We start from the raw sequence: 88132 nt of genomic DNA, 5'->3' as shown, positions 1-88132 counted from the left end.
TCCGGAAAGGGCCCATGAGATAAAAAGGGCCCACCCGGCGACACACCGAGCGGACACACTTTTTGTCACTTAACCCCTATATTCGTCCCTCTCGGGAACTTTTCTGGGCTACCATCCGACAATAGGTACAAGGGCAGCGGTCAGACTACCGCTGTTCTTCTCAAACTGCCCCGCTTAAAGGAGTTGAACTGTTCTAGTGAGTCCCCGGGTCGCTTCAGGCGAAACGTTTCGGTTCTCAAAGTCGGGTTTCCGACGTGCAGTAGCCGCCGCTGCGGCGCTTGCGGTCTTTGCCGGCGCGTCCGTTATCAATGCAGCCCCTGCGAGTGCTCATGATTCCGTCCTGTCATCGAATCCAGGCGACAAGCAGGTTCTCGATGAATTTCCGCACCACGTTTCTCTCAAGTTCTCCGGCAACCCCAAGAACAACTTCAACACCGTTGCAATTAGCGATGCAGATGCCAAGGAAGTCCTGTACTCCCACGAGCCAGAAGTAGTGGGTAATGAGGTCTCTTTGGATATTCCTGAGGAGATTAATCCAGGGCCTGGCAACTACATTATTGGTTTCCAGATTACCTCCTCTGATGGTCACTCCACCCGAGGAAAGACCTCTTTCTCAGTGGCTGATCCGGATGCTGCTGGCGCAGCCGAAGCTGGGGCAGAATCTCGTCAAACCGGTGCGCACGCCGAGGAAACGAAGTCAATACCGCTATGGGCTTATGGCCTCGGTGGTGGACTCATCGTCATCATCGCCGCTGTCGTCACCGTTATTAATCGAAAGGCAAAATAGGCACATGAAGCTCAATCGCACTGCAACTGCACTGATTGCTGGTTCCGCAGCTCTGACCCTTGCTCTGGCAGGTTGCTCATCCGACGATAACACTGCTGCTGAGGTGACTGAGTCCGCAACCTCCGCTGCGACCGAGGCTACTTCTGAGATGGAGAAGAACGATGCTGCTGTGCAGCTGGCCGATGCCTACATCAAGGAAAAGCCGGCTGACAAGGGCATGACCGCCATCTTCGGTACGCTGACCAACAACACCGATAAGGACATCAAGGTTTCCTCCTTCAAGCTTGAGGGGCTGAAGGAGGGCACGAAGTTCGAGCAGCACGACACCAAGGACGGCAAGATGTTCGAGGTGCCGGAAGGTCTGACGATTCCGGCTAATGGCGAACTCGTTCTCGAACCGGGTAGCACTCACTTCATGATCATGGACAATGATGAAGCTATGGATGTGGGAGCTGAGTACAAGCTCGTCATTGAGCTTTCCGACGGCTCTAGCATCACCCAGGATGTTGAGGTTCGTGTCCAGCCGGCGGGCGAAGAGGACTACGGTAATGACGGTGACCTGAACAACCCAGAGCATATGGGCGGCGGTGAGATGGATCACTCACACCACTAATTCTTGTGACAAGTTGGTCAAGCAATGGCTCGTCGTAAAGCGGGCGTGAGCTCAGGTACGTCGAGGAATTGATTAACTGGATCTAATGGTGGCAGAAGCGCTGGAGTTGGCAGGTTATTGCGGCATATGCAACGAACTCCGGCGCTTTTCTTTTTCCGAAAAAGGTTTTCGATACGGTCGAATTGGATAGGCCAGTGGTTGCGTTGAAGCCATTGAAAAATTGGTGGATTCCCAGCCACCTCATGGGCTCCAGTTTGAAGTAATCAGGAAGGTAAGAGTGCACAACATGTCCGAAGGCTTTTCCAGAAGGCGTTTTCTTGGCGGGCTTGGCACCGCCGCAGGAGCCTCAGCGCTCGCCCTGGGGGCGCCGGAAGCCCAGGCGATTGGGTTAGAACGTCCACAGGAAGCGCCGCCGAAACCGCCTTTGCAGACAGCAACCGTACCTTTTGATGGGGCTCATCAGGCGGGGATTGCGACGCCCGCACAGGCGAATCTATGGCTAATAGCCTTCAACGTAAAGAAGGGGGTTAATCGCAATCGTCTCCAAAACCTCATGCGTGCCTGGACCGATGACGCTCGCCGAATGACAGCCGGCAAGGCTACTCGAACGGACTTGGAGCCTGAGCTCATGGGGAGTCCGGCCAATCTGACTATCACAGTTGGATATGGGGAAAACTTCTTCACAATCATCGATAGGGAAGACCAGAAGCCCGAGTGGCTGGGGGATCTGCCAAAGTACGTTAACGATGAGCTCCGCCCGGAGTGGAACGGTGGAGACCTGTGCCTGCAGATTTGTGCGGATGACCCGGTAATGGTCTCCCATGCGGCCCGAATGATGATCCGAAATGCGGGCTCTTATTTGGACGTCCATTGGGTGCAGGCTGGCTTCCAGCACGCCAATGGTTCTAGGCAGGAAGGCGAGACCCCGCGCAATCTCTTCGGCCAGAAGGACGGTACGGTCAACCCGCGCACTCGTGAAGAATTCGACAAGCAGGTGTGGATTGATAGTGGTCCGGATTGGTTGCGGGGCGGTACAGCGATGGTTGTCCGCCGTATCGAAATGGATATTCCAGGCTGGGATGTGTTGGACCGCGAAAGCCGCACTGTTATTACCGGCCGAGATATCGGCACCGGCGCGCCAATTGGAGGTAAGGACGAGTTTGAGACCGTCGACCTGGCGAAGACTGATGAATATGGTCTGCCTCTGACGGATCCGAACAGCCATGTTGCGCTGTCAATGCCTCCGAAAGAGAAACCTAATCAGCGGATTCTGCGACGGGTCTACAACTATGACCTGCCACCGGAACCGAATGGTCGATTCGAGACCAACACCGGCCTGGTATTCATTTGTTTCCAGAAGGACCCGTTGGAGCAGTTCAATCCGATTCAAGAGCGGCTGTCCAAGAACGACCGTCTCAATCAGTGGATTTTCCACATTGGATCCGCCGTGTTTGTTATGCCACGAGGAACTTCTGAGGAGGAGTACTGGGCCCAGGACCTTTTCGAGGCCTGAGTTTTGACCGTGCGGTAAAGTGTGTGAACGACTGACGAAGGTCACCAGGTATGTGATTTTCGAAGACACTTTGAAAAGGAGTACACGCACGCCGTGTCAGAAGAATTTGCAACCCCAGCACCGTTTTCCGTGCCCGCAGGAGTTTCTGCGGGCGAGGCGATGAGAGACCTGGGTTTCCCGAACAAGGGCGTTGACGCCATCGTTTGTGTCCGCGACCCTGAAGGCAATTTGAAGGATCTGTCCTTTAAGCCAGAAGTGGAAACCGTCTTCGAGCCCGTTCCGGCGAATACTCCGGACGGTCGCGATGTCATCCGCCACTCTGCGACTCACGTGATGGCTCAGGCCGTGCAGTTGGAGTTCCCTGGGACGAAGCTGGGCATTGGCCCTGCCATCGACAATGGTTTCTACTACGACTTCCGTGTCGATGAGCCTTTCTCGCCGGAGGATCTCAAGCGCATCGAAAAGCGTATGAAGAAGATCATCAAGTCTGGTCAGCGATTCGAGCGCTTCGCGTTCGAGTCTGCCGATCAGGCGCAGGAAGCGCTTGCCGACGAGCCGTATAAGCTCGAGCTGATTGTTGAAAAGTCGGCCGGCAAGGTGTCCGAAGATGATGAGGCCAATGTCGACGTCGGTGGTGCAGGTACGACCTTGACCGGCTACCGCAACGTCAATCCGCGTACTGGCGAGACCGAGTGGTTTGATCTTTGCCGCGGCCCGCACGTGCCGACCACTCGTTACATCCCTGCTTTTAAGATCACGCGTTCTTCCGCTGCGTACTGGCGGGGTGACCAATCTCGAGATAACCTGCAGCGTGTTTACGGCACTGCGTGGGAGTCCAAGGAAGCGTTAGACGAGTACCTTGACCGCATGCTCGAGGCTGAGAAGCGCGATCACCGCCGTTTGGGCTCCGAGCTGGATTTGTTCAGCTTCCCGGATGAGATTGGTTCTGGTTTCCCGGTATTCCATGTCAAGGGTGGCATCATCCGCAACGAGATGGAGCAGCACTCCCGTCGCCGTCATATCGAAGCGGGCTATGACTTTGTGAACACGCCGCACGTAACTAAGGGTGACTTGTTCAAGAAGTCTGGTCACCTTGACTTCTACGCGGATGGCATGTTCCCGCCGATGCAGCTCGACGGCGAATATGACGAACACGGCAACTGCACCAAGGCTCCGCAGGACTACTACGTCAAGCCGATGAACTGCCCGATGCACAACCTCATTTTCGCATCGCGTGGTCGCAGCTACCGTGAACTTCCGATTCGTATGTTCGAGTTCGGCACCGTCTACCGCTACGAGAAATCAGGCGTTATCCACGGTCTTACCCGAGCCCGTGGCTTTACGCAGGACGATGCCCACATCTACTGCACCGAGGATCAGCTGGAAGAAGAGCTCACTAATGTCCTCGACTTCATCATTTCGCTTCTGCGTGACTACGGCCTGGATGACTTCTACCTGGAGCTGTCTACGAAGGACGAAAAGAAGTTCGTCGGCTCGGATGAAATTTGGGAGAAGTCCACAGCTATTCTCCAGCGCGTTGCCGATGCTTCTGGCCTCGAGCTCGTTCCTGATCCGGGCGGAGCCGCTTTCTATGGTCCGAAGATTTCCGTCCAAGCCCGCGATGCCATCGGCCGTACTTGGCAGATGTCGACGGTACAGCTCGACTTCAACCTGCCGGAGCGCTTCGAGCTCGAGTACACCGCACCTGACGGAACCAAGAAGCGCCCGATTATGATTCACCGTGCGCTTTTCGGCTCCATCGAACGTTTCTTTGGCGTCCTATTGGAGCACTACGCAGGTGCTTTCCCGGCTTGGCTGGCTCCGGAACAGGTTGTTGGTATTCCGGTTGCGGATGACTGTATCCCACACCTGGAGGGCTTTGCTGCACAGCTGAAGTCTCGTGGCATCCGCGTCCACGTGGATACGTCCGATGACCGCATGCAGAAGAAGATTCGCAACCACACCCAGGCCAAGGTTCCGTTCATGATTCTGGCTGGTGCCCGCGACATTGAGGCAGGAGCCGTCAGCTTCCGGTTCCTCGATGGCACCCAGATTAACGGGGTGGCAGTTGAGAAGGCTGTCGACATCATCTGTGATTGGGTTGCTTCGCGGAATAACGAACAGCCGAACAAGGAGAATGTCTCTGCTCTCTAGAGGTCGTTAACGCTCTCTAATTCGACCGCGTTGTTTTAACTGGTGAACCACGCGTGGTAATCCAAAGAAGTTGACCGCGAGGTCGTAAACTACAGCAGAGAAATATATGTGGTCGGGGCTCGAATGGGGTCCCGGCCACGCAACGAAGGGGATGGCAGTGAATCAGTCGGGAAGTGAAGAGTTGCCTCCGCAGCAGCAGGGCAATGCCGGCCAGCAGGAATCGTCTGATGGCGTATACGTCGACAGCGGTTACGGCGAACCGGATCGGCTCACGCGCTTATGGGCACCCTACCGGCTGGACTACATCGTCAAGCGTGGTGTGCATAACTCCAAGCCATCTCGTAACCCCTTCGTTGATTTGCCGAAGCAAAGCGATGAGGAAGCACTCATTATCGCTCGCGGCGAGTGGGTGTACGCCGTTTTGAATCTGTTCCCGTACAACCCAGGGCACCTCATGGTGGTTCCATATCGCGAAGTCGCCAACCTTGAGGACTTGACCGACGAAGAAACAGCCGAGATGATGCGATTTGCCAAGCATGCGGTTCGTACTCTCAAATCGGTTTCGCGCCCGCACGCCGTCAATGTAGGTTTCAACTTAGGCAAGGCCTCCGGCGGTTCGGTCGCCGATCACCTGCATATGCACGTCGTACCGCGCTGGTCGGGTGACAGCAATTTTATGACCGTGATCGATGGCACCAAAGTGTTACCGCAGGCTCTTCGTCAGACTCGCGAGTTGCTTGCCGACGGCTGGCGTGCCCTTAATCAAGAGGATGGGGCAGCATGCTGAGTGTCCGTGGCAGGGCTCCAATCCGCCCAGTAGTTGAACCGATTGCCGCTGCACTTTTGCGGGTCGGCATTAGCCCGAACACGGTCACCCTGGTGGGAACGGTAGTTTCCGTTCTGCTTGCGGTAATCCTGATTCCTACCAACCATCTTTTCGCAGCTGCGGTGTCAATCGCTATTTTCACTGCTTTTGACCTGCTCGATGGCACGATGGCCAGACTTCGAGGGCAGGGAACGAAATACGGAGCGACGCTGGATGCTTCCTGTGACCGCATTACGGATGCTGCACTGTTCGGGGCGATAGCGTATTGGGTGGTGTATCACCATGACGCGGATTCAGTGCTGCTTATTCTGACACTGATCACTATGGGATCTTCCCAGGTCATTTCCTACGTTAAGGCTCGGGCAGAAGCTAGCGGCCTCAAGGTCAACGGCGGTCTCGTCGAACGTGCGGAGCGCCTGATTATCGGTCTAATCGGCATTGGGCTCCAGGGGCTTGGCGTGGACTATGCCCTCTACGTCGCAATGTGGCTCCTGGCGATTGGGTCGGTATTCACCGTCATTCAGCGCTTGTACATGGTGGCTAAGCAGCCAGGAGCGTTGGATCCCATCGCCCCGCCAGAAGGCGCAGCTGATAGTTCATCTATCAACCCTGACTCTGCTACGAAGTCCACGGGTTCGGCTGATTCCAACAACTAAAGGAGGATACGATGACTAGTTTCTTCCTGCCTCGCTCGAAAGATGATTTCGTTGCGCTCGGCTATATGGCCGGGTGGAAGATTTTTGGTCTGCTGCCGGAACGCGTGGCCTACCGCATCGGCAACATAGCCGCCGATCGGGTAGCAGCAAATCCCACGACGACCCGCCAGCTTCGCAAGAACCTGGCTCGCGTTATGGGCTGTCCGCCTGAGGAAGTGCCGCAAGGGCTTATTCGGGCTTCCATGCGTTCCTATCTACGCTATTGGGTGGAGGCATTCCGGTTGCCCTCCATCGCCTCTCCAGAGCTGGCAGACACGGTCGAATCCACCAGCGATGGGCTCGAACGAGTTGCTGAGGCCCTCGAGGCCGGAGATTCCATCGTCATCCCACTGCCGCATTCTGGTAACTGGGATATGGCAGGTATGTGGCTCGTTTCCCGCCATGGCCGGTTCAGTACCGTGGCGGAACGGCTGAAGCCAGAGGTGCTTTACGACGCTTTCGTGGAGTACCGCGAATCCCTCGGATTCCACATTCTCCCGCTTACCGGTGGCAAACCCGCGATGCCGGAACTGCAGAAGCGATTGGAAGACGGTGGCGTTGTGTGCCTGCTGTCTGATCGTGACTTCGGCGGCCACGGGGTCCCGGTCACTTTTTTCGGCGAGCAGACGACAATGCCGGTCGGCGCGGCAAAGCTGGCACAGGACACGGGCGCTCGGCTTATGCCCGCGGGCCTGTCCTACACGCGCGATGGTTGGCGCTTTGTAGCGCATCCATTCGTGCCGACTGAGGGGCGCAATCTAGCTGACATTGTCCAAGACATCGCTACTGTTTTTGAATCTGATATTGCTCAGCATCCAGCGGATTGGCACATGATGCAGCCACTGTGGCCAGCGGATAAGAAGAGGTCAAAGTAGCCGTGCGAATCGGAATGGTGTGCCCGTACTCGTTCGATGTTCCAGGTGGGGTTCAAGCTCACGCGATTGACTTGTGTGAGGAGTTCATCCGCCGCGGCCACGAGGTCAGTCTTATCGGCCCGGCTAGCGCGCAGGCGGATGTGCCGGATTTCGTTATTCGAGGTGGTGCCGCCATCCCGATTCCGTATAACGGCTCAGTCGCTCGGCTGTCTTTTGGTCCCCGCACGAGCCGTCGAGTCCGCACATGGATCGAGGAAGGTAGCTTTGACATTCTTCATATCCATGAGCCGAATTCGCCCAGTTTTTCAATGCTGTCGTTAGTAAACTCGGTCGGGCCAATTGTCGCGACCTATCACTCTGCGGCGACGGACTCCCTAGCATTGAAGTTGGCCACGCCATTTTTGCGGAAGTACCTTGAACGCATTCGGGGAGGCATCGCTGTCTCGGAAGTGGCTCGTCGCTGGCAGGTTGAGCAACTCGGCGGCGACCCGGTTCTCATTCCCAATGGTGTCCGTGTTGGAGATTTTGAGTCCTGCCCGGCCGCCTCATCGTTGCCTGAGATCCCGCCACGGCGTGAGGGGGTCTATCGGCTCGTGTTCCTCGGACGCTTCGACGAATCTCGTAAGGGCTTTGACGTGTTGCTCGACGCGCTGCCGGCAATACGTGCAGAGATTCCACAGCTTGAGGTCTGTGTTGTTGGTGATGGTGATGTCGCGGCAGCTCGTCGTAAAGCGGGCAGAAACGCAGATGTCCTGCATTTCGTCGGCAGACTGTCGGAGGATGCTAAGGCGTCAATACTCGCCGATGCGGATGCGTACATTGCCCCGCAGCGTGGTGGAGAGAGTTTCGGCATCGTGCTGGTAGAGGCGATGGCGGCGGGTGCGCCGGTGATCTCCAGCGACATCGATGCGTTCAAACTCGTGCTTGACGACGGCCATTACGGGCTTCACTTTGAAAACGGTAACTCCGCAGACCTTGCGGATGCAGTCGTACGCCTTTTGACGCAGCCAAAGTTGGGGGAGGAGCTTCGCGCACTCGGGCATAAGCGGGCTTGGGAGTATGACTGGTCGCAGGTCGCCGACGGCGTTCTGCGTGTGTACGATACGGTGCGCATGGATGGCGAAAAGGTCGTCATTGCGCCATAGAGATTTCCGTCGTGGCAGCTGATTAAACGCAGCGGAGTGAAAGTGGGTTTTCGGTGGACGTAACCGTTCCAATCTGGGTCGTTGTCCTAGTCATTGCGCTGATTGTCGTACTCGTTGGCGGTTTGGTGGCTTCATCGACAGCGACGCGTTTGAACCGTATGCACATTCGCACGGACTTGGCGCGTTCTTCACTGGAAGCGGCGTTGGGGCGAAGGGCCGCAGTCGCTCGTGCCGCCTACCCGGAACTCGCCGGGGTAGTGGCGAAGGTGGAAGCCACACCACTTAGAGCCAACAACACTGGACAGCGCGCAGACGTGGAAAACGAACTGACTAGGAAAATTGTGGCGCTCTATGAGGAACAGCCCGTGGACCGAACGATGGCAATTGAGCTTTCTGACGCCCACACGCGGCTCGAGCTCGCCCGCCGTTTCTACAATGATGCGGTGACGGATACGAAAGCACTGCGAGCCAGGCCGCTAGTACGCGCGCTGCGGCTGGCGGGCACTGCACCCGAACCGGAATATTTCGATGTTGCAGACGGACTGACAACTGCTTAATTGTGGGAAAATTCGCTGTTGTGCTGGAAGTTCGCCGTGTTTTGTGACTCAATGAACAGCACTGTCTAGTTCAGGCGTTATAGTGTTAAACGACTACAAACGGTCACATTCACCAGTTTTATTAGGGAAGTAGGGTTCGTTGAGCACGGTTGAGAACAACTCCGGGCAGGGCACCGCACGCGTGAAGCGCGGTTTCGCTGAGATGATGAAGGGCGGCGTCATTATGGACGTCGTTACGCCGGAGCAGGCCAAGATCGCTGAAGATGCCGGCGCAACTGCCGTGATGGCGCTGGAGCGTGTCCCCGCCGATATTCGCGCAGAGGGTGGCGTGTCGCGTATGTCTGACCCGGACATGATCGAGGGCATTATCAATGCCGTCTCCATTCCGGTTATGGCCAAGGCCCGAATCGGCCACTTTGTTGAGGCACAGGTTCTGCAGTCCCTCGGTGTTGACTTCATTGACGAGTCCGAGGTTCTGACCCCGGCCGATTACTCGAACCACATCGACAAGTTCGAATTCACCGTGCCTTTCGTCTGTGGTGCGACCAACCTGGGTGAGGCTCTGCGCCGCATCAACGAGGGCGCTGCCATGATTCGCTCCAAGGGCGAGGCCGGTACCGGTGATGTCTCCAACGCTGTGACTCACATGCGCACCATCCGCGCTGAAATTAACCGTCTGCGTTCCATGGCTCCGGACGAGCTCTATGTTGCTGCCAAGGAGCTGCAGGCGCCGTACGAGCTGGTACGCGAGGTCGCTGAGACCGGTAAGCTACCGGTCGTGCTGTTCACCGCAGGTGGCATTGCGACTCCAGCTGACGCTGCAATGATGATGCAGCTCGGTGCCGAGGGCGTCTTTGTTGGTTCCGGTATTTTCAAATCCGGTGATCCGGAGAAGCGCGCCAAGGCTATCGTGCAGGCAACCCAGCACTACGATGACCCGAAGGTCATTGCAGATGTCTCTCGCGGTCTCGGCGAGGCGATGGTTGGCATCAACGTCGACGAGATTCCGCAGCCGCACCGACTCGCTGAGCGTGGCTGGTAAAAATGGCTAACATCCGCGAGGTATTAGATCTGGAACAGATTGACCGGGACATTTTCCGTGGCCCAGTCATTAAGTCAATCCTGCAGCGCACTTTCGGTGGCCAAGTTGCCGGCCAGTCCCTCGTCGCGGCGACGCGCACGGTGGGTAATATCTTCGCGGTGAACTCCCTCCACGCCTACTTTGTAGGCCCGGGTCGCCCCCATATCCCGACGGTGTACATGGTCAAGCGTATTCGCGATGGCCGGTCTTTCTGCCACCGCTCCGTCGAAGCTGTGCAAGATGGCCGTACGATTTTCGTCATGCAGGTCAGCTTCCACCGCAAGGGGGACGAGGGACTCGAGCACTCTGACGTGATGCGCAAGGTGCCAAATCCTGAAGATGTGGTCACAGACACCTCTGAGATGACGAACACCCGCCGCCTGCTCATGCGCGAGTGGGCGGATTGGGATATCCGGGTAGTGCCGGATGATCAGTTCGAACACAACAAGTACACCCCGTCCCAGCAGCTCGTGTGGTTCCGGTGCAAGGATCGCCTGCCGGATAACGAGACCTTCCACGTCTGCACGCTGGCGTACATGTCGGATATGACGTTGCTGTCATCGGCACTCGTTCCGCATCCAGGCGTTGAGGTCCAGGAAGCCAGCCTCGACCACGCAATGTGGTTTATGCGTCCGTTCCGTGCGGATGAATGGCTGCTCTACGACCAGATTTCGCCATCGGCGCACGCTGGTCGCGCACTGACTCACGGTCGCATCTTTAACCAAAAGGGCGAGCTCGTGGCCGTCGTCACGCAGGAAGGGCTGACCCGAAGCCTGGCCCCGGGTGTCGAGCCCGTGCCAGTGGCGACGAACTTCGACGCTCGCAGTGAGAACCTAGATTAATGACACAGGAAACAATCGGGATCCTCGCTCTTCAGGGCAACGTTGCCGAACACGGATATGTTCTCGACCAGCTCGGCGTCCCGCACCGAAAGGTGCGCTTGCCGCGTGACTTGGAAGGGCTTAGCGGGTTAATTTTGCCCGGCGGCGAATCAACGACCATGAGCAAGTTGATGGTCTTCAATGAGCTTGAAGATCCGCTGCGGGAAGCCCTCCGCGGTGGCCTTCCGGCATACGGCACCTGCGCAGGCATGATTTTGCTGGCCGACGAAGTGCTCGATACCCGTCCGGATGCCGTTAGCCTGGGAGCGATTGACATCACCGTCCGTCGTAACGCATTTGGCCGGCAAGTGGATTCCTTCGAAACTGACTTGGATATTCCGCAGCTGGCGATTGGCGGTGACCAGCCGCCTGTGCACGCCGCCTTTATTCGTGCTCCGTGGGTCGAGCGTGTCGGTGATGATGTTGAGGTGCTAGCGCGGGTGCCAGAATCGGCTGGAGAGACCGCAGGTACAGTGGTCGGAGTACGGCAGGGGTCTGCGATGGCCACCAGCTTTCACCCGGAGTCGACGGGGGAGACGCGGCTCCACGAGTTCTTTTTGCGAGAGCTTGTCGGCAATTAAATCCCCGGTTTGTATAATGAACACCTGACGAATTCCCATCTACATGGGTATTGACGAGAGGATTGGTAGGAACTAGCACATGGCGGGTCATTCAAAATGGGCAACCACAAAGCACAAGAAGGCTGCTAATGACGCCAAGCGCGCCAAAGAGTGGGCAAAGATGATCAAGAACATCGAGGTCGCGGCTCGTACCGGCGGCGGTGATCCTGCTGGTAACCCCACCCTCGATGACATGATTAAGAAGGCCAAGAAGGCCTCGGTTCCCAACGACAACATTGAGCGTGCCCGCAAGCGTGGTTCCGGCGAGGAGTCCGGCGGTGCTGACTGGGAGACCATTGTCTACGAAGGCTATGCACCTGGTGGCGTCGCTTTGATTGTGGAGTGCCTGACGGATAACCGTAACCGTGCTGCTTCCGATGTGCGCTCGGCGTTCAACAAGAACAACGGCAACATGGCGGACAACGGCGCCGTGGCGTACCTCTTCGAAAAGAAGGGTGTCGTCGAGTTGCCGAAGGGCGAGCTGACCGAGGATGACCTGCTCATGGCGGTTCTCGATGCCGGTGCAGAGGAAGTCAACGACCTGGGTGAAAAGTTCGAGGTTGTCTCCGCCTTTACCGATCTGATGAATGTCCGCACCGCTCTTGTCGATGCCGAAATGGAGTATGACTCCGCAGATCAGGACTACCGGGCTTCTACCACGGTCGCTCTCGATGCTGACGGTGCACGCAAGCTCTTCCGTCTGATTGACGCTCTCGAAGAGTCCGACGACGTGCAGAACGTCTACTCGAACGCCGACATCAGCGACGAGGTTATCGCCGAACTCGACGACTAGGCGTTTGCTTGGCGACGGTTCCGCTGACCGGCTTCCCGGCGTTAAAGGGGTGCCCGCGCAGGGTAGTCCGCAGCGCTGAATTGCTCGGCGAGCTGGTGTCAACAGAAAGTCCCCATAGGAAAGCAGTCCGATGGGGATTGGTTTTGATGGGCGGCCTAGGAGAACCACTGAGTAGGAGGTCCGGCCATCAGCAACAGTGTGAAGACCACCGCGAGAACAATCAAGATGACGAACGCCGAGATAAAGGGGCGACGAATAATCATGGCGAGTGCCCACTCGAATATGCCCTGTGGCTCCTCGGCTTCGTCGGTAAAGCGCCAGGGCCGATCCAGAAGGCCTGCCTTCAGGGTGTTTCGTTCAAACGGATAGGTTGCGAATGGAATGATAGAAGAGGCGAGGCCGATGACACCGCGGCCAAAGCTCCACTGCTGGTTAATCCACACCATGATGGTGGTGACTACGTAGCACAGGAACGTAAAGCCGTGGATGCTGCCGAAGATAGTGGTGGCGACGTCCGTGACTTTGAGCAGGTACTTCAGCGCCAGGCCTAAAAGCAGCAGAGCCCACGTGACCATTTCAGCTGCAGCGAGAATGCCGTAGAGCTTCTTCGGTGAATTCATGGTGTTAAACGTATCAGAACCAACGGTTGGTACTCCTTCTAGCTACGATACAAACAGCTGTTCGAAATATGGTATTAGTGGAGGAGTGAATTATCGAGCTGGATCTCTGCGGGTGATGGGCATCGACCCTGGCCTTACTCGTTGTGGTCTCTCCATTGCGGAAGGCGCTCAGGGCAGGAAAGTCATTCCCATTGCTGTGGGGGTCGCCCGCACACCAACCACGGCATCGTTGGAGGATCGTCTTTTACGGCTTTCCAATGCCGTGGAGCAGTGGATGGATGAGTACGAGCCGGACGTGGTTGCGATGGAACGGGTATTCGAGCGCGGCAACGTGTCCACTGTGATGCAGACGGCGCACGCGGTTGGCGTCCTTGTCCTCGCTGCGGCGAGACGCGGCTTGGAAGTGCATATGTACACGCCATCGGAGGTGAAGAAGGCGCTCACCGGCAACGGTCGAGCTGATAAGAAGCAGATGACCATGATGGTGACGAGAATCCTCGGGTTGGAAACTCCGCCAAAACCTGCAGATGCAGCGGATGCTTTGGCCATCGCTATCTGCCACTGTTGGCGTGGTCCGGTTCTGCAACGCCAGCGCGACACCTTGGCTGCGCTTGCGAAGCAGCACGAGGAGCGGGAATTGGAGCTTTCTCGCCGTGAGAATCGCTCGCGGTAGGGGAGCTTGCTAGAGAACACTTGTGAGTTCGGCGTTTATCGCGGTGTCTTTAGGGAAGCCGTAGTGAAAGGAATTGTGAGAAGTGATTGCATCTCTTCGCGGTGAAGTTATCGACCTCGGTGCGGACTATTGCGTTATCGAGTGCGGTGGTGTCGGGCATTTGGTCACCATTACAGGCAGGCTAGCTTCCCAGTTGGTGAGGCATGAGCAGACTTTCATGTTGACCACAATGGCGGTTCGTGAAGATGCGATTACGCTCTTTGGTTTTGCCAACTCGCAGGAACGTGAGATGTTTGCGCTCTTGCGCACTGTCTCTACAGTGGGGCCAAAGGTGGCGATGTCAGTTCTTTCGGTACTGTCGCCGGCCGAGATTGCCAATGCGGTTGCCTCAAAGAATGCCAAGGCTCTGCAGGCGGCTAACGGCGTCGGCAAGCGATTGGCGGAGCGCCTGTTGGTTGAGTTGAAGGATAAGGTCGAGGTTTTCGCGGATAGGGCGGTATCCCAGCCGGAGGAAGCTGCAAGCGGAGCAGCGCCTGGCATTGTTTTGAAGGCAGATCTGGACCAGGTCGTTGGTGCTTTGGTCGGGCTTGGGTTCCCGGAAGCTGATGCGAATGAGGCAGCGGAAACCGTTGTTCGGATTGATCCGACCTTGGATACATCGATGGCGCTGAAGGCGGCGCTAAAGACATTGGGCGAGAAGTAAATCCAGGTCGAGGACCTGCAGCTACATTGATGATGAAAATTGGCAGTGCACTAGGATGAGGGGACTATGAGCGATATAGAGCGCACGGAGTTTAACGTGTCGGGCAATCCCTTCAGGGACTCTTTAGGTGGGGCAGCCAACGACCATTTTGGCGGTGGGGGAAATGGTGCACAACGTGATGTCGATGCCCGCGCTCAGGTCGAGGAAGTCGATGCGGAATCGAACCTGCGACCAAAGTCGTTAGGGGAGTTCATCGGCCAACCCAAGGTCCGCGAACAGCTGGATTTGGTGCTTTCCGGGGCACGGGGGCGAAATGTGACTCCGGACCACATTCTGCTGTCGGGACCTCCCGGGCTGGGTAAGACCACCATGGCCATGATTATTGCGCAGGAGATGGGGAGCTCCTTGCGAATGACCTCCGGTCCGGCGCTTATTCGCGCTGGCGATTTGGCAGCAATGCTGTCGAACATGCTCGAGGGCGATGTCCTGTTTATCGATGAGATTCACCGCATTGCCAGGCCAGTGGAAGAAATGCTGTACATGGCAATGGAAGATTTCCGTATTGATGTCATCGTAGGCAAAGGGCCTGGAGCTACGTCGATTCCACTCGAGATTCCACCATTCACGTTGGTCGGTGCGACGACGCGCTCGGGTATGCTGACTGGCCCACTGCGTGACCGCTTTGGTTTTACCGCGCAGATGGAGTTCTATGAGGTCGAAGATCTGACAAAGGTGGTTACCCGTGCCGCTGGGATCCTCGGGGTAGACATCAGCCCAGAGGCTGCAGTGGAGATTGCGTCGCGTTCGCGCGGTACACCGCGAATTGCCAACCGTCTGCTGCGTCGCGTCCGCGATTTCGCCGATGTCCACTCCGGTGGCGTTATTGATCTTGGTGCGGCTAAGGCAGCGCTGATTGTGTTCGATGTCGACGAGCTGGGGCTCGACCGTCTGGATCGGGCAGTGCTGACAGCCCTGGTCAAGGGACACGGCGGTGGGCCGGTGGGGGTAAACTCGCTGGCACTGGCAGTGGGTGAAGAGCCCTCGACCGTGGAAGAAGTGTGCGAACCCTACTTGGTACGTGCAGGAATGATTGCGCGCACATCCCGTGGACGCGTGGCAACTGCCCGAGCATGGCGGCACTTGGGGCTACAGCCCCCGGAGGGCACTATCGGAGAATAACTTTCTCATCGACCCGCCCGGGTCAGTGTGGAATTGCTAGCTGGCAATTCGTTAAACTCGGCAGACATGAATCAAACTATTCTCCTCCTACTTATTTTCTTGTTCCTGGCGCTGCCAATTTGGCAGATCATCAAGCAGAACAAGCAGGTGCGCACCATCCGGGACATGCAGGATAAGTTGGCCCCGGGCGCGGAGGTCATCACCGGTTCCGGTATGCATGGTGTCGTCGTTGATACGACCGAAACAACCGTCGACCTAATCATCGCTGACGGCATCGTGACCCGTTGGGAAAAGGGTGCCATTGCCCGCAACCTCACCACCGGTACCGGAGCGAGCTACGCTCACCGTGATCGACGTGGCCGTGTTTCCGATGCGCCAGATGACCACGTCGGCGATGTCCAAGAAATCACCGGCCACGGCCCTGCTGACAATGCAGCTTCGGACATCAATGAGCAGGTCGAGAACCCGAATACCCCGAGTAATCCGGATACCTCGGGTCCAGACGATTCCACTTCCACCGAAAAGTAGTAGCAGTTTTTGTACGCCCACGCCCTGCCGGTTTGCATGCATCCAGGCTGCAGCGTTAGCGGGCGCGCCCCAGGTTTCGCCGTCGGCAAGCGTGGGAAGATTTTCACTAAACAGGTACAAGTCAAAACCGGCGCAGGCCGCTAAATCGGTTATCCTCTAGCGGTTGGTGTTTATAGCCTTGCTTGGCGACGCCCGCAATGCCCCTACCTGGTATTGCGCGAGTTCGCGGTGCAGTTATAGACACGCGTTTCAACCCGAAACGTTCAAGTACCTAAACGTCACGATTCAGGAGACTTTGCTTTGAACAGCAAATCCAGATCTGGTGCGATTACATTCAAGAGGAACTGGCCACAGTGGCTGTTGGCGCTGTTTGTCAGCTTCCTTATCCTTACGTACGCACTCGTCTTTTTCACCGGCGGCGGATCGGCCAAGCCAAAGTTGGGTATCGATTTGCAGGGCGGTACCCGAGTAACCCTGGTACCGCAGGGCGAAAAGCCGACCCGCGATCAGCTCGACCAGGCTCGCAAGATTCTGGAGAACCGCGTAAACGGCATGGGTGTCAGCGGCGCTCAAGTTGTCACTGACGGTGACACCCTAGTCATCACCGTGCCGGGTGAAGACTCCCAGGAGGCACGTTCCCTCGGACAGACTTCGCAGCTGTTTTTCCGTCCGGTAGAGCAGCCCACGCAGGGCCCTGATGAAGCTGCCTTTGGTGAAGTAGTCAAAAAGACCGCAGAGGACTGGGTTTCGGTCGGTGTCCTGTCGAAGGAGGACGCCACCAAGCGCGTCGATGGCCTGTACAAGGACATGAACGAGACGCAGAAGCGTGCAATTGATGCCTTCAAGTCACAGAACCCGGACCAGCCGGTCCCGGAGGAACTGTCCAAGTCGCTGGGCGAGGCCCCGAAGCTGGACGCAACGGCTCCGGCAAAGCCGGCGAACTCGATTGAAGCGGCAGAGCTGCGTACGAAGGTTCGTGACGTGCTGTTGGCGACTCGCCAGTCCGACGATCCAACGACACAGTTTGCAGCCGCTGCGCTAATGACCTGCGATAACCGCGATGCAGTTGATCCGCTACAGGGTGCCGATGACCCGGCCAAGCCGCTGGTGACCTGTGCGCCAGAAGGCGGTAAGGCAATCTTCCTGGGCAAGGCTCCTCTGTTGATTGGGCAAGACGACGAGGTCAAGGGCCAGCGTCTGTCCGGCGATGCTATCGACACCAATGCGCCGATTAGCGGTGGCTACGATCAGCAGTCTGGTCAAATCCAGGTCTCCTTTAGCTTCAAGTCCGGTAAGAACGACACCGGCGCTCGTACCTGGACCAAGCTGACCAATGACTACCTGCAGCAGCAGGTCGCCATCGTGTTGGACTCGAAGGTTATTTCCGCGCCGGTGATTCAGGAGGCAACCCCGGTCGGTTCAGCTACTCGAATCACGGGTGATTTCACTATCGATGAGGCACAGGCGCTGGCGAATAACTTGCGTTACGGCGCACTGCCACTGTCCTTCGCAGGTGAGGACGGCGAGCCGGGCGGTACCACTACGACCATTCCAGCCATGCTGGGGTCGGCCTCCCTGGAGGCCGGTCTGCTTGCCGGCATTATCGGTATTGCTCTGATTGTCGTCTACGCAATCGTTCTTTACCGAGGCCTCGGAGCCATCTCGCTGGTTTCACTGGCAGCAGCTGGTGCGATGGTCTACGGCGTACTCGTGCTGCTCGGTCGCTGGATTGGCTACTCACTCGATCTCGCTGGTATCGCCGGTATCATCATTTCCATCGGCGTGACAGCTGACTCCTTTATCGTCTTCTTCGAACGCATTAAGGATGAGATTCGTGCGGGTAGGACTTTCCGCTCTGCGGTACCGCATGCTTGGCGACGAGCACGGCGTACGATCCTGTCGGGTAACTTTGTGTCCATCATTGCGGCTGTGGTCCTCTACATCCTGGCTGTTGGCGATGTGCGTGGTTTCGCATTCACGCTTGGTCTTTCCACGGCATTCGATATTGTGACCGCCTTCCTGGTGACTGCGCCACTGGTCATTCTGGCTACTCGCAAGTGGCCGGCACTGTCCAAACCATCCATGAATGGCTTTGGTTCAGTCATGGAGGTCGCTAACAGGAACAAGTCCGTAGCTACCGGTAAAAAGGCTGTCACCTCCAATGCAGCCGCCAGTGCAGTTGCCGACACCGCTTCGGCTGACTCCGGCGCGAATGAGGGGAAGTAGGAATCCATGAATACTACTCAGACGAATCCGGCGCTGACTAGCGAAAATGACGCGGCTAACGAGGACTCATTCTTCCGCCGCCTCTACACCGGCGAGGGTGGAATCAACATCGTCGGTAATCGGAAGCGCTGGTACCAGATTGCGATTGCCGTCATTGTCGTTGCTTTAGCATCGATGCTGATTCGAGGGTTCAGCTTCGGTATCGATTTCGAGGGCGGCACCAAGATGACTATGCCGCCTGCGTCAGTGTCGACTGAACAGGCTGAGGAGGTCTTCACCGACGCCACCGGCGTCAAGCCGGAGTTGGTGCAGATCATCGGTTCTGGCGAAGGCCGCATTCTGGAAATCACCTCAGAGAAGCTGACTCAGGACGAGATTAATAGTGCTCGCGTCGCACTGAACGACGCATTCAAACCCGTCGACGCACAGGGGGAGCAGACCCCGGATGCGATTGGTGACTCGACCGTTTCGGAGTCGTGGGGCTCGTCGATTACCAACCGCATGCTGCTGGCTGCAGTAGTGTTCTTGGGCTTGGTATTCGCCTACATCACTATCCGCTTCGAGCGTGACATGGCCATTTCTGCCATCCTCGCCCTGGCCGTGGACGCAATCGTGATTATGGGCATCTACGCGCTGATCGGCCTTGATGTCACCCCGGCCACCATTATCGGTCTCCTGACCGTGCTGTCGTTCTCGCTGTACGACACCGTCGTGGTCTTCGACAAAGTCGACGAGAATACGGCAGGCTATCGTTCATCGACACGTAGAAGTTACGCCGAGCTGGTGAATCTGGCTGTCAACCAAACCATCATGCGTTCTATCAACACCACAGTGTCGACGCTGCTGCCAATCCTGGCACTGATGATTATCGCCGTGGGCATGCTGGGTGTCGGTACGCTGAAGGATTTGGCGCTGGTCCAGCTCATCGGCATTATTCAGGGCACGTTCTCCTCGATTTTCCTGGCTTCGCCGCTGTTGGTAACGCTCAAGTCGCGTCAGCGTGAATACCGCAAGCATGATGAAGCGGTGCTGGCCGCTCGCACAAAGGTATCTGCTGGGGAAGACTCGAACACTGAGTCGGCTGCCGCCGATGCCGCGGAGGGCACGGGCGCGGAAGACGCGTCGACAAGCGAAATGGAACAGTCGACGCCGAAACGAACGGTGAAGACTCCGAAGCTTGAGGGCGATGAAAACAAGCCGCTGTCCTGGCGTCCGGGGCAGTAGGAGGTAGCGCCTCCCAGTGGTTCGGGTGAAACTACTTTAAAAGCGCATTGTGCGGGTATCGTTGACAGGTACCCGCACTTTTTCTTTTTGCCGAAAAGGAGCTTAAACCTGTGTCGTATGCACACGCGCGTGAGGCATTAGCTGATCAGATTCGGTTTGTGCCCGATTTTCCAGTTGAGGGCGTACTGTTCGAGGACCTGACGCCGGCGCTTGCCGACGCCACGACGTTCGCCCTGCTTGTGGACGAGATTTCCGCCAAGGTGGAAGAGTTCGGGGCCGATATTATCGGCAGCCTCGATGCGCGTGGATTCCTGCTGGGTTCTGCGGTGGCATACAAGCTCGGACTGGGAGTGCTCGCTATTCGTAAGAAGGGCAAGCTCCCACCACCTGTGCTGACGGAGACCTATGAACTGGAATACGGTACGGCCGCGCTTGAGATTCCGGCTAGTGGGTTTGAGCTGAAGGGCAAGAAGGCCGTACTTGTCGACGATGTGTTGGCAACTGGTGGCACCCTGTGTGCAGCTCGCGCCCTGCTAGAGACAGCTGGTGTCGAGGTGACCGGGCTGTGCACCGTGCTGGAGGTTGAAGGCATGGGCGCTCGGGAGAAGCTTGCTGATCTGCCTCTGTACGTGGTTAATAAGGGGTGAATGAGCCATGGCTGAAGGGCCCGCACGCCGTTATGGTGCTCGCCTAGCGCGAAGCCTTACCGGAAACAGAACGAAGACCCGCCCGGTGCTAGATCCCCTTGTCGCGGTGCATCGGCAGGTGCATCCGCGCGCGGATTTAGCTGTGCTTCAGCGTGCCTACGATACCGCCGAGCGCCTTCACGACGGCGTGTACCGGAAATCCGGCGAGCCATACATCACTCACCCGCTTGCAGTCGCCACTATTGCCGCCGAGATTGGTATGGATACCACCACGCTGGTGGCGGCGCTGCTGCATGACACGGTCGAGGACACCGATTACACGCTGGAGGACCTGGAACGGGACTTCGGCCCAGAGGTCGCGCGCCTAGTCGACGGCGTGACCAAATTGGACAAGGTTGCGTTGGGCTCCGCCGCCGAGGCAGAGACCGTGCGAAAGATGATTATCGCCATGAGCCAGGACCCGCGCGTGCTGGTTATCAAGGTGGCCGACCGACTGCATAACATGCGCACAATGCGTTTCCTGCCGCCGGAAAAGCAGGCTAAGAAGGCCCGCGAGACCCTCGAGGTGATTGCACCCCTGGCGCATCGTTTGGGAATGGCCAGCGTGAAGTGGGAGTTGGAAGATCTCTCCTTCGCCATCTTGTACCCGAAGAAATACGACGAGATTGTGCGTTTGGTCGCAGACCGAGCGCCGCAGCGGGACCGGTACATCCAGGAAGTCTCCGAGATGATTCAGAAGGATCTGAAGGAGTCTCACATTGCTGCTGAGGTACAGGGCAGGCCGAAGCACTACTGGTCGATTTATCAGAAGATGATTGTCCGCGGCCACGAGTTCGACGAGATTTTTGACCTGGTCGGACTTCGAGTTCTGGTGGACACGACCAAGGACTGCTACGCCGCCATGGGTGCCGTCCACTCGCTATTCAAACCCATGCCGGGGCGATTCAAGGACTATATTTCCGCGCCGCGCTTCGGGGTTTACCAGTCGTTACACACAACGGTCATTGGTCCAGGTGGGGCCCCGCTAGAAGTGCAGATTCGCACCCATGAGATGCACTACAACGCTGAGTACGGCATTGCCGCACACTGGCGCTACAAGGAAACAAAAGGCTCTCATAAGGGAGATTCCGCCGAAGTCGATCAGATGGCGTGGATGCGTCAGCTGCTGGATTGGCAGCGCGAGGCCGCAGATCCTAACGAGTTCCTGGACTCGCTGCGCTATGATCTCTCAGTCACTGAAATTTTTGCGTTCACGCCGAAGGGTGATGTCATCACTTTGCCCGCGGACTCCACGCCGGTCGACTTTGCCTACGCGGTCCATACTGAGGTTGGCCACCGCTGTATTGGTGCCAAGGTCAACGGCAAGTTGGTGGCGTTGGAATCACCGCTAAAAACCGGTGACCGCGTCGAGATTTTCACGTCCAAGGATGCCCATTCTGGTCCGTCCAAGGACTGGGAGAAGTTCGTTAAAACTCCCCGTGCGCGGGCAAAGATTCGCCAGTGGTTTGCCAAGGAGCGACGCGAGGAGGCACTCGATGCCGGACGCGATGCGCTGGCGGCAGAGGTACAGCGCGGTGGTCTGCCGATGCACCGCCTGTTCACTCCGGCGTCCATCAAGCAGATTGCCTCCGAGCTGCACTATGCGGATGTCGATGCGCTCTATACCGCGATTGGTAAGGGGCAGGTATCGGCTCAGCATGTGACGCACCGTCTGATGGCGCAGTTCTCGAGCACAGACGATGCCGAAGAGCAGTTGGTCTCGCGCACTCCGATTTCGAAGATGAGTGTGCACAATACTCCGCGTCGCGCCGACAGCACCGGCGTGCTTGTGGAGGGCAGTGCGGATATGGCTGCCAAGTTGGCCAAGTGCTGTACACCGGTGCCTGGCGATGCCATCTTTGGTTTCGTCACCCGCGGTGGCGGTGTCAGCGTGCACCGCACGGATTGCACCAATGCGGAAAAACTCCACCAGGAACCCGAGCGCATTATCGAGGTCTCCTGGGCGACAGATTCCTCCGGCACAGTGTTCATGGTCACGGTGCAAATCGAAGCACTTGACCGTCACGGACTGCTCTCGGAGATTACTCGCGTCTTCTCCGATCAGAAGGTCTCAATCCTGTCGACGTCCTCCCATACCTCCGATGACCGCGTTGCCGTAATGCGTTTTAGCTTCGAGGTTTCGGACACTAAGCAGATGGGCTATATCTTCAACATTCTGCGCGGTGTCGAGGGAGTCTTCGATGTCTACCGCATTACTTCTGGTCAGTAGCCGGTTTATCAGCGCATCGATATGTGAATAAAGATTGAGGCCGCGTCGGTATTAAAACAGGGCCAAGGTGAAACACCTTGGCCCTGTTTTTGATGAATTTCTCAATCAGTTAGTTGAGTCAACTACTTGACTTCCGCCTTCTCAATACGGACTTCCTTAGCTGGCTTACCGTCAGAGGTACCTCCACCCTCGATACCATTCTTCGCAATGTCCGCAACCGTCTTGGTGCCCTCGTCAGTCATGGAGCCAAGCACGGTGTACTGCGGTGGCAGCTGAGAATCTGCCCAGTTGAGGAAGAACTGGCTGCCGTTGGCATCCGGGTCGCTCGGGTTTGCCATGGCGATAGAGCCCTTCGGGTACACCAACGGGGTGTTCTGATCCAGACCGGAATCCTTGACCGGCCACTCGCCAGCGAACTTGAAGCCCGGGCCGCCGGTACCGGTACCAGTCGGGTCACCACACTGCAGAACGTTCAGGCCACCACCGGTGATACGGTGGCACACGGTGTCGTTGAAGTAGTTGGACTTGGCCATGTGCTCAATCGCATTGACACCGCAAGGTGAAATAGCGCGGTCCAACTCCATCGGAATGTCGCCCTGGTTAGTCTTCAGAGTGATGGTTACCGTGCCAGTGGCGGGAACGTTGTCGGTAGCTGGCTTATCGATGTCCTTCGATGCCTCGCCATCATCCGGGTAGTCACAGGTCACGGTTTCCGGAAGCGGGGAAGAGCGCTTCATCGGAACCTTTTCACCGCTGACGGGAGTAGCTGTCAGAGCTGCAGGTTCGACGGGAGTCGTGGATTCATCAGCGGCCTCATTGTCGTCAGCGCCGCCAGCCGTGGTCAGCAGGTAGATTCCGCCACCGATAAAGAGCAGGATAGCCAAGGTGGTTACGACAACACCCAGTGGCTTCAGCTTCTCGGCACGTGCACGGCGCTTAAGTTCGCGCTCGAGCGCCCGCATCGCATCTTTGCGCCTTTGCTCATTACTGGCCACTAGTCTATCTCCGTATCTGTTAGTCATCTATTGCTGGTGACGGAACACCAGCGGACGATTTTGCCCATTGATAGTGACCGAATTTGAAGTAAAAGCTCAGTCGGTCACCGTCGTGTACACAATCGACCATTATGCCCGGAGTCGGTTCTCATTTGCGAGATGACAGGCCAAGTCGGCATGGGAAAGGGCGTTCCGCTTTAGCACGTAGAGCTTCGACAGCTTCTTTGATGCCGACATCGGGGTGTTGGCGACGGTACTTCTTCACCTTCTCCGGCGTGATGCAGCTCTTACTTCTGCCTGTGCCTTCGACAACACGACTACGACAACGGCGAGTTAGACTCCTCGCACCCAGGCTTATTGCGGCTGACATGAAAAGGATGAAGGCCAGTCGCGGATAACCTGCTAGAGCCGTTCCCACAGCTGTCAGGATGAAAAAGGTGATAGTGGCTGAGTACGTAATCTGCATAAAAGTTTCCAATCGTCAGTTCCAATTGCCAAGAACAGTTCTACGAGTTTCGCCACCTATCAGCCGTCGTTTTAGCGGGAACTTAACAGCGTGATAAATGAACCCAGCTCGAGCCAAGCAGACACTCGATAGAATGTGCGCTATGGAGATATTTGGATTTGCAGCCGGCCCTTTTCAGACCAACTGCTACGTGGCAACAGGCGCTCCGGAGATGGACGATTTGGCTACCCCGTGCGTGATTGTTGACCCGGGCATGGGAGCGTTCGAGGTAATACGCGGCGAGGTTGAAAAGCGAGATTGGAAGCCGGAAGCAATTCTGCTGACCCATGGTCATATCGACCACGTCCGCGATGTCGCGGAGGCCGCCGACTTCTGGGATATCCCTGTCTTCATTCACGAAAGCGACAATGTGTTGCTGGCCAATCCGAAACTCGGCGGTTCTTCTTTCGGACACCTCTTTGACATCGAATCCATGCAGGCTTATACAAAAGCTGGTTTCTTCGAAGATGGCGACGAAGTTAAGTGGGCAGGGTTAAATTTCGAAGTCATTCACGCACCGGGTCACTCTCCGGGGTGCGTAATGCTGCGCGCTTCCGATGGGGAAGATGAGATTATCTTCAGCGGGGATGTCCTCTTTAAGGGGGCTATCGGTCGCGTAGATTTACCGGGCAGTAGTCCGGAGCACATGCAGCAGTCGTTGAAGGATAAGGTCCTCCCGCTGGCGAATGACCTCATGATTCTTCCGGGCCATGGCTCCGCATCGTCGATAGGCGAGGAGCGCGAGACCAACCCCTTCCTGCAAAACCTCACCTAGCCTGGCTGACACGTCGTGAGAGTTGGCAGGTAGAGTTAGCGGAGTGAACTCTAGCCAGAAGCCAAAGAAGTTGAAGCCGTTCTCCGCGCCCAAGGGCGTGCCGGATTACGTCCCGCCGGTCTCCCGCGAATTCGAGGCGGTGCGGAACTCATTCCAGCACCGCGCACGACTCGCGGGCTATGAGCACATTGAGCTGCCAATTTTCGAGGAAACCGGGCTTTTTGCACGCGGCGTAGGTGAATCGACGGACGTCGTCACCAAGGAGATGTACACGTTCGCCGACCGCGGCGACCGCTCGGTCACCCTGCGCCCGGAGGGGACTGCAGGCGTAATGCGCGCGGTCATTGAGCACAATCTCGACCGCGGTCAGCTGCCGGTCAAGCTTTCCTACGCGGGGCCGTTCTTCCGCTATGAACGCCCGCAGGCCGGCCGTTACCGTCAGTTGCAGCAGGTGGGCGTAGAGGCAATCGGCGTCGATGATCCCGCGCTGGACGCTGAGGTTATCGCGCTTGCCGACGCATGCTTCCGCGGCATCGGCCTGGAAGGATTCCGGCTTGAGCTGACAAGCCTCGGTGACAACACCTGTCGTCCCGAATACCGCGCTAAGCTGCAGGAATTCTTGTTTGACCTGCCTTTGGATGAGGAAACGCGCCACCGTGCAAACATCAATCCGCTGCGCCTCCTCGACGATAAGCGACCGGAAATGCAGGAAATGCTCGCCGACGCGCCACTGATGTTGGACCACCTTTCTGATACCGCTCGCAGCCACTTTGAATCGGTGACTGGGCTGCTGGATGACATGAAGGTGCCCTATGTCATCAATCCGCGAATGGTGCGCGGATTGGACTACTACACCAAGACGTGCTTCGAGTTTGTTCACGACGGCCTTGGTGCGCAGTCGGGTATCGGTGGCGGTGGTCGCTACGACGGGCTGATGGCGCAGCTCGGCGGCCAAGAGCTGTCTGGAATTGGCTTTGGCTTGGGTGTGGATCGTGCGCTGCTCGCACTGGAAGCCGAGGGCAAGCAGGCCAGCGATGGTCGACGCGTCGATGTCTATGGTGTTGCACTCGGTGAAGAAGCCGCTCACGCTATGGCGGTACAGATCAATAAGCTGCGCCAAGCGGGTATCCGCGCGGATATGTCCTACGGTGGCCGCGGGCTGAAGGGTGCAATGAAGGGTGCCGATCGCGCTGGAGCCCGATTTGCGTTGGTCCTCGGCGAGTCTGAATTGGCCGCGGGCGAGGTTCAGCTGAAGAACCTCGAGTCCCACGAGCAGCACGCGGTGACCCTAGATGCGCTGGTTCAGGAGTTGCAGTCGCGCATCTAGGAAACGTGCATTTGTTGAGTGCGGAGTCTAGCTGTAGACGCCGCGCTCGAGAGTGTCGCACTGAGACATCTTTCCTGACTTGTAGCCGGTGAGGAATGCCTTCGTACGCTGTTCAGCCGAGCCGTGGGTCCAGGAGTCCGGTTGAACACCACCGCCGGAATGCTGCTGGATGGTGTCATCGCCAATGGCCTTCGTAGTTTTGAGGGCATCGGCAACTTGCTCGTCGGAAAGCGGTTCGAGGATTGCGTCCGGCCCCTTGTCCGCGTAGTGAGCCCAGATACCCGCATAGCAGTCTGCCTGCAGCTCAATCTTTACGGCATCGGAATCGGGGCCAGGCTCGTTGTAGTTACTGCGGCCGAGCGTACGCTCCAAATTTTGGATATGGTGACCGAATTCGTGGGCTACGACATACTCCTGCGCGAGCGGGCCGTTGCCTCCGCCCATGCGCTCCAGGGTGCTAAAGAACTCCGTGTCGAAGTAGGCCGTTTGATCGGCGGGGCAGTAGAACGGGCCGGTGGACGAGGACGCCGCGCCGCAGCCCGACTGAGTGGAGCCTTCAAAGAGGACTAGGCCTGGGTTTGTGTACTTGATGCCGGCCTGTGCGGGGAGTTGCTCCGCCCACACCTGGTCGACGGAAATGCCGGTGAATTCCATCCGGCAATCGATGCGGCTGTTGGCATCTTCGCCGGTCTTGCAGGGATCCTCACCAGGGGACTGCTGTGCAGTCTGAGAGGACTGATTGTTCTGGGCACCTGTCAGCTGTCCCAATTGTCCCGGGTCACCGCCGAGAAGTAAGTACAGGCCAATGAGGACAAGGCCGCCGATGCCGCCACCGCCTACTGCAATAGCGCGGCCACCACCCGAGCGTCGCTCGGCACGAGCCGAGCTCTTTTGGAAGTCATTCCGGAAGGTCATAGGAGTAAGACTATTGCATAGGGTTCGGAAAACGGGCCATTGAATAGCGCTGCGTCATAGTATCCGCATGTAAATCAACGTCAGGATCTACGGAGAACTTTGTCTAAGTGAGTACATGAAGCCCGAGGTAGGCCCAAGGCGATGACCGGTAATAAGCAAAATAGCCGGGGTCTTCTTCTCACCTTTCTGGCTTCAAGGTAGACTACACGGACGAAACCGCTATCCACAGCGTTAATCCCTATAGCACCAATTTTGGAAGGACCAATTCGCAGTGCTTCGTACGCATCTTGCCGGAGACCTCCGCGCTGACCTCGCCGGCAGCACAGTAACCCTGACCGGTTGGGTAGGACGCCGCCGTGACCATGGTGGCGTGATCTTCATCGACATGCGTGACCGCTCCGGTTACGCCCAGGTTGTGTTCCGCAACAGCGAAGTTGCTGAGCGTGCACACCACCTGCGCAGCGAATACTGCATTCAGGTCACCGGTGTCGTTGAGAAGCGCCCGCAGGGCTCCGAAAACCCGAACCTGGCATCGGGTGAAATTGAGGTCAATGTTACGGAGCTGACCATCCTCAACGAGTCGGCGGCATTGCCGTTCCAGCTCGAGGATGTTGGAACTTCTGGCACTGTCGGCGAGGAAGCCCGCCTGAAGTACCGCTACCTAGACCTACGCCGTGAAGGCCCGGCCAAGATTATGCGTCTCCGTGCGGCTGTCAACCGCGCAGCCCGTAAGGTGCTGGACAGCCACGACTTCACCGAAATCGAGACCCCGACGTTGACTCGCTCTACGCCGGAAGGTGCTCGTGACTTCGTGGTGCCGGCTCGTTTGAAGCCGGGCACTTTCTACGCACTGCCGCAGTCCCCTCAGTTGTTCAAGCAGCTGCTTATGGTCGCTGGCATGGAGCGCTACTACCAGATCGCCCGCTGCTACCGAGATGAGGACTTCCGCGCTGACCGCCAGCCGGAGTTCACTCAGCTCGACGTTGAGATGAGCTTCGCCGAGCAGGACGATGTCATTGCGCTGGCAGAAGAGATTCTGGTTGCTATCTTCGCCGAGGCCGGTGTCACTGTTCAGACCCCGATTCCACGCATGACCTTCAAGGAGGCCATGGAGAAGTACGGTTCTGACAAGCCGGACCTGCGCTTCGACATTCCGCTGGTGGAGTGCACCGAGTTCTTCAAGGACACCACTTTCCGTGTCTTCCAGAACGATTACGTCGGTGCAGTTGTTATGGACGGTGGCGCATCGCAGCCTCGTCGTCAGCTCGACGCTTGGCAGGATTGGGCCCGCCAGCGCGGCGCAAAGGGCTTGGCCTACATCCTTGTTGGGGAGGACGGCACTCTGGGCGGCCCGGTTGCCAAGAACATTACTGACGCAGAGCGTGAAGGCATCGCGGCGCACGTAGGCGCGAAGCCGGGTGACTGCATCTTCTTCGCTGCAGGTGACGCTAAGAGCTCCCGTGCACTGCTGGGTGCTGCTCGTGGAGAGATTGCCAAGAAGCTCGGCCTTATCAAGGAAGGCGACTGGGCATTCACCTGGGTCGTCGACGCACCGTTGTTCGAGCCGGCTGCCGACGCTACCGCTTCCGGTGACGTTGCCCTGGGCCACTCGCAGTGGACTGCTGTGCACCACGCCTTCACCTCGCCGAAGCCAGAGCACATGGATACCTTCGACAAGGATCCTGGCAACGCACTGGCTTACGCCTACGACATCGTCTGCAACGGTAACGAAATTGGTGGCGGCTCCATTCGTATTCACCGCCCAGATGTCCAGAAGCGCGTCTTCGATGTTATGGGCATCGGCGAGGAAGAGGCACAGGAGCAGTTCGGCTTCCTGCTGGATGCCTTCCAGTACGGCGCTCCGCCGCACGGTGGTATCGCATTCGGTTGGGACCGTATCGTTTCCCTGCTGGCCGGCGTTGACTCCATTCGCGAAGTTATCGCCTTCCCGAAGTCCGGTGGCGGCGTTGATCCGTTGACTGACGCCCCGACTCCGATTACCGCTCAGCAGCGCAAGGAGACCGGTATCGACTTCAAGCCGAAGCCAAAGCAGAAGGCAGACGGCGTTAAGGCAGCAGCCGACGCAGGCGACAGCAAGTAAACAAAGAAATCACATTGCGAGGAATGTGATCTGCCACTCCAGCGTGAACAGCGCGAGTGGCGCCAATTCCTCCTAACCAAGGCGGTACTGGCCACAACGCAACATCCGTATCGCCTGACTGAAACTGGCTCATTGAAAGGGCATTCAATGGAGTACTCGGACGACGCTGCAGCAGAAGTTGACAGCGTAGTTAAAGATGCAGAGACACTGCTTTCCGCACGATTCGGCGGCACTCCAGTGTTGTCGGATCCAGAAGTACTTACAGGTCAGTCAAACGCTCTTGTTGTCCGCGTACGGGTCGCCACAAATCCCTTTATGCAGGAACGCACGGTCGTCGTAAAGCAAATTCCTACGACGACTGAAGGCGTCGATCCCGCCGTTTTACGGGAAGTCGTGGCGTACCAGTTCATCAATACACTGCCTGACGACGTCCGCCCGGGGCCTCAGCTTCTTGCTTACGATGTTTCAAAGCAGCTATTGGTTCTCAGCGACGTCGGTGTCGTGGACACTCTTGCGGACGTCCTCTTTCGTGGCGATGAAGAGCGACGATTGCGCGCATTCCGCAGCCTCGGCGCTTCGCTGGGTCGGATGCATATTCACACGCATACTCGTGAAGAGGGATTTGAGACCCTGCGTCGTCGTATGTGGGTGAAGAACAAGGTCGATCGCGAGGCTCTCGAGGCGCGTGACCACGGCATTGTGTCGGGGATTCGCTTTGGTATGCGAGCTGTCGAGGGGTCCGGCATTCCTGTTCCCGACGCTGTGCGCTCTTTCGGTGAGGATGCTGCTCGTCGAATTGAGAAGGGCACGCATAGGGCGTTTACTCCGTTTGACCTCGCCCCGGACAACATTCTGCTGGCGGATAAGGTCCAGTTCCTCGACTATGAGTGGGCTGGTTACCGCGATGTCATCTTCGACGTGGCCAGCGTCGTCGCAGGCTTCCCGCTGCACGTTTTCGTGGAGCGTCCATCGGAGGCAGAGGTCGACGTGTTTGTCCGTGCCTGGATGGAAGAGATTCGTGACCATTGGTATCGCGGCACGAGCGACCGCCGTTTGATGGCGTTCATCGCTGCGGCGTTGCTCGGTTGGTTTTTCATCTCCGCAACGGTTTCCTTCTTCGGTTCTCCAAAACAAGCGCTGTGGGTGGGGCATGAAGGACGCACGGACCTGAAGCCGGAAGTTGGCGGCTCAGCACTGGAGCGGCGCGACATGGCTAACACGGCTCGCGCGATTGCACAGTTCGCCCATAAGTGTGAGGACGATCGTGCCGACGAGCTGGAACAGTTCGCGCATGCAGTCATCGATTTCTTAGAGCAAGAGGAAGGCTAGGGCACACGTGGCGGATCCGAATAAGCTGCCGTCAGGCGGTGCAAACGGCTCCGCCGATGACGCTCCAGGGCTTTTCGACGAGCCTTCGGTCGCCGGACCTACAGCGGCCAAGAGCCAAGGTCGGAGTGCGGGGCCAGCAAGCACTGGCCTGAACTCCGATGCGAGCGCCTATTTTCACCCAGGTGCACACGCGCCGTTGGCGGTTCGGATGCGACCGCGAAACCTCGATGAAGTCGTTGGTCAAGACCACCTGTTAGCCCCCGGAGCACCGTTGCGCCGTCTGGTCGAAGGTGGCGGCGACACCTCCGTTATTTTGTTTGGCCCTCCCGGAACTGGCAAGACCACTCTCGCCAGTTTGATTTCCGCGGCGACTGGACGACACTTTGAAGCGCTTTCCGCGCTTAATGCCGGGGTAAAGGAAGTGCGTGCGGTTATCGACACTGCTCGTCGCACGCTCGTTAACCAGGGCATTCAAACGGTGCTCTTCATCGACGAGGTGCACCGTTTTTCCAAGACCCAGCAGGATGCCCTGTTGGGTGCCGTGGAAAACCGGATTGTCCTTCTCGTCGCGGCAACGACGGAAAACCCATCCTTCTCAGTGGTGTCCCCGCTGCTCAGTCGGTCACTGCTGTTGCAGTTGCAGTCACTGGACGACGAAGCCGTCGGCACGCTCATTGATCGAGCACTTACCGATGAGCGCGGCCTGAATGGTCGCGTCAGTATGACAGACGATGCACGTAAACAGCTCATTGCGCTGGCAGCTGGTGATGCTCGTCGTTCCCTCACGTACCTCGAGGCAGCCGCAGAAGCCGTCGCCGATGGTGAGCAGATTACCGCTGAGTCGCTTGCCAATTCGATCAACAGAGCCGTGGTTCGCTATGACCGCGACGGCGACCAGCATTACGACGTCACCAGCGCGTTTATTAAGTCCGTTCGCGGATCTGATGTCGATGCTGCCCTGCATTACCTGGCGCGGATGATTGAGGGTGGGGAAGACCCTCGGTTTATTGCCCGCCGAATCGTTATTCTGGCCAGCGAAGACATCGGTATGGCCGACCCGACAGCTCTGCAAACCGCCGTCGCCGCGGCGCAGGCAGTTGCCTTGATAGGGATGCCGGAAGCCCGGCTGACGCTGGCGCAGGCCACGATTCACTTGGCAACAGCACCGAAGTCGAATTCGGTCATAAGCGCAATCGACGGGGCATTGAAGGATGTTCGTTCCGGGAAGACCGGACCGGTGCCACCACATTTGCGGGACGGACATTACAGCGGGGCTAAGGACCTTGGTCACGCGGTGGACTATATCTACCCGCACAATGACCCCATGGGTGTCGTCGCCCAACAGTATCCACCAGATCAGTTGGTGGGCACTGATTATTTCGTCCCATCCAATCACGGTCGTGAAAACGGCATGGCTGAATACCTCGGACGCATTCGCCGAATTATCCGGGGGAGCCGCCGGAAATCGAAGTAGGCGAGATCGGTCGGAATCTACGGGGTGCCGGTGGGGTGGTTTTAAAGTTGCTCGAACCGAGCGGGTAGACTGCTAGTTTTGTATTAAACATCTCGGACGCTCGACGTGAAACGAGGAAGTAGAACACCGTGCAGACTCATGAAATTCGAAATCGCTTCATCCAGCATTTCGTAAAGGCGGGACACACCGAGGTCCCCAGTGCCTCCCTGGTTTTGGATGACCCGAACCTGCTGTTCGTTAATGCCGGCATGGTGCCGTTCAAGCCCTACTTCCTCGGCAATGAGACTCCGGACTTCTCCACCGCGACCTCAATTCAGAAGTGCGTGCGCACACTGGACATTGAAGAGGTGGGTATCACCACCCGCCACAACACCTTCTTCCAGATGGCGGGTAACTTCTCCTTCGGAAATTACTTCAAGGAAGGTGCCATCACTCATGCATGGAGCCTTCTGACTGGTGCTGTTGAGGACGGCGGCTTTGGCATCCCGGCTGAGAAGCTGTGGGTGACGGTTTTCCTCGATGACGATGAGGCCCATGACATCTGGCACGAGAAGGTTGGTGTGCCGGAAGAGCGCATTCAGCGCCGAGGCATGGCGGACAACTACTGGTCCATGGGTGTGCCTGGCCCGTGTGGCCCGTGTTCAGAGATTTTCTACGACCGCGGCCCGGAGTACGGTGCTGACGGTGGCCCAGAGGCGGACGAGGATCGCTACATCGAGATTTGGAACCTCGTCTTCATGGAAAACGAGCGTGGCGAAGGAACAGGCAAGGACTCTTTCGAGATTCTTGGCCCACTGCCGAAGAAGAACATCGATACCGGTATGGGCATCGAGCGCGTTGCTTTCCTGCTACAGGGTGTCGACAACGTCTACGAAACCGATCTGCTGCGTCCGGTTATCGACGAAGCTGAGCGGCTCACCGGTTCGAAGTACAGCTCCAACCACCAGGACAACATCCGTTTCCGCGTCATCGCCGACCACAGCCGCACCGGCTTGATGCTGATGCTCGACGGTGTCACCCCCTCGAACTCCGATCGTGGCTATATCCTGCGTCGCCTGCTGCGCCGCATCATCCGCTCTGCGCGTCTGCTCGGCGCTAACGGTCCAGTGCTGGAGAAGCTGATTGGTATTGCGGCCGAGACCATGACCCCGTCGTACCCAGAGATCGCGGAGAACTGGAACCGTATTCGCCGCGTCGCCGTCGCCGAGGAAAAGACCTTCACCAAGACTCTGTCCGCCGGTGAGGAGCTGTTCGAACGTGCTGCCACCAAGGCCAAGGCAGAGGGTAAAACCGTTCTATCCGGTCACGACGCCTTCACCCTGCATGACACCCACGGCTTCCCAATCGACCTGACCATCGAGATGGCCGAAGAGGCCGGCCTGACCATCGACCGCGAGGAATTCGATCGCGAGATGGCTGAGCAGCGTGCGCGCGCAAAGGCCGACAGCCAGGCAAAGAAGCAGTCTCACACCGACCTGCATGTCTACCGCGAGTTCATCGATGAACACCCGACGTCCTTCACTGGTTACGATCGGCTTGCCGACGAATCCACGATTCTTGGCATCATTGCCGATGGCCAGAAGCAGTCGTTTGCCGCAGAGGGCGATGAGATTGAGGTTATCCTCGATCGCACTCCGCTCTACGCCGAGGCCGGCGGTCAGCTGGCTGACCGTGGTCGTATCGTGACTGATTCCGGCGCTGTGGTCCACATCAACGATGTTCAAAAGGTGGGCAAGAAGCTGTGGCTGCACAAAGGCATTGTCACCGCTGGTGAATTCACTCCGGGTGTCTCCGCTGAAGCTTTGGTCGACGAGCAGTGGCGTCACGGTGCTCGTCAGGCGCACACTGCAACTCACTTGATTCACGGTGCTCTGCGTCAGGTACTGGGGGATACTGCAACTCAGGCTGGTTCCATGAATAAGCCGGGCTACCTCCGTTTCGACTTCAAGTACGGTGAGCAGCTCACACCGGAACAGCTCCGTGAGATTGAGCAGATCACCAATGAGGCTGTCGACAACGACTGGGCTGTCAATACTGCCGAGATGCCTTTGGAAGAGGCCAAGGCAGCTGGTGCCATGGCATTGTTCAACGAGAACTACGGCGACATCGTCCGCGTTGTCGAGGTCGGTGGCCCGTTCTCAATTGAGCTGTGTGGCGGTACCCACGTTTCGCATTCTTCGCAGATTGGTCCGGTAGCTGTGCTGGGCGAGTCCTCGGTCGGATCGGGCGTGCGCCGTATTGAGGCTTACTCGGGTATGGATTCCTTCCGCTACCTGTCCACCGAGCGTCTCCTGGCTGAACGACTGGCCACTGAATTCAAGGCTCCTTCTGCTGAGCTGCCAGACCGCATTGCAGCACTGGCTGAAAAGCTCAAGGCTGCAGAGAAGCAGCTCGCTGATTTCAAGGCCGGACAGCTGCTGGCCAATGCCGCGTCTCACCTGGAGTCCGCTCGCACCATCGGCGATGTCACCTACCTCGGCCTTAAGCTTCCCGACGGTACGGAGATGAAGGACATCCGTTCGCTGGCTAATGACTTGGCGAAGCGCCTTGCGGATCGCCCAAGCGTCATTGCGTTGATTTCCAACGCTGGCGGCAAGGTTCCGTTTGTGGCCTCGGTTTCGGATGAAGCCGTCAATCGCGGTATTAAGGCCGGCGATTTGGTGAAGCTGATGGGCGCTGAGGTCGGCGGCAAGGGCGGCGGTAAACCGGCAATGGCACAGGGCTCCGGCTCTGATGCTTCCGGAATCGACGCAGCATTGGCCGCGGTTGAGGCCGAACTGTCCAAGTAGCCAATTAACGGCTGTGCTATCGGAAGAGCAGTAAACAATGGCTAAGCCCCGTATTGATACCCCCGGTCAGGATGATCCCGGTCGGGGTCGACGGCTCGGAATCGACGTCGGCGATGTCCGCGTTGGCGTCGCGGTCTCTGACCCCGACTGTATCCTGGCGACCCCGGTTGAAACAGTCACTCGAGCAACGGGGCGAAAAGATCCTGACGGGCCGGATATTGACCGGCTCGTGGAACTTGCCACTGAACTTGAGGTCGTCGAGATTGTTCTCGGCATGCCCCTCATGCTCGACGGCTCGTTCGGGACTTCTGCGCGGAAAGCTACTGACGTTGGATTCCGGCTGCAGCGCCGACTCGGTGACCGAGTCGTAGTGCATTACGCCGACGAGCGGATGACGACGGTAATGGCCCAATCACGGCTGCACGCAGCAGGTATTGATGTTAAGTCCGGGCGGAAGATTATTGACCAGGTTGCGGCAGTAGAAATTCTGCAGTCCTGGTTGGACAGACGGGCAAAAGCTTTGGACGGAAATACCGACTAAGGGGGCACACAAAAGTTACCGAAAGGTGACAATTCACCCACCTTTGCGCAATTATTAAGTGTGTAATACCTAAGCACGTTTGTCGCGTGCATAGGATTTGAAAAGTTGAAGTGGCGATTCACACCTACAATGCAACCTAGTGCTACGACTTCGTCGTAAAGCTATGTCGCACCAGTCGTTATCAGTCGCGTGTCGTACCCGAACGGGAAGACTCCTTGCTGATACCGATGGGAGAGTGAGCTGCATTCGAGGAGATTATTGATGAGTAAAGACGCGCAGACTGCGCGCCGCACTGATAGCGGCGGTGCCGACCGGGACCGCGCTGGTGCTCGCAGCGGTGGGACAAAGTCTCGAGTTCGTCACCGCCAAACGGCAGTGGCAATCAATGTGACTTCTGTCCTGTTATGCGTGTTGGTCCTCGGAGTGATTGGCCTCGTCTGGAACCGTGGCGGCATTGTTGACGATTACGATGGCAAAGCTGAGGGTCCATTGACGATTGTTGAGGTCAGTGAAGGCACGTCACTTACTGATTTGTCCAACCAGTTGGTGGAAAGCGGCGTCGTCAAGTCTTCCCGTGCGTTCATCCAGGCCGCGAATGAGAACTCTCATTCAAGTGAATTGCAGCCTGGTTTCTACCGACTCCATCAGCGGATGAAGGCCGACGAGACCGTCGAGGCTCTTCTGGATGTCGAAAATCAGGTCGGTACCGTTGACATTCCGACTGGCGCCCGTTTCGCCGATACCCGCATTGTGTCCTCATCGGATGTACGTAAGGGAATTTTCTCGCTTATTTCTGAGGCCACTTGTGTTGAAGACAATGACTGCGTATCCAAGGCCGATCTCGAACGTGCTGCTGGCGAGGCCGATTTGGCCGCGCTGGGTGTTCCAGAATGGGCACGGGACGCGGTAGCTGCGCGTGGCAACGACCCTCGTCGTCTTGAGGGACTCATTACGCCGGGTATTCATCACCTTGACCCGCAGCAGACGCCCGAACAGATGCTTGCAAAATTGGTCAAGGAATCGGTGAAGAATTATGAGGACACGGGTCTCATGGCTTCAGCGGACATGGTTGGTCTTACTCCATACGAGCTGATTACCGCAGCTTCTTTGATCCAGATGGAGGCGCCAGATGGCGACTTCGATAAGGTCGCTCGCGTTATTCTCAACCGTCTCGACGAACCGATGCAGCTGCAGTTCGACTCGACAGTCAACTACGACCTGCCAGATCAGGAAATCGCAACCACGGATGAGGACCGCGCGCGAAAGACCGCGTGGAACACCTACGCCAAGGAGGGGCTGCCGGAAACCCCCATTGCTTCGCCCTCCATCGAGGCGATTCGTGCCATGGAAAATCCGGCTGACGGCACCTGGCTGTACTTTGTCACGGTGGACAAGGAAGGAAATACTGTCTTTAGCACGACCTTCGAAGAGCACGAGGCCGCTATCGACGAGTCACGCAACAATGGCGTGCTGGATTCCAACCGCTAAGAGGTAGAACTCCTATGCCTATAACTCATCGCGCAGCCGTGCTGGGAGATCCGATTGATCACTCGTACTCGCCGGCTATTCACAACGCCGGTTACCGCGCTGCGGGAATGAATGACTGGCACTATGACCGCATCCGATGCAACGCCGAAGAGCTTGCCGACGTCGTTGGTGGCGCAGACCCCAGTTTCCAGGGGTTTTCCGTCACGATGCCCGGCAAGTTTGCCGCGCTGGACTTCGCCGATGAAGTCAGTGAGCGCGCGAGGCTCATTGGTTCAGCGAACACTCTGGTCCGTCGCGATTCGGATTGGTTTGCCGACAACACCGATGGCGACGGCGTACTGGGAGCACTGCGCGAGATAGACTGCACGAACGCACCACGTGGCCGCGCCGTTGTTGTTGGTGCCGGTGGCACAGCACGGCCGGCACTTTGGGCGCTGTCGCAGCTGGGGGTCAATCATGTGACCGTGGTAGCGCGCTCCGAGCGCGCATATGACATTGAACCATTAGCTGCCGCGCTGGGGATGGAATTTGTTTGGGTGACTTTTGATGTTCCAAACCTGGCAGATATTGCTGGTAATGCCGACGTGCTGGTCTCTACGGTGCCGTCAGCCGCAATTGAGTCGGTTGCTGGCTACCTCGCTCGAGCACCGAAGATTCTCGACGTCATTTACAATCCCTGGCCAACCCCACTTGTGAAAGCAGCGGAACGCGGAGGGACACAGGCGGTCGGTGGATTGTCCATGTTGCTACATCAAGCGGTGGGACAGTTTGAGCAGTTTACTGGACGCACTCCCGATGTCGAGGCGATGCGTGCAGCGCTGCCGAACTAGCTCACAACCGTTACAATCCCAAAGTTATGGGGTGGGGAATAACTGAGATAGGGCTGTCTCCGATTGGACAGCACAGGATTGCCCCGGTCTACCTTGACCGGGTTTTCTATTTCCTAGTCGTGATGCTTGTACTCGGCTGGGGCGGTATTGGCTGCTGGTTGGATGTGACTCGGCGAAGACTACCGAACTGGTGGTTAGTGCTAGGGGCAGTGGGTCTGATAGCAACCACTGGAATGGTGCTCCAGCGAAAGAGCACCTTGGCTGACAATCTCGCCAGTGCAGTCGCAGCCATAGGAACAGGAATAGGCCTCTGGTTTGGCCTCTATGTAGCAGTCTTCATCTTCAACCCACGCTCTATGGGGGCTGGAGATGTGAAGCTCGCAGCAATTCTCGGGGGCGGTGTCGGTCTGGTATCGGGCGAGCCAGTGGCGACAGCAATTTGGATTGCAGTGGCAATTCTGTTGGCTGCCGGACTCACTCTCCTCATGGCAGGAGTCACCGCGGGAAAGCGGGGCTGGGGTGACCGTCGTAAAGCAAAAACAGCGCCTGTACCGGCGAGCGTGCCTCATGGGCCTGCGATGCTTGCAGCAACCGCCATTGTGTGGGGGATAAGCGGAGGGTACCTACAAGTCCCCTGAAGCGGTAGACCAGGGGCGATGAAATGGGGCATATTTGAAACTTGTATGCCCCCAAATGCACAAGAAGTACGGCAAACGTGACATTATGATACCTATGCTTCGTTGGACTACCGCGGGTGAATCTCACGGCAAAGCGCTTATCGCTCTCGTAGAAGGCGCGCCAGCCGGACTTCCCCTGACTACAGATGACGTATCACGCCACCTCGCACGCCGCCGCCTCGGCTATGGTCGCGGGGCGCGAATGAAGTTTGAGGCTGATGAGGTCACCCTGCTGACTGGCATTCGACATGGTGAGACGCTGGGATCGCCGATTGGCATTATGGTCGGCAACTCCGAATGGCCCAAGTGGACTGAGGTCATGAGCCCGGATCCAGTTGACCCAGTTGTTTTGGATACAGCTCGTGGCGCCACCTTAACCCGCCCGCGCCCGGGGCATGCCGATTTCAACGGCATGCTGAAGTACAACCACACCGATGCTCGAAACATCCTGGAGCGTTCATCGGCTCGCGAGACTGCAGCACGTGTGGCGGCATCGGTTGTGGCACGCTTAATTCTGCGTGAGACTCTCGGTGTGGAAGTTGTCAGCCACGTTATTTCCATCGGTCGTTCGGAGCCCTACGAGGGGCCACTGCCGACCTTCGCTGATCAGGACAAGATTGACGAGTCGCCAGTGCGTGCATTCTCCGCAGCTGCGGAGGAGTCGATGATTGACGAAATCAAGGCCGCCAAGAAGCAGGGCGACACCCTCGGTGGCATCGTCGAGGTCGTTGTCCACGGTCTGCCGGTGGGTCTGGGATCGCACATTTCCGGTGATGCCCGTCTGGATTCGCAGCTTGCGGCTGCCTTGATGGGAATTCAGTCCGTCAAGGGCGTGGAGATCGGCGACGGTTTTGAGGAAGCCCGTCGCCGTGGCACCGACGCTCACGATGAAATGGTGCGTACCGACGACGGCGTGGATCGGGAAACTAACCGCGCCGGTGGCCTGGAGGGTGGCATGACTAATGCTCAACCTCTCGTTGTGCGTGCTGCGATGAAACCAATTTCGACCGTTCCGCGTGCGCTGAAGACCGTCGATATGGCCAGCGGCGATGCAGCTACCGCAATCCACCAGCGCTCTGATGTCTGCGCGGTCCCGGCCGGCGGTGTTGTCGCAGAGGCAATGGTCGCGCTGGTACTGGCGCGTGCAGTGATGGAAAAGTTCGGCGGCGATAGCCTGGAGGAAACCAAGCGTAACGTTGAGGGCTACTTGGAGCAGACTCGACGTCGCCTTGATTGGAAATAGCGCCACAGTCGCGCACACGAAGAAGGGTAAAACGAGGGGAATGTCCGTTCCTACTATTGTCCTTGTCGGACCGCCCGGATCGGGAAAGTCCACCATCGGTCGTCGACTGTCTCGTGCATTGAGCACAAGACTCACCGATACCGATGAGATGATTGAACAGCGCATGGGCAAGACTTGTGGGGAAGTCTTTTCCGAGCTGGGAGAGCCGGAATTCCGCCGTATCGAGGAACAAATCGTGGCGGAGGCTCTGACCCACGACGGAATCGTCTCACTTGGCGGTGGTGCCGTGATTTCGCAGGCGACCCGTGACCTGCTGGCAGACCATAACGTCGTCTACCTCGAGATCAGCATTGCAGAGGGGGTCCGTCGTACAGCGGGTAACAATTCGCGCCCGGTGCTCCAGGCGGATGACCCTGAGGCTCATTACCGCGCGCTCTATGAGGCTCGCCGAGCTTTTTACGAAGATGCAGCCACTTTCAAGGTGCGTTCCGACGAACGTTCCCCGCAGCGCGTTGTGGCCGAGATCCTCAGCTACCTCGATGAAACCTGCGACGAGGCTTAACTGGCGACTCTTAAAAGGCGGCAGCTAATCACTGCCGTATAACCAGCAACTCCATACATTTCTTACGCTAACGACTAGGGACTGACAATGAACTCAACCCGCACAATCCGTGTTGAAGGCCCATCCCCGTACACGGTAGCCATGGGGCATGGACTCACCGAGCAGATTGCGGAGGCCGCTACGTTTGCCTCCCAGGTTGCGGTGATTCACCAGGGGAGCGTTCAAGAGCTGAGCTTCGGCGTCATCAAGGCTCTGGCGGACAAGGGAGTCGACGCCTTTAGCATCCAGGTTCCGGATGCGGAGGAGGGCAAGACGCTCGCAGTTGCTGAAACAGTTTGGGACACTTTTGGTGAACGCGGTCTGGGCCGGCGTGACGCGGTAATCGCGATTGGCGGCGGTGCAGCTACAGACTTCGGTGGATTCGTCGCCGCCGCGTGGATGCGTGGAGTGAAGGTTATCCAGGTCCCGACGACGCTGCTCGGCATGGTCGACGCAGCTGTCGGCGGTAAGACCGGTATCAACACTGCAGCCGGCAAGAACCTGGTCGGCGCTTTCCACGAGCCTGCCGCGGTGTTTTGTGACCTTGACGTCCTGCGCACCTTGCCGAAGGCCGAGCTGATTGCGGGCTCGGCAGAGATTATCAAGGCTGGATTTATCGCGGACACGAAGATTCTCGATCTTTACGAGGCAAACCCGCAGGCCTGCCTCGATGTTGACGGTGACCTGCCAGAACTGGTCGAGCGCGCGATTGCTGTCAAGGCACGCGTTGTCGTTGAGGATCTGAAGGAATCTGGCCTCCGCGAGATCCTGAACTATGGCCACACTTTCGGTCATGCCGTTGAGCACTTTGAAAACTACCGCTGGCGCCATGGCCACGCCGTCGCTGTAGGCATGGTTTATGTCGCCGAGCTGGCCAAGATCACCGGACATATTAATCAGGAACTCGTAGACCGCCATCGTCGCATCCTAGAGTCCATTGGGCTGCCAACGACCTACCAGGCAGGTCGTTTTACCGAGCTCTACGATGCTATGACCAGGGATAAGAAGAACCGGGATGGTGCGATCCGATTCGTTATTCTGGAACGCCCCGGTGAAACAGCCCGTCTTGAAGGTCCGGGCATGGATGACCTCGAGCGTGCATACGAACTGCTCTGCAACAATGGGCAGGCCGCATCTGAGGAGTCAACCCGCTAATGACCTCTCTTCGTGCAGCAACGGATGCCACAACGGCGATTCCGACCGTGCTTGTTCTGAACGGCCCGAACCTCGACCGTCTGGGCAAGCGTCAGCCAGAAATTTACGGTGCCACTACTTTGGCCGATGTCGAATCTGAACTTCGCACCCTAGCCAAGGAGCTTGGCGTCGTAGTGGATTGCCGCCAATCCAACTATGAAGGTCAACTCATCGAGTGGGTTCACGAAGCTGCCGACTACGGTTGGCCAGTCATTATCAATCCAGGGGGGGTGACACACACCTCCGTCGCCCTACGTGACGCGCTTGCCGAAATTGCCGACGGCGCGGGCTTCCACGAGGTCCATATTTCAAACATTCACGCCCGGGAGGAGTTTCGGCACCACTCGTACCTGTCGGCGCTTGCCGCGGGCGTTATCGTCGGATGCGGAACTGATGGGTATTCCATGGCACTGAGAAGGGTGAGTACGAAACTATGACAGATATCTCCACGAACTACGCCGCCCGCCGAGCCGCTCTTATCGACGCATTGTCCGACAACGACTGCGACGGTTTCCTCACAGTCGATCCGACGCATGTTGGTTGGCTTACAGGTTTCCACGGCTCGAATGCTGGTTTGATTGTTGCGGCCAGTGGGGAAGCGCTGCTTTCCACCGACGGCCGCTATACGGTTCAGGCTGGCAAACAGGCACCGGACGTGGAGTTACTCACCGCCCGCAACACCGGCGTGGCACTCGTCGGTCAATGCCGAAAGCTGGATATCTCGCGTCTTGGTGTTGAATCTGAGTTCCTCACTATGGCCGCTTATCAAGAGCTAGAGGATGCCCGGCCACAGGCACTCGAGCTGGTATCGACTACGGGCGTCGTCTCTAAACTGCGGGAGGTCAAGTCCGATACAGAACTCGTCGCTCTGCGCCACGTCGCCGACATCGCGGTCCGCGCATTCGAGGACTTGCTTCACGACGGCATCGTGGTCGCCGGCCGCACGGAGCGCGAAGTCGCCGCAGAGTTGGAGTACCGCATGCGCATGCATGGCGCCGATCGGCCAAGCTTCGACACGATTGTCGCGAGCGGCCCGAATTCCGCCAAGCCACACCACGGAGCGGAAGATCGCGTAATCGAGGCAGGTGACCTGGTCACTATTGACTTTGGCGCCTTTGCCGGGGGCTACAACTCAGATATGACACGTACCCTCTTTGCCGGTGAGGCGGGAACGTCGTCAAGCGAAAACGGTCCGAACAATACGTCGTCAGATTTGGACGGCGCGATTGTTGCCGGGGTGGAGTTCGCAGACGAGAAGGCCCGAGAGATTTACAATGTCGTGCTGGAAGCCCAGCTGGCTGGCGTAAAAGCGGCCGTGCCAGGGGCTGATGTTGTGGCTGTAGACGCAGCATGCCGGGACATTATTGAAAAGGCTGGTTATGGGGAGCACTTCGTTCATTCCACCGGCCACGGAATCGGTATTGAGGTGCATGAGGCTCCATTTGCTGCTCGCACCGGCAAGGGGAAGTTGGCAGCTGGCATGACGTTGACCATCGAGCCTGGTATTTATGTGCCGGGGTTCGGCGGTGTGCGCATCGAAGATACGTTGATTATCACCGACACCGAGCCGGAAATTATTACGCAGCTGCCGAAACCGCGGGCCTAACATCACGGCGTTTTATTTTTCTCTCGATGAGATACGGAGTATCGTGGTTTCGTCAGAGAGCTTTTTAACAATTTCAGGAGAGTTTAGTTGGCTACCACCGCAGATTTTAAAAACGGTCTAGTTATCAAGCACGACAATAAGCTTCAGCAGATCGTGGAGTTCCAGCACGTCAAGCCAGGTAAGGGTCCGGCATTCGTCCGCACCAAGCTGAAGGACGTTCTGACCGGCAAGGTTGTTGACAAGACTTTCAACGCTGGCGTCAAGATTGAGACTGCTACCGTCGACCGTCGCGACATGACGTACCTGTACCACGACGGTGAAGGATACGTCTTCATGGACGACAAGACCTACGACCAGATTTCCATCCTGGACGCTCAGATGCCGGAGGGTGCTAAGTTCCTGCTTCCGGAAACCACCTGCCAGGTGTCCTTCCATGAGGGCAACGTTCTTTTCGCTGAAATGCCTGTTTCGGTTGAACTGAAGGTTGAGCAGACCGACCCGGGTCTGCAGGGCGACCGCTCCACCGGTGGCACCAAGCCGGCAACTTTGGAGACTGGCGCTGAGATTCAGGTGCCGCTGTTCATCGAAACCGGCGACGTACTGAAGGTCGACACCCGTGACGGCTCCTACCTGTCCCGCGTCAACCACTAATTCCCTCATCTAGTTCACCCTTTTGTTGAGAGCGATACATACACATCCATGACTGAAAAGGATCACAAGTCCGTCGAGACCCCGGATGCGCAGGAGTCCGCGAAAGTTCGCGAACCTAACTACAAGCGCCACGGCGCGCGCTACCGTGCGCGCCGTCGTGCGGTAGATCTGCTATTTGAGGCCGAGCAGCGAGGCGTCGACGTCGTCAAGCTTCTTGAAGAGCGGCTGGAAATGGTCCGTAATCCCGATCTGGATGTGAATCCAATTGCGGAGTACACCGAGCAGATCGTGCGCGGTGTAGCTGCGGAAATTATCGGTATCGACTCGACGATTTCTTCGTACCTGACGGAGGAGTGGCCGCTGCGTCGCCTACCGGCAGTCGACCGTGCTATTTTGCGTCTTTCCACCTGGGAGCTGTTCTACAACTCCGACGTGCCTCCGCGTGTGGCCGTGGTGGAAGGCGTTGAGCTGGCATCGGAATACTCCACTGATGTGGCGGCACCGTACATCAACGCAGTTCTCGATGCCGAGGCCAAGATTGCCGACCAGGCACGCCTGGCAGCAGCAGCTGTTAGCACTTCGGTGGGCGAGTCCCAGTTCGACGAGGCTATTCAGGCACAGGCTGCTGCAAATGAGGAAGCTGACAAGGCACTGGCTGACTCCGATGAGATGGCTAAGATTACCGGCCTGGACATGAGCGATATTGCCAAGCTGGTGGCTGAAGACGTGGCTAAGAGCGAGAACGGGTCCTAGCCAATCAAAGCGGCCGGGCTCACTGCGAGCCGATCACAGTCGGTTCTCGCGGATTGTCTGAAACTCCAAGTCCCTTTTTTGGGGGCTTGGAGTTTTGTTGCATTTAGAGGCAATTTAAGTGTGAGTGCTATTCTGGTCAGCGGAAGTTTGCACCGCGACCGTAGTTGCGGGTCACGCAAACTGATAATCAAATATCCACAATCAAGACATCCTTTAACGGACCGCACTGAGAGGCGGGGAAGGAGGTCACGATGAGCGAAGGAACGCCGCAAACAACCGAGCTGCTCAATGCAGACGAAGTTGCACGTACCATCGCGCGCATCGCGCACCAAATTATTGAAAAAACTGCGCTGGATAGCCCAAATGCTGGGCGCGTAGTTCTCCTCGGTATTCCGTCTGGTGGCGTACCGCTGGCGGAGAAGCTAGCCGATTTGATTGAACAGTTCTCCGGCATTCGCCCGGAAACTGGATCGCTTGATATCACCCTGTACAGGGATGACTTGCGCAAGGGCCCGCACCGCGCCCTGCAGCCCACGAACATTCCAAACTCCGGAATCGACGGCACCACCGTTGTTCTCGTAGACGATGTCCTCTTCTCAGGTCGCACAATTCGTGCCGCACTCGACGCTATTGCTGACATGGGTCGCCCGCGAGTAATTCAGCTTGCAGTGCTGGTTGATCGTGGTCATCGTCAACTACCAATTCGCGCCGATTACGTCGGTAAGAATCTGCCAACTTCCCGCGACGAAGACGTCGATGTGCTGGTAGAGGCACTTGACGGCCGTGACGCGGTTATTCTCACCCGGGCGGAGGAACAGTGAAACACCTGATTAGCATTGCGGATTTGACCAAGGATGAAATTGTCGGCCTGATGGATGAGGCTGATCGTTTCAAGGAGGTCATCCGCGGTCGGGAAATTAAGAAGCTGCCGACCCTGCGCGGCCGCACTATTTACAACCTCTTTTACGAGAACTCCACGCGTACCCGCTCTTCTTTTGAGACTGCGGGTAAGTGGATGAGCGCCGATGTTATTAATATCTCGGCTTCCTCTTCCTCTGTGAAGAAAGGCGAAAGTCTGAAAGACACCGCGCTGACTTTGGATGCTATCGGCGGCGATGCCATCGTCGTTAGGCACCCATCGTCGGGCGCGGCACAGCTGATCGCCAAGTGGACTGAGGAATTTGGCAACGGCCCATCGATCATCAACGCGGGTGACGGAAAGCACCAGCACCCGACGCAGGCTCTCCTGGACGCGGTGACGTTGCGTCAGCGCCTCGGTGGAATTGAGGGGCGCAAGGTCGTCATCGTTGGCGATATTTTGCACTCTCGCGTCGCTCGCTCTAACGCCGATCTGCTAAGCAAGCTCGGCGCCGAGGTCGTCTTCGTCGCGCCACCGACGCTGCTGCCGTTTGGCATCGAGACCTGGCCGGTGCGTGTTGCCTACCGCATGGAAGACGAGATCCGCGATGCTGATGCCGTGATGATGCTCCGCGTTCAGCAGGAGCGCATGAACGGAGGCTTCTTCCCATCCCATCGCGAATACGCCACTCGCTACGGGCTGTCGAAGGCTCGCGAGAAGATGCTTCGCGACGACTGCATTGTGATGCACCCAGGCCCGATGCTTCGTGGCATGGAAATTAACGATGCCGTCGCTGATTTGCCGCGCACTGCCGTGCTGCAGCAGGTAGCCAACGGTGTCCACGTCCGCATGGCAGTTCTTTTCACACTGCTGACCTCAGGTGTTTCCGCCAACTTGGAAGGGCAGGCATAAATGTCGAATCGCAATGAGTATGACGAAGCCTCGTACCCCGAGGTAGGACCATTGGCAGCACCCGCACGGGGACAGCTGCTGCTGAAGGGTGTGCGTCCCTACGGTGAAGGCGAAGACGTCGACGTCTTGATTGAAGATGGCGTTATCGCTGAGATTGGAGAAAATCTCACGGCCGAGGACGGGGTAGAGGTCCTGGAGTTCGACTCCCTCGTTCTCTTGCCAGGCCTGGTTGACATCCATGTGCACCTGCGGGAGCCGGGCCGTGAAGATACGGAAACCCTGGCCACTGGTTCCGCTGCCGCAGCACGCGGTGGTTTCACCGCAGTGTTCACTATGGCCAATACCGCGCCGGTAACCGATGACCCCTCGATTGCTGAGTCGGTGTGGCTCAAGGGCCAGGCGCTGAACCTCTGCGACGTTCACCCGGTCGGATCCATTACTAAGGGGCTGAAGGGCGAGACGCTGACTGAGTTCGGCATGATGGCAGACTCGCAGGCGAAGGTACGCATGTTCTCCGATGACGGTAAGTGCGTTGATAATCCGCTGATTATGCGCCGCGCGATTGAATACGCCCGCGGCGAAGACGTATTGCTGGCGCAGCACTGCGAAGATCCGCGTCTGACCGCAGATGCATCGGCTCACGAAGGTCCGACCGCCGCACGACTCGGCCTGACCGGGTGGCCGCGCGTAGCTGAGGAGTCCATCGTGGCCCGAGATGCCATTATGGCTCGCGACTACGGCGGACGCATGCACATCTGCCACGCTTCCACCGAAGGTACGGTTGAGCTGGTCAAGTGGGCAAAGGAGCATGATATTCCGCTGACCGCCGAGGTTACCCCGCATCACCTGATTCTCACCGATGAGAAGTTGGAGACCTACGACGGCGTCTACCGCGTCAATCCGCCGCTGCGTGAGCAGCGCGACACCCTGGCTCTGCGTCAGGCTCTGATTGACGGGATCATTGACTGTGTCGCTACCGACCACGCTCCGCACGGCTCTGAAGAAAAGTGCTGCGAGTTCGAGCACGCTAAGCCCGGCATGCTTGGTCTGGAGACCTCGATGCCAATCATCGCCGAAGAGTTCGTTTTGAAGGGCGATTGTGATTGGCGCTGGCTGGCCAAGGTCATGAGTGAGCGTCCCGCTCAAATCGTGAAGCTACCGGGGCACGGCCGTCCGATTGCTGTCGGTGAGCCTGCCAACCTGACCGTTGTTGACCCGGGCAAAAAGTGGACGGTCCGCGGCGAAGACCTGGCGTCGAAGTCCGAGAACACTCCTTATGAGGAAATGGAGATGGCCGTGTCCGTGGCAGCTACCGTGCTGCGCGGTAAGGTGACCGCTCTTAACGGAGAGGTCGCTGGATAATATTCATGTCAACGCATAAAAATTCACATGCGTCCCGTATGATTAATGTAAATTCCTCGCACGCTACCCAACTGAAAGGCAATAACGTGAGCAACGAGTCGCAGGCCGCGGCCGCTACAGCGGCAGTCCTGGTATTGGCAGATGGCCGAGTGTTCCGCGGACGCGGTTTCGGCGCCACCGGTACAACCCTGGGTGAGGCAGTTTTTACCACCGCTATGACGGGCTACCAGGAAACCCTGACGGACCCGTCCTACCACCGCCAGCTGATTGTGGCTACCGCACCACAGATCGGCAACACCGGTTGGAACGATGAGGACTACGAGTCCCGCGGAAACAAGATTTGGGCAGCTGGCTTTATTATCCGCGATTTGTCGCGCATTCCCTCCAACTGGCGCTCGAAGCGCAGCTTGGAAGATGAACTGAAGGCACAGGGCATCATCGGTATCCGCCAGATTGATACCCGCGCGCTGGTTCGCCATTTGCGCGACAATGGCTCGATTGCCGCTGGTATTTTCTCCGGTGAGGACGCACAGCAGCCCGTCGATAAGCTGGTGGAAATCGTTCGCGCTCAGCCTGCGATGAAGGGCGCGGATCTGGCTCGCGAGGTCAGCACCGATGAGGCCTATGTCGTGGAACCACAGGGGGAGAAGAAGGCACGTGTTGTGGCCTACGACCTGGGCATCAAGTCCAACACCCCGCGTGAGCTGGCTAAGCGTGGCCTGGAAGTCGTAGTTGTTCCGGCTAACACTCCGTACGAAGATATTAAGAAGGAATACCAGCCGGACGGTGTCTTCTTGTCCAACGGCCCGGGTGACCCGGCAACTGCTGATGAGATGGTTGCGGTCGCCAAGGCTGCCCTCGATGACGGTATGCCGCTATTCGGTATCTGCTTCGGTAACCAGATTCTTGGCCGCGCACTCGGCCTGAGTACCTACAAGCTGGTCTTCGGTCACCGCGGCGTCAATGTTCCGGTGAAGGACCACCACACTGGCCGTATTTTTATCACCGCTCAGAACCACGGCTTCGCACTTGAAGGCAAGGCCGGCGAGAGTTTCGATACCCCGTGGGGCGAGGCAGAGGTTACGCACACCTGCCTTAACGACGACGTCGTGGAAGGTGTCGCACTGAAGAACGGCATGGCCTTTTCTGTGCAGTACCACCCGGAGTCCGCAGCCGGCCCGCACGATGCGCACTCTCTCTTTGATGACTTCCTGGCGCTGATCCAGAAGGTCGATTTCAACAAGTCCGCAACCGGAAACTCGAACAAGTAGGAAAGGGCTAAGGGACCTAACACCATGCCACGTCGTACAGACATCAACCACGTACTGGTTATCGGCTCCGGCCCGATTGTTATCGGTCAGGCCTGCGAGTTCGACTACTCCGGCACCCAGGCTTGCCGCGTGCTACGCGAAGAAGGCCTGCGAGTCACGCTGGTCAACTCCAACCCGGCAACGATTATGACTGACCCGGAGTTCGCAGACTCCACCTATATCGAGCCGATTGAAACCAAGTACATCGAAAAGATCCTGGCCAAGGAAGCTGCAGAGGGCAACCCGATTGACGCTGTCCTGGCAACTCTCGGTGGCCAGACTGCTCTGAACGCAGCTATTCAGCTGGACCGCGAGGGCATTCTGGAGAAGTACAATGTCGAGCTGATTGGTGCTGATATTCCGGCCATTCAGCGCGGTGAGGATCGCCAGATGTTCAAGGACATCGTCGCCAAGATTGGTGGCGAGTCCGCTCGTTCCCGCGTCTGCCACAACATGGAAGAAGTCCATGAGACTGTTGCAGAGCTCGGTCTTCCGGTCGTTGTTCGCCCTTCGTTCACCATGGGCGGTCTGGGTTCCGGTCTGGCCTTCAACCAGGAAGACCTCGACCGTATTGCAGGTGGCGGCCTGGCCGCATCGCCCGAGGCCAATGTTCTGATCGAGGAGTCCATCCTCGGCTGGAAGGAATTTGAGCTCGAGCTCATGCGCGATGGCGACGACAACGTCGTCGTGGTCTGCTCCATTGAAAACGTTGATGCCCTCGGTGTCCACACTGGTGACTCGGTGACTGTCGCCCCGTCGATGACTCTGACCGACCGCGAGTTCCAGACCATGCGTGACCAAGGCATCGCAATTCTGCGTGAGGTCGGCGTTGACACCGGTGGCTGTAACATCCAGTTCGCCATCAACCCGAATGACGGCCGCATCATCACCATTGAGATGAACCCGCGTGTCTCCCGCTCGTCGGCGCTTGCTTCCAAGGCAACTGGTTTCCCGATTGCAAAGATTGCTGCCAAGCTGGCTATCGGCTACACCCTTGATGAGATCACCAACGACATCACCGGTGAAACCCCGGCAGCGTTTGAGCCGGTGCAGGACTACGTGATTGTCAAGGCTCCACGCTTTGCTTTCGAGAAGTTCCCAGGTGCTGACGATACGCTGACCACCACCATGAAGTCCGTCGGTGAGGCCATGGCTATCGGCCGTAACTACATCGGCGCGCTCGGTAAGGTCATGCGCTCGCTGGAGAACAAGCCAGCTGGTTTCTGGACTGTTCCGGATGAGGACTTCGCAGGTGAGCGCGCAAACGATGTCAACGCTGTCCTTGAAGATCTGAAGCGTCCGACTGAAGGCCGCATCTACGACGTTGAGCTGGCTCAGCGTTTGGGTGCTTCCATCGAGCAGATCCACGAAGCTTCCGGCCTGGATCCGTGGTTTATCGCCGAGATGGAAAACCTGCAGGATATCCGCAAGGAGCTTATCGACGCTCCGGTGCTGACCTCCGACCTGCTGCGTGAGGCTAAGTATTGGGGCCTGTCCGACGCTCAGATTGCTGCGCTGCGTCCGGAGTTGGCCGGGGAAGACGGCGTGCGCGAGCTGCGCTGGCGCCTGAACATCCACCCGGTATTCAAGACTGTCGATACCTGCTCCGCCGAGTTCGAAGCACAGACTCCGTACCACTACTCGGCATACGAGCTGGACCCGGCTGCTGAGTCCGAGGTCGCCCCGCAGACCGAGAAGGAAAAGGTCATCATCCTCGGTTCTGGTCCGAACCGTATCGGCCAGGGCATTGAGTTCGACTACTCCTGTGTCCACGCGGCCCTCGAGCTTTCCCGCGTTGGCTACGAGACCGTCATGGTCAACTGCAACCCGGAAACGGTTTCCACCGACTACGACACCGCAGATCGCCTCTATTTCGAGCCATTGACCTTCGAGGATGTCCTCGAGGTCTACCACGCTGAGAGCCAGTCCGGAAAGGTCGCAGGCGTCATTGTTCAGCTCGGTGGCCAGACCCCGCTGGGCCTGGCGGAGCGTCTGCAGGCCGCAGGCGTTCCGATCGTCGGCACTAGCCCAGAGGCAATCGACCTGGCTGAGGACCGCGGTGAGTTCGGCAAGGTGCTGGCTGAGGCCAAGCTGCCGGCGCCGGAGTTCGGTACCGCCACTTCCTTCGCAGAAGCTCGCCAGGTTGCCGCTGGTATCGGTTACCCGGTGCTGGTCCGTCCGTCCTACGTCCTCGGCGGCCGTGGCATGGAAATCGTCTACGATGAGGCCACTCTGGAGGACTACATCAACCGCGCTACCGAGCTGTCCAATGAGCACCCGGTACTGGTTGACCGCTTCCTGGACAGCGCCATCGAGATTGATGTTGATGCACTGTGTGATGGGGAAGAGGTCTACCTCGGCGGCGTTATGGAGCACATCGAGGAAGCCGGTATTCACTCCGGTGACTCCGCGTGTGCGCTGCCTCCGATGACTCTGTCGGCAGGCATCATCGACAAGGTGCGTGAATCCACCAAGGCACTGGCACATGGCATCGGTGTCAAGGGCCTGATGAACGTTCAGTACGCACTCAAGGACGAGACCCTCTACGTCATCGAGGCCAACCCGCGTGCATCTCGCACCGTACCGTTTGTCTCCAAGGCAACCTCGGTTCCGCTGGCTAAGGCCGCGTCCCGCGTCATGATGGGCGATACTATCGCGGAACTGCGCGAAGAGGGCATGATCCCGTCCAACTTCGACGGTGGCTCCCTGCCTGCTGACGCTCCGATTGCGGTTAAGGAAGCGGTCCTGCCGTTCAACCGCTTCCGCGACTTCGAGGGCCGCGCTCTCGACAGTCTGCTGAGCCCGGAGATGAAGTCCACCGGTGAAGTCATGGGCCTGGCCGACAACTTTGGTGCCGCTTTCGCCAAGGGCGAGCTGGCCGGTTTCGGTGAGCTGCCGACCGAGGGCACGATCTTCGTTTCGCTGGCCAACCGCGATAAGCGCACTCTGGTCTTCCCGATCCTCACGCTGGCGGATATGGGCTTCCGCATCCTGGCAACGGAGGGTACGGCCGGTATGCTGCGCCGCAACGGTGTTGAGTGTGAGGTCGTCGCAAAGCGTACGACTGATTCCGATGCGCCGACGGACGAGCGCGACATCGTCGACATGATTCGCGACGGTGAGGTTGACATCATTATCAACACCCCGTCCGGTTCTGCTGGCGCACGCTCTGACGGATATGAGATTCGCGCTGCTGCTGTGAGCCAGGGCGTAACTTGTGTGACCACCGCTCAGGGGGCCGTCGCCGCACTGCAGGGCATTCTGGCACTGCGCAACGGTGAGATGAGCGTTAAGGCTCTGCAGGAACTCCACCCGGCAGAGTTGGCTGCTCAGGAGCAGGCATAACATGACCGCGAAGGCTGAAGGATCCGCAGTGCGGACAATTAAGGGTTTCGGCGATCGCCTCAGCGAGGTTGTCGCCGCGCGCGGCCGGCTCTGTGTGGGAATCGACCCGCACCCTAGGTTGCTGGATGCCTGGCAGTTACCGCGATCGGCAGAAGGTCTAGAGCGCTTTGCCACCACATGCGTCGAAGCGTTTGGTGACATCGTTGCCGTCGTCAAGCCCCAGGTGGCGTTCTTCGAAGCCTACGGTTCCAAGGGCTTTGCCGTCCTGGAGCGGACGTTGGCGGACCTGAAGGACGCAGGTGCGCTGTCGATTGCAGATGCCAAGCGGGGCGATATCGGTTCGACGATGGCTGCATACGCTGATGCCTGGCTGTCGGATAGCTCGCCGCTAGCCGCCGACGCACTGACGGTATCTCCGTACCTTGGGTTCGGTGCTCTTGATCCGGCGTTTTCGTTGGCGTTGGAGAACGGACGCGGCCTGTTCGTGCTGGCCGCAACGTCCAATCCGGAAGGTGCGTCCGTACAGAAGGCGACGGTTTCGGGTGAGAGTCTGGCTCAGACCATGGTCAACCAGGCAGCCGCTATTAATGCCCGCCAGATTGACGCTGGTGCAAAGGCGGGCAGCATCGGCGTTGTTGTTGGCGCAACGCTTGACGACGCCCCGGTGCTCAGTGACCTGCGTGGTCCCATTCTCATGCCCGGTGTGGGAGCTCAGGGTGGAACCCCGGCCGATGTAGATCGTCTGGCAGGGGAATCCAAGGGGCTTGCACTGCCAAATATTTCGCGTGCAATTCTCTCCGCTGGGCCTGATCCTGCTGCGCTGCGGCGCGCAACTATTGAAGCTGCGGCTCCGTTCCTATCCGAGAGTTAGCAGCGAATCGACAATTTGGCAGAGGCCCGCAGGGCGCACCTCATAGAACAGGTGCCCCTGCGGGCTTCTTCCGTACCTAGCTGCCGAGATTTTCCTAATGAGCCTCAGGTGGCGGCGGAGTAGGTATAGGCAAGTTACTGTGACGATTCCTGGGAGATTTCGTACAAAAACCGTGGTCAATTTCCATTCTCCTGGGCAAACGGTGCTACAATCGCCGGAGTTGGTTGACCACGACCGAAAGGTGGGGCGGATAAAGCCCTGGTGTCATTTTTATCGACACCCCGTCAGCATTTGCCTCAACAACCGGTAAGTGCGGTACGGTCTCCAATCGTTAAGCACGGTGTCGTTGCCTGCCCTTGGTGGACGCGAGGCTCGTGCAAGTAAATAAGAAACTAACCAATCTATTTTTACGGAGGAACACGTGGCCCTTCCGCAGTTGACCCCGGAGCAGCGTGCAGCAGCACTCGAGAAGGCAGCTCAGGCCCGCAAGGTACGCGCAGAGCTCAAGGACAAGCTGAAGCGTGGCGCTATCGACCTGCCAGAGGTTCTCAAGCAGGCTGACGAGAACGAGATCATCGGCAAGATGAAGGTCTCCGCTCTGCTCGAGGCTCTGCCGAAGGTCGGCAAGGTCAAGGCACAGGACATCATGAATGACCTGGAGATTGCTCAGACCCGCCGCCTGCGTGGCCTGGGTGACCGTCAGCGTCGCGCTCTGCTGGAGCGCTTCGGCTACGCAGTGGAGGACTAGTCGCAGTGGCCGGGAATGAAAACGGTCAGCTGGTAGTCCTTGCCGGCCCTGCCGGTGTGGGAAAATCCACTGTTGTCAGTCGGCTCCGTGCCGAGGTTCCCGGACTGTACTTCAGCGTTTCCATGACCACCCGCGCCGCACGGCCGGGTGAGGTCGATGGCCGCGACTATTTCTTCGTGACCCCGGAGAAGTTCCAACAGCATATTGATGCAGGAGAGATGCTCGAGTGGGCTGAAATCCACGGTGGTCTGCAGCGTTCTGGAACGCCGCGTGGCCCGGTGGATAAAGCTCTCGCCGAGGGACGTCCGGTACTCGTTGAGGTGGATCTGGCGGGAGCCCGCTCCATCCGTAAGGTAGCGCCGAATGCTCACCTGCTGTTCTTGGCTCCGCCAAGCTGGGAGATTCTCGTCAGCAGGCTCACTGGTCGTGGCACGGAAACCGAGGCGCAAGTCAAGCGTCGCCTGGAAACCGCGCGAGTGGAAATGGATGCTCAGCACGAATTCGATGAGGTTGTTGTCAACGACAATGTCGATGATGCTGTGGCGGCCATCGCTCAGGCGCTGACTACTGGCAAGTAACAGGGCGACTCCACATCATCGATAGTAGAAATCGTTTCCAAGCAATGGTGTTTCTATTGCTCCGACGGTTTCTATTGTCACCCCAGTAACTCACGTTCTATTGAGGAAAGATTTCTCGTGACCCAGGAAAATACCGCCACCGAGGCAGTGTTCGACCCGCCAATTGGTATTACCAATCCGCCGATCGATGAGCTGCTTGGTAAGGCTTCTTCGAAGTACGCTCTGGCTATCTTCGCTGCCAAGCGTGCACGCCAGATTAATGACTACTACCAGCAGATTGACGAAGGCATGCTGGAGTACGTTGGCCCGCTGGTTACTCCGGGGGTCGCTGAGAAGCCTCTGTCCATCGCTCTTCGTGAAATCAACGCTGGTCTGCTGGACCACACTGAGGGCTAGAGCATTTCCTTAAGGGGAGATATCTGTATGCATGCCGCCGGTAATGCTGACGTATCCGAATGTTTAAAGGTTGTCGTCGGGGTTGCCGGCGGCATCGCTGCATATAAGGCCGCACACGTTGTTCGTGGCTTCAAGGAACTCGGTCACGATGTTCGCGTCGTTCCCACCGAGTCCGCATTGAATTTTGTAGGTGCGGCTACTTTCGAGGCGCTGTCGGGGAACCCGGTGTCGACTACGGTTTTTGACGCAGTCGATGAAGTTCAGCATGTCCGCGTGGGGCAGGAGGCCGACCTCGTCGTCGTGGTTCCCGCGACTGCCGACTTTATGGCGCGTGCCGCACACGGGCGTGCCGACGACCTTCTCACCGCAACTTTGCTTGTGGCGACCTGCCCGGTGGTTCTGGCTCCTGCCATGCACACTGAGATGTGGAACCATCCAGCTACGCGCGATAATGTCGCGATTCTTCGTCGCCATGGCACTATTGTCCTCGATCCGGCCCATGGCCGTTTGACTGGTAAGGACACTGGTCCAGGTCGTCTGCCGGAGCCAGAGCAGATAGTTTCGCTGGCATTAGCGGCAGTCGAGAATCCGCGCCACTTCCGCCGCGACTTCGAGGGCGTGCGCTTCATGATTACTGCCGGTGGCACCCGTGAGGCTATCGACCCGGTACGTTTTATCGGCAACCACTCCTCAGGGCGTCAGGGCTTCGCGCTAGCTGAGATGGCAGCACAGCGTGGCGCTCAGGTCACTGTGGTGGCAGGACATACAGATCAGTTGCCGACACCGCTGGGCGCGAATGTTGTAAAGGTTGATTCCACTTTGGAGATGGCCAAGGCCGCCCACGAACACTCCAAGTTGGCCGATGTCTGCATTTTTGCCGCTGCCGTCGCCGACTTCCGTCCGGCATCGACCGCTGGGGCCAAGATGAAGAAGGGCGTCGCAGACGACGCTTTGAGCAACATCCAGCTCGTAGAAAACCCTGACATTCTGGCTACCACTGTGGAGCGGCGTAAAGCGGGCGAGATTCCGGCAACCACGACGATGGTGGGCTTTGCGGCTGAGACCGGCGACGAGACGACGACGCCACTCGAGCTTGCGAAGCAGAAAATTGTGCGCAAGGGCTGCGATTTGCTCATGTGTAACGACGTCTCAGGTGGGCAAACTTTCGGTGCGACGGACAATGTCGGATGGTTGTTGTCTCTCGATGGCGAGCAGTGGGACGTGCCGCGGGGCTCAAAATTCTCGGTGGCCGGTTCGATTTTGGATACAGTTTCCGAGCTGCGACAGGAACCTCAGCCAGCGGAGTAGCGGAGGCCTACTACGGCGACTGAACCGCTTGGTCTATAATTATCGAATCAAACGAAAACCCACGCCGCAGCGACACCGCAGGCGTGGGGAAATGATCTAGAAGAAAGTTGTACTGCTCGTGGCCTCTAATCTTCGGCTGTTTTCCAGTGAATCTGTTACCGAGGGGCACCCAGATAAGATTTGCGACTCGATTTCGGACTCCATCCTTGACGCTATGCTCGCGCAGGATTCTGCATCGATGGTCGCCGTTGAGACTGTGGTGACTACCGGTTTAGTCCATGTTGTTGGCGAAGTTCGCACGAAGAGCTACGTTGACATCCCCGGTATTGTCCGGAGTCGACTGAAGGAGATCGGTTTCGATTCTTCTGAAAAGGGCTTTGACGGCAAGACCTGCGGCGTCTCCGTTTCGATCGGTGAGCAGTCCTCAGATATTCACGACGGTGTGCACACTTCTCTGGAAGCACGCAGCTCTGATGGCGAAGTCGAAGCAGAAGATCTCAAGGGCGCTGGCGACCAGGGGCTGATGTTCGGCTACGCTACCAACGAAACTCCGGAGTACATGCCGCTACCGATTGCGCTGGCACACCGCCTGGCTCGCCGCTTGACGCAGGTACGCAAGGAAGGCATCGTCCCATCGCTTCGACCGGATGGTAAGACTCAGGTCACCTTCGCTTACGACGAAGACAATAACCCGGTGTACTTGGACACTGTTGTGGTGTCCACGCAGCACGACCCGGATGTGACCCAGGAGTGGATTACCGAGCAGATTAAGACTCACGTAGTCGATTGGGTGCTCGACGACGCTAACTTGCGCGAGCGCTTTGTTACCGATGAATTGAAGCTGCTGGTCAACCCGTCTGGCCAATTTATTATCGGTGGGCCGATGGGCGATGCCGGCCTGACCGGCCGCAAGATTATCGTCGACACCTACGGCGGTATGGCTCGCCACGGTGGCGGCGCATTCTCGGGTAAGGACCCGTCAAAGGTGGACCGCTCCGGCGCTTATGCCACCCGTTGGGTTGCGAAGAATGCCGTGGCTGCGGGTCTGGCTGACCGCCTGGAGATTCAGGTCGCCTACGCTATCGGCCGCGCTCGCCCGGTAGGCCTTTACGTCGACTCTTTCGGCACCGGTCACGTTTCAGACGACGCCATCCGCGAGGCTATCAACAAGGTCTTCGACCTTCGTCCGGCCGCTATTATTCGTGACCTGGACTTGCTGCGCCCGATTTATGCGCAGACCTCCACCTACGGTCACTTCGGCCGAACTGACTTGGACCTGCCGTGGGAGCAACTCAACCGTGTTGAAGAGCTCCGCGCAGCCGCTGGCCTGGGATAAACACCACCCGCCAGCATGACCCTGGGGTGGGGAAGTAGAGTAAGACTCTATGACCGACGCCCCCTTCGCACCCGCCGCCGCAGCTGAGAAGCTGCCAGTCGCGCGGGTGCTTCCACTTTTGGGGCTGCCGCAGTTGGATCGCCCCTTCGATTACCTGGTTCCGCGCGCGCTAGCGGAGGAAGCGGTTGTCGGTTGCCGGGTGCGGATTCGATTCCACGGCCAATTGGTCAATGCGCTGGTGCTGGAGCGCTGTGCCACGCCCACTCACGACGGCAAACTGTCCTATCTCAAGGATGTCATCAGCACTGAGGTTGTCTATCCGCCACAGCTTCGACGGTTGGTGGATTCTCTGGCGGAGTATTACGGCGCAACACGCTCAAACATCATTCGCTCCGCCATCCCAACCCGCCATGCACGGGCCGAACGTGCCCGCAAGGAGAACATGCCCCCGACGTGGGAGGAATTGGGAAAGCTTGCCACCGAGGATCCGGATCTTTCCGCTTGGGGCAACTATGTCTTCGGCGAATCCTTTGTCGATTCCGTCCGCAAGGGCGCCCCGGCACGCGCAGCGTGGCAGCCAGTTCCAGGGGAACAGGTGGCAGCCATGCTCGCCGCGCTCAGCGTTTCGGTCGCCCGCGATGGTGGCGGTGTTCTCATCATTGTGCCGGACGCACGCATGCAGGCGCGCTTCGAGAGCGCTTTTCGCGAGCTCATTTCTGCCCGTCAGCTCACTCTTCTCGGGGCTGGTCTCGGGCCCGAGTCCCGCTATCGCCGGTACCTGGATATCCTGCACGGCCAGGGGCGCATAGTCGTCGGCACGCGTTCGGCAGCGTACGCCCCAGTGCAGAATCTGCGTTTAGCAGTGATTGTCGATGATGGCGATGACAACCTCGTAGACCCCCGCGCACCCTACGTCCACTCTCGCGAGGTGCTGGTCACGCGAAGTGCGCAGGAGGGATGCGCTCTTATTTTTGCATCGTATAGCCGTACAGCAGAGGTGCAGCTGCTGGTCTCCTCAGGTTGGGCGCACAATCTGGTTGCAGGCGCCGACGCCCTGGCTGAGTCCATGCCGGAGATGATTGCCTCGACGGACACTTCCGAAGACCCGGATGACGTAAGTAGGGGACGCCTTCCTGCCATTGCTTTTCGACGGGCAAAAGCCTCGCTGCGCGAAGAGCTTCCGATTCTGGTCCAGGTACCCCGTAAGGGATATGTGCCGACATTGTCGTGTCGTTCCTGTGGCGCGCCTGCGCGCTGTCGCTGGTGTAACGGTCCACTGGGAATTCCACCGTCCGATAACCCGGACGATCCGGCGCCGCCGACCTGTCGGTGGTGTGGGCGCATCGACATCCACCACCGTTGCCATAGCTGCGGTTCCACAAAGATTCGGCCAGTCGTGGTCGGCAGTGAACGTACGGCGGAAGAGTTTGGCCGCATTTTCAGTCCATTCCCAGTCGTCGCTTCCTCTGGCGAACGGATTGTTGATGACATTCCCGAAGGCCCGAGGGTCGTGGTGGCCACGCCGGGAGCCGAGCCTTATGCGCCGGAGGGTTACGGTGCAGTGATGCTGCTGGACACTTGGGCGATGCTCGGCCGGCAGGACTTGCGCGCGCATGAAGAGGCCTATGCGCATTGGTCTCGGGCTGTCACGCTTGCGCGCCCGCGGGAGCGAGGCGGAGCGGTGGTTATCGATGCGGATGCTGCAGTCCCGACTGTGGCCGATCTTCTGGCATGGGACGCGGTAGGCGCTGCGAACAGGGAATTGGCCGACCGTACAGCCGCCGCTCTGCCTCCGGCCTTTCACGTGGCAGCGGTGGACGGGACTGAAGAGGGCCTGCGTAACTTCATGGAGTCCCTGGAGGTTCCATCGGGCGCGGAAATCCTGGGGCCGGTAGACCTTCCCCGCAACGCCAGACCACCAGCAGGCGTGGAACCGGGTACACCTATTCAGCGGATGTTGGTGCGCTGTGACCGTCGGCAAGCACGGGCGGTGGGAGCGGCGTTGAAGGCAGCACAGGTCGTTCGAGCGACCAGGAAGGACCCGACGCCGGTGCGCGTTGTCGTCGATCCGATTAATTTCGGCTAGCTGCTAAAATGAGCGCGTTATCGCTTGATTCACACCAGTTTTCTTGGAGGCTCTAAGTTCATGGCAGTTCGTGAGGTACGTCTTTTCGGCGATCCGGTGTTGCTGTCCAAGGCGGATACCGTCACTGATTTCGACGCGACGCTGTCGCACCTGATTGATGACATGTTCGACACGATGGACGAGCAACAGGGCGTCGGGCTCGCGGCAAACCAGGTCGGCGTGCTGCAGCGCGTTTTCGTCTACGACTGCAACGGCACCCGCGGGCACATCGTCAATCCGGAATGGGAAGCCATCGGCGACGAGACTGTCCACGAAATCGAAGGATGCCTATCTATCCCGGGTATTAATGGACCCGTGACTCGACACGCACGTGTGCGCGTTACTGGCCAGGATCGCCACGGCACACCGGTGAGCTTCGAAGCTGATGATTTGCTGGCTCGCTGTGTGCAGCATGAAAGCGACCACCTGGATGGTGTGCTGTTTTTGAAGCGTCTCGAGGGCGACGAGCGCAAGACCGCGATGCGTTCTCTGCGTGAGCAGGACTGGTTCCTCAACCGCGGTTAACTCACCTGCGCCTAGACCCCTGGGTGTGGCGCCCCGAGTTTCATCACTAGATTAACTAGAACAACTAGGTCCACCAGGAAGGAATCCACTTACTGTGCGCCTGATTTTTGCCGGAACCCCGGAACCTGCTGTCGTTGCACTGAAGAAGTTGCTCGAAGACTCCCGTCATGAAATCGTCGCTGTTCTCACTCGCCCCGATGCCCGCCGTGGCCGCGGTAAGTCGCTTTCGCCCTCGCCGGTGAAGGCGCTGGCCTTGGAACACGACATTCCCGTGCTCACCCCGACGACCCTGCGCGATGAAGAGATCCAGCAGCAGATCCGCGAATTAAACGCCGACTGCATCCCGGTGGTCGCCTACGGCAATCTCGTGCCGGAGGAATTGCTCGATGTACCGACGCACGGCTGGGTCAATCTGCATTTCTCACTGCTTCCTGCTTGGCGAGGTGCCGCGCCGGTGCAGGCAGCTATCGCTGCCGGCGATGAAGTCACGGGTGCCAGTACTTTCCGGATTGAAAAGGGTCTGGATACCGGACCAGTTTTCGGTACCGTCACCGAAGCGATTCGCCCGACCGATAATGCCGACGACCTTTTGACCCGCCTGGCATACTCCGGCGCGGATCTTCTAGCCGCCACCATGGACGGCATCGAAGCCGGTGCGTTGCGTCCGACCGCTCAGCCAGAACAGGATGTCAGTTACGCCGCTAAGTTCGGGCCGGAGGATGCCCGAATCGTTTGGACTCAGCCGCGACATCTTCTTGACCGCCGCGCTCGTGCATTCACGCCTGCCCCAGGTGCGTGGACAACTCTCGACGGCGCACGTTTGAAGGTCGGAGAGCTCACCCCGCTTTCCGACGAGGACAGCGCCGCGGTCGACGAGGTGCGAAAGGCAGCTGCTCCGGAGGCGGCAGCCGCCACACCGGGTGAGTTGGTAGTGGAGAAGCACCGAGTATCTGTGCGTTGTGCCGATGGCTATGTGCAGCTGGTGAAGGTGCAGCCACAGGGTAAGAAGATGATGGATGCGTCCGACTGGGCGCGAGGTAGCCAACCCGGCGGAAAGGTCTGCGAGTAAATGGGCAACGACAAACCCCGCCACACCGGTGGCGGACGGCAGCGCGGCAACCGCAGCGGACAGAACCGCAATGACCGCAACCGTAACCGTGACAACAGAGGTGGGGACAATCGCGGTGGCATTGACCAACCGCGCAAGGTCGCACTGAAGGTACTAGCCGACGTTCGCGAGAATGATGCTTACGCGAACCTGCTGCTGCCCAAGTTGCTGAAGGCACACAAGCTCAAGGGTCGGGATGCTGCTTTTGCAACTGAGCTGACGTACGGCACACTGCGGGCGGAAGGCCTGTTGGATGCCGTGATTGAGGCATCGTCGTCACGTCCGTTAAGCGATATTGCTGGACCGGTGATGGACGTGCTGCGCCTGGGCACGTACCAGCTGCTGCGTACGCGCGTCGATGTCTACGCGGCGGTCGATACCTCGGTGCGGGCAGTGGCGAAGGTGGCGGGACCTGGTGCCCGCGGCTTTGTCAATGCCATTTTGAGGAAGGTTTCCTCGAAGACCGAAAGCGAATGGGTGGCTGAGATTGCGCCGGATCCTGCGACCGATCCGATTAGCTACGTAGCGATGAAGCATGCCCACCCGCGCTGGATTGCGATGGAGTTTGCCCGCGCACTCGGTGCACAAGCCGGTGAGCTGCAGCAGGCACTCGCTGCCGACGATGCGCGCCCGGTGGTGCACTTGGTCGCTCGTCCGGGCGAGATTACTGCTGAGGAATTGGCACTGATCACCGGCGGTGAAGAGGGACCGTGGTCGCCGTACTGCGTGCGCTTGGATTCCGGTGCCCCAGGAGAATTGGAGCCGGTCCGACAGGGCTTGGCTGCGGTGCAGGACGAGGGTTCTCAGCTCATTGCGCGTGCCGTCACCATGGCACCCGTTGCCGGTGAAGACAGCGGCCGCTGGTTAGATTTGTGTTCCGGCCCCGGTGGTAAGTCAGCTTTCATCGGCGGCATCGCAGCTATTGAGGGCGCGAAGCTCGACGCTGTTGAGGTATCTCCGACTCGCGCAGAACTGGTGAAGAAGGCCACGGCCGGGCTGCCAGTGACTGTAACGGTTGCGGATGGTCGCGATACCGGGCTGGAGGCAGGCTTTGACCGCATTTTGGTAGACGCGCCGTGCTCTGGTTTGGGCTCGCTTCGCCGTCGCCCGGAAGCGCGCTGGCGGAAGTCGCCGTCCGATCTGAACTCCTTGACTGCGCTGCAGTTTGAACTGCTCAGTGAAGCTGTGCGTCTGGCACGGCCGGGTGGCATCATCGTCTATTCCACGTGTTCTCCGCATCTGCGTGAAACCAGGGGCATTGTCGATAGGGCAGTGACGGAATTGCCGGTGACGGAGCTGAAGGCACACGAGCTGGTAACGCCGATGACTGATGTCGGACCGTATCCATCTGTGCAGATGTGGCCACACCGCCACGGTACCGATGCGATGTTCTTCTCAGTTTTGCGCAAGAACGACTAGGCTCAGAGGTTATGAGCGCACCAATTATTGCCCCGTCCATTCTCGCTGCTGACTTCGCTCGCCTCGACCGCGAGGTTGAGGCTGTAGCCAATGCAGACTGGCTACATATCGACGTCATGGATGGCCACTTCGTTCCCAACCTGTCCTTCGGCGCTCCGGTGCTGGAGGCCGTAGCTGCGGTGACGGACAAGTACTTGGATGTCCATCTCATGATTGAGAACCCGGAGAAGTGGGTCGACACCTACATTAAGGCGGGGGCGAGCTCCGTTATTTTCCATGTGGAAGCCGTCGACGATGCCATCGCACTGGCACGCCACATTCGTTCCCAGGACGTGAAGGCCGGGTTCTCGCTGCGCCCGGGTACCCCAATTGAGCCGTGGCTGGATCACCTCGCCGAATTCGACGAGGTGCTGGTCATGAGTGTCGAACCCGGTTTCGGGGGCCAGTCCTTTATGCCGGATCAGCTAACCAAGGTCGAGAAGCTGCGTCAGCGCATTGATGCCGAAGGTCTGGATACTCTGATCGAGATTGACGGTGGTATCTCCGCCAAGACCATCGAATCCGCTGCCGCCGCCGGTTGCGACGCCTTCGTTGCAGGGTCGGCCGTATTCGGCGCTGAGGATCGTGCGGCTGCTGTCGATGAGCTGCGCGCACTGGCAACTGCTGCTGCAACTAAGTAGACGGCGGTGAAGCACGGTGGCACAGTTTCCGGATCTCGTCTCCGCACAGCCGCTGACTGACGCTCAAGCTATGGCATTGGCCATAGAAGCCGGCCAGCGAGTTCGGGGCACCACCTATCCCAATCCACCGATTGGTTGCGTTATCCTCGATACCGCAGGGATTGCGGTAGGAGTGGCCGGAACTGAGCCGGTAGGTGGCCGACACGCAGAGCCACAAGCATTGGAAATGGCGGGGGCACGAGCTCAGGGCGGTACTGCAGTGGTCACACTAGAGCCGTGCAATCATATCGGCCGTACACCACCGTGCACCGAGGCACTTGCGGCAGCCGGAGTTTCCCGCGTCATATTTGCGGTCGCCGATCCTAATCCCGTGGCCGCTGGCGGCAGCGAGTGGTTGCGATACAAGGGAATCGACGTGGTCGAGGAGTTCCAACGCAATCGTGTGGCGGATGGCTATCTGCGTCCATGGTTACACTGGCAGCGCACTCGGCGCCCACACATCACGCTGAAGACGGCGGGCACGCTGGATGGTTTCGCCGCCGCTACCGACCGCACCTCGCAGTGGATTACGGGGGAGCAGGCGCGGGCACGGGTACATATCGATCGTGCACGTCGGCAAGCGATTGTCGTCGGAACGGGAACAGTGCTCGCTGACAATCCGCGATTGACCGCGCGCACACCAGACGGCGAGGAGCTGTCAACGCAACCCCTGCGCATCGCGATCGGCACCTCGGAAGTCGCCGCCGATGCGAATATCCGCGGCGATAACTTCCGCCACATTCAAACTCACGATGTGGAAGTGGCGCTGGAGACAATGGCGGATATGGGGCTTATTGACGTGCTGGTAGAAGGCGGCCCACGGCTCGCCAGCGCTTTCTTAGAAGCCGATGCTGTCGACGCAATCGAGTCCTATATTGCCCCGGCGTTTCTCGGCGCTGGTCTGCCCGTGACATCGGCCAACCACGAGACCACCATCACTGACATCTCCCGCTTCCGTACCGTCGCGGTCGAGACTCTGGGGGATGACATTTTGATTACGGCACTCCGCAGTGGCAAAGATCGCGGGTAGACCGGCTAGAGTTAATTTTGTAAAAATCTTTCAATTTATAACAAACGGTAAAGGATTTTCCTGACCACCATGTTTACGGGAATTGTTGAGGAACTCGGCGAAATTCGCGAAATCCACCGCGAAGCCGATTCCATTACTCTGACCATTCGCGCGACCACCGTGCTTGACGACGTGCACCACGGTGATTCCATTGCTGTCAATGGTGTTTGTTTGACCGTCGTGGAGTTTGGCGATGATTTTTTTACCGCTGATCTCATGCAAGAGACTCTGGATAGGTCGAGCCTCGGCCAGGTTGAGGTCGGCTCCAAGGTCAACCTCGAACGTGCAACCGCAGTCGGTCAACGCCTCGGCGGCCATATCGTGCAGGGACATGTCGATGGCACCGGCGAGGTTATTTCGCGCACGCCAGGGGAGCGCTGGGAAGTAGTGCGGATTTCGCTGCCGGAGCATCTCTCCAAGTATGTCGTGGAAAAGGGCTCAATTGCCGTGGATGGTACTTCGTTGACCGTCTCTGCAGTAGGCGAGGGGTTCTTTGAGGTCAGCCTGATACCGACGACGCTGACGGACTCCGTTATTGGTTCGACCGCGGTAGGCGCCAAGGTCAATTTGGAAGTCGATGTGCTAGCCAAGTACGTCGAGAAAATGTTGGAAAGATAAGCTACAAGACTGTGATTAAGTTCGATTCTGTAGAGCGGGCCATTGCGGACATCGCAGCCGGTAAGGCCGTGGTCGTCGTCGACGATGAAGATCGTGAGAACGAGGGCGACATCATCTTCGCCGCCGAGAAGGCAACGCCTGAACTTGTTGCCTTTATGGTTCGCTATTCCTCTGGTTACATCTGCGCGCCCCTGACCGCCGAGGACTGCGAGCGTCTGAATCTGCCACCGATGGTGTCAGAGAATGAGGATGCCCGCGGTACCGCATACACAGTGACCGTGGATGCCAACACCGGTACGACCGGTATTTCCGCCACAGATCGTGCGAACACCATTCGTACTCTGGCTGACCCCACTTCGAGCCCGCACGATTTCACCCGACCAGGACACGTGGTTCCGTTGCGAGCTCGCGATGGTGGCGTCCTCGTCCGTGCCGGCCACACCGAGGCTGCGGTCGATCTCGCCCGCCTGGCAGGGCTCCGTCCTGCCGGCGTGCTGTGTGAGGTTGTCTCCGAGGAAGACCCGACCGGTATGGCGCGCGCGGAGGAACTGCGTCGCTTCTGCGACAAGCACGATTTAGCGCTGATCTCCATTGAGCAGCTGATCGAATACCGTCGCCACAACGAGCACTTGATTGAACGCGTTGTCGAAACCAAGCTGCCGACCGACTACGGCGAGTTCCGTGCCATTGGGTACCGGAGCCTTATCGACGGTGTTGAGCATGTCGCTCTCGTTGTGGGGGATGTGTCTTCCAACGATGGTCAGGACGTCCTCGTGCGTGTGCACTCCGAATGCCTCACTGGCGACGCACTGGGATCTCGCCGCTGCGACTGCGGTCAGCAGCTGCACAACTCCATGCGCATGGTTCACGAAGCGGGGCGTGGCGTCATCCTCTACATGCGCGGTCACGAAGGCCGAGGCATTGGTCTGATGCCGAAGCTGGAGGCCTACCATCTGCAAGATGAAGGCGCTGACACCGTTGATGCCAATCTTGCGCTCGGTTTGCCGTCGGATGCCCGTGAGTACGGCACTGGTGCACAGATTCTGCAGGATCTTGGAGTCACCACTATGGCGCTGCTGACGAACAATCCGACCAAGCGTGCCGGCCTAGGTGGTTATGGACTGGAGATGAGCCGCCGGGTACCGGTGCCAGTTGAGGTCAACGAGGATAACTTGAAATACTTGTTGACAAAGCGCGAACGCATGGGCCATGAGCTCCCTTGGTTGGATGAGTACATGGAGACCCACGGCATTTCGACAGAAGGAGCACAGTAGATGAGTGGCGCAGGTCTTCCTGAAATTTCCGTTCCCGATTCCACTGGTGTGACCGTCGGTCTGGTCACCTCTCACTGGAACGAGGAGATTACTGGGCAGCTTCGTCGTGAAGCGCTGGCACAGGCCGAGGAGGTCGGCGCTGTAGTCACGGATGTGACTGTCGTCGGTGCTCTGGAGATTCCGGTTGTGGTGCAACAGCTCGCGCGAACTCACGACGCCGTGGTGGCGCTGGGGTGCGTTATCCGCGGTGGTACGCCGCACTTCGACTATGTCTGCGACTCGGTGACTGAGGGCCTGACGCGGATCGCACTGGACTGTGAAACGCCAGTTGGCAATGGTGTGTTGACCTGCAACACTGAACAGCAGGCAATTGATCGTGCCGGCGGTGAGGGAGCTGCGGAGAATAAGGGTCGCGAGGCCATGGCCGCAGCGCTGCATACCGTCGCAGTGTTGAAGTCCCTTCGTGAAGGTGGAGCTGAGTAAGAATGGGTAACTCCGAACGCCACAGCAATTCGACTGCCGTCGACACCGGTAGCGAAGACAAATGGCTGTTGGAAATCACCTCGCAAAAGCTGCGTCTGTGGGCGATTATCGCTGCAGTTGTGGTCTTCGCTATCCATATCTTCATGGGTATCGTGGTGGACTTTGGTAACACCGGAGCTTCGGTGACCGCTATCGACCAGCTGGCTTTCCCAATGATTGGTTTGATCATCGCCGGGGTAATCCTGCTGCTGACTCGGGCTCGCGTTCGCGTAAATGCCAGGGGTGTGGAAGTCCGCAATCTACTCAATGCGAAGTTTTACCCGTGGGTCGATATCTACGGCCTGAGTTTTCCAAAGAAGTCCCGCTGGGCTCGCTTGGAGCTGCCTGACTTTGAGTTTGTGCCGATGCTCGCGATCCAGTCGGCCGACGGCAGCCGCGTCGTGGAAGACATTCGCCGGTTCCGTGAACTTGAAGACAAGTTCATGCCGGAGGACTAACCCAAGGACACGTTTTAAGGACACCGTAAGTGACTGACCCTTCTCAGTACCGTCCCGCCCCCGGCACCATTCCCACGGAGCCGGGGGTGTACCGTTTTCTCGATTCAACCGGGCGCGTTCTCTACGTCGGCAAGGCGAAGAATCTCCGTGCGCGTTTGTCTAACTATTTCCAGGACTTAACTCGGCTTCATCCCCGCACCCGCCAAATGGTGCAGTCCGCTTCGAAGGTGACGTGGACTGTCGTCCACAATGAAGTCGAAGCGCTGCAGTTGGAGTACACCTGGATCAAGCGCTTTAATCCGCGGTTCAACGTGATGTACCGCGACGACAAGTCGTATCCGATGTTGGCCGTCAGCGTTGGAGAGCTGTACCCGCGGCTCTTTCTCTACCGAGGACCGCGCCGGAAGGGCGTGCGTTATTTCGGGCCTTATTCACACGCGTGGGCTATCCGAGAAACGCTCGACTTGCTTACACGAGTTTTCCCAGCCCGCACCTGTTCAAAGGGAGTCTTCAACCGGCAGCAAGCCCTGGGGCGGCCCTGTTTGCTCGGCTATATCGACAAATGCTCGGCGCCTTGTGTCGGCCGTGTCAGTGCCGAGGAACACCGCGAAATTGTCCGTGGTTTTACCAGCTTCATGTCGGGAAATACGGGCCCGGTCACGAGGCGCTTAAAGAAGGAAATGGAGGAAGCTGCCGGCGAGTTAGACTTCGAGCGCGCCGCTAGTCTGCGCGACAACCTCGCTGCCATCGACAAGGTCATGGAGCGGCAGTCAGTCGTGCTTTCCGACGCCGCCGATGCCGACTTTATTGCGCTAGCAACCGACGAACTGGAAGCGGCCGTGCAGATTTTCCATGTTCGGGCGGGACGTATTTACGGTCAGCGCGGCTGGGTAGTGGAGAAGTCCGGCGAGTACGCGACTACGGAGTTTCGAGAGGGAGAAACTGACCCCAGCTTGGGTGGGCTGCTAACGCAGTTCCTGACACAGTTCTATGGCGACGCCGCCAAGCACGCGGATGTCGACGGCGATGAATCAACCACTGCCGCCCAGGTTGTGCCACGCGAAATTCTCGTTCAGGCCACGCCCGACGATCTTGACGAGGTTACTGCATTTTTGACCGATATTCGTGGCACCAATGTAGATATTCGCGTCCCACAACGCGGTGACAAGCGGACGCTCATGGAGACCGTGCAGAAAAATGCAGCTGAAGCGCTACGCCAGCACAAGCTAAAGCGAAGTGGAGATCTAACTACTCGATCGCAGGCTCTCTCCGAACTCCAGGACGCGCTATTTATGGATGAAGCGCCGCTGCGCATCGAGTGCACTGACATCTCGCATATTCAGGGCACCGATGTGGTGGCCTCGTTGGTGGTCTTCGAGGATGGATTGCCCAAGAAGTCCGACTACCGCCGCTACCGAATCAAAGATGCAGCGGGTGACGGTCGCTCGGACGACGTCGGTTCTATCGCTGAGGTGGTGCGCCGTCGTTTTCTGCGCCATAACGAGGACAAGCTCGCCATGCCCGATGATGCAAGCGAGATGTTCGTCGAAGAGACGACTGATGCCGTCGATGAGCAGTCGCGGAGTAACCGCAAGTTTGCCTACCCGCCACAGTTGTTCATCGTCGACGGTGGTGCACCGCAGGTCGCAGCCGCACAGGCGGTCCTCGATGAACTCGAGGTCACCGATGTGACGTTGGTGGGGATTGCCAAGCGCTTAGAAGAGCTGTGGATTCCCGACGATGATGAGCCACTCATTCTGCCGCGCAATTCGGAGGCGATGTACCTTATTCAGCGAATTCGTGATGAGGCGCACCGCTTTGCCATTAATTATCACCGCCAGCAGCGCTCTAAACGCATGCGTTCTTCGGTGCTTGATGGCATTAAGGGGCTGGGGCCAGCACGCCGCAGTGAGTTGGTCAAGCACTTTGGTTCCGTTGCGGCGCTGAAGAAGGCCAGCGTCGAGCAGATCGAAGAAGTGGCTGGTTTCGGGCCGATGCTCGCGAAAACTGTTTACGATTACCTCCATCCAGACGAGAAGCCGTCAGATCCAAACTCGGATGTCGGTCCGGGAGAGTAGGCGTAGAAGTAGGTAAACAAGTGGCTAAAACCGCACTTGAAACAGTGCTAGGGGGTTTACTTCCGCTAGTAAAACCGAGAGCGGTTGGGCGGAATTGTATTAGAGTGATGGCATGATTACTTCGGGTTATTCCCCTCAGGCTGAAAAGTCACTTGTGTTGATTACCGGCATGTCCGGTTCCGGACGCAATACGGCCGCCAGCGTCTTGGAGGAGATGGGCTGGTATGTCGCAGACAACCTGCCACCGGAGTTAATTATGCGCATGGTCGAGTTGTCGTTTGAGGCGGACTCTCCAGTAGAGCGCCTCGCTATCGTCACCGACGTGCGCTCGCGCGCGTTCGCCGGCAGTTTGGGGGAGGTGCTCGACGGACTCCGCAATGAGGGGCGCCAGCCCTATGTCATCTTCTTTGATGCCAACGACGACACCCTCATCGCCCGCTACGACTCTGTCCGCCGCACCCATCCGCTGCAGGAAAATGGCACGCTTTCACAGGGTATTGCCGCTGAACGTCAGATGTTGCTGCCAATAAAGGGCATGTCGGATTTAGTAGTGGATACTTCTGACATGAGCGTGCACGATTTGCGCCGTGAGTTAGAGCATCAGTTGTCGGATACCGCTAGTAAGATTCAGCAGATCACCATCGAATCTTTTGGGTTTAAGCACGGTGCACCGCGCGATGCCGACATGCTTTTCGACGTCCGTTTTCTCCCCAATCCCTATTGGGTACCTGAGCTGCGTGCGGGCCGCGGTACCAACAAAGCCGTGGCCGACTACGTGCTGTCCCAACCTGAGTCTCAGGGGTTTTTGGACAACGTCACAAACTTGATTGAATTGGTTTTGCCCGGGTACCGCCGTGAGGGCAAGGGTTTTATGACTATCGCTGTGGGATGCACCGGAGGCCATCACCGAAGTGTGGCCATGTCGGAGGCGCTGGCTAAGAAGCTCGAGGGAGTTTCCGGGATCAACGTCAACGTCGTCCACCGCGATATTGACCGCAATTAGCGGTTTTCGTGGAGGTGTAGAAATTGACATCAATTACCAGTCTGGGTGGCGGTCATGGTCTATTTGCCACGCTGAGAGCTGACCGTCAGGTTGCGGACCATGTCACAGCGGTGGTCACAGTTGCCGACGACGGCGGATCCTCGGGTCGCCTTCGTCGTGAGCTGGGGCAGATTCCCCCTGGAGACCTTCGCATGGCACTCGCCGCGCTTTCCGCAGATACGGAAAAAGGCGATCTGTGGGAAAAGACACTGCAGCACCGCTTTGGCGGAACTGGCGCACTGGCAGGGCATGCGATTGGCAATCTGATTATCGCTGGCCTCACCAGTGTGATGGGAAATGAAGTCGACGCGCTTGACGAAATTGGCCGGTTGCTGCAAATCCGGGGTCGCGTCGTGCCCATGTCGCCGATCCCGCTAGAGATTGAGGCCGAAGTCGTTGGCTTGGAGCAGGATGCTCGCGTTGTGCGCCAGGTCCGTGGCCAGGTCGCAGTGGCCACGACACCTGGCCAGGTGCGCCGAATCCGGCTGATTCCTGAGACTCCGCCGGCATCCGAGGAGGCCATTGAAGCTATCCTCAATGCCGATTTGGTGACGCTGGGTCCGGGTTCGTGGTTTACTTCGGTTCTGCCACATCTTCAGGTGCCCGGGCTGCGGGATGCTCTGCAAGAAACCAATGCCACAACCGTCGTGGTGCTGAATCTTGTCGCCGAGCCGGGGGAGACCGCCGGTTTTTCTTCCGAACGGCACATCCATATGCTCACGCAGCATGCACCTAACTTGAAGCTCAATTACGTGCTTGTCGACGACAACACGCCGCTCGCGGATACCGAACGAGAATACCTGCAGCGAGCGGCGGATAGCCTAGACGCGCAGGTTGTCTTCGCCGATGTGCAAGAAGTTGATGACCACGGAGCTCTGACGGGTCGGCATTCGCCGGAGAAACTAGCTGTCGCACTTCGTCAGTTCCTCTAAAGCGTCCGGTCAGTCGAGGGTTTTTATGCATTCTCCTGCGAGGATGCAATAGACAATCAACTAATTGCCACTCGATTGGTACCGGATACTATCCTTGAGGTTTATTGCTAAAGCTCAAATGGGGTTAATTTTACCTAAATTAACCAGGCCCAAACCCAGCTCGTACACATGAAATGAGGATGGACAGCATCGTGGCATTGACGGCGAAGGTCAAAGACGAACTAGCCCGCGTGTCAGTTTCGCAGGAAAGCGCTCAGGCAGCGGAGATTTCGACCCTGTTCCGCTTCGCAGGAGGACTCCACCTGGTGGCAGGTTCGATTGTGCTGGAGGCTGAGTTGGATTCCGGCGCTGTCGCACGCCGCCTGCGCTCCATGCTGGCCGAACTCTACGATGTCAAAGCCAGCCTCAATGTCTTGTCTCCCGGCGGCTTGCGAAAGACCTCGAAGTACATCGTGCGGGTAACTGATGGCGCGGAACTCGTCGTTAGGCAAACTGGCCTGATCGACTCTGCAGGACGTCCCGTACGTGGGCTACCACGCAAGCTGATCATGGGACAGAAGATCGATCAAGAAGCTGCATGGAGGGGTGCCTTTTTGGCACATGGTTCACTGACTGAGCCGGGGCGTTCCTCAGCTTTGGAAGTCACTGCTCCCTCTGCAGAAGCGGCACTTGCATTGGTGGGATGTGCTCGTAGACTCGGAATTACGGCTAAGAGCAAGGAGAATAAATCCCGCGGTGGCGATCGTGTAATCATCCGGGAGGGCGATGCAATCGGTGCGCTGCTGACGCGAATGGGAGCCCAGACTACTCGCCTGCAGTGGGAAGAACAGCGAATGCGTCGTGAAGTGCGAGCGACGGCCACTCGTTTGGCAAACTTCGACGATGCCAACCTGCGGCGCTCGGCTCGTGCGGCCGTTATTGCAGCAGCGCGAGTAGAGCGTGCTTTAGAGATTCTCGGTGACGATGTACCAGACCATTTGGTGTCTGCAGGACAGCTGCGCATCGAGCACAAGCAGGCTTCACTGGAAGAACTTGGGCAGCTGGCAAATCCGCCAATGACCAAGGACGCCGTCGCAGGACGCATCCGCCGTTTGCTCTCCATGGCGGACAAAAGAGCAAACGAACTCGGAATTCCCCCCACAACTGCAGTCGTTACAGACGAACTTTTTGACAAAGAAGTTGACGAGTAAAGCACCTGTTATGCCTAGTCAGGTGCGTAATTTTTGATAAATCTCCGTTTATTTGGGATTTTCGCACCAAACCACCGCTGCGCGAATGAAAAACCCAACGTACACTTCTGTAGTGAACCTGTTGGAGCGCAATCAGCGCCCTGACAAGTGGCATCGATTCGCCAATCCATTAAGGAGATTATTGTGACGGTTCGTGTAGGTATTAACGGTTTTGGTCGCATCGGCCGCAACTTCTTCCGCTCCCTGCTCGCTGCGGGCGCTGACCTGGAAGTCGTTGCTGTAAACGACCTCACTGATAACAAGACCCTGGCTCACCTGCTCAAGTACGACTCCATCATGGGCAAGCTTGACGCAGAGGTCACCTACGACGATGAGTCCCTCACCGTCAACGGCAAGCGCATCGCGGCATACGCTGAGCGCGACCCGAAGGACCTGCCGTGGGGCAAGCACGAGGTCGACATCGTCATTGAGTCCACCGGTTTCTTCACCGATGCCAACGCTGCCAAGGCTCACATCGAGGCTGGCGCCAAGAAGGTCATCATCTCCGCTCCGGCTAAGAACGAAGACGCAACCTTCGTTGTCGGTGTTAACCACACTGACTACGACCCGGAGAAGCACAACATCATTTCGAACGCTTCTTGCACCACCAACTGCCTGGCTCCGATGGCTAAGGTCCTGGACGACAAGTTCGGCATCGAGCGCGGTCTCATGACCACCATCCACGCATACACCGGTGACCAGCGTCTGCACGACGCTCCGCACAAGGACCTGCGTCGCGCCCGCGCTGCTGCACTGAACATTGTTCCGACCTCCACCGGTGCTGCAAAGGCAGTCGCTCTGGTTCTGCCGCAGCTCAAGGGTCTGCTGGACGGCTACGCACTGCGTGTTCCGACCCCGACCGGCTCTGTCACCGACCTGACCTTCACTGCGAAGAGCGAGGTCACCGTCGAGTCCGTCAATGCTGCCATCAAGGAAGCTGCTGAGGGCGAGCTCAAGGGTGTTCTGGGCTACAACGAGGACCCAATCGTTTCCAAGGACATCGAGGGCGACCCGCGTTCCTCGATCTTCGACGCACCGCTGACCAAGGTCATCGGCGATCAGGTCAAGGTTGTCTCCTGGTACGACAACGAGTGGGGCTACTCCAACCGCCTCGTCGACCTGGCTGTCTACGTCGGTGAGCGCCTCTAATAACTCACCTGGTTAATCCCAGACCCCGAACGGGCCGGGGTGGTTGCGCCTGAGTAGGGCACGCCACCCACGGCCCGTTTTTTACACACTTTCACAAGGATTTCATTGAGATGACTGTTAAGACTGTCAAAGACCTGATCAACGAAGGTATTGAAGGCCGTTACGTCCTCGTCCGCTCCGACTTTAACGTTCCGTTGAAGGACGGCGTTATCACCGATCCGGGTCGAATCGATGCTTCGCTGCCCACCCTGTCCGCGCTTGTCGAGGCCGGCGCCAAGGTCGTTGTTATGGCTCACCTGGGTCGCCCGAAGGGCGAGGTTAAGTCCGAGTTCTCCCTGGCCCCGGTCGCTGAGGCGCTATCTGAGCGCCTGGAGCAGTACGTCGCGCTCGCCGGTGATGTCTCCGGTGAGGACGCGCACGAGCGCGCAAATGGTCTGACCGAGGGCGATGTACTCCTGTTGGAGAACGTCCGCTTCGATCCGCGCGAGACCTCCAAGGACGAGGCAGAACGCGCCGAATTCGCAGCCGAGCTGGCCGCACTTGTTCCGGACGGAGCATTTGTTTCCGACGGTTTCGGTGTTGTTCACCGCGCCCAGGCTTCCGTCTTCGACGTCGCTAAGAAGCTGCCGCACTACGCCGGCAACCTGGTTCAGGCTGAGCTTGAAGTTCTGCGCAAGGTCGCAGAGACCCCGGAGAAGCCGTACACCGTCGTGCTCGGCGGTTCCAAGGTTTCCGACAAGCTGGGCGTTATTGAGGCTCTCGCGCCGAAGGTTGACTCCCTGGTCATCGGCGGCGGCATGTGCTTCACATTCCTGGCTGCCAAGGGCTACGACGTTGGTGCGTCCCTGCTGCAGGAAGAGATGATTGACACCTGTAAGGATCTGCTGGACCTCTACGGCGAAAAGATTGTTCTGCCAACCGACGTAGTCGTGGCCGACAAGTTCGCTGCTGACGCTGAAAACAAGGTCGTCGATGCCACCGAGATTCCGGAAGGCTGGATGGGCCTGGACATCGGATCGGCTTCCGCTGAGGCATTCGGCAAGGTGCTGGCTGAGTCCAAGACTGTGTTCTGGAACGGTCCGATGGGCGTGTTCGAGATGGAGGCTTTCGCAGCTGGTACCCGCGAGGTTGCACAGGCCATCATCGATGCCACCACTAACAACGGTTGCTTCTCCGTCGTCGGTGGCGGCGACTCCGCAGCAGCAGTACGTACTCTGGGGTTGAACGAGGACGGCTTCAGCCACATCTCCACTGGTGGTGGCGCTTCGCTGGAGTTCCTCGAGGGTAAGACTCTGCCGGGCGTCTCCGTCCTGGAAGACTAAGATTTTTCCACCACCGGATTTTCATCGCTTAAAAATCCGCTAATTGATAGGGAAGTGAATTCCACCACTATGGCACGTACACCATTTATTGCTGGTAACTGGAAGATGAACCTGAACCATCTCGAAGCTATCGGTGTGGTGCAGAAACTCGCGTTCGCTCTGCCAAAGGAGTACTACGACAAGGTTGACGTCGCTGTCATCCCGCCGTTTACCGACCTGCGTTCGGTCCAGACTCTGGTTGAGGGCGATAAGCTCGGCGTCACTTACGGCGCGCAGGATGTCTCAGTCCACGAGTCCGGCGCTTACACCGGCGAGATTTCCGCATCGATGCTGGCAAAGCTCGGCTGCACCTGGGTCGTCGTCGGTCACTCCGAGCGTCGCGATATGCACGCAGAGGACGATGAGCTGGTCGCAAAGAAGGCCAAGGCAGCACTGCGCGAGGGCATGAACCCAATCGTCTGTGTCGGCGAGCCGCTGGAGGTCCGAGAGGCCGAAGAGCACGTCGAGTACGTTGTCTCTCAGGTCAAGGGCTCCCTGGCTAACCTGACCAACGCTGAGCTGGCCAAGACCGTCATCGCTTACGAGCCTGTCTGGGCTATCGGCACCGGTAAGGTCGCATCGGCTGCAGACGCGCAGGAAGTCTGTGCAGCTATCCGCGAGACCGTCGCAGAAATTGCGGACGAGAACATCGCAAAGGAGATGCGCATCCTCTACGGTGGTTCCGTCAAGGCCGAGAACGTCGCTGAGATCGTCGGCAAGCCCGACGTCGACGGCGGCCTCGTCGGTGGCGCTTCGCTCGACGGTGAAGCATTCGCGAAGCTCTGCGCACTTGCTGCAGATGCCGCTCAGAACGCCTAAGTGCATATAAATTCAGAACAACTGATAAGATAGGCGCCATGCGCGACCCCGGATTGGTTTTATTGATTCTCATAAAACCGATTCGGGGTTATTGCCTTTAGGCGGACTCAATCCAGGCACACCGACTGGCAATGTTTTAGCGCGATACATTTCCCGAGGCTTTCCACTTGGAATGCCCGGCAATTTTCAAAGGACGTGCTCAATGAACGAACAAGTACATGGTGACACTGACCGACACACTGCAAGCAATGAGCAATCCTCATCGACCGCTACCGCGAAGCAGCAGGACTTGCTCTGGGAGGATATTCGCCACCTGGGTCGAATTCTTGGGCAGGTAATCCGCGAGCAAGAGGGTGACGAGGTCTTTAACCTGGTCGAAAATGCTCGCCGTGCAGCCTTCGAACTCCATCGTGGCGATGGCGACATCGAGAAGCTCACCGGCCTCTTCCGCGATATTGACCCAGCCGAGGCAAGCCCTGTCATCCGTGCTTTCACGCACTTCGCACTTTTGGCCAACCTCGCTGAGGATTTGCACGAGGAGCTGGGCATCGAGGCATCTCTCGATGCTGGCGATCCACCGCAGGACTCCACGCTGGAGGCAACATGGCAGAAGCTTCGCGACGCCAAGGTTTCCGGCAGCGCCATTGCGGACATGATGGACCACATTGAGGTCGTCCCGGTTCTGACCGCACACCCAACGGAAACTCGTCGTCGCACAGTGTTCGATGTGCAGAAGCACATCACGGCTGCAATGCGGCGCCGCCACGAGATCCAGGCAGCCCCGATGAATGCGCGCACCGCGGACCGACTCGCTGAGATTGATGCCGATATCCGTCGCCGGATCCTGACGCTGTGGCAAACGGCTCTGATTCGCATGAACCGCCCGGATATTCGCGACGAGGTCGAAGTTGGTCTTCGCTACTACCAGCTTTCTCTGCTGGAAGCTGTGCCACAGATTAACCGAGACGTCGTCAAGCACTTGCGTCAGCTCGGCGGCGACAAGCTGCCGGCTAATCCAACGATTCGCATGGGCTCGTGGATTGGCGGTGACCACGACGGCAACCCATACGTGACGGAGGAGACGCTGCGCTACGCCTCCGATAGGGCAGCAGGTACGATCCTGCGTCACTACTTCTCGCAGTTGCACCTGCTGGAGCGCGAGCTCAGTCTCAGCGACCGCCTGACCAAGGTCACCGTAGATTTGGTCGGCTTGGCCAGCCGCGGCCACAATGACGTACCAAACCGCGAAGATGAGCCGTACCGTCGTGCGGTTCACGGTATCCGCGGGCGCGTGGCGGCAACAGCGGTGAACTTCTTCGACGAGTCCATCATTGAGGGCGACTGGTCGGAATTCACTCCGTATGACAGCGCCGAGGAGCTACTTGAAGAGCTCTCGATTATCGACGACTCCCTGCGGTCCAGCCACGATGACCTCATCGCCGATCACCGCCTGCGCGACCTGATGGATTCAGTGGAGGTATTTGGTTTCCACCTGTACTCGATTGATCTCCGCCAGAATTCGGACTCTCAAGAGGAAATTCTCACCGAGCTGTTCTCCGCTGCCGGTGTGGTGGACAACTACGCGGGATTGAAGGAAGCCGACAAGGTCGAGCTGCTGACCAAGGAACTGCAGTCCTCCCGTCCGCTGGTTTCGACTTCCGCAGATCTTTCCGAAGCTACGGCTCGCGAGCTAGGCATTATGCGTGCGGCATCTCGTGCGGTGCGCAAGTACGGTCACGACGCGGTACCGCACTGCATCATTTCGATGTGTACATCGGTCTCCGACCTGCTGGAGCCGATGATTCTGCTCAAGGAAGTCGGTCTGATTCGCCCGAATGGCTCCCAGCCGACCGGTTCTGTTGACGTCATTCCGCTGTTCGAAACCATCGAAGACCTGCAGGCTGGTGCCGACGTGCTGCGTGCTGCGTGGGACATTCCGGTCTACCGCGCATACGTGTCCGCACGCGGAGATCTGCAGGAAGTCATGCTCGGCTACTCCGACTCCAACAAGGACGGCGGGTACTTCGCTGCAAACTGGGCGCTTTACGACGCGGAGGTCGCAATCGTGGCAGCCGCGAAGGACAACGACATTCGCCTGCGTCTCTTCCATGGCCGCGGAGGTACTGTCGGCCGTGGTGGCGGTCCGTCCTACGAGGCAATCCTGGCGCAGCCGTCGGGTGCAGTCCAGGGGTCCGTGCGTATCACTGAGCAGGGCGAGATTATCTCTGCAAAGTACGGTCACCCTGCAGCGGCACGCAGGAACCTCGCCGCGCTGGTTTCGGCAACGATTGAGTCGACTCTGCTCGACGTCGATGACCTGAAGAACCCAGCTCGCGCCCACGAGATTATGTCGGAGATTTCCGACCTGTCTCGCGAGGCCTACTCGAAGCTCATGCACGAGGACCCGGGCTTTATTGACTTCTTCACGTCGTCGACCCCGGTCGATGAGATCGGCAGCCTGAACATCGGTTCGCGTCCGACCTCACGCAAGCAGACCCAGACCATTTCTGACCTGCGCGCAATTCCGTGGGTACTGTCCTGGTCGCAGCAGCGTTCTATGGTGCCGGGCTGGTTTGGTGTCGGCTCTGCACTGCAGGAGTGGATCGGCGAGGACGAAGACGGTTCCCGCCTGGCTGAGCTCCGTCAGCTCAACGAGATTTGGCCGTTCTTCAATTCGGTGCTGTCGAACATGGCGCAGGTCATGTCCAAGGCTGATCTGAACCTGGCGCGCGCCTACGCTAGCCTTTGCCAAGATAAGGCCGACGGTGAGCGCATCTACGGCATCATCAAGGCTGAGTTCGACCTGACTTTGGAGATGTTCCTGAAGGTAACCGGGTACAAGCACCTGCTGGAGGACAACCCGCTGCTCAGGCGTTCGGTGGACATGCGCTTCCCGTACCTTATGCCGCTGAACATCATCCAGCTGGAGATGCTGCGTCGCTACCGCGCCGGCGATAATCGCGACAAGGTGCGTCGGGGCATTCAGCTGACCATGAATGGTCTGGCAACTGCACTGCGCAACTCCGGCTAGGAATCCGCCTAGGGATACGGCTAGGGATACCTAGCCAGCCGAGCAATTGCGCTAGTATAGTTGGAGTTCTTAAAGAAGCGACGTTTCAAAAGGAAGTGCGCGTGTACCTCGCCATTCAGATTGTCCTGGTCATCACATCCATCCTGATGACGCTGTTCATCCTGCTCCACAAGGGTAAGGGTGGCGGACTGTCCAGCCTCTTTGGTGGCGGCATGCAGTCGAATCTGTCCGGTTCGACTGTGGTGGAGAAGAACCTTGACCGCGTCACTATTGTGACCGTGATTATCTGGTTGCTCTGCATTGTCCTGTTGCTGCTGTTCAATACTTTCGGCTGGTAGGTTCCGCACGCAGCACGCCCCACCGCAGGCCTTTAAGGGCTCTTCGGAATTTTGGGTGTAGATGGGTTTGGTGATCGGGGTGTGTTGAAGTGGTCGGACGCGATTGATAGAGTAAGCCCGGACTCATTACGGAAGTTGGAAATCCCACATGCTCAAAAGCTGGCTGTTACTGATCGGGGCGGTTGTTGCCGAGGCGCTTGGCACCATGTGCCTGCGTGCAGCCGTTGATCAACCGCTCTATGCCATCGGGGTGGTCATCGGATACATCATTGCTTTCACCCTCTTGGGACTCGCCCTGGGAAGAGGTATTCCAATCGGCATTGCCTATGGAATTTGGGCAGCAGCCGGAGTTGCCCTGGTCGCGGTTCTGGGTGCCGTGTTATTCCATGAAACGCTCAGCTTAACGGCGATCATCGGCATTGTCACCATCATGGCCGGCGTCTTCATTGTCCAAACCGGCCAGCGCGATCCAGGCAAAGCTGAGGTGTTGGAATCATGAGCTGGCTGTTTCTGTCCTTTTCGATCGTTTCTGAAATTATCGCTACCCTGAGTCTGCGTGCTTCGGATGGCTTTCGGAAGAAAATCTGGATCCTGCCACTCGTGGTGTTCTACGGGCTCGCTTTCTTTTTCTTAGCGGTTACTATCTCCTACGGCATGCCGGTGGCCATTGCCTACGGCATCTGGTCAGCTATCGGTGTCGCGCTCATCGCAGTGCTGGCGCGGATCATCTGGAAAGAGCCGTTAACCCCGCGCATGATCTTGGGACTGGTGCTGATCATGGCGGGGGTGGTGCTCGTCGAACTGGGGTAAGCGCTATTGGGCCCGAGCGGCGCGAACCTGCTGCTGGATAGTCTCCATGACCGAAGCATCGGCCAAGGTTGTGGTATCACCAATCTCGCGGTCTTCGGCGAGATCTTTGAGCAGACGGCGCATAATCTTACCCGAGCGGGTCTTGGGGAGGTCAGTGACCACGGTGATTGATCGCGGTGTCGCAATCGGTCCGATCGCGGCACGAACATGATCACGCAGGACCCCGACGGCGTCGTCGAGTTGCTGAGCGCTTTCGCGCAGAATCACAAACGCCTCGATCGCCTGCCCGGTGGTTTCATCTTGGGCCCCGACCACAGCGGCCTCAGCAACCATCGCATGGGCGACCAACGCCGATTCAATTTCTGCCGTCGACATCCGGTGCCCGGAAACATTGAGCACATCATCGACCCGGCCCAGGACCCAAATATCGCCGTCCTTATCGAATTTCGCGCCGTCACCGGCAAAATATACGCCAGGGTACTGTGACCAGTAGGTTTTCTGATACCGTTCCTCATCGCCCCACAGGGTGCGCAGCATGCCGGGCCACGGTTCGGTGATCACCAGATAGCCACCGTTGCCGGGTTCTACCGGAACGCCGGCTTCGTCATAGATATCGGCCGTAATGCCGGGCAGGGCGCGCATCGCGGCCCCGGGTTTCGTGGCGGTCACCCCGGGTAGCGGGCTGATCAGAATATGGCCGTTTTCGGTCTGCCACCAGGTGTCCACGATCGGTGCGTTATTGCCCCCGATGTGCTCGCGGTACCACATCCACGCTTCGGGGTTGATCGGTTCACCCACGCTGCCCAACAACCGCAGCGACGACAGGTCATATTCGGCCGGGATATCGCGACCCCAGCGCATGAACGTACGGATACTGGTGGGCGCACAGTACAGAATCGTCACGCCGTATTTCTGCACGATCTCCCACCAGCGCCCCCGATGCGGAGTATCCGGGGTGCCCTCATACAGCACCGAGGTGGTCGCATTGGCCAGCGGCCCGTAGACGATATAGGAGTGCCCGGTGACCCAGCCGATATCGGCGGCCGTCCAGTAGATATCGGTTTCGGGTTTGATATCAAAAACCGCCCAGTGGGTGTAGGAAACCCCCACGAGATATCCGGCTCTTCGGAATTTTGGGTGTAGATGGGTTTGGTGATCGGGGTGTGTTGAAGGCGTAAAAAGAGTCGAGGTCTTCCGAAGATGGAAGTGACGAAACCACACATCTGAAGAAAGACCTCGACATGCACCAGCTTACCTTCTCGCGCCCAGATCTTGATGCCTTTTGCCTGCTGAGCAATTCCGGCGTCACCGTGACCGGTCAACACGTCACCGCCGAGCAAGCCGTGCTGGAATGTCGAGTCGTGGAGGCCGATCAGTTCTGTCGGCATTGCGGTGCTGAAGCCACAGTGCGAGGCAGTGTGGTGCGCAAAGTCACGCATGTGCCGGTGGGTTGGCGGCCCACCCACTTGCATGTGCGGTTACGCCGCTACCGGTGCGATACCTGTGCCCGTGTCTGGCAACAAGACACCACATCCGTGGTGGCTCCGGAGGCCAAACTCTCGCATGCTGCCGCGTTGTGGGCGTTGAAATCGGTAGTCATCGACCGGTTATCCATTGCCCGGGTGGCGGCCAATCTGGGCGTGTCCTGGCATACCGCCAACGACGCGGTGCTGACCACGGGTCGGCGGTTGCTCATTGACGATCCCAACCGGCTCAATGGGGTCAGAGTGTTGGGGGTCGATGAGCACGTGTGGCGCCACACCCGCTGGGGTAACCGGTATGTCACCGTGGTCATCGATTTGACCCCCGTGGCAGACCGCACAGGCCCGGCACGGTTATTGGATATGGTCCCGGGCCGGTCCAAACAAACCTTCATCACCTGGTTAGAAGCGCAAACCAGCGCGTTTCGGGCCGGCATTGAGATCGTGGCCATGGATGGGTTCACCGGGTATAAAACCGCAGCAGCTGAAACCCTGCCTGAGGCCACCACGGTCATGGATCCCTTCCATGTGGTGGCCCTGGCCGGTCAGGCCGTGGATAAGGTTCGACAACGCATCCAACAAGCCACCCTGAGCCGGCGTGGTCGCAACGGGGACCCATTGTATGGGATCCGCAAAGTGCTAAAAACCGGCAAAGAGTATCTGACCGAACAACAACAAGCCCGCCGGGATGCCGTGTTTGCCAACCCGGACCATGCCCCGGTCAAGACCACCTATGACATCTACCAAAAGATTGTCGCCGCCTACCGCAACCCCAACAAGAAGCAAGCCAAAAAACGGTTCCGCAAACTCATTGCTTCCATCAGCCACGGGGTCCCCAACACGCTCAAAGAGCTGCAGACGTTGGGCCGGACGATGAAACGCCGGGCTGATGACATCTTGGCCTACTTCGATCATATCGGCACCAGCAACGGTCCCACCGAAGCCATCAACGGCAGAATCGAACACCTGCGCGGTACCGCCCTAGGCTTCCGCAACCTCACCCACTACATCACCAGAGCACTGCTGGACACCGGCGGATTCCGAACCAAAATACACTCATTTTTACGATGAGCCCCTTTAAGCAATAAAAATTCCCGTCGATAGCATTTCGCTTATCGACGGGAATTTGCTGGTTCTGGGCTGTTAGCGGTGAAGCGGAAGCCTAGAGCTGCGCAGCCGCAGCATCGTCAACAAAGACAACGGTTTCCTGAACACCGCGAACCCCGGCCGCCGGCCACTGCGCTGGGTCGTCCTGCTGAGCGATAGCTGCAATTGCCTCAGCCTTTTCGCCGCCCGCTACAAGTAGCCACACACGCTGAGAGCTGGCGATGGCCGGCATCGTCAGCGTGATGCGGGTCGGCGGTGGCTTCGGGCAGTTATGCACGTCCACGACCAAGCGTTCCTGCTCAGCCAGCGCTGCGGTATGTGGGAAAATCGAGTTGATGTGTCCCTCTCCGCCCATACCGAGAAGGTGAAGGTCAAAGCCATTTGGAGCCTTCTCCCGAACGATCGCTTCGTAGCTTTCGGCGGCCTCCGTGGTGGTCACGCCGCTGTCGGCAGCGGCAAACTCGAAGATGTTTTCCTCCGGCACGCCGACAGGGGACAAGAGACGCTTACGAGCAGCCAACGCATTGCGATCTGCCGAGTCGGCAGCGACAAAGCGTTCATCTCCGAAGAACACCAGGACTCGGTTCCAGTCGATGTCTCCGGAATCGTCGGCAAGCGCACTGAGCAAAGCGGTACCCGCGCCGCCACCGGTGAGAACGACGCGTACGAAACCGTCATCGGTGACCGGAGAGGCGTTGCCATGGTGGACGGCGACAACCGCATCGATGAAGCGCTGACGTGCAGCCTCGACGATGCCCGCCTGGTCAGCGGCGCGGTGGAACTGAGGGGCAGGGACGGTATTCGAGGCGTTATCGGTGGTCACTTGTCAGAGACTCCTGGTTCGTTAGCGAAGCTAGTTGTTGTGGACGTCGGAGATTGCATTCCCACCGTGTGAATCTGACTGAGGCCACGCAGGGCACGTCCGTAGGCAGTATCGTGGTCGAGGTGACGCAGCTCCTCTGCCAAACATTCGGAGCGTGTTGGACGCGATACTGCAACCTTGAACGGGGGCTTTTCTCCGTTGGTGACCGATGCAGTGGTGGCGCTTTCAATATCGATACGCAAAGTCTGGCCATTTTCACGCTCAAAGGCGACGGAGGTCACCGGTGGCTTGGCGCGGCCCTTTTCGTCCACCGGAATCTTCTTCTCACCGGTGGAGTAACGGTTGACCGGCAGCCCCAGGCGATCTGCCAACCATCCGGCGGCGACCTCGACCGATGGCGAGTCCTGTGGGCCGTAGATGGACACGGAGGTCACCGGCGAGTGCGGCGGCAAGTCGAAAGCGGATGCCAACACACCGCGCCAGTTCGTCAGCCGCGACCAGCTCAGGTCGGAATCGCCGGGCGTGTAGCCCGTACGGCGCGTGTAGATAGCGTTGCTATTCGGGTCACAGAGTGAATCGGTGATACGGCGCTGGGCAATCCGGCCGATTGGTGTCGCCGCTGGGACCTGCGGCGCCTCAGACGGCCACCACGCCACGACCGGCGTATCCGGTAGCAACAGGGGAGTCACCACAGAGCTGTGGTGCTGACCAATCTCACCGGACATATGCATAACGACGATCTCAGCGGCACCGGCATCACCACCGACGCGGAGCTCCGCGTCAAGCCGATTGTCCAGGCGTGGATCATCGGAGACCAATACCAGCACACGGGATGGGTGCTCGCGGGAAACGGAGTTGACCGTGGAAATAATGTTTTCCAGGTCGTCTTCGCTTTTGGCCAAAACAATCAGGGTGAGGACACGGCCCGTGGTGACGATGCCGCCCTGCTCTCGAAGCTGCACCAACTGACGAGCAATGCTCGCGGTGTCAGTGTCTGGCAAATTGACAATCATGAAAGTGTTCTTTCTGTCAGAAAATTCTTAAGAACTGAGAGGTCGGCAACCTATGGCCGTCGCCAAGCGCGACCGTCGCGCTCGAGCATGTGGTCAGCGGAGGAAGGCCCCCACGAACCTGCGGGGTAGCCCTCGGGACGACCGCGCTTGGCCCAGTACTCGATGATGGGGTCAAGAATCTTCCAGGACAGCTCGACTTCCTCATTAGTGGGGAAGAGGCTGGCCTCGTCGAGAAGCGCATCCAGAATCAGGCGCTCGTAGGCCTCTGGCGACTGCTCGGTAAACACCTCGGAGTAGGAGAAGTCCATGTTGACATCGCGTACCTCCATGGCCGAGCCCGGAACCTTCGAGCCGAAGCGCATGAGCACGCCCTCGTCTGGCTGGACTCGAATCACCATGGCGTTCTGGCCGAGAGCGGCAGTCATCGTCTCCGCAAAAGGCAAGTGCGGTGCGGACTTAAAGACCAGCGCAATTTCAGTGACGCGACGGCCGAGGCGCTTGCCGGTGCGCAGGTAGAAGGGGACACCGGCCCAACGACGAGAATTGATCTGGAGCGTACAAGCGGCGTAGGTCTCGGTCGTGGACTCGGGGTCGAATCCTTCCTCATCGCGCAGCCCCGGCACAAAGTTGCTGCCCTGCCAATCCGCGGTGTACTGGCCACGTGCGGTGTATTTCGAAAACGGACGCACTGGCTCGACGGCACGCAGAACCTTAATCTTTTCCGCCTGCAGCTCTTCCGGGGTAAAGGCGATGGGCTCTTCCATTGCCACCAGTGCCAGCAGCTGGAGTAGGTGGTTCTGAATTACGTCACGAGCCGCACCGATACCGTCATAGTAACCGGCGCGACCACCCAAACCGATGTCCTCGGCCATGGTGATCTGAACGTGGTCAATGTAGTGAGAATTCCACATCGGATCGAACAACTGGTTGGCAAAACGCATGGCCAAAATGTTCTGGACGGTTTCCTTGCCCAAGTAGTGGTCGATGCGGAACACGGCGTCTTCTGGGAAGACCGAGTTCACAATCCGGTTGAGTTCCTGAGCGGAGGCTAGGTCGTGTCCGAATGGCTTCTCAATAATCACGCGACGCCAATAATCCTCGCCCGACTGCGCCAGCCCCGAACGATCGAGCTGATGACAGACATCGGGGAAGTTAGCTGGCGGAATGGACAGGTAGTAGGCCCAGTTGCCAGCGGTGCCGCGGGAGCGATCGAGCTCCTCAAGTTGTGCGGCCAGGCGATCGAAGGCCTCGTCATCGGTGAAGGTACCGGTGACAAAGTGAATGCCCTCAGCCAGGCGCTGCCAGACACTCTCACGGAAGTCTGTGCGGGCGCCCTGTTCCACTGCGGTGCGCACATAATCCTCAAAGTCCTGTTTCGACCATTCGCGACGACCGTAGCCAACTAACGCGAAGGAGGCGGGCAGCAGACCGCGGTTGGCCAGATCGTAAATGGCAGGCAGAAGCTTCTTTCGGGCCAGATCGCCCGTCACTCCGAAAATCACCATGCCGCCCGGGCCCGCAATACGCGGCAAGCGTTTATCCTGTGGGTCGCGCAGCGGGTTGATGTATCCGTCGTGGTTGGTGCTGTCGTCTCCGTTGTGCGGAGAGCTGGCAGTAGGGGAGTTCGAATCGTTGCGTTGCAGAGAATCACTCACGGTTTACATAATGTCATATCGAGAAAAGTCCGGTGGAATCGTTTCCGATTCCTCCGATGGGGCCTTGACGGGTCCCTTTCTTCTGCCTTAGGTTTATGACCTAGGTGGTATACCCATAAACCACGGAGGTGTATATGCAGGCGAAGGAGGCGGACCCTCGGCCCATCTACGTCCAGATCGCCGAGGATCTGAAATCAATGATTTTGTCCGGGGAGCTCTCGGCTGAGGATCGTGCCCCTTCAACCAAGGAGCTCTCGGAGTTTTATCAGGTCAACCCAACCACGGCCGCCAAGGCCATGACGGAACTGTCGATGGTGGGGCTTGTGGAGAAGAAAAGAGGACTCGGAATGTTTGTCACTCCAGATGCCCGTGAGCGCATTCGCGCTGAGCGTCGTGAAGCGTTCCAGCGCACCTACATCGAGCCGTTAAAAGCGGAGGCCGGCATTCTCGGCCTCACGCTCCACGACATCATCGCCATGCTGGAGGAGGAGAAATGAGCATCTACGGCGTGATTGGCCCCAACGGCGCCGGCAAGACTTACTACCTGCGTACCCTCGCGCAGATGCCTACGGCGGCCCTGGCGAAGGCTGCACCCGACACCCAGGTCTTCGGTGCCACCCCGCGCGAATATTTCCAGATCCTGCGCACCGGCTGGGATCAGCTCGATGTGCCCCACGCGGAGTCCCTCCTCGATTTCCCCGCTGACACCCCTATCAAAAAGCTCAGCCTGGGCCAGCGCCAGCTGCTCATCGCCGCTGCCACCCTGGCATCGGGCAAGGAAGCATTGCTTTTCGACGAGCCCTTCAACGGCCTCGATGTCGAGCACCGCGCCACATTGCGCGGCATGCTTATCGACTCGGCCGAATCGGCCAACATTGTGGTCACCTCGCAGCACTCCCAGGATCTAGCCGGCCTAGTCGACACCTTGATTGTCATCCACAAGCAGGATGCGTACGGGCCCTATGACGTCGATAAGCTGCGCGCTAGCCATCCGGTGCTGCGAGGCCCTACGGATCTCGTGGCGCAGGTGGCCGGCCCAGTGCTCGCTAAGAAAACCCTCGGCGAGCGCTGCGAGGCAATCCTGGCTACAGAGCTCAGTTCGTCTGCCGCTGCGCATGCCCGCGCCCTCGGCGTTGAGGTGAGCTACCTCGACCCCGCGGCCCTCATCGACCTCGCAAGCACCTCCTCCTACATCGAACGGAGCAAGAAATGAGCACCGGAGCTTTCATCGCGACCAACAAGAAAACCTTCCTCGGTGTTGCCGCCGTGGCCATCCTGTACTCGGCCTTCGGGCGCATGCTCGTAGGCAGCGGAACCGGCAACACCTTGCTTGGCATTATCGCGCTGGGCATCCTCTTCCTCATCACAGCCCGGCGTTCGGTCACCCTGCGTGACTACGGCGTGAGCACCGCCCGCTGGGTACGCTCCGCAATCATCGCAATCTTGGGCACATCGTTGGTGGCTACCGCCTTCATCGTCACGGCGATGGTCATCGAACAGAACAAGTCCGGTTACTACCGCGGATTCGATAGCTTCATTGCCACCTCCGGACCGGCCCTGTTTCCGGACACTAACGGGGAGCTGTACATGATTGAGGATTCCGGGCAGAACTACACCACAGTTCTGCTCACCGCGCTGTGCGTCTTCTTGAGCTTCCTCATGGCTACCGTGGCGAGCACCGCAGTCGGCACCGTCGCCGGCGCGAAGGGCACTCGTGCAGGATCGATCACCATTGGCCTGGCCCTGGTCACGCTCTTCCTCTTTAGCTATCTGCTGGACGTGACCAACTCCGTACCGGGCGCCCCCTGGCCGGCTGTGCCGATCTTTGCCTCAATCATCACCGTAATCTCTGCGTTCGTGATGGCCTGGGCATTAAAGGAAGAGAAACGCCCGCTGCCCACTGTGAGCCCCGCCTTCGTCGCGGGTTAAGTGACAAAAAGTGTGTCTGATTTTCAGCCTATTTGCTGGTCAGGCCGCATAAAACGGGCTTATATAAGGT

Annotated in this window: 79 protein-coding genes and 2 pseudogenes; 74 read left to right on the top strand and 7 right to left on the bottom strand. The window is 58.3% G+C overall.

Annotated elements, in window-relative coordinates; genetic code table 11:
• Positions 1–196: 196 nt before the first annotated feature.
• From QP995_RS07785 to QP995_RS07725, 13 genes are all read left to right on the top strand, one after another.
• Positions 197–787, top strand: coding sequence for a copper resistance CopC family protein (locus QP995_RS07785; protein ID WP_070832268.1), 591 nt, complete (start codon positions 197–199; stop codon positions 785–787).
• Between the two features lie 4 nt (positions 788–791).
• The gene (locus tag QP995_RS07780) at positions 792–1400 is read left to right on the top strand and encodes a copper chaperone PCu(A)C (RefSeq protein WP_284827016.1); all 609 of its coding nucleotides are present in this window, start codon (positions 792–794) and stop codon (positions 1398–1400) included.
• 286 nt (positions 1401–1686) lie between these two features.
• Entirely contained in the window at positions 1687–2913 is a 1227-nt protein-coding gene (locus tag QP995_RS07775) for a Dyp-type peroxidase (RefSeq protein ID WP_147719053.1), read from the top strand.
• Between the two features lie 159 nt (positions 2914–3072).
• Complete coding sequence (gene thrS, locus QP995_RS07770) at positions 3073–5067, top strand: threonine--tRNA ligase (RefSeq protein ID WP_284853086.1); 1995 nt, start codon at positions 3073–3075, stop codon at positions 5065–5067.
• Between the two features lie 157 nt (positions 5068–5224).
• Positions 5225–5854, top strand: a complete 630-nt coding sequence (locus QP995_RS07765; protein ID WP_005511478.1) for an ATP adenylyltransferase — start codon at positions 5225–5227, stop codon at positions 5852–5854.
• A complete protein-coding gene (gene pgsA / locus QP995_RS07760; RefSeq protein ID WP_049193676.1) occupies positions 5848–6549 on the top strand; it encodes a phosphatidylinositol phosphate synthase in 702 nt (233 codons plus the stop codon). Before QP995_RS07765 ends, pgsA begins: the two co-directional genes overlap by 7 nt.
• Before the next feature lie 11 nt (positions 6550–6560).
• A complete protein-coding gene (locus QP995_RS07755; protein WP_070429454.1) occupies positions 6561–7463 on the top strand; it encodes a phosphatidylinositol mannoside acyltransferase in 903 nt (300 codons plus the stop codon).
• Positions 7464–7465: 2 nt separating this feature from the next.
• Complete coding sequence (locus QP995_RS07750; RefSeq protein WP_070767465.1) at positions 7466–8608, top strand: glycosyltransferase family 4 protein; 1143 nt, start codon at positions 7466–7468, stop codon at positions 8606–8608.
• A gap of 53 nt (positions 8609–8661) precedes the next feature.
• Positions 8662–9165, top strand: a complete 504-nt coding sequence (locus tag QP995_RS07745) for an NUDIX hydrolase (RefSeq protein WP_070595762.1) — start codon at positions 8662–8664, stop codon at positions 9163–9165.
• A gap of 139 nt (positions 9166–9304) precedes the next feature.
• Positions 9305–10207, top strand: a complete 903-nt coding sequence (gene pdxS, locus QP995_RS07740) for a pyridoxal 5'-phosphate synthase lyase subunit PdxS (RefSeq protein ID WP_049172998.1) — start codon at positions 9305–9307, stop codon at positions 10205–10207.
• 2 nt (positions 10208–10209) lie between these two features.
• A complete protein-coding gene (locus QP995_RS07735; protein ID WP_284853084.1) occupies positions 10210–11088 on the top strand; it encodes an acyl-CoA thioesterase in 879 nt (292 codons plus the stop codon).
• Complete coding sequence (pdxT, locus tag QP995_RS07730; RefSeq protein ID WP_070852285.1) at positions 11088–11708, top strand: pyridoxal 5'-phosphate synthase glutaminase subunit PdxT; 621 nt, start codon at positions 11088–11090, stop codon at positions 11706–11708. The genes QP995_RS07735 and pdxT overlap by 1 nt, the downstream gene beginning before the upstream one ends.
• Positions 11709–11787: 79 nt before the next feature.
• A complete protein-coding gene (locus tag QP995_RS07725) occupies positions 11788–12540 on the top strand; it encodes a YebC/PmpR family DNA-binding transcriptional regulator (RefSeq protein ID WP_049172992.1) in 753 nt (250 codons plus the stop codon).
• Between the two features lie 155 nt (positions 12541–12695).
• Here the strand turns inward: QP995_RS07725 and QP995_RS07720 are convergent, their stop codons facing one another.
• Entirely contained in the window at positions 12696–13160 is a 465-nt protein-coding gene (locus tag QP995_RS07720) for a DUF3817 domain-containing protein (protein ID WP_070852283.1), read from the bottom strand.
• Positions 13161–13275: 115 nt separating this feature from the next.
• Between QP995_RS07720 and ruvC the strand changes: the two genes are divergently transcribed.
• From ruvC to QP995_RS07680, 8 genes are all read left to right on the top strand, one after another.
• Positions 13276–13833: a crossover junction endodeoxyribonuclease RuvC gene (gene ruvC / locus QP995_RS07715; RefSeq protein ID WP_049172989.1), complete on the top strand. Its 558-nt coding sequence runs from the start codon at positions 13276–13278 to the stop codon at positions 13831–13833.
• An 82-nt stretch (positions 13834–13915) separates the two neighbouring features.
• Positions 13916–14536 carry a Holliday junction branch migration protein RuvA gene (gene ruvA / locus QP995_RS07710; RefSeq protein WP_048731308.1) on the top strand — a complete coding sequence of 207 codons (621 nt, stop codon included), beginning with the start codon at positions 13916–13918 and terminating at the stop codon, positions 14534–14536.
• Positions 14537–14602: 66 nt separating this feature from the next.
• A complete protein-coding gene (ruvB, locus tag QP995_RS07705; protein ID WP_284853083.1) occupies positions 14603–15715 on the top strand; it encodes a Holliday junction branch migration DNA helicase RuvB in 1113 nt (370 codons plus the stop codon).
• 66 nt (positions 15716–15781) lie between these two features.
• A complete protein-coding gene (yajC, locus tag QP995_RS07700; protein WP_284827005.1) occupies positions 15782–16243 on the top strand; it encodes a preprotein translocase subunit YajC in 462 nt (153 codons plus the stop codon).
• Between the two features lie 300 nt (positions 16244–16543).
• Entirely contained in the window at positions 16544–18469 is a 1926-nt protein-coding gene (gene secD, locus QP995_RS07695) for a protein translocase subunit SecD (protein ID WP_284853082.1), read from the top strand.
• Between the two features lie 6 nt (positions 18470–18475).
• A complete protein-coding gene (secF, locus tag QP995_RS07690; protein WP_284853081.1) occupies positions 18476–19693 on the top strand; it encodes a protein translocase subunit SecF in 1218 nt (405 codons plus the stop codon).
• Between the two features lie 110 nt (positions 19694–19803).
• A complete protein-coding gene (locus QP995_RS07685; RefSeq protein WP_049172976.1) occupies positions 19804–20340 on the top strand; it encodes an adenine phosphoribosyltransferase in 537 nt (178 codons plus the stop codon).
• A 7-nt stretch (positions 20341–20347) separates the two neighbouring features.
• Complete coding sequence (locus QP995_RS07680) at positions 20348–22609, top strand: RelA/SpoT family protein (RefSeq protein ID WP_284853080.1); 2262 nt, start codon at positions 20348–20350, stop codon at positions 22607–22609.
• 122 nt (positions 22610–22731) lie between these two features.
• Here QP995_RS07680 and QP995_RS07675 read toward each other — a convergent pair whose 3' ends face one another.
• The gene (locus QP995_RS07675) at positions 22732–23571 is read right to left on the bottom strand and encodes a peptidylprolyl isomerase (protein WP_284853079.1); all 840 of its coding nucleotides are present in this window, start codon (positions 23569–23571) and stop codon (positions 22732–22734) included.
• Between the two features lie 641 nt (positions 23572–24212).
• On the opposite strand from QP995_RS07675, the gene QP995_RS07670 reads away from it, so the two are divergent.
• Together QP995_RS07670 and hisS are read left to right on the top strand one after the other, a co-directional pair.
• The gene (locus QP995_RS07670) at positions 24213–24884 is read left to right on the top strand and encodes an MBL fold metallo-hydrolase (RefSeq protein WP_070852278.1); all 672 of its coding nucleotides are present in this window, start codon (positions 24213–24215) and stop codon (positions 24882–24884) included.
• Positions 24885–24927: 43 nt separating this feature from the next.
• The gene (hisS, locus tag QP995_RS07665; protein ID WP_256881617.1) at positions 24928–26211 is read left to right on the top strand and encodes a histidine--tRNA ligase; all 1284 of its coding nucleotides are present in this window, start codon (positions 24928–24930) and stop codon (positions 26209–26211) included.
• Between the two features lie 27 nt (positions 26212–26238).
• On the opposite strand, the gene ypfJ is transcribed toward hisS, so the two are convergent.
• Complete coding sequence (gene ypfJ / locus QP995_RS07660) at positions 26239–27126, bottom strand: KPN_02809 family neutral zinc metallopeptidase (RefSeq protein ID WP_070601477.1); 888 nt, start codon at positions 27124–27126, stop codon at positions 26239–26241.
• A 271-nt stretch (positions 27127–27397) separates the two neighbouring features.
• Here ypfJ and aspS point away from each other — a divergent pair, with 271 nt between their 5' ends.
• The 47 genes and pseudogenes from aspS (at position 27398) to QP995_RS07425 (ending at position 80054) form a co-directional block, all read left to right on the top strand.
• Positions 27398–29227, top strand: a complete 1830-nt coding sequence (gene aspS, locus QP995_RS07655; protein ID WP_284853078.1) for an aspartate--tRNA ligase — start codon at positions 27398–27400, stop codon at positions 29225–29227.
• A gap of 147 nt (positions 29228–29374) precedes the next feature.
• On the top strand, positions 29375–30556 hold the full coding sequence (locus QP995_RS07650; protein ID WP_016422694.1) for a phosphotransferase family protein: 1182 nt from the start codon (positions 29375–29377) through the stop codon (positions 30554–30556).
• 148 nt (positions 30557–30704) lie between these two features.
• Positions 30705–32030 carry a replication-associated recombination protein A gene (locus QP995_RS07645; RefSeq protein WP_224433708.1) on the top strand — a complete coding sequence of 442 codons (1326 nt, stop codon included), beginning with the start codon at positions 30705–30707 and terminating at the stop codon, positions 32028–32030.
• Positions 32031–32158: 128 nt separating this feature from the next.
• A complete protein-coding gene (gene alaS / locus QP995_RS07640; RefSeq protein WP_016422696.1) occupies positions 32159–34819 on the top strand; it encodes an alanine--tRNA ligase in 2661 nt (886 codons plus the stop codon).
• Between the two features lie 37 nt (positions 34820–34856).
• Entirely contained in the window at positions 34857–35360 is a 504-nt protein-coding gene (ruvX, locus tag QP995_RS07635) for a Holliday junction resolvase RuvX (protein WP_016422697.1), read from the top strand.
• A 261-nt stretch (positions 35361–35621) separates the two neighbouring features.
• Positions 35622–36848, top strand: a complete 1227-nt coding sequence (gene mltG / locus QP995_RS07630; RefSeq protein ID WP_048731838.1) for an endolytic transglycosylase MltG — start codon at positions 35622–35624, stop codon at positions 36846–36848.
• Between the two features lie 14 nt (positions 36849–36862).
• Complete coding sequence (locus QP995_RS07625) at positions 36863–37678, top strand: shikimate dehydrogenase (RefSeq protein WP_016422699.1); 816 nt, start codon at positions 36863–36865, stop codon at positions 37676–37678.
• A 26-nt stretch (positions 37679–37704) separates the two neighbouring features.
• Positions 37705–38316 (top strand): prepilin peptidase, encoded by a 612-nt coding sequence (locus tag QP995_RS07620; RefSeq protein WP_350309318.1) that lies wholly within the window; start codon positions 37705–37707, stop codon positions 38314–38316.
• A 94-nt stretch (positions 38317–38410) separates the two neighbouring features.
• Positions 38411–39598 (top strand): chorismate synthase, encoded by a 1188-nt coding sequence (gene aroC / locus QP995_RS07615; protein ID WP_284853077.1) that lies wholly within the window; start codon positions 38411–38413, stop codon positions 39596–39598.
• Between the two features lie 40 nt (positions 39599–39638).
• Positions 39639–40160, top strand: coding sequence for a shikimate kinase (locus tag QP995_RS07610; protein ID WP_048731844.1), 522 nt, complete (start codon positions 39639–39641; stop codon positions 40158–40160).
• Positions 40161–40247: 87 nt separating this feature from the next.
• Complete coding sequence (aroB, locus tag QP995_RS07605) at positions 40248–41354, top strand: 3-dehydroquinate synthase (RefSeq protein WP_284853076.1); 1107 nt, start codon at positions 40248–40250, stop codon at positions 41352–41354.
• Complete coding sequence (gene aroQ / locus QP995_RS07600) at positions 41354–41830, top strand: type II 3-dehydroquinate dehydratase (protein ID WP_070595282.1); 477 nt, start codon at positions 41354–41356, stop codon at positions 41828–41830. The genes aroB and aroQ overlap by 1 nt, the downstream gene beginning before the upstream one ends.
• Positions 41827–42999 (top strand): M24 family metallopeptidase, encoded by a 1173-nt coding sequence (locus QP995_RS07595; RefSeq protein WP_070653108.1) that lies wholly within the window; start codon positions 41827–41829, stop codon positions 42997–42999. The genes aroQ and QP995_RS07595 overlap by 4 nt, the downstream gene beginning before the upstream one ends.
• A gap of 87 nt (positions 43000–43086) precedes the next feature.
• Positions 43087–43650, top strand: a complete 564-nt coding sequence (gene efp / locus QP995_RS07590; protein ID WP_016422706.1) for an elongation factor P — start codon at positions 43087–43089, stop codon at positions 43648–43650.
• A 48-nt stretch (positions 43651–43698) separates the two neighbouring features.
• Positions 43699–44220, top strand: a pseudogene (gene nusB / locus QP995_RS07585) (transcription antitermination factor NusB); the annotation flags it as partial.
• Positions 44221–44654: 434 nt separating this feature from the next.
• A complete protein-coding gene (pyrR, locus tag QP995_RS07580; RefSeq protein WP_049193730.1) occupies positions 44655–45224 on the top strand; it encodes a bifunctional pyr operon transcriptional regulator/uracil phosphoribosyltransferase PyrR in 570 nt (189 codons plus the stop codon).
• The gene (locus QP995_RS07575) at positions 45221–46174 is read left to right on the top strand and encodes an aspartate carbamoyltransferase catalytic subunit (protein WP_016422709.1); all 954 of its coding nucleotides are present in this window, start codon (positions 45221–45223) and stop codon (positions 46172–46174) included. Before pyrR ends, QP995_RS07575 begins: the two co-directional genes overlap by 4 nt.
• Positions 46175–47536 (top strand): dihydroorotase, encoded by a 1362-nt coding sequence (locus QP995_RS07570; protein WP_016422710.1) that lies wholly within the window; start codon positions 46175–46177, stop codon positions 47534–47536.
• Between the two features lie 38 nt (positions 47537–47574).
• Positions 47575–48807, top strand: coding sequence for a glutamine-hydrolyzing carbamoyl-phosphate synthase small subunit (gene carA / locus QP995_RS07565; RefSeq protein WP_502869798.1), 1233 nt, complete (start codon positions 47575–47577; stop codon positions 48805–48807).
• Between the two features lie 24 nt (positions 48808–48831).
• The gene (gene carB / locus QP995_RS07560) at positions 48832–52191 is read left to right on the top strand and encodes a carbamoyl-phosphate synthase large subunit (protein ID WP_076771762.1); all 3360 of its coding nucleotides are present in this window, start codon (positions 48832–48834) and stop codon (positions 52189–52191) included.
• A 1-nt stretch (position 52192) separates the two neighbouring features.
• A complete protein-coding gene (gene pyrF / locus QP995_RS07555; RefSeq protein ID WP_284853074.1) occupies positions 52193–53062 on the top strand; it encodes an orotidine-5'-phosphate decarboxylase in 870 nt (289 codons plus the stop codon).
• 421 nt (positions 53063–53483) lie between these two features.
• Positions 53484–53810, top strand: coding sequence for an integration host factor, actinobacterial type (mihF, locus tag QP995_RS07550; RefSeq protein ID WP_016422714.1), 327 nt, complete (start codon positions 53484–53486; stop codon positions 53808–53810).
• Positions 53811–53815: 5 nt separating this feature from the next.
• Positions 53816–54388 carry a guanylate kinase gene (gene gmk / locus QP995_RS07545; protein ID WP_070438382.1) on the top strand — a complete coding sequence of 191 codons (573 nt, stop codon included), beginning with the start codon at positions 53816–53818 and terminating at the stop codon, positions 54386–54388.
• 117 nt (positions 54389–54505) lie between these two features.
• A complete protein-coding gene (gene rpoZ, locus QP995_RS07540; RefSeq protein ID WP_005510796.1) occupies positions 54506–54784 on the top strand; it encodes a DNA-directed RNA polymerase subunit omega in 279 nt (92 codons plus the stop codon).
• A gap of 27 nt (positions 54785–54811) precedes the next feature.
• Entirely contained in the window at positions 54812–56092 is a 1281-nt protein-coding gene (coaBC, locus tag QP995_RS07535; RefSeq protein WP_284853073.1) for a bifunctional phosphopantothenoylcysteine decarboxylase/phosphopantothenate--cysteine ligase CoaBC, read from the top strand.
• A gap of 118 nt (positions 56093–56210) precedes the next feature.
• Entirely contained in the window at positions 56211–57428 is a 1218-nt protein-coding gene (gene metK / locus QP995_RS07530; RefSeq protein WP_016422717.1) for a methionine adenosyltransferase, read from the top strand.
• A 49-nt stretch (positions 57429–57477) separates the two neighbouring features.
• Complete coding sequence (locus QP995_RS07525) at positions 57478–59514, top strand: primosomal protein N' (RefSeq protein ID WP_284853072.1); 2037 nt, start codon at positions 57478–57480, stop codon at positions 59512–59514.
• Between the two features lie 60 nt (positions 59515–59574).
• A complete protein-coding gene (gene def / locus QP995_RS07520) occupies positions 59575–60078 on the top strand; it encodes a peptide deformylase (RefSeq protein WP_016422719.1) in 504 nt (167 codons plus the stop codon).
• Positions 60079–60172: 94 nt separating this feature from the next.
• Positions 60173–61147: a methionyl-tRNA formyltransferase gene (gene fmt / locus QP995_RS07515; protein WP_016422720.1), complete on the top strand. Its 975-nt coding sequence runs from the start codon at positions 60173–60175 to the stop codon at positions 61145–61147.
• Positions 61148–62605 (top strand): RsmB/NOP family class I SAM-dependent RNA methyltransferase, encoded by a 1458-nt coding sequence (locus tag QP995_RS07510; RefSeq protein WP_284853071.1) that lies wholly within the window; start codon positions 61148–61150, stop codon positions 62603–62605.
• An 11-nt stretch (positions 62606–62616) separates the two neighbouring features.
• A complete protein-coding gene (rpe, locus tag QP995_RS07505; RefSeq protein WP_070866368.1) occupies positions 62617–63285 on the top strand; it encodes a ribulose-phosphate 3-epimerase in 669 nt (222 codons plus the stop codon).
• 16 nt (positions 63286–63301) lie between these two features.
• Complete coding sequence (ribD, locus tag QP995_RS07500; protein WP_070866369.1) at positions 63302–64354, top strand: bifunctional diaminohydroxyphosphoribosylaminopyrimidine deaminase/5-amino-6-(5-phosphoribosylamino)uracil reductase RibD; 1053 nt, start codon at positions 63302–63304, stop codon at positions 64352–64354.
• A 69-nt stretch (positions 64355–64423) separates the two neighbouring features.
• Positions 64424–65011, top strand: a complete 588-nt coding sequence (locus tag QP995_RS07495; protein ID WP_016422724.1) for a riboflavin synthase — start codon at positions 64424–64426, stop codon at positions 65009–65011.
• 11 nt (positions 65012–65022) lie between these two features.
• The gene (locus QP995_RS07490) at positions 65023–66285 is read left to right on the top strand and encodes a bifunctional 3,4-dihydroxy-2-butanone-4-phosphate synthase/GTP cyclohydrolase II (RefSeq protein WP_070866370.1); all 1263 of its coding nucleotides are present in this window, start codon (positions 65023–65025) and stop codon (positions 66283–66285) included.
• Positions 66286–66768 carry a 6,7-dimethyl-8-ribityllumazine synthase gene (ribH, locus tag QP995_RS07485; RefSeq protein WP_048731874.1) on the top strand — a complete coding sequence of 161 codons (483 nt, stop codon included), beginning with the start codon at positions 66286–66288 and terminating at the stop codon, positions 66766–66768. It abuts the gene before it with no gap.
• Positions 66769–66770: 2 nt separating this feature from the next.
• On the top strand, positions 66771–67265 hold the full coding sequence (locus QP995_RS07480; protein ID WP_048731875.1) for a PH domain-containing protein: 495 nt from the start codon (positions 66771–66773) through the stop codon (positions 67263–67265).
• 29 nt (positions 67266–67294) lie between these two features.
• A complete protein-coding gene (gene uvrC, locus QP995_RS07475; protein WP_016422728.1) occupies positions 67295–69343 on the top strand; it encodes an excinuclease ABC subunit UvrC in 2049 nt (682 codons plus the stop codon).
• A gap of 112 nt (positions 69344–69455) precedes the next feature.
• Complete coding sequence (gene rapZ / locus QP995_RS07470; protein ID WP_005510809.1) at positions 69456–70346, top strand: RNase adapter RapZ; 891 nt, start codon at positions 69456–69458, stop codon at positions 70344–70346.
• A gap of 23 nt (positions 70347–70369) precedes the next feature.
• Positions 70370–71317 carry a gluconeogenesis factor YvcK family protein gene (locus tag QP995_RS07465; RefSeq protein ID WP_048731879.1) on the top strand — a complete coding sequence of 316 codons (948 nt, stop codon included), beginning with the start codon at positions 70370–70372 and terminating at the stop codon, positions 71315–71317.
• 191 nt (positions 71318–71508) lie between these two features.
• Positions 71509–72507: a DNA-binding protein WhiA gene (gene whiA / locus QP995_RS07460; RefSeq protein ID WP_048731892.1), complete on the top strand. Its 999-nt coding sequence runs from the start codon at positions 71509–71511 to the stop codon at positions 72505–72507.
• 183 nt (positions 72508–72690) lie between these two features.
• Complete coding sequence (gene gap, locus QP995_RS07455) at positions 72691–73695, top strand: type I glyceraldehyde-3-phosphate dehydrogenase (RefSeq protein WP_048731894.1); 1005 nt, start codon at positions 72691–72693, stop codon at positions 73693–73695.
• Positions 73696–73805: 110 nt separating this feature from the next.
• Complete coding sequence (locus QP995_RS07450) at positions 73806–75017, top strand: phosphoglycerate kinase (protein ID WP_070547090.1); 1212 nt, start codon at positions 73806–73808, stop codon at positions 75015–75017.
• A gap of 69 nt (positions 75018–75086) precedes the next feature.
• Positions 75087–75875, top strand: coding sequence for a triose-phosphate isomerase (tpiA, locus tag QP995_RS07445; protein ID WP_049190741.1), 789 nt, complete (start codon positions 75087–75089; stop codon positions 75873–75875).
• Positions 75876–76077: 202 nt separating this feature from the next.
• Positions 76078–78906 (top strand): phosphoenolpyruvate carboxylase, encoded by a 2829-nt coding sequence (gene ppc, locus QP995_RS07440; protein ID WP_088611534.1) that lies wholly within the window; start codon positions 76078–76080, stop codon positions 78904–78906.
• 101 nt (positions 78907–79007) lie between these two features.
• A complete protein-coding gene (gene secG, locus QP995_RS07435) occupies positions 79008–79244 on the top strand; it encodes a preprotein translocase subunit SecG (protein WP_005510775.1) in 237 nt (78 codons plus the stop codon).
• Positions 79245–79392: 148 nt separating this feature from the next.
• Positions 79393–79743, top strand: a complete 351-nt coding sequence (locus tag QP995_RS07430; protein ID WP_035757987.1) for a DMT family transporter — start codon at positions 79393–79395, stop codon at positions 79741–79743.
• The gene (locus tag QP995_RS07425) at positions 79740–80054 is read left to right on the top strand and encodes a DMT family transporter (RefSeq protein ID WP_035757985.1); all 315 of its coding nucleotides are present in this window, start codon (positions 79740–79742) and stop codon (positions 80052–80054) included. The genes QP995_RS07430 and QP995_RS07425 overlap by 4 nt, the downstream gene beginning before the upstream one ends.
• 3 nt (positions 80055–80057) lie before the next feature.
• Here the strand turns inward: QP995_RS07425 and QP995_RS07420 are convergent.
• Positions 80058–81173, bottom strand: a pseudogene (locus QP995_RS07420) (AMP-binding protein); the annotation flags it as partial.
• Between the two features lie 122 nt (positions 81174–81295).
• Here QP995_RS07420 and QP995_RS07415 point away from each other — a divergent pair.
• Positions 81296–82606, top strand: coding sequence for an ISL3 family transposase (locus tag QP995_RS07415; protein ID WP_070439683.1), 1311 nt, complete (start codon positions 81296–81298; stop codon positions 82604–82606).
• A 91-nt stretch (positions 82607–82697) separates the two neighbouring features.
• Here QP995_RS07415 and pgl read toward each other — a convergent pair whose 3' ends face one another.
• Genes pgl through zwf form a run of 3 tightly spaced genes read right to left on the bottom strand, consistent with a single transcriptional unit; the run spans position 82698 to position 86133 of the window.
• Entirely contained in the window at positions 82698–83465 is a 768-nt protein-coding gene (gene pgl / locus QP995_RS07410; protein WP_070567129.1) for a 6-phosphogluconolactonase, read from the bottom strand.
• Positions 83462–84478, bottom strand: coding sequence for a glucose-6-phosphate dehydrogenase assembly protein OpcA (locus QP995_RS07405; protein ID WP_070567126.1), 1017 nt, complete (start codon positions 84476–84478; stop codon positions 83462–83464). The genes pgl and QP995_RS07405 overlap by 4 nt, the downstream gene beginning before the upstream one ends.
• Positions 84479–84528: 50 nt before the next feature.
• Entirely contained in the window at positions 84529–86133 is a 1605-nt protein-coding gene (zwf, locus tag QP995_RS07400) for a glucose-6-phosphate dehydrogenase (RefSeq protein WP_016422737.1), read from the bottom strand.
• 134 nt (positions 86134–86267) lie between these two features.
• Between zwf and QP995_RS07395 the strand changes: the two genes are divergently transcribed.
• Genes QP995_RS07395 through QP995_RS07385 form a run of 3 tightly spaced genes read left to right on the top strand, consistent with a single transcriptional unit; the run spans position 86268 to position 88062 of the window.
• Positions 86268–86630, top strand: coding sequence for a GntR family transcriptional regulator (locus QP995_RS07395; protein WP_016422738.1), 363 nt, complete (start codon positions 86268–86270; stop codon positions 86628–86630).
• Positions 86627–87346: an AAA family ATPase gene (locus QP995_RS07390; protein WP_069358692.1), complete on the top strand. Its 720-nt coding sequence runs from the start codon at positions 86627–86629 to the stop codon at positions 87344–87346. The genes QP995_RS07395 and QP995_RS07390 overlap by 4 nt, the downstream gene beginning before the upstream one ends.
• Positions 87343–88062: a hypothetical protein gene (locus QP995_RS07385; RefSeq protein ID WP_284853070.1), complete on the top strand. Its 720-nt coding sequence runs from the start codon at positions 87343–87345 to the stop codon at positions 88060–88062. Before QP995_RS07390 ends, QP995_RS07385 begins: the two co-directional genes overlap by 4 nt.
• Positions 88063–88132: the final 70 nt, after the last annotated feature.

Origin of the sequence: Corynebacterium sp. MSK032 (assembly GCF_030232065.1) — a bacterium.
Taxonomy (GTDB): domain Bacteria; phylum Actinomycetota; class Actinomycetes; order Mycobacteriales; family Mycobacteriaceae; genus Corynebacterium; species Corynebacterium jeikeium_D.
The sequence above is the reverse complement of the archived record's forward strand: the minus strand, read 5'-3'. Positions and strand labels throughout refer to the sequence as shown.

Excerpts from the sequence above, each read along its gene's own strand:
- QP995_RS07680 (WP_284853080.1), top strand. The coding sequence starts at position 20,348 with ATGGCTGAAGGGCCCGCACGCCGTTATGGTGCTCGCCTAGCGCGAAGC.
- QP995_RS07620 (WP_350309318.1), top strand. The coding sequence starts at position 37,705 with ATGGGGTGGGGAATAACTGAGATAGGGCTGTCTCCGATTGGACAGCAC.
- ribH (WP_048731874.1), top strand. The coding sequence starts at position 66,286 with ATGAGTGGCGCAGGTCTTCCTGAAATTTCCGTTCCCGATTCCACTGGT.
- QP995_RS07625 (WP_016422699.1), top strand. The coding sequence starts at position 36,863 with ATGCCTATAACTCATCGCGCAGCCGTGCTGGGAGATCCGATTGATCAC.
- carA (WP_502869798.1), top strand. The coding sequence starts at position 47,575 with ATGATTAATGTAAATTCCTCGCACGCTACCCAACTGAAAGGCAATAAC.
- pyrF (WP_284853074.1), top strand. The coding sequence starts at position 52,193 with ATGACCGCGAAGGCTGAAGGATCCGCAGTGCGGACAATTAAGGGTTTC.
- QP995_RS07675 (WP_284853079.1), bottom strand. The coding sequence starts at position 23,571 with ATGCGGGCGCTCGAGCGCGAACTTAAGCGCCGTGCACGTGCCGAGAAG.
- pyrR (WP_049193730.1), top strand. The coding sequence starts at position 44,655 with ATGAGCGAAGGAACGCCGCAAACAACCGAGCTGCTCAATGCAGACGAA.
- QP995_RS07450 (WP_070547090.1), top strand. The coding sequence starts at position 73,806 with ATGACTGTTAAGACTGTCAAAGACCTGATCAACGAAGGTATTGAAGGC.
- QP995_RS07670 (WP_070852278.1), top strand. The coding sequence starts at position 24,213 with ATGGAGATATTTGGATTTGCAGCCGGCCCTTTTCAGACCAACTGCTAC.
- def (WP_016422719.1), top strand. The coding sequence starts at position 59,575 with ATGGCAGTTCGTGAGGTACGTCTTTTCGGCGATCCGGTGTTGCTGTCC.
- QP995_RS07510 (WP_284853071.1), top strand. The coding sequence starts at position 61,148 with ATGGGCAACGACAAACCCCGCCACACCGGTGGCGGACGGCAGCGCGGC.
- ypfJ (WP_070601477.1), bottom strand. The coding sequence starts at position 27,126 with ATGACCTTCCGGAATGACTTCCAAAAGAGCTCGGCTCGTGCCGAGCGA.
- aroB (WP_284853076.1), top strand. The coding sequence starts at position 40,248 with ATGAACTCAACCCGCACAATCCGTGTTGAAGGCCCATCCCCGTACACG.
- QP995_RS07595 (WP_070653108.1), top strand. The coding sequence starts at position 41,827 with ATGACAGATATCTCCACGAACTACGCCGCCCGCCGAGCCGCTCTTATC.
- pgsA (WP_049193676.1), top strand. The coding sequence starts at position 5,848 with ATGCTGAGTGTCCGTGGCAGGGCTCCAATCCGCCCAGTAGTTGAACCG.
- yajC (WP_284827005.1), top strand. The coding sequence starts at position 15,782 with ATGAATCAAACTATTCTCCTCCTACTTATTTTCTTGTTCCTGGCGCTG.
- QP995_RS07780 (WP_284827016.1), top strand. The coding sequence starts at position 792 with ATGAAGCTCAATCGCACTGCAACTGCACTGATTGCTGGTTCCGCAGCT.
- pdxT (WP_070852285.1), top strand. The coding sequence starts at position 11,088 with ATGACACAGGAAACAATCGGGATCCTCGCTCTTCAGGGCAACGTTGCC.
- QP995_RS07390 (WP_069358692.1), top strand. The coding sequence starts at position 86,627 with ATGAGCATCTACGGCGTGATTGGCCCCAACGGCGCCGGCAAGACTTAC.
- rpe (WP_070866368.1), top strand. The coding sequence starts at position 62,617 with ATGAGCGCACCAATTATTGCCCCGTCCATTCTCGCTGCTGACTTCGCT.
- QP995_RS07385 (WP_284853070.1), top strand. The coding sequence starts at position 87,343 with ATGAGCACCGGAGCTTTCATCGCGACCAACAAGAAAACCTTCCTCGGT.
- tpiA (WP_049190741.1), top strand. The coding sequence starts at position 75,087 with ATGGCACGTACACCATTTATTGCTGGTAACTGGAAGATGAACCTGAAC.
- secF (WP_284853081.1), top strand. The coding sequence starts at position 18,476 with ATGAATACTACTCAGACGAATCCGGCGCTGACTAGCGAAAATGACGCG.
- QP995_RS07755 (WP_070429454.1), top strand. The coding sequence starts at position 6,561 with ATGACTAGTTTCTTCCTGCCTCGCTCGAAAGATGATTTCGTTGCGCTC.
- QP995_RS07425 (WP_035757985.1), top strand. The coding sequence starts at position 79,740 with ATGAGCTGGCTGTTTCTGTCCTTTTCGATCGTTTCTGAAATTATCGCT.
- QP995_RS07725 (WP_049172992.1), top strand. The coding sequence starts at position 11,788 with ATGGCGGGTCATTCAAAATGGGCAACCACAAAGCACAAGAAGGCTGCT.
- mltG (WP_048731838.1), top strand. The coding sequence starts at position 35,622 with ATGAGTAAAGACGCGCAGACTGCGCGCCGCACTGATAGCGGCGGTGCC.
- QP995_RS07525 (WP_284853072.1), top strand. The coding sequence starts at position 57,478 with ATGACCGACGCCCCCTTCGCACCCGCCGCCGCAGCTGAGAAGCTGCCA.
- rapZ (WP_005510809.1), top strand. The coding sequence starts at position 69,456 with ATGATTACTTCGGGTTATTCCCCTCAGGCTGAAAAGTCACTTGTGTTG.
- QP995_RS07720 (WP_070852283.1), bottom strand. The coding sequence starts at position 13,160 with ATGAATTCACCGAAGAAGCTCTACGGCATTCTCGCTGCAGCTGAAATG.
- QP995_RS07735 (WP_284853084.1), top strand. The coding sequence starts at position 10,210 with ATGGCTAACATCCGCGAGGTATTAGATCTGGAACAGATTGACCGGGAC.
- QP995_RS07570 (WP_016422710.1), top strand. The coding sequence starts at position 46,175 with ATGTCGAATCGCAATGAGTATGACGAAGCCTCGTACCCCGAGGTAGGA.
- aroC (WP_284853077.1), top strand. The coding sequence starts at position 38,411 with ATGCTTCGTTGGACTACCGCGGGTGAATCTCACGGCAAAGCGCTTATC.
- QP995_RS07495 (WP_016422724.1), top strand. The coding sequence starts at position 64,424 with ATGTTTACGGGAATTGTTGAGGAACTCGGCGAAATTCGCGAAATCCAC.
- carB (WP_076771762.1), top strand. The coding sequence starts at position 48,832 with ATGCCACGTCGTACAGACATCAACCACGTACTGGTTATCGGCTCCGGC.
- ruvX (WP_016422697.1), top strand. The coding sequence starts at position 34,857 with ATGGCTAAGCCCCGTATTGATACCCCCGGTCAGGATGATCCCGGTCGG.
- QP995_RS07430 (WP_035757987.1), top strand. The coding sequence starts at position 79,393 with ATGCTCAAAAGCTGGCTGTTACTGATCGGGGCGGTTGTTGCCGAGGCG.
- QP995_RS07395 (WP_016422738.1), top strand. The coding sequence starts at position 86,268 with ATGCAGGCGAAGGAGGCGGACCCTCGGCCCATCTACGTCCAGATCGCC.
- QP995_RS07650 (WP_016422694.1), top strand. The coding sequence starts at position 29,375 with ATGGAGTACTCGGACGACGCTGCAGCAGAAGTTGACAGCGTAGTTAAA.
- QP995_RS07775 (WP_147719053.1), top strand. The coding sequence starts at position 1,687 with ATGTCCGAAGGCTTTTCCAGAAGGCGTTTTCTTGGCGGGCTTGGCACC.
- ruvC (WP_049172989.1), top strand. The coding sequence starts at position 13,276 with ATGGGCATCGACCCTGGCCTTACTCGTTGTGGTCTCTCCATTGCGGAA.
- QP995_RS07480 (WP_048731875.1), top strand. The coding sequence starts at position 66,771 with ATGGGTAACTCCGAACGCCACAGCAATTCGACTGCCGTCGACACCGGT.
- aroQ (WP_070595282.1), top strand. The coding sequence starts at position 41,354 with ATGACCTCTCTTCGTGCAGCAACGGATGCCACAACGGCGATTCCGACC.
- ppc (WP_088611534.1), top strand. The coding sequence starts at position 76,078 with ATGAACGAACAAGTACATGGTGACACTGACCGACACACTGCAAGCAAT.
- QP995_RS07415 (WP_070439683.1), top strand. The coding sequence starts at position 81,296 with ATGCACCAGCTTACCTTCTCGCGCCCAGATCTTGATGCCTTTTGCCTG.
- thrS (WP_284853086.1), top strand. The coding sequence starts at position 3,073 with ATGAGAGACCTGGGTTTCCCGAACAAGGGCGTTGACGCCATCGTTTGT.
- coaBC (WP_284853073.1), top strand. The coding sequence starts at position 54,812 with ATGCATGCCGCCGGTAATGCTGACGTATCCGAATGTTTAAAGGTTGTC.
- QP995_RS07610 (WP_048731844.1), top strand. The coding sequence starts at position 39,639 with ATGTCCGTTCCTACTATTGTCCTTGTCGGACCGCCCGGATCGGGAAAG.
- ruvB (WP_284853083.1), top strand. The coding sequence starts at position 14,603 with ATGAGCGATATAGAGCGCACGGAGTTTAACGTGTCGGGCAATCCCTTC.
- QP995_RS07405 (WP_070567126.1), bottom strand. The coding sequence starts at position 84,478 with ATGATTGTCAATTTGCCAGACACTGACACCGCGAGCATTGCTCGTCAG.